General features: G+C 45.5%; 77 protein-coding genes, 1 tRNA gene and 1 pseudogene. 20 read left to right on the forward strand and 59 right to left on the reverse strand.

Going from position 1 to position 87,397, the window contains the following annotated elements; translation table 11 throughout:
- Window positions 1-1,083, reverse strand: a 1,083-nt coding sequence (locus ACE3K2_RS24095) for an Ig-like domain-containing protein (protein WP_421895947.1), incomplete at its 3' end; no start/stop codon positions are given.
- Between the two features lie 407 nt (window positions 1,084-1,490).
- Here ACE3K2_RS24095 and ACE3K2_RS24100 point away from each other — a divergent pair.
- Complete coding sequence (locus ACE3K2_RS24100; protein ID WP_421895950.1) at window positions 1,491-2,114, forward strand: hypothetical protein; 624 nt, start codon at window positions 1,491-1,493, stop codon at window positions 2,112-2,114.
- Window positions 2,115-2,427: 313 nt separating this feature from the next.
- Entirely contained in the window at window positions 2,428-3,390 is a 963-nt protein-coding gene (locus tag ACE3K2_RS24105) for a YndJ family transporter (RefSeq protein WP_421895953.1), read from the forward strand.
- A 126-nt stretch (window positions 3,391-3,516) separates the two neighbouring features.
- On the opposite strand, the gene ACE3K2_RS24110 is transcribed toward ACE3K2_RS24105, so the two are convergent.
- Window positions 3,517-4,035, reverse strand: coding sequence for a DJ-1/PfpI family protein (locus tag ACE3K2_RS24110; protein ID WP_421895956.1), 519 nt, complete (start codon window positions 4,033-4,035; stop codon window positions 3,517-3,519).
- Between the two features lie 148 nt (window positions 4,036-4,183).
- Between ACE3K2_RS24110 and ACE3K2_RS24115 the strand changes: the two genes are divergently transcribed.
- Entirely contained in the window at window positions 4,184-4,573 is a 390-nt protein-coding gene (locus tag ACE3K2_RS24115; protein WP_301246285.1) for a winged helix-turn-helix transcriptional regulator, read from the forward strand.
- A 26-nt stretch (window positions 4,574-4,599) separates the two neighbouring features.
- On the opposite strand, the pseudogene ACE3K2_RS24120 reads toward ACE3K2_RS24115, so the two are convergent.
- Window positions 4,600-4,700: pseudogene (locus ACE3K2_RS24120) on the reverse strand (LytTR family transcriptional regulator); the annotation flags it as partial.
- A gap of 122 nt (window positions 4,701-4,822) precedes the next feature.
- On the opposite strand from ACE3K2_RS24120, the gene ACE3K2_RS24125 reads away from it, so the two are divergent.
- Together ACE3K2_RS24125 and ACE3K2_RS24130 are read left to right on the forward strand one after the other, a co-directional pair.
- The gene (locus ACE3K2_RS24125; RefSeq protein ID WP_421896099.1) at window positions 4,823-5,842 is read left to right on the forward strand and encodes a zinc-binding alcohol dehydrogenase family protein; all 1,020 of its coding nucleotides are present in this window, start codon (window positions 4,823-4,825) and stop codon (window positions 5,840-5,842) included.
- A gap of 136 nt (window positions 5,843-5,978) precedes the next feature.
- A complete protein-coding gene (locus ACE3K2_RS24130; protein ID WP_421895959.1) occupies window positions 5,979-6,431 on the forward strand; it encodes a HEAT repeat domain-containing protein in 453 nt (150 codons plus the stop codon).
- Between the two features lie 156 nt (window positions 6,432-6,587).
- On the opposite strand, the gene ACE3K2_RS24135 is transcribed toward ACE3K2_RS24130, so the two are convergent.
- On the reverse strand, window positions 6,588-8,078 hold the full coding sequence (locus ACE3K2_RS24135; RefSeq protein WP_421895962.1) for an aldehyde dehydrogenase family protein: 1,491 nt from the start codon (window positions 8,076-8,078) through the stop codon (window positions 6,588-6,590).
- Window positions 8,041-9,192 (reverse strand): 5-methyltetrahydropteroyltriglutamate--homocysteine S-methyltransferase, encoded by a 1,152-nt coding sequence (locus ACE3K2_RS24140; protein ID WP_421895965.1) that lies wholly within the window; start codon window positions 9,190-9,192, stop codon window positions 8,041-8,043. The genes ACE3K2_RS24135 and ACE3K2_RS24140 overlap by 38 nt, the downstream gene beginning before the upstream one ends.
- A 272-nt stretch (window positions 9,193-9,464) precedes the next feature.
- Between ACE3K2_RS24140 and ACE3K2_RS24145 the strand changes: the two genes are divergently transcribed.
- On the forward strand, window positions 9,465-11,489 hold the full coding sequence (locus tag ACE3K2_RS24145) for a right-handed parallel beta-helix repeat-containing protein (protein WP_421895968.1): 2,025 nt from the start codon (window positions 9,465-9,467) through the stop codon (window positions 11,487-11,489).
- A 163-nt stretch (window positions 11,490-11,652) separates the two neighbouring features.
- Here the strand turns inward: ACE3K2_RS24145 and ACE3K2_RS24150 are convergent, their stop codons facing one another.
- From ACE3K2_RS24150 to ACE3K2_RS24190, 9 genes are all read right to left on the reverse strand, one after another.
- On the reverse strand, window positions 11,653-12,294 hold the full coding sequence (locus tag ACE3K2_RS24150; protein WP_421895971.1) for a hypothetical protein: 642 nt from the start codon (window positions 12,292-12,294) through the stop codon (window positions 11,653-11,655).
- A 185-nt stretch (window positions 12,295-12,479) separates the two neighbouring features.
- On the reverse strand, window positions 12,480-13,106 hold the full coding sequence (locus tag ACE3K2_RS24155; protein WP_421895974.1) for a DUF2306 domain-containing protein: 627 nt from the start codon (window positions 13,104-13,106) through the stop codon (window positions 12,480-12,482).
- 195 nt (window positions 13,107-13,301) lie between these two features.
- Entirely contained in the window at window positions 13,302-14,261 is a 960-nt protein-coding gene (locus ACE3K2_RS24160; protein ID WP_421895977.1) for an SDR family oxidoreductase, read from the reverse strand.
- A 181-nt stretch (window positions 14,262-14,442) separates the two neighbouring features.
- Window positions 14,443-15,459 (reverse strand): AraC family transcriptional regulator N-terminal domain-containing protein, encoded by a 1,017-nt coding sequence (locus ACE3K2_RS24165; RefSeq protein WP_421895979.1) that lies wholly within the window; start codon window positions 15,457-15,459, stop codon window positions 14,443-14,445.
- A 142-nt stretch (window positions 15,460-15,601) separates the two neighbouring features.
- Complete coding sequence (gene rlmH, locus ACE3K2_RS24170) at window positions 15,602-16,081, reverse strand: 23S rRNA (pseudouridine(1915)-N(3))-methyltransferase RlmH (RefSeq protein WP_017691463.1); 480 nt, start codon at window positions 16,079-16,081, stop codon at window positions 15,602-15,604.
- 433 nt (window positions 16,082-16,514) lie between these two features.
- Window positions 16,515-16,682, reverse strand: a complete 168-nt coding sequence (locus tag ACE3K2_RS24175; protein ID WP_017691462.1) for a CxxH/CxxC protein — start codon at window positions 16,680-16,682, stop codon at window positions 16,515-16,517.
- Between the two features lie 206 nt (window positions 16,683-16,888).
- Window positions 16,889-17,860 carry an MBL fold metallo-hydrolase gene (locus ACE3K2_RS24180; protein WP_421895984.1) on the reverse strand — a complete coding sequence of 324 codons (972 nt, stop codon included), beginning with the start codon at window positions 17,858-17,860 and terminating at the stop codon, window positions 16,889-16,891.
- A gap of 375 nt (window positions 17,861-18,235) precedes the next feature.
- A complete protein-coding gene (locus ACE3K2_RS24185) occupies window positions 18,236-18,760 on the reverse strand; it encodes a hypothetical protein (protein WP_421895987.1) in 525 nt (174 codons plus the stop codon).
- Window positions 18,761-19,060: 300 nt separating this feature from the next.
- On the reverse strand, window positions 19,061-20,338 hold the full coding sequence (locus ACE3K2_RS24190; protein WP_421895990.1) for a S1C family serine protease: 1,278 nt from the start codon (window positions 20,336-20,338) through the stop codon (window positions 19,061-19,063).
- A 766-nt stretch (window positions 20,339-21,104) separates the two neighbouring features.
- Here ACE3K2_RS24190 and ACE3K2_RS24195 point away from each other — a divergent pair.
- Window positions 21,105-21,317, forward strand: a complete 213-nt coding sequence (locus tag ACE3K2_RS24195) for a hypothetical protein (protein ID WP_221820215.1) — start codon at window positions 21,105-21,107, stop codon at window positions 21,315-21,317.
- Here the strand turns inward: ACE3K2_RS24195 and ACE3K2_RS24200 are convergent.
- The 28 genes from ACE3K2_RS24200 to rpsF form a co-directional block, all read right to left on the reverse strand.
- Complete coding sequence (locus ACE3K2_RS24200) at window positions 21,286-22,092, reverse strand: MBL fold metallo-hydrolase (protein ID WP_091035273.1); 807 nt, start codon at window positions 22,090-22,092, stop codon at window positions 21,286-21,288. The genes ACE3K2_RS24195 and ACE3K2_RS24200 overlap by 32 nt on opposite strands.
- A 6-nt stretch (window positions 22,093-22,098) precedes the next feature.
- Window positions 22,099-22,842 (reverse strand): two-component system regulatory protein YycI, encoded by a 744-nt coding sequence (gene yycI / locus ACE3K2_RS24205; RefSeq protein WP_017691456.1) that lies wholly within the window; start codon window positions 22,840-22,842, stop codon window positions 22,099-22,101.
- A 274-nt stretch (window positions 22,843-23,116) separates the two neighbouring features.
- Window positions 23,117-24,397, reverse strand: coding sequence for a YycH family regulatory protein (locus ACE3K2_RS24210; protein ID WP_421895995.1), 1,281 nt, complete (start codon window positions 24,395-24,397; stop codon window positions 23,117-23,119).
- Window positions 24,381-26,231, reverse strand: a complete 1,851-nt coding sequence (gene walK, locus ACE3K2_RS24215) for a cell wall metabolism sensor histidine kinase WalK (RefSeq protein ID WP_421895998.1) — start codon at window positions 26,229-26,231, stop codon at window positions 24,381-24,383. Before walK ends, ACE3K2_RS24210 begins: the two co-directional genes overlap by 17 nt.
- Window positions 26,231-26,953, reverse strand: coding sequence for a response regulator YycF (gene yycF / locus ACE3K2_RS24220; protein ID WP_074092884.1), 723 nt, complete (start codon window positions 26,951-26,953; stop codon window positions 26,231-26,233). The genes walK and yycF overlap by 1 nt, the downstream gene beginning before the upstream one ends.
- Window positions 26,954-27,425: 472 nt before the next feature.
- Window positions 27,426-28,958 carry a peptidoglycan DD-metalloendopeptidase family protein gene (locus tag ACE3K2_RS24225; protein WP_421896002.1) on the reverse strand — a complete coding sequence of 511 codons (1,533 nt, stop codon included), beginning with the start codon at window positions 28,956-28,958 and terminating at the stop codon, window positions 27,426-27,428.
- A gap of 486 nt (window positions 28,959-29,444) precedes the next feature.
- Complete coding sequence (locus ACE3K2_RS24230) at window positions 29,445-30,200, reverse strand: class I SAM-dependent methyltransferase (protein WP_421896102.1); 756 nt, start codon at window positions 30,198-30,200, stop codon at window positions 29,445-29,447.
- A gap of 409 nt (window positions 30,201-30,609) precedes the next feature.
- Window positions 30,610-31,377: a hypothetical protein gene (locus ACE3K2_RS24235; RefSeq protein WP_421896005.1), complete on the reverse strand. Its 768-nt coding sequence runs from the start codon at window positions 31,375-31,377 to the stop codon at window positions 30,610-30,612.
- 226 nt (window positions 31,378-31,603) lie between these two features.
- Window positions 31,604-32,890: an adenylosuccinate synthase gene (locus ACE3K2_RS24240; protein ID WP_421896008.1), complete on the reverse strand. Its 1,287-nt coding sequence runs from the start codon at window positions 32,888-32,890 to the stop codon at window positions 31,604-31,606.
- A gap of 444 nt (window positions 32,891-33,334) precedes the next feature.
- Window positions 33,335-34,696, reverse strand: a complete 1,362-nt coding sequence (gene dnaB, locus ACE3K2_RS24245) for a replicative DNA helicase (RefSeq protein WP_036611922.1) — start codon at window positions 34,694-34,696, stop codon at window positions 33,335-33,337.
- A gap of 1 nt (window position 34,697) precedes the next feature.
- Complete coding sequence (gene rplI, locus ACE3K2_RS24250; RefSeq protein WP_036611925.1) at window positions 34,698-35,141, reverse strand: 50S ribosomal protein L9; 444 nt, start codon at window positions 35,139-35,141, stop codon at window positions 34,698-34,700.
- The gene (locus ACE3K2_RS24255) at window positions 35,138-37,129 is read right to left on the reverse strand and encodes a DHH family phosphoesterase (RefSeq protein WP_421896012.1); all 1,992 of its coding nucleotides are present in this window, start codon (window positions 37,127-37,129) and stop codon (window positions 35,138-35,140) included. The genes rplI and ACE3K2_RS24255 overlap by 4 nt, the downstream gene beginning before the upstream one ends.
- 11 nt (window positions 37,130-37,140) lie before the next feature.
- Window positions 37,141-38,052 (reverse strand): DUF2232 domain-containing protein, encoded by a 912-nt coding sequence (locus tag ACE3K2_RS24260; RefSeq protein ID WP_421896015.1) that lies wholly within the window; start codon window positions 38,050-38,052, stop codon window positions 37,141-37,143.
- Window positions 38,053-38,057: 5 nt separating this feature from the next.
- Window positions 38,058-38,360, reverse strand: coding sequence for a MazG-like family protein (locus tag ACE3K2_RS24265; protein ID WP_017691445.1), 303 nt, complete (start codon window positions 38,358-38,360; stop codon window positions 38,058-38,060).
- A 265-nt stretch (window positions 38,361-38,625) separates the two neighbouring features.
- Window positions 38,626-39,051: a CBS domain-containing protein gene (locus ACE3K2_RS24270; protein WP_421896019.1), complete on the reverse strand. Its 426-nt coding sequence runs from the start codon at window positions 39,049-39,051 to the stop codon at window positions 38,626-38,628.
- A gap of 183 nt (window positions 39,052-39,234) precedes the next feature.
- A complete protein-coding gene (locus tag ACE3K2_RS24275; RefSeq protein ID WP_421896022.1) occupies window positions 39,235-40,269 on the reverse strand; it encodes an LCP family protein in 1,035 nt (344 codons plus the stop codon).
- Window positions 40,270-40,700: 431 nt separating this feature from the next.
- Window positions 40,701-42,290, reverse strand: coding sequence for an MFS transporter (locus ACE3K2_RS24280; protein WP_421896025.1), 1,590 nt, complete (start codon window positions 42,288-42,290; stop codon window positions 40,701-40,703).
- Between the two features lie 230 nt (window positions 42,291-42,520).
- Window positions 42,521-44,950, reverse strand: coding sequence for an alpha/beta fold hydrolase (locus tag ACE3K2_RS24285; RefSeq protein ID WP_421896028.1), 2,430 nt, complete (start codon window positions 44,948-44,950; stop codon window positions 42,521-42,523).
- 121 nt (window positions 44,951-45,071) lie between these two features.
- Window positions 45,072-45,962, reverse strand: coding sequence for a D-alanyl-D-alanine carboxypeptidase family protein (locus tag ACE3K2_RS24290; protein ID WP_421896031.1), 891 nt, complete (start codon window positions 45,960-45,962; stop codon window positions 45,072-45,074).
- A gap of 252 nt (window positions 45,963-46,214) precedes the next feature.
- Complete coding sequence (locus ACE3K2_RS24295) at window positions 46,215-48,041, reverse strand: oligopeptide ABC transporter substrate-binding protein (RefSeq protein WP_421896034.1); 1,827 nt, start codon at window positions 48,039-48,041, stop codon at window positions 46,215-46,217.
- A gap of 19 nt (window positions 48,042-48,060) precedes the next feature.
- Window positions 48,061-48,966: an ABC transporter permease gene (locus tag ACE3K2_RS24300; protein WP_421896037.1), complete on the reverse strand. Its 906-nt coding sequence runs from the start codon at window positions 48,964-48,966 to the stop codon at window positions 48,061-48,063.
- A gap of 29 nt (window positions 48,967-48,995) precedes the next feature.
- Entirely contained in the window at window positions 48,996-49,958 is a 963-nt protein-coding gene (gene opp4B / locus ACE3K2_RS24305) for an oligopeptide ABC transporter permease (RefSeq protein ID WP_091035248.1), read from the reverse strand.
- Between the two features lie 7 nt (window positions 49,959-49,965).
- Window positions 49,966-50,898: an ABC transporter ATP-binding protein gene (locus ACE3K2_RS24310; protein ID WP_091035246.1), complete on the reverse strand. Its 933-nt coding sequence runs from the start codon at window positions 50,896-50,898 to the stop codon at window positions 49,966-49,968.
- Between the two features lie 14 nt (window positions 50,899-50,912).
- Window positions 50,913-51,902: an ABC transporter ATP-binding protein gene (locus ACE3K2_RS24315; protein ID WP_091036480.1), complete on the reverse strand. Its 990-nt coding sequence runs from the start codon at window positions 51,900-51,902 to the stop codon at window positions 50,913-50,915.
- A gap of 728 nt (window positions 51,903-52,630) precedes the next feature.
- Window positions 52,631-53,224: a M15 family metallopeptidase gene (locus ACE3K2_RS24320; protein WP_421896042.1), complete on the reverse strand. Its 594-nt coding sequence runs from the start codon at window positions 53,222-53,224 to the stop codon at window positions 52,631-52,633.
- A gap of 225 nt (window positions 53,225-53,449) precedes the next feature.
- The gene (rpsR, locus tag ACE3K2_RS24325; RefSeq protein ID WP_017691433.1) at window positions 53,450-53,722 is read right to left on the reverse strand and encodes a 30S ribosomal protein S18; all 273 of its coding nucleotides are present in this window, start codon (window positions 53,720-53,722) and stop codon (window positions 53,450-53,452) included.
- Between the two features lie 56 nt (window positions 53,723-53,778).
- On the reverse strand, window positions 53,779-54,264 hold the full coding sequence (gene ssb / locus ACE3K2_RS24330) for a single-stranded DNA-binding protein (RefSeq protein ID WP_017691432.1): 486 nt from the start codon (window positions 54,262-54,264) through the stop codon (window positions 53,779-53,781).
- 48 nt (window positions 54,265-54,312) lie between these two features.
- Window positions 54,313-54,606: a 30S ribosomal protein S6 gene (rpsF, locus tag ACE3K2_RS24335; RefSeq protein WP_036611944.1), complete on the reverse strand. Its 294-nt coding sequence runs from the start codon at window positions 54,604-54,606 to the stop codon at window positions 54,313-54,315.
- A 202-nt stretch (window positions 54,607-54,808) separates the two neighbouring features.
- Here rpsF and ACE3K2_RS24340 point away from each other — a divergent pair, with 202 nt between their 5' ends.
- Complete coding sequence (locus tag ACE3K2_RS24340; protein ID WP_421896047.1) at window positions 54,809-55,003, forward strand: YjzC family protein; 195 nt, start codon at window positions 54,809-54,811, stop codon at window positions 55,001-55,003.
- Window positions 55,004-55,449: 446 nt separating this feature from the next.
- Here ACE3K2_RS24340 and ACE3K2_RS24345 read toward each other — a convergent pair.
- The 4 genes from ACE3K2_RS24345 to ACE3K2_RS24360 form a co-directional block, all read right to left on the reverse strand.
- Window positions 55,450-55,540, reverse strand: a tRNA-Ser gene (locus ACE3K2_RS24345).
- A 103-nt stretch (window positions 55,541-55,643) separates the two neighbouring features.
- Entirely contained in the window at window positions 55,644-55,853 is a 210-nt protein-coding gene (locus tag ACE3K2_RS24350) for a DUF951 domain-containing protein (protein ID WP_036611950.1), read from the reverse strand.
- A complete protein-coding gene (locus ACE3K2_RS24355; RefSeq protein ID WP_421896050.1) occupies window positions 55,843-56,784 on the reverse strand; it encodes a mechanosensitive ion channel family protein in 942 nt (313 codons plus the stop codon). Before ACE3K2_RS24355 ends, ACE3K2_RS24350 begins: the two co-directional genes overlap by 11 nt.
- 14 nt (window positions 56,785-56,798) lie before the next feature.
- Entirely contained in the window at window positions 56,799-57,062 is a 264-nt protein-coding gene (locus ACE3K2_RS24360) for a DUF3343 domain-containing protein (protein WP_017691427.1), read from the reverse strand.
- Window positions 57,063-57,179: 117 nt separating this feature from the next.
- On the opposite strand from ACE3K2_RS24360, the gene yyaC reads away from it, so the two are divergent.
- Entirely contained in the window at window positions 57,180-57,785 is a 606-nt protein-coding gene (yyaC, locus tag ACE3K2_RS24365; protein ID WP_036611957.1) for a spore protease YyaC, read from the forward strand.
- Here yyaC and ACE3K2_RS24370 read toward each other — a convergent pair.
- The 12 genes from ACE3K2_RS24370 to rpmH all read right to left on the reverse strand — a co-directional run bounded on the left by ACE3K2_RS24370 (window position 57,760) and on the right by rpmH (window position 69,809).
- Entirely contained in the window at window positions 57,760-58,260 is a 501-nt protein-coding gene (locus ACE3K2_RS24370; protein ID WP_307540945.1) for a DUF4446 family protein, read from the reverse strand. The two genes, yyaC and ACE3K2_RS24370, sit on opposite strands and share 26 nt — an antisense overlap.
- Before the next feature lie 133 nt (window positions 58,261-58,393).
- Entirely contained in the window at window positions 58,394-59,551 is a 1,158-nt protein-coding gene (locus ACE3K2_RS24375) for an aminotransferase class V-fold PLP-dependent enzyme (RefSeq protein ID WP_421896055.1), read from the reverse strand.
- Between the two features lie 161 nt (window positions 59,552-59,712).
- Window positions 59,713-60,558 carry a ParB/RepB/Spo0J family partition protein gene (locus tag ACE3K2_RS24380; protein WP_036611964.1) on the reverse strand — a complete coding sequence of 282 codons (846 nt, stop codon included), beginning with the start codon at window positions 60,556-60,558 and terminating at the stop codon, window positions 59,713-59,715.
- Window positions 60,551-61,312, reverse strand: a complete 762-nt coding sequence (locus ACE3K2_RS24385) for a ParA family protein (RefSeq protein ID WP_024629525.1) — start codon at window positions 61,310-61,312, stop codon at window positions 60,551-60,553. Before ACE3K2_RS24385 ends, ACE3K2_RS24380 begins: the two co-directional genes overlap by 8 nt.
- Window positions 61,313-61,498: 186 nt before the next feature.
- A complete protein-coding gene (gene noc / locus ACE3K2_RS24390) occupies window positions 61,499-62,317 on the reverse strand; it encodes a nucleoid occlusion protein (protein ID WP_421896060.1) in 819 nt (272 codons plus the stop codon).
- Between the two features lie 515 nt (window positions 62,318-62,832).
- Window positions 62,833-63,555, reverse strand: coding sequence for a 16S rRNA (guanine(527)-N(7))-methyltransferase RsmG (rsmG, locus tag ACE3K2_RS24395; RefSeq protein WP_421896063.1), 723 nt, complete (start codon window positions 63,553-63,555; stop codon window positions 62,833-62,835).
- A complete protein-coding gene (gene mnmG, locus ACE3K2_RS24400; RefSeq protein ID WP_421896066.1) occupies window positions 63,555-65,444 on the reverse strand; it encodes a tRNA uridine-5-carboxymethylaminomethyl(34) synthesis enzyme MnmG in 1,890 nt (629 codons plus the stop codon). Before mnmG ends, rsmG begins: the two co-directional genes overlap by 1 nt.
- A 227-nt stretch (window positions 65,445-65,671) precedes the next feature.
- Window positions 65,672-67,048 (reverse strand): tRNA uridine-5-carboxymethylaminomethyl(34) synthesis GTPase MnmE, encoded by a 1,377-nt coding sequence (gene mnmE / locus ACE3K2_RS24405; RefSeq protein WP_421896069.1) that lies wholly within the window; start codon window positions 67,046-67,048, stop codon window positions 65,672-65,674.
- Window positions 67,049-67,270: 222 nt separating this feature from the next.
- Entirely contained in the window at window positions 67,271-67,972 is a 702-nt protein-coding gene (jag, locus tag ACE3K2_RS24410) for an RNA-binding cell elongation regulator Jag/EloR (RefSeq protein ID WP_421896072.1), read from the reverse strand.
- Window positions 67,969-68,847 (reverse strand): YidC/Oxa1 family membrane protein insertase, encoded by an 879-nt coding sequence (locus ACE3K2_RS24415; protein WP_338589664.1) that lies wholly within the window; start codon window positions 68,845-68,847, stop codon window positions 67,969-67,971. Before ACE3K2_RS24415 ends, jag begins: the two co-directional genes overlap by 4 nt.
- 74 nt (window positions 68,848-68,921) lie before the next feature.
- On the reverse strand, window positions 68,922-69,272 hold the full coding sequence (gene rnpA, locus ACE3K2_RS24420; protein WP_036611981.1) for a ribonuclease P protein component: 351 nt from the start codon (window positions 69,270-69,272) through the stop codon (window positions 68,922-68,924).
- A gap of 402 nt (window positions 69,273-69,674) precedes the next feature.
- Entirely contained in the window at window positions 69,675-69,809 is a 135-nt protein-coding gene (gene rpmH / locus ACE3K2_RS24425; RefSeq protein WP_017691413.1) for a 50S ribosomal protein L34, read from the reverse strand.
- 612 nt (window positions 69,810-70,421) lie between these two features.
- On the opposite strand from rpmH, the gene ACE3K2_RS24430 reads away from it, so the two are divergent.
- The 9 genes from ACE3K2_RS24430 (at window position 70,422) to gyrB (ending at window position 81,585) form a co-directional block, all read left to right on the forward strand.
- Entirely contained in the window at window positions 70,422-71,096 is a 675-nt protein-coding gene (locus ACE3K2_RS24430; protein ID WP_339238903.1) for a GntR family transcriptional regulator, read from the forward strand.
- A gap of 214 nt (window positions 71,097-71,310) precedes the next feature.
- The gene (locus ACE3K2_RS24435; protein ID WP_421896078.1) at window positions 71,311-72,672 is read left to right on the forward strand and encodes a gluconate:H+ symporter; all 1,362 of its coding nucleotides are present in this window, start codon (window positions 71,311-71,313) and stop codon (window positions 72,670-72,672) included.
- 66 nt (window positions 72,673-72,738) lie between these two features.
- On the forward strand, window positions 72,739-74,292 hold the full coding sequence (gntK, locus tag ACE3K2_RS24440) for a gluconokinase (protein WP_421896081.1): 1,554 nt from the start codon (window positions 72,739-72,741) through the stop codon (window positions 74,290-74,292).
- An 866-nt stretch (window positions 74,293-75,158) separates the two neighbouring features.
- A complete protein-coding gene (gene dnaA / locus ACE3K2_RS24445) occupies window positions 75,159-76,505 on the forward strand; it encodes a chromosomal replication initiator protein DnaA (RefSeq protein ID WP_282319771.1) in 1,347 nt (448 codons plus the stop codon).
- 220 nt (window positions 76,506-76,725) lie between these two features.
- On the forward strand, window positions 76,726-77,868 hold the full coding sequence (gene dnaN, locus ACE3K2_RS24450) for a DNA polymerase III subunit beta (RefSeq protein WP_017691408.1): 1,143 nt from the start codon (window positions 76,726-76,728) through the stop codon (window positions 77,866-77,868).
- Window positions 77,869-77,884: 16 nt separating this feature from the next.
- On the forward strand, window positions 77,885-78,100 hold the full coding sequence (gene yaaA / locus ACE3K2_RS24455) for a S4 domain-containing protein YaaA (RefSeq protein WP_036611994.1): 216 nt from the start codon (window positions 77,885-77,887) through the stop codon (window positions 78,098-78,100).
- A gap of 57 nt (window positions 78,101-78,157) precedes the next feature.
- Window positions 78,158-79,270, forward strand: a complete 1,113-nt coding sequence (gene recF / locus ACE3K2_RS24460; RefSeq protein ID WP_076216624.1) for a DNA replication/repair protein RecF — start codon at window positions 78,158-78,160, stop codon at window positions 79,268-79,270.
- 13 nt (window positions 79,271-79,283) lie between these two features.
- A complete protein-coding gene (remB, locus tag ACE3K2_RS24465; RefSeq protein WP_017691405.1) occupies window positions 79,284-79,532 on the forward strand; it encodes an extracellular matrix regulator RemB in 249 nt (82 codons plus the stop codon).
- Between the two features lie 142 nt (window positions 79,533-79,674).
- Window positions 79,675-81,585 (forward strand): DNA topoisomerase (ATP-hydrolyzing) subunit B, encoded by a 1,911-nt coding sequence (gyrB, locus tag ACE3K2_RS24470; protein ID WP_421896087.1) that lies wholly within the window; start codon window positions 79,675-79,677, stop codon window positions 81,583-81,585.
- An 86-nt stretch (window positions 81,586-81,671) separates the two neighbouring features.
- On the opposite strand, the gene ACE3K2_RS24475 is transcribed toward gyrB, so the two are convergent.
- Complete coding sequence (locus ACE3K2_RS24475; RefSeq protein ID WP_421896091.1) at window positions 81,672-82,619, reverse strand: YheC/YheD family protein; 948 nt, start codon at window positions 82,617-82,619, stop codon at window positions 81,672-81,674.
- Between the two features lie 426 nt (window positions 82,620-83,045).
- On the opposite strand from ACE3K2_RS24475, the gene gyrA reads away from it, so the two are divergent.
- Window positions 83,046-85,610 (forward strand): DNA gyrase subunit A, encoded by a 2,565-nt coding sequence (gene gyrA / locus ACE3K2_RS24480; protein ID WP_421896093.1) that lies wholly within the window; start codon window positions 83,046-83,048, stop codon window positions 85,608-85,610.
- A gap of 223 nt (window positions 85,611-85,833) precedes the next feature.
- A complete protein-coding gene (locus tag ACE3K2_RS24485) occupies window positions 85,834-86,952 on the forward strand; it encodes an HD-GYP domain-containing protein (RefSeq protein ID WP_421896096.1) in 1,119 nt (372 codons plus the stop codon).
- The last annotated feature ends 445 nt before the right edge of the window (window positions 86,953-87,397 follow it).

An 87,397-nucleotide genomic window follows, 5' to 3' on the forward strand; every position in this document is an offset into this window, starting at 1 on the left:
TGTGATCGTTATCTGCGATGTCTTGCCAATGGTCAGTGTTGTATCGGCTACAACAATCGTCGCCGTTGGCCGGGTGGTATAGACCTCATAATTATTCGAATCCGTCGTACCCGTGCCTGCATTGCCCCCTTGATTTATCACACCCGTATTGTCGAGTGTAATCTTGTTGGTTGCAGCAGTCGTACTGACCGCCGGGGTTAGTTCTGCTGTATACGTAATATTGTCATCTGTAGCCAGATTGTTAATGGTTCCATTCGTCACCGCAAGGTCTGCGAGGGTAAAACCTGTCACGGCCTCAGAGAATGTGATCGTTATCTGCGATGTCTTGCCAATGGTCAGTGTTGTATCGGCTACAACAATCGTCGCCGTTGGCCGGGTGGTATAGACCTCATAATTATTCGATGAAGTTTTCCCCGTGCCGGTATTGCCTGCAACATCACTAATACCTGTATTATCCAGCGTAATGATATTCGTTTCATCCGTGATACCCAAAGCTGGCGTCAATATCGCAGTCCATGTAATACCTCCATCGGAGGAACTAAGGTCATTCACCGTCCCATTCGCAACACTCAAGTCGCCTACACTAAAACCTGTCACTGCTTCAGTAAACGTGATGGTGACCAGTGAAGTCTCCCCGGCGGTAAGTGATGCATCAGCTACAACAATCGTTGCCGTGGGTCTTACGGTATCAATGACATAATTACTTGAGCTGGTTGTGCCTGCCCCTACAATACCGTCTAGATTCATCACTCCCGCGTTGTCGAGAGTAATGACGTTGGTTGCATCTGTAATGCCGAGGTCAGGTGTGAGAGTTGCCGTCCACGTAATGCCTCCATCTGAAGATGAAAGTGCAGTCAGTGTAGCGTTTGGAGCCGTTAAATCTCCATGGTCCAAACCTTGTACCGCTTCCGAGAACGTAAAGGTTACCTTTGATGTGCTGCCAATTGCTAGCAGTGTATGTTCCATCGTGATCGTTGACGTTGGAGCTGCAGCATACACCTTATCCGAGGGTTTTAAGTACAACAGTCCCGTGATGAGAGATAATACCAGAACCAAGCTCCCTATCTTTTTGACAAAATACATATGATCCTCCTCTTAGCTTTCCTCTGGATGGTTAAATCTTCTCAAACCCTTCTGAAATACTTCAAATTCAATCTAATCAATCATTCGACATATTCGGCCAAATTCCTATATCCACAAATAAAAATAAATCGTGCGAGTGCTGAACTACTAACTGTAAGTCGAGAGTGAGACTAGTTAAGAGTATTCTTTTAGCCTTCCACTATCGAATGGATAGATTTAAATAGAAAATTATGTATTTTATCTTTTTTGTTGCTATAATGGGATAAAAAGTTATATTCGTTTTTGCGGTCAAATGTATGGGCAGTTGAAATAGCAATCTTTAAGGAGGTGGTCCCGGAGAGCATTGTATATCGATTTTCCATATGCATCTAGCTTTAACCATTATAAAAAATATAGGAGCGTGTCCAATGATCAAACAATTTTTCCCTAAATCTATTCGAATTTTTATGGCTTGTTTGTTGATTCTTGCATTTGCCGTACCAGCGACCGCTTCTGCCGGCTATCTCGGAGATAAACTCACGATCGGCCAAAGCATGGCAAAAGGTGACTATCTCACTTCCCAAGATGGCAGATTCTCAGCCATTTGGCAAAACGATGGGAACTTTGTTATCTATCAGAACGGTTCCTCTCTTTGGAGTAGCGGAACTAGTAACGCTGGGGCTCTTTCGTTTAAATTTGAATCGTTTGGAAGGCCGGTCATGTACTCCTATGGTGGATCATATCAAGATGTATACCAATATGGTTATCGCTATGGGTTCAACCCTGCTTCAGGTAAATTTGAATATTACTATGGTTGGGGATATGACCGGGTTTGGGTGATTGATACATCAACACTGCAATCCATTTGGACTCCAAATACCCTCTCATGGATTCCAGGCCATCACGGGAGCAGCTTGCCAACTAACACAACAGGGGACACACTGGTCATGCAAAGTGATGGGAATTTAGTTCTCTATAACACAACCCTGACCAATAGCAATTATCCCAACAGTTGGATCCCCGTCTGGGCTTCGAATACGGGCGGGCGTTAAAAGGGAAAGGAACACCATACAATGAAGAGCCGCATGAGTTGCGGCTCTTTTTAATGTCTGACGTTTTGGAGTCACTCCCCAATTCGTATACACATTACCGGATAATTAAGTTCCCCATTTTGTTAATCACACGTGCGTCTTCGATCTGTATTCTCCCATATCGATCCTTCTCGTAGTAAGGTAAGCTTATTTTCATATATTGATAAATAAATATGTTAGACTACTAGAGAAGAATTGCCGATCTATACTATAGAACGCTATACAACTTGATGCAGATAGTTAATACGATAAACGTAGTTAGAAAGGACACCCCATGAATAGTTCTCTCAAGCAACTCATGAAATCACCCGCATTTCCCGGTGGAATCATAACCCTTCTGATATTTTATCTGGATTACTTTCAATTCGAACTTGTTGAAAAATTTCTGCTTTTTGCGGCTTTTGTCATTGTGCCTCTTGTGATTTTAATTTTGGACCATGACGCAAAAAATACATATCAACGAATAATGTATGCCGCTATGAAGTGGCTTCAATTTCCCGCTGCGCTTCTTACTCTAGCTTCGGTGATGAGTAGTAGGATGTGGGGGTTAGAAGGTACGGCAATCCCAGGAATTCTGTCCCTTGGGTGGCTACTGTTCACACTGCTGCTTGGCCTCTATGGCTTGACCACGATTTTGATTGCGAAAGGAAAGGCAGCGGAAATAGCGATTGGCGCGGGGCTCGTCTATTTTTTTATCGGGGGCATTTGGCTTACCTTATATCAATATCAAGTAACCCTCTTCCAGGCTAATCCTGCAACGCACGCATTAAGCTCGGTTCACTTTCATTTTTCATCTGCAATCGTTCCGATTTTTATTGGTGCACTGGGACGCATCATGACGAAGAAAAGCTGGTATCCCTGGGTTGTTGCCATTGATATCATCGGACCCATATTGATTGCTATTGGTATGATTTTCTCCAAGCCAATTGAATACGTCGGTGTCACTTTGTTCGCCTGTAATATTGTGGTTTATACCGCTTATCTCCTTGCTTACTTGAGGAAAAACACTTTGGATATTAAGGCAGCCTTCTTCTTAGGCCTTTCTTGCCTAGCCTTTTACACGGTGGTTGTCATTTCCATCTTCTATCCGTTACTGAAAAATATATACTCCTTAACCATACTCGATTTTATTCCCATCTATGGATCTCTGCATGCGTTTGGTTTTGTCTTATGTGGACTGATTGGTTGGGTGTTTATCGTAGACTTCATTAAAAAGAAGGCTAACCAATCGGTCTAGGGGATTTCCTTCACGAGGTGATAGATTAGCTAGATCATGCTCAGGTTGATTTTGAATCGCCAAAAGCCTACGGAGTGAGTCCCGTAGGCTTTCGATTATATAAAAATTCAAGGAGGAAATGTAGAATTAGCTTAATGCTTTTACTAAAGCTTCTCCAAATTCTTTAGCGCCATCAGGACCATCACCAGTGATAATATCTTCATAAGCAACAACATGTTTTTCAACATAGGTTACTTCATTCGCTTTTAATTGGTCTTTTTGTACATCCACTGGATAGCAAGTAGCCTCTCTTCCGGTAAGTAAACCAGTTTTAGCTACAGTCACCGCACCTGCACAAATTCCTGTTACAAGAACTTTATCGGTATGTGCTTGTTTCAAGTAATCTTGTAATTCTTGATTCCCCCATAGATGATCGTTCGTACCAGATCCACCAATCACTGATACAACATCATAATCAGAAGCAATAACGTCCGAGAAAATGACCTCAGCAGTTGCTTTACCTTCATAATCCCCTATGATTTCCCCTGTTTTTGTACTTGCAATGGTCACATCAATTCCGTTGCTTTCCAATTCGGCTTTTGGTTTAAATAATTCGTCCTCATTGAAACGTTCTGGTGGTATAATAAAGAGTGCTTTTTTACTCATTTGTAGTTCCTCCTAATTAGTGAAAAAGATTTGCCGGTAAGACGACTATTTCATTCTAATGCTTGTTTTCTTCACTGTGAAGAATGCACTTTTGTGTAAGAAGGTTACCTACAGGTTACAATTGATAGGAATAAGGGGGTACGAGCTTATGCCAGATACTTTTAGAGATGAAGTGAAAGAAAAGATCATAAATGGTGATTATAATTGCGAAAAAGAACTCACCTTATCCATTCTTAGTGGTAAATGGAAAATTGTTATTTTATGGCATTTAGGTGTGGAAGGACCCTATCGATTCAGTGATCTCCAACGGCTTTTCCCAAAAATATCTCATAAGATATTAACGAATCAATTAAGAGAACTGATGGAAGATGGCATAGTTCATCGCGAGGTTTATCCAGAAGTTCCACCCAAAGTGGAATATTCCATGACTGAATTGGGAATGACTTTGCTTCCTATCGTTGAAATGATGTATGAATGGGGAAAAAATCGTATAGCAGAAATCATAAAAGAAATGGATATCCCGGAATCAAACAATTAAGCCTCTCCTTTTCGACGACTTCTTGAATACACCTTAGATCTCTTGCTTCGTACCATTGCTCTATGAGTAATCGTTCCTTCCTTTATAGGATCTCCGACGCTACTTTCAAATCAATTCGTTGATTTGGCACCTCCATATTAAACTAACATTCATTTATGCTTAGACTTAAAGGCTAACAGTGATCTTTTCAATATAGTACTAATTAAAGGGCATACTAATAAGAAAAGGATGTGGTTCATCGTGACTACAATGAAGGCAGTAGGATTAACTCATTACCTTCCAATTGACAATCCCCAAAGCCTGGTGGACGTCGTTGTAGAAAAACCAAAAGCAACGGGTCGTGACATTTTGGTCAAAGTTGCCGCCATATCAGTCAATCCTGTTGATACAAAAGTACGAGCGCCTAAGGAAAGAGTTGAGGAAAACCCTAAAATTCTAGGTTGGGATGTAGCAGGAGTCGTTGAAGAGACGGGACCGGACTGTTCATTGTTTCGTCCGGGTGATGAAGTTTTTTATGCTGGCAGTATTGCACGACAAGGTGGAAACAGTGAGTACCATCTGGTCGATGAACGAATCGTTGGACGCAAACCTGTTTCCTTAAGTTTTGTGGAAGCCGCCGCTCTTCCCTTAACTTCCATTACAGCCTGGGAAGCGTTATTTACCCGAATGTCTATTTCCCAAGATCCGGACCTCAACAAAGGAAAGGCTCTGCTGATTATTGGTGCAGCCGGGGGTGTAGGTTCCATTGCCACTCAGCTTTCAAAACAAGCGGGGCTTACTGTAATCGGGACCGCTTCCCGTTCGGAGACGGTTAGCTGGGTTAAATCAATGGGCGCAGACTATACCATTAATCACCATGAACCACTCCTTCCACAACTTCAAGCACTTGGATTTACAAGTGTTCCGTATATTTTTTGCCTGAATGCTTTGGAGAAACACTGGTCTGGCATTAGTGAAGCTATTTCTCCGCAAGGAGTTGTATGCGCAATTGATGATCCGACCTCTCCGCTGGACCTCACATTGCTTAAGCAAAAAAGCGTCACTTTCGTGTGGGAGTTTATGTTTACTCGCGCTGTTTACGAAACAGATGATATGATTGAGCAGCATCTATTGCTTAATCGAATTGCTGATGCTGTGGACAACCAAAAATTAAAGACAACACTGGCCGAAGTCCTTGGACCCATCTCAGCAGAGAATCTACGTCAAGCTCACAAATTGTTGGAGAGCAATCGGACGATTGGTAAAATTGTACTTGAAGGTTTTATTTAAAAACCTGGTTGCCTTTCGGATTATGGTTAAACAATGGGCTTAATGAAGTAGTTTAGCCAGGTTCGTGTTATAATGGTGTTTACCTGATTAACATTCATCATTCTGCCGAGATGGCGATGATTAAGGAGATTGAACTTTGACGAACAACCATGATATTGGAGCAGTTAACGAACTACCGGAGAACTTTGAAGAGCTCAAACGAGCAGCTAATCGCACGTCAAGCTGGAGAGACAGACTGAATGCAGTGAACGAATTGGGGAACTGGAATACAGAACCTACCATTAAGTTGCTGCAGCATGTTTTGAAAAATGATCAAGTGTTCCAGGTGCGCGAAGCCGCATATCTTAAGCTGAAACAGTTGGATGAAGATGTACCAATGCCTGCCAAAAACAAAGGTGAGCTGTTTAAAGGGACTAACAAAATTTTGCTGCGAATCAAAAAAAGCCTTCCTGAAGGTCACACCTTTGAGGAATTTAAGGAAAAACTGCAAAAGACACGTCTGGATCTCTATGATACTTACGAGGGCGACAAAGATGCTGAATTCGACGCCTGGCTCCATGGAATTTGGGAGACACTAGGCAGAAGATAGTTGTCGTTCACCGTATAATAGCTAAGTACAAAGCCACTCCAAAAATGGAGTGGCTTCTTTATTTCTTATTTTGATTGCTACCAGAGCTGAGTTAAAGTCTGTTATTCCATTTCACATGTACATTCCCTGTAGATACGATGTCATGTGATATAAAATTTATTCTGGTATATAAGGAAGATCCAGTGTCTTCGGAACATTGATGACATGTTTTTCGGTATACGTGCGGATCCCTTCTGCGCCGTATTCACGGCCAATACCCGATTGCTTGAAGCCGCCGAATGGGAACCGAACGTCGAGCCCCTGCACAGCAGCGGTATTGATCATGGTCGTTCCAGCTTCGAGTTGACGTGCGACGGAGATGGCATCCTCTTCTTTGCCCCACACTGAACTCGTCAATCCATATATGCTCTCATTGTGTAGATGAATAACCTGCTCTTCATCGTCAAATGGTAGAATCGGAACCGTCGGACCAAACTGTTCCTCCACGACAATTGGATCATGAACGTCGCAACCTGTAACAAGCGTAGGTTGTAAGAAGTAACCTTGGTCAAACAGCTTCTGATCCAGAATTTGCCCAAGAGGGATGACCTTAGCCCCGCGCTTTTGCGCATCCTCCACCAAACCAAGCACGTAGTTTTTCTGCTTCAGGTTATTCACCGGGCCTACCGTCGTATTTGAATCAAAGGGATCACCAATTCGAATCCAGCGATTTGCCGCTTCGATATATTTTTCCACAAACTCATCATAAATGGAACGGTGTACATATACACGTTTGGCGATCATACAGATCTGCCCTGTTGTCAAAAAATTAGAAATGACAATCCGGCGCATGGCTCGCTCATCATGTACATCAAAGCTTTCCAGGAAAATCGCCGCATCATTGCCGCCAAGCTCAAGTGTCATATCCTTAATCGTTTCCGAAGCTGCTTTGATAATATGTTTAGCTGTTGCGGTTCCACCTGTAAAGGCGATCTTCGTCACATGAGGATTCGTGGTCAGTTCAACGCCCACATCCGCATCACCATGAACGACATTGATTACACCAGCCGGGAACTCACTCGCGATAATCTCGGCCACCTTCGCTGCCGCCAGTGGTGCATATGGGCTGGGTTTCAGCACAATCGTGTTGCCCGCAAGTAAGGCAGGAGCAATCTTAATCGTAGACAACGCAATGGGATAGTTCCATGGACTAATCGCTGCTACCACACCAATGGGATCGTAGGAAAGAATCGTTTTACCATTCTCGTGCGTTTGGATCTCTTCCTGTAGAGCCGATGTAACTTCATTACAAGCAAACTCCATCCACATTAACGAAACATATATCTCACCGTGTGCATCATAGAGGGGCTTGCCATGCTCTCTGGAAAGCAAATGTACGATTTCATTCTCAGCTGCTCTAATCTTCTCGATCGCCTTGCGCATCATGATAATGCGTTCATCAATGGAGGTCTGCTTCCATGTTTTAAAAGCTACTGCTGCCGCTTCAATTGCGGTGACCGCTTGTTCTCTCGTAGTGACAGGGAAATACCCTACAACCTCGGTTGGGTTGGCCGGATTTTCTTTTGCTAACTGCGATAGGGATTTTACATGTTGACCATTAATGAACGCTTTAACGATAACTGTCTCTTGGTCTGCTTGCGTCGTCATTTTGCGTCCCCTCCGTTATATAGATGGATTCATTCCAAACTTCTTCTGCAATTTCCTTCACATATCGAAGTTTACGCCATTGTTGTTCTTCCGTTAGAATGTTGCCTTCTTCTGTAGATGAAAAACCACATTGTGGGCTCAAACAAAGTTGCTCAAGAGGAACATAAGTTGCCGCCTCTGCAATCCGAGCTTTAATCTGTTCTTGATCCTCCAACTCGCCTGTTTTCGATGTAAGTAAACCAAGCACGATTTTCAAATCTTTTCGATTCACATATTGTAATGGCTCGAAACCACCGGAGCGCTCATCATCAAACTCCAAGAATAATCCATCTACGTTTAAGCCGCCAAAGATAACTTCAGAAGCGTACTCGTAACCACCCGTTGAGAAATAATTCGATTTATAGTTACCACGACAAATATGCATCGTCACAACTAAATCTGCCGGTTTATGAGCCAAAGTCTCGTTAATCATTCGCTGCATCGTTTTCAACTCTTCCGCCGGCTCCAGACCTTTGGCACGCAGCTTATCGTGACCAGCTTCGGAGAATAGATCTGCCCAAGCGGTATCATCTAATTGCAGGTATCGGCATCCCGCATCATAGAAAGCTTGAATGGCTTTTTGATACGCCGCAATCGTATCCTGGAGGAATTGCTCCCGGTCCGTATAGATATTAGCGCCATTTTCCAACCGATATAGAAGCATGTTGGGACTTGGAATGGTCTGTTTCGCCACTGCGTCACCTGCATGCTTTTTCAAAAACTCAAAATCCTTAACAAAGGGATGCGTAGAGAAATCAACTTTACCCACAACTCGAATCCCGCCCTTGCGAGTCTGCATGTTATGGAATTTTGGTCCGTCTATTTGCTCATACAGCTCTACGCCATCCAAGCCGCCCAGAAAATCAAAATGCCACCAGCTTCTACGGAATTCGCCATCCGTAACGGCCAATACGCCATTTTCCTTCTGCTTTTCAATGATTCGAATAATCTCTTGATCTTCCACAGCTCTTAATTCTTCATATGTGATGTTGCCTGATTTATATTGTTCACGTGCCTGACTTAAGTTCGCAGGGCGTAAAAAGCTGCCTACATGATCATTACGAAATGGTATCATAAGTATTTCTCCTTCTAACTTTTTATTCTAATGAGTATAGCATGGTCAAAAGGAATGCCTGTTATATGAAAAAAACATGGCTGGTTATAGCTTTTAACAATAGCTAAAGTTTCGAAAAGCAAAAAAAAACAACCTCATAGGGTAATGATGTGGCTTACCTTATATCAGTATCCCTTTAGCCCGACACCTGACTTCCTATCTCTCCCAATACATTTATTTTCTAGTATAATAACGAGATACAACAAACATTTTGAAATAGAAGGAGAGTTGTTATGGAATATCATGTATCCAACCATGGGAATGATCAAGGAAAAGGAACAGCAGATCAACCCCTTCGTACCATATCACGCGCTGCGGCTCATGCCATGGCTGGTGATACCGTTATTGTTCATGCAGGAGTATACAGGGAATGGGTTAACCCGGCGAATGGAGGAACAGCGGAGCATCGAATCGTATATCGATCCGCAGGAGACGGGGAAGTCGTGATTACAGGAGCTGAGCGGATTACCAACTGGCAATCTGAAGGAGACCATGTTTGGAGCACAGAAGTGCTCAATTCCATCTTTTCCGTACGCAATCCCTTTGAGGTGGAGCTCAGTGGAGACTGGTTGTTTGACGGGCCTTTCCCGGTTCATCTCGGCGATGTCTATCTGGATGGCAAATCATTATATGAGTGCAATAGCGTTGAAAGCGTTCACAATCTTGAGGTTTGGCCCGAAGCCAAATATCCCAAGGATTCGTTGTTAAAATGGTATGCCGAGGTTGGTTCTACGTCAACCAAAATCTGGGCCCATTTTGGCGGAAAAGATCCTCGTAAGGAAAATGTAGAAATTAGTGTACGTCCTTATTGCTTCTGGCCTGACAAACCGGGACTGAACTATATCACCGTGAGTGGGTTCACCCTTCGTCAAGCTTCTCCTCAATGGGCACCACCTACCGACTATCAGGAAGGTTTGATCGGACCTCACTGGAGCAAGGGCTGGATTATTGAAAACAATATCATCAGTGAATCCAAATGCGTTGGGATTAGCCTGGGTACCGAAATCGGTACAGGTCACAGCAAGTCTTTGGAGAAGCGTAGTAAAGGCGGGACTCAACGGGAGCAGGAGGTTATTTTACAAGCATTACGCTCCGGCTGGCATAAAGATCGCGTCGGTAGTCACATCGTTCGAGGTAATGTGATTCATGATTGTGAACAGGCAGGTATTGTGGGTCATATGGGAGCAGCCTTCAGCCGCATTTACCAGAACCGTATCTATAATATTCACCACAAACGACTCAGACATGGTGCCGAAGTCGCGGGAATTAAACTGCATGCTTCACTAGATACTCAAATTAGCGAGAATATAATGTATAACTGTTACCGTGCGCTTTGGCTGGACTGGCAGGCACAGGGCACTCGCATCAGCCGTAATGTATTTTTTGACAATCTTTCTGAGGACCTCTTCGTTGAAGTGTGCCATGGTCCGTATATGGTCGATCACAATCTATTCCTCTCTCCGATGAATTTCAGAAATATGGCCCAGGGCGGGGCTTTTGCTCATAATTTGTTTGCAGGCCGATTTGTCGTTCGTTCCGAAATTACTCGTATTACGCCATATCACTTCCCTCACGAGACCGCCATGGCGGGATACTCCAATATCACTGGAGGCGATGACAGGTATTACAACAATATCTTCTTGGGTGATAACGATGCCAATAAAGAACCTGTTCCGATTACCTTCTTTGAGCATCTTCCCCTTAAACCAAGGGATGAAGTTGGAGCGGACGGGAAGACGGTCATGGACGGGGTTCCGGACAACTCCATTTGTTATCTGTATGCTGTGGGACTTGGCGGCTATGATCAACATCCTGATGTGAAAGATAAGAAATGGTGGGAATACACCAAAGAGGAGCTTATGGAGCTTGGCGATGCCGCAAAGGATTTCTTTATAGGCAATGCCGTTCTTCCGGTAGCTATGGGTGGCAATGTATTTCTTAACGATGCGGTTCCAAGTCGTCACGAACCGGATGCGAAGATAGTTGCACAGAAGGGAATTAATGTTGAGATTGATCCTGCGCAAGGTAAAGTGCACATTCAGATCCATGAGCCTGAATTGCTTCGGGGAGCCTCCGCCCTATTAATTACCACTCACCTGCTTGGAAAGACGTATCACGCCGATATGAAGTTCGAGGAGCCAGACAGCAGTCCATATCGCTTTGACTCCGACTTTTTCGGAACAAAGAGACCCGATGCAGATGTCACACCAGGTCCGTTTGAGTTAAGCGAGAAGGGTACGATAGATTATGAAATTTAGTTTATTCTTGAGGGTCCAATCATGATTTTAGGTGATTGAATCAAAATATAAAAACAAAGCCACTCCTTACGTGGAGTGGTTTCTTTGCTTTGCATAGGACTACTTAACGATGAGTTTGTGCTTACTTATGGTACAGTTCAACCGTAATATTTATAGAGCGAAATCAAGAGAATTGCCAAAAGCCTGCTACAGGGTGTTGTATCTCGGTGGCTTTTATCACGGCAAAGACATATAGTGATCCAAAACCAAAAAGATAATTGTAGTCGTGTTGAACCAACGTTTCGGGATAACCATCTTCATCTACTTGAAATAAAAAAGAAAATGAATCCTCCATCAAATTCGTAAAATAATAGTCTTCATTTTGAATAAGTCTCGGGTTTCCCCCTACTTTGATCAAAAAAGACTGATCCATTGATTTCTGGTCATTAATTAGTGTCCCGTCTGAGATGGTGTGTTTTTTAAGGCCTGGGTTAGTAAACATCTCTTTGATGCTTTCAGTTGAAATGGGGTGCTCCATTACCTTGATCGAGCAATTAGGATACATATTGTTTTTCAAATACTCCTCATAGTCCTCAGGGATGAAGATCGAAATCATGCTGTCCGGTTTAAACGGATGGACGAGGCTCAAGTAAAAAAGATGTTTTTGGTTACCTTCATGGATGAGGTCATCTTGGTCATCAAAAAATTGAGGTGCATTTCCGCCGATCCAGCCTGCCCCCTGATCTTTCGATAGGTCAGATTCGGCATAATAGAGAATACTCTCTGTTCGATCAACCAAAACCTTCATTTGATTGTCCATTGGCATTCTACCCACTCTCCCTCATACAAATCTTGTCCAAAAATAGACCTAAGCACTTCATTGCGACATCGATCTTATTTCTCTTCTATTGATTCAGATTCCTCAGCGAATACCTCATGAACTGATTCGATTAATTCTCATTGTACAGAAGGAGCGTATTTAACGTTCCTTCTGTAGCTGGCAGTTGTAAATCATTGCCGCTGCCGCAACCTCATTCTGGAAATCACGGCTTCTATGACGAGCAGATTAGGAATCCAACAAACCCAAGCGACAACCCGGAACGCCGCCTCGAAATCGCCAAGCAGAAGATTCAGCGGCGCTAACCAGATTCGAAGCGTGACCGCTGCAAAAGTAAGCGCATAACTGCGAAGCATCCATGCTTTATGAGCTTGGATGTCTTTCGCCATAATTTTTCTTGTTGCAATAAGCGTCGTCGCAACCCACAATACATCGAGCGACATGAACCCAAGCCCGGCAATCCAACCTCCCGTGGCAAAAAGGGATAAATACACACTCACGATTCCACTAACTGTAATCGAAAGAACATATCCATACCCCAATAGGCGATGCCAACGTTTCCTATCATTCGTTGGCTTCATAAATAGTTGAAAGGGTCCTATGATCAAGGCAAATATCGCAGTAACAATATGGATGTATAGTACATAAATCCATGGTTTGAGTTCAAAATCCGGCTTTTGCAATTTGAAAGAGACAAGTCCTGCATCACTAGCTTTAAGCACGCCATACTGAACAATTGCGTATCCGGCAATCGAAAATGCAAGAATGAGAACGAGTGCCCGAATCATCTTATTTCCCATTTGAATTATCCTCCTCCGTTGATGCACCGTGAAGCTGTTGTCCCTTTAAACTCTTTAGTGGCTATAGAGTCAATACCGATCTTCTCGATTAAGGCATCGGCTAGAAAGGGACGCACAAATTCAACGCTTTTCGTGGTCAAGTTTCCTGCCGTACTTTTGGTGCAAACGGATATTCGCTTCCTCCCAGCTTTACAGTTAGAAATAATACCCCTTCCGAATATCATCTAAAAGGGTAGGATATCCTGGTTTCCATCCTAAACGCTCCTGCGTCAACGCACTGGACGCCGGATTATCCGTTTTCGTGAAGGGTGCAAGCCATCCGAAATGTTTACCTGCTTCTTCAACCCCAATACCTTGGACCGGCAAGTTCAATTGGAGGCCCAAAGCCGTGGCGATCTCTTGAAATGGAATGCCCTCTTCGCTCACTGCATGAAACCGGGACCCTGCCGGAGCTTGTTCTAAGGCGAGTCTAAAAAGGCGCGCCGCATCCAGTAGATGCACGGATGGCCAACGGTTGTTACCGGAGCCTGTATAGGCGGAGAAGCCCTTCTTCCGAGCGATGTTCACCAGATTTGGGAACAAACCCGTCTTATCGCCTTCACCGTGTACGATCGGTGGGAGGCGTACAATCGAGGAACGTATCCCCCGATTCGCCAAGTCTAGGGTGGTATGTTCTGAAATGATGCGTAAACCACCTTGCGATTGAGGATCCCCAGCGCTGTCCTCCGTTCCGAGACGGCCGGGAGTAAGCGTCATCGTAGGCATCGCGACGACAAGCGCCCGGCCACCGGCGGGTAAGGAGGTGCCAAGTGTCTCGATGGCTCGCCTGTCAGTCTCAATTGCAGCCATCATAAATCGCATCACTACATGACGAGGATTCCCGCCGAATAAAACCCTAAGCCGAGTTGGAAGGCTCGCATGCGAGAACTTGTGGAAGAAGGCCAAATGAATGACCCCGTCTACTGCAGCAGCCACTTTGCGCAAGCCTGCTAGATCCTCAATTGAACCGACTTGAACCTGGGCACCCAGTGCCGTAAGCCGTTTGCTGGCTTTTTCAGAACGGGCAAGACCAACCACTTGATGACCGGCATCCAGCAGTTCGCGAACAACCGCCCCTCCGATGAAGCCTGTCGCCCCTGTAACCAATACACGCATTTTCAGAAATCCCCTTTCCTATCGATAGAATGTTTACTCTTAGTATAGGGGATGGACTACTGCGGTCTTTGCCTTTTCCGTCGGAGTTTTTGCCTGATTCAACAGATTCCGCCGCTCAAAAAGGAAAAATCCGCTAGGCTCTATGCCCGCGGAAATTTGAAAAGCCGTTTACATGTGCGTTTCACTTCAACTTTTGCTGGTCCTGACGCCACCTTGTGATATCTCTAGTTGGAGGACACCCAAAAAATCGGCTGTAATCGCGGCTAAATTGGGAATCGCTCAAATAGCCTACACGCCGGCTCGCCGTAGTTGCGTCCATGGAGCTGGATAACATTAGACGCCTCGCCTCTTGCAGGCGCAGCACCTTTTGATATTGCAGAGGGCTCATCGCAGTAGCCGATCTGAAATACTCGCGAAACGACGATTCGCTCATATGGACCAGCTCCGCCAAATCCGCCACTTTCAACGGCTGAGAAAAGTTATTTTGGAGCCAATCAATCGCTTTTGCAACCTGCTGCATGCCCGATTCTGCCAGAACAGTCTCGGCAACATAAACACCGATTGGGCTACGGAGGATGCGGATATAAATCTCGTCTTTCACCAATGGAGCCAGCATTTGAGCATCATCGGGAGAGGACAGGCAAGCCATCAATCTTGCAGCGGCGTTCATCATGGCCAAGTCTGCTTCGATGACATAGCACGCACTGCGATTGCGAACCTCCGGTAACCCATTAGGAAATACCATCGGCAGCAACGAAGCAATCCTTTGCGGATCGAGGTATAGACCTATCCCCAAGAACGGTATTTGGGGGCTGGCCTGCATGATTTTCATCGCAACAGGCAAGGCAACGGGGGCAATATACATTCGCGAAGCACCATACTCATAAGCATCCTTACCTACGGTAATTCGCTTTTTCCCTTGCGCTGCAATGCAGATTACCGGCGAGAACATAGTGTGAACATCATCCGCCGCTTCTACTTGCGAATATCGGTTCACATACAGACCATGGATCGGTGAAGCATAAGTCCCATCCTGCGAAGTATGCGTGTAAATCAAACTTGCCAACCGAGCTGCTTCACGATCTAACGCTGAATTGGCATCATCTAATACAGATACATCCTCATATTTATAGTAATTGTCCATGTTCACAAGCAACTTCCTCCCCCTCAGATGTAACAGGATGATAGGCATGTTCATGATACCACAGGCGCATTCAGAAAGCTTAAGCATTAGAGTTAAATTAGCATGGATATCTCAAGTCTACCCTTCTGCAAGTCCGAGGGGATTCCCTGCAAGCACGAAGCGGACAGCATTTCTCGCTATCGCCTCCCAATGTGCTTTATTTGTGATACGGTTCCCCCCGATTTATCTTCACCGCGCGATAAATCTGCTCCACCAACACCAGCCGCATAAGCTGATGCGGCAGGGTCATGCGCCCGAAGCTCAAGCGCTGCTTCGCGCGGCGCAACACCTCATCGGAGAGCCCGTGGCTTCCTCCGATGACAAACACGACATGGCTCGTCCCATACGTGCCGAGCTTGTCGATCTCCAATGCCAGCTCCTCGGAACTCCAGAGCTGGCCATCCAATGCGAGCGCGACCACATGCGCCTCGCTCTTCACATGCGCGAGGATGCGTTCGCCCTCGCGCTCTTTTACCGCCCGAACCTCAGCTTCGCTCAGGGTATCGGGTGCCTTTTCGTCTGCGACCTCGATCATCTGAAACTTGATGTACGGGGCGAGCCGCTTGGCATATTCCTGAATGCCCAGCGTCAGATATTTTTCCTTCAATTTGCCTACGCCAATAATCTGAATAAACACAAAAATCATTCCTCCTAAATTCTCCAAATTGTAACGAACCCCACACACCTTACTCAGCCTCATTTCGGCTCCTTTAAAATCTAACGAATCTGAAACACGCTATCCCAGTTAAAACGGGTACTTCCCACCACTTTCGAGGCCATTTCAGTAATATAGGGTGTCTACGATTCGTTAGATTTCAACCAGACGGTATTTGCCACGAATAGTAGTTTGTCAGGTTCTTTAGAGTTACTCCGCCGTCAGCCCTACAACCCTCGCCCAATTCTACGCTACCCACCAACCCCACCACTTGCAATGCCAAATCCCCCACAAAGACAAAAAGAGCGCTTATCACGCTCTCCTTGGCTTCTTGCTGTGATGTTCATACCGGATGGAAAGTCAGCCCGAAGCGCCACATTAAGCACGCCTCCAGCCGTCTAAGTCCTACAGTACGCTAAACGACGAGGAATTCCGCGTGCTGTTCGCACTCGGCGCACTTCGCAGGCGGGTCCCAATCGGCAAATTCCGTCTCCTTCAGATCAACGATATCTGGAGCGTCCTCATACTCATCGACAAACATGTCGATGGCAATGTCCACGTGTTCTTTGCATACAACGTACATCCGTTAAGCATCCTTTCTGTAACCAGCTATGTTCCCGATTCACAACCGCGTATCCTATTACAGGATAGCCACTTCTCAGTTCTATCACACCTGCCGCCGAAAAGAAACCCCTACACCCCTAATGACAGCAAAAACATCCCTCCCACTTAACAGGATAAGGATGTTTGCCTTTTACTTATACCGTTTCTAGAAGTCCATCGTTATACTTAAGGCCAAGAAATTTCGCCTTTAATTACCTGAGCGCTCGTCTCCAGATCGCCTGTATTCGTAAAGTCCGGATATGCTTTTTCCATGGCTGCAATCAGTTCTTTTGAATCTTTGGCTGCTTCTGCCTCTGCTTCAAATTTAGCAATATAATCACGGGTGAACGTAACACTCGATATATCCCCGGCACTGATACCCAGGTAATGACCTGGAATCACTCGCTCTGGATTCAATGCAATAATTTGGTCCAGCAGTTGGCGCCAGTAGTCACGGCTCTCTGGCGTTTGGTTATCTGCGATCCAAACGTGCGAATTTTCATAGACAGGAACGCCACCCAGAACAGTTTTAATGGAAGGAATCCACAGGAACGTATGGGACGGATCGGAACCTTCTAGACCGATAATCTCTACGGTTTCTCCATCTACGGTCAATTGAGCACCGTCAAGGACGTCCGGAACAATCTGTGCAGTTGGTGCATTTTCTTTCAGAATCGGATTCCAATATTCATTCTTCACTTGAATTGTTTCCTTGATTCCTTCCACCGTTGCTGGAGTCGCAACAATTTTTGCATCAGGGAACGCCTCACGGATTACCGATAGACCGAAATAATAGTCCGGGTCCTTGTGGCTGATATATACGGTGGTCAGTTTTTTACCCGTTTCTTTAATCATTTTGACCAATTGCTCGGCATCATTCTTTTGGAACTGCGCATCAACGAGCACGACTTCAGTTGGACCTTCAATCAGATTTGATGAAACGCCAAAAATGCTGTTTTCCCCAGGATTATAGGTAGTCACTTTCAGCTCCACCGCTGGTGTGTTTGTTTCCTCGCTCTTTGTATTTCCAGCACTAGCAGCATTGGATGAAGAGTCTTCCGCATTTTCGGTTTCACTTGCTGTACCCGCACAAGCACTCAGAATTAACATGAAACATAGAACGAGCATAACGCCCATTGATGATTTTTTAGTAAACATTTAATTGATCTTCCTCTCTTTATGTCGCTGCCATTCATCCATATCAATGCATCTAGCAGCCAATTCCGTTGATTTCTTAAACCATCCTATAGTCTGGTTGTACAATTGCTTCGACTTAATCCCCCTTAAAATCATTATATGTAACTGTTATAGTTACAACTTATATAATGTAATCATTATAGTTACAACTAACTGCGTATGTCAAGTTATTTATTCAAAAAAATCTATTTCTAATAACTTCCCCGCTACTCACAGACTTTATAAAAACAACAAAAAAACCAACCAGAATTTTCTGATTGGCTCCCATTTAAATTCACATAACATGTATTATAATTCATCCCAAAAAAGTCATGCTCTTCAAATCCATTACTATTTTCACTTCAATCCCGACTGCGCCTTCGTCAACAGCTTCCCGCCTTGAAAAGCAATAACCGCATTGGCACCATTACCGGCTGTGCCTTTATAGTTGTACACCACCATATTCTCCGCTTCACTCAGCGCTTCGCCTTCGCCACCCAGGATCTCGATGACATCTTCCACCGACATGCCAACCTCAAGCTTCTCATACTGGGCAAACGTAATCAGCACGCCGTCACCTTTCCCGGCCGATCCATTGTTTCCCGATGCTGCAGGCGTTTGACTACCAGCCCCACCTGCCGCAATCACATTAGTACTCAGCTCATTCAACTTGGTCTCAAGTGCAGCGATCTTTTGCTCTTGCTCAACGCTCTTGGCACTCTGCTCCACCAGTTTCTTCTCAAGCCCAGCAATCTTCTCTTGCAGAGCACTTGTATCCACCGAAGATCCTGTCGTAGCAACCTCAGATCCACAGGCAGATAACATAAACAGGGACAGCACCAAGCTTGTTCCCCCAATCATTTTTTTCCTCAATCGTTTCATTAGAAATACCCCTTCCAATTTGAAATAAGAATAAGATCGACAAAGAGATGTTATTTGCATCAACGACCGTTCGAACATATAGACAACAGTTTACCACAGCCCAAGTCCGATGTATCTGCTACTTTGGCTCCGGGTCTAACTGATCATGAAGACATAAAAATGGTTAATCTACTCATTTACTGTCGAACGAACACGTCCAATCCCTAATAACTAAAAAAGAGTGGTCAGTTGATCTGATCACTCTTCTAGCATTCCCTATTTCAATCCAAACAAAAGTATAAGCTCCGTTCGAAACTTCCCTTACTCCGGTTTATCCGTCAGCTTCACGGATACTTTCTCCACTTTGCCATCCCGGTAGAAGGTCACTTCAATTGTATCCCCAATCTTCTTCTGATCGTACAGATATTTCCGCAGATCAAGTGTGGAGGTAATTTTTTGCCCGTCAAATTCCGTAATGACATCATTCAGCTTCATGCCCGCATCAGATGCCGGACCGGATGCCTCCAGTACAACCACACCGCTGTCCACGTGAGATGGTAGCTTCAGATCCTTGCGCTGCTCATCATCCAGTGGTGCATATGGGTTGCTCAGATCGACCGTGTACACGCCCAGATAAGGACGGGATACTTTGCCGTTCAGGAGCAGGGAATCTACCGTTTTCATCACTTCGTTCATCGGAATCGCGAAGCCGAGACCTTCAACGCCCGTATCCGAGATCTTCATCGTGTTGATGCCGACCACTTTACCGTTCAGATCGACCAAGGCACCCCCGCTGTTCCCTTCATTAATCGCCGCATCCGTCTGGATCACATTTTGCTCCCAGTCGTACACCCCGTCCTGATTAATCGATACAGGCAGAATACGATCCGTGTAACTGACAATACCGGATGTCAGTGTACCGCCCAGACCGAGTGGGTTTCCGATTGCCAACACCGTTTGACCGCGCTGAAGTTTGCTGGAATCACCGATCTCCGCCACTGCACCCAGCCCTTTATCTTCAGCCGACAATACAGCAATGTCGCTCACACGGTCCTTACCGACCAGCTTCGCCTTATGTGTTTCCCCGTCTACAGTCACAATCTCCAGATCACTCGCACCCTCCACGACGTGGTGGTTGGTCATAATGTAGGCCTTGCCATCTTCCTTCTTGAAAATGACCCCTGAGCCCAGTGCCGAGTCTTCCATCGACAGGCTGCTACCCGTTTTATGATTCACAATGCTCACCACCGAAGGACGAACGTGGGCTGCTGCCTGGATAATCCGATCATATGGATCCGCTGTCTGCGCTGCCTGTGCACCGCCTCCACCACCATTACCTGTAGCATTAGCCAGCGGTAACGAAGCGGGCTGTGTGATGAAGCTAAACAGCATGACGGTCACGATGGAACTGATCACCGAGCTAATCACAGCTACCTTCACTGTAGAACTGATTCCCGTACGTGATCTGCGAGGATTGCTCCAGCGATCACGTCCACGTGCCCTACCTCCAGGGCGGATAATCTGAAGTTTGCCTTTCTGTTCAGGTTCGGCGCGTCTTGATACTTTGGTTGAATAAAAATCGTCTCCAAACAATCCCATCGTGATCCTCTCCCCTTCGTTGTCACGCATCAAGACCCTGACTGCCGCCTAAGTTGTCGCATGGATTAACGATGGTGTTCTCACATACACCACTCCGCCAACAGACGAACCTTCCGATCGCTGTTACTAACAAATTTTTTTGATTCCTTTTTTCTCGGTAAAATTTGTTCATAGCGTATGCTTCCGAAGTAGCTTTCTTTCAGAAAGCTTTCAGGCGAACACTACGCTTCTCCAGCCTCGTTCTGTGTCTTCCGTTAGGTGTGTACCGTAAATAACCTCTCGTTTTCCCATGCTTTTTTGCATTTTATAAAATGGTCTTTCATATCGCCGCATCCCGGCTTCCAATTTAATGGAGATACAGCGTCTATGTACAACAGAACGGACACGCCATTCCGTCAGTGACTCTATCAATCATGCTCTCGCATTCTACGACATGCCATTTCACACGCAAAACAGCCAAAATCACGATACTCCTCATATACTAAACACGTCAAATCACAAAAAGTTGCATATTAACGAAAATTAACGAGAATTTCTGCTATAACGCGCTTAACAATAAAGGTCCATAGTATCTATCACCACAAAATCCGGTCCGCTAAGCGCCGTTTTGGCAATTTCGAAGAACTTTTTTACCCATACCTGGTCATTGGTTCAGCATACACGCCCTATCGCACAAATGTTAGCGGCAAAAAGAGGAATGTTTTCCAGCCAGCCTGACTACAATAATAGTAAAAGACAATTCAAAGCTTCATAGAGGAGGATATATATGGATCGCACGCGTACACTCACGGCCATGGAAGAAGTTCATATGGCGGCCAAGCTGGCCGATCTCAAGGAAGAACACTATCGCAACACGCTTGCACTTAGTACCATCATCGAACTGCTTATCGATAAAGGCATCCTGACTCGTGAGGAAGTCGAGCGCAAAGCCGCCGAACTCGACAGCTTTATGGCTCACCCACCCTATCCCATGGCGTAGGACGGTCGTAATACGTATCACAGAGTTTGAACTCATGATCCCGATAAAAACATCCACGGCTCTCCATCGCGTCGCGCACCGACATTTTCGCCAAGTCCATCATATTATGATCTCGGCTAAGATGTGCCAGATACGTGCGCTTGATGCGTCCGTTCATCAGTTCACTAAGCGCTGCCCCTGCCGCTTCGTTCGACAAATGCCCAATGTCGCTCAAAATCCGGCGCTTGGTGTTCCACGGATAACGCCCCATACGCAGCAATTCGACATCATGATTCGCCTCCAACACCAGCACGTCGGAATCGGCGATCGCATCGCGAACCTTGTCGCTCATGTACCCGAGATCCGTTGCAACAGACAGCTTCTCCGTGCCATCATCGAATGTGTACCCTACCGGCTCAGCTGCATCATGCGAGATCCCGAAGGATTCCACGCGCAGTGACCCGAAATCATGCTTTTCACCCGTCTCAAATACCCTCCGGTTTTCCTCTGGAATCGCCCCAACTGACTTCTCCAGTGCCGCCCACGTATTCAGATTCGCGTAGATTGGTAAATTATATTTCCGAGACATCGCGCCTAGTCCTTTAATGTGATCGGAATGTTCATGTGTAACCAAAATCCCGTCCAGTTCTGCCCCAGAAATCTCCCTTTCCTGAAACAGTGCATCCAATCGCTTCGCACTAAGACCCGCATCAATCATGAGAGAGGTGCCCCCATGCTGTATGACCGTGGCATTACCTGTCGAACCGCTGGATAACACGGTAAAATATATCCCCATAACGCATTACTCCCCTGGTTTGTCTGTCTTGGGACTGAATACATCCCCACTGATGCCCTGCACGTACAACACTTCGCCACTTTCCAGCACGAACCGCCATGCCGGCATCGCTACCTGTATATCTGAATTGAACAACTGGCCATAATAACCCAGCTGAATATCTTTGACAATCGCATCATTTGGCAAAAAGTTCTCGATCAGCGTTCCCAGCGCCTTCGACGCCGGAAGTACCTGCTGATCGCTCTCCTCTGCGGTCGTAATCCGCACTGGAGTTTGACGGTAACCCGTTATTTTCTGGTCGCTGTAGAATAGCTCCAGACTCACATTGAAGAGCGGCCATTTGCCATCCACCAGTGGGTGAAGTACAAAAGCCCCATCCTCGGCCATAAGCTGATCCAGCCGGTATGTCCCGATCTGTGGAATCTCACGCTGTAATGCATCTTCCAGTTCACTCTGCGAGAAGATCAACTTGCTATCTACAGGCTGTTCCAGCTCCATATCTACGCCAGCCTTGTCCTCCTCAATGAATTCATAGGACAACTTTGGCAACTTCGGCGTCTCATTCGGAATCGGAGCCAGCACTTGAATGCCCTTCTCTTCCATCGCCTGCTGTGTATTATCTGCCAGTGAGGTGAAGTCCAGATTGGCTCCGGCCGTCTCTCGCGCATCCATCCAGATCTGGTATCCCAGCACCAGATTGAGCAGCAGAAAGGCATAGATCAACACATTTTTTGCCCGTCCCCAATCCAAAACATCCACCTCCCTCACTTAACTGCTTGCAATACTTTCTCAAGTTGCCTACACCTTACACCGGAACTGGCCGTTTATAGCCTTTGAACTTAAAGCTATACGATAACGGAGAGGGCAGAAATAACCTGAAGAAGCGGAGCGTTCGCCTTTACCACCAGATTTCACCCCTGTTAAAAGGGAATTCAAGAAATCTGGGGGTAACAGCGATCGGAAGGTTATTCTGCACGCGTAGTGATAAAGTACAGCTACTCTTTGGTTCAAAGACTATAACCTATCAAGATACGGTGGTTTCCTCCCCGTTTCCAAAGCGGATTACCCATACCGGGATCAGCCTTAGTCCATCCTCAATCGTAGAAGGACGATAGGCCGGATATACATCCACGACCTGACGATTCTCACCAGCTACCTTCTTAATCAGAGCCTGGAGCTTCTCCCCGCCAGGCAATTTGACCGATTTCTTCGTCTCTGCGCCTTCGTTCAGGTATTCCAGTGATCGTTCATAACTGGATACCGTCTCCTGCTGTATCTCCATGCTGATTGTGCCGAAGCGGAACTGCATGGAATCCATAATCGGATAGCTGCCGTAGTACTGCTGGAATTCAAGCCGTGTCTTGCTGTCCGCGGTCCCCAGCATCATGCGTGACCTGCCTTTCCAGCCACCATGCTGATTCACAAAATCAACCGCTGACAACGCATCCTTCGCAGGATCAATCTGTCCGGCAGGCGGTGCTGCCGGATCGGTATAACTGATCCAGCGCTGTTCCTGTTTGACCTGCAAACTGCGTTTACTGTCCGTATAGATCTCCGATCCATCTTTTTCCCGGATGTTCCGGGTCATGCTTGGATCGAAGAACAGACTGCGCTGCATCTGCTCAACAGTGAATTGCCCTGTCGGCACATCCGCCTCAATCGTCTCCAGAGCTTCCGCCGGGATATAATATCCCCCATCCATCAAGGTATATGGCGTCCAGTTTGTTCCGAAGTCAACATGCTGCTGCACATCTTGTACGGTCAGGTCCGCCTGAGTTGCTTCGTATACCACGTCTCCCTTGGCGCTGAAGAACAGCGCATGGGCCTTCGTTTCATTTTTGGCGGTATAGATCGAGATGCGGTTAATCGTCTCCCCTTGGAATAAGGAATCCGTCCCAAGCCTCATCACCCGCTGCAACAATGCGACGGGAATCCCTTCTTTGAACGATAACTCAAACCCGGGGTTCTCCTTGCGAATCTGATCCCAGTTCACCGATTGCACACTGCGGCGCTGAAAATCATCAAACGTCCGCCCCTGTAACCTTGAATAGATCAACTGATAAAACGTATTGCCAGGGTAGAAGACCGTATGTTTATCTTCACCCAGATGAATAATCATCTGATCAGGAAAGATCAATTCTTCAATATTGCGTTCCTGACCCATATTTTCCGTCTTCACATAGTTCGTCTCTGACGTCACAATGGAATCTCCGCCTCCGGGCAAACGGTAGATCAGAAAATAACTCTGGACCAGACTGGCTACAACAAGGGCAGCAAGCACCAGGGATTTAATCCGTTCCTTCACGGTGCTCACCCCCTTCCTCACGCATCGGCAGCGTGAACGTTACTGTCGTGCCCACGTCTACTTCAGACTCCAGAGAGATGCTGCCATCATGCGCCTTCACAATTTCCCGGGCAATGGACAGTCCCAGCCCTGTGCCTCCCATACTGCGGGAACGAGCCTTGTCCACCCGATAAAACCGCTCAAAAATGCGATCCAGATCGCGCTGTGGAATCCCCATTCCGGTATCCGATACCGAGATGGCAAGTGCGTGTTCATTACTGCGTCTAGCCGCAATCGTAATGGTGCCGCCTTCCAACGTATACTTCAGGGCATTGGACACGACATTATCCAGCACCTGATCAATCTGGTCGCGATCCAGTGGAACAGCCGGAATATCATTCTCCACAGATAACACTGGCTGAATATCCTTCTGATGCATCTGGAACGAGAATCGATCCGTCACTTCCTCCAGCATTTCCAGAATGTCGGTTGGCTGTTTCCGCAGCAAAGCCTCTTTGGAATCAAGCCGCGACAGGTGCAGCAGGTCCGTAACCAGTCGTATCATTCGCTCCGTCTCGTTTTGAATAACACCAACGAAACGACCTGCAAGCTGCGGGTCTTCCAGTGCACCGTCATCCAGCGCTTCCGCGTAACTCTTGATCGTAGTCAGTGGTGTACGCAGTTCATGGGATACATTCGCCACGAATTCACGTCGGGATGCCTCAAGCTCTTCCTGCTCGGTAACGTCCTGAAGTACGGCAATGGTTCCCGTAATTCCCCGTTCACGCCGATGAACAGGTGTGAACGTCATCCGAATGACCACAGGTTCTTCTTGTCCCGCGGGTGCAATCTGCAGCAACGTTGAACCAGTGAAACCACTCGCGAGAGCTTCCGCATCCTCCGGATCAATACCGAGTAATATGGCAAAGTGTCTTCCTTCAATATCCGCAGGATGCATACCCAGAATGCTGCTGGCACGCCGGTTTACGAGAATGACTTTACCGTACTCATCCGTAGCCACCACACCATCACTCATATTGGTCAGAATGGAGGTCAGTTTCTCCTTTTCCTCTTCATTCTGGGAGAGTGCATCGCGAAGCCGGCTGGTCATATAATTAAAAGCCCGACTGAGCTGACCAATCTCATCCGTGCCGAATACCGGTGTCTGTTGATCAAAGTTACCTTCTGCGACCGCTGTTGCTCTCCGAGTGACTTCTTTAATCGGCTGCGTGATCGTATGGGACAGGATCACGCCAAGTACCGCCGTTAACACCAAGGCAATCAGAATGCCAGAGATGAAAATTTTGTTGATTCCCTCCATTGTGGAATACAGCTCGTTCATGGATGCCGCGATGTAGACCGCGCCAATGATCTTGCCGCCAGACAGCACCGGCTTGGCGACGACCTTTTTGCGAACATTATCCTCGTCAACGATATATTCCTCATTGTCCCGAATACCTTGCAGCGCACGACTAACAACGGTCTGGGTGTTTTTGCGCCCCACATAATCCGAATGTGAACTTAGCGAAGTCGTGAGTACCTTGCCGCTGGCATCCAGCACCTGAATCTCTGCACCGTTAATGTTGAACAAGTTGTTCACCAGCACACGCAGATTTTCCGTTTTGTCCTCGCCTGCCTCTGCTTCTCCGCCTGCCATCGTCTCTCCCACGAGAACCGATAACATCTCCGCACGCGCCTGCAAGTCTTCCGTAAAATTACTCGTCAGCGAGTTCTTCATCGCGCTCACAAAATAAACACCGATCAATTGCATCGCAATCAGAATCAGCAGTACATAGATAATGATCAATTTCGCCTGAATCGTTCGGAAGAACGAGAATCGCGCGAATCGTCCCATTATATCCCCACGCTTTTGGCACTGCGCACGAGATAACCGAGCCCGCGGCGTGTCAGAATCGTTTCCGGTTTGCTCGGATTCTCCTCAATCTTCTCACGCAGGCGACGGATCGTGACATCCACGGTACGTACATCGCCAAAATATTCATATCCCCATACCGCTTGCAGCAGATGTTCCCGTGTCATAACCTTGCCGGAGTGCTTCGCCATATAATAGAGAAGTTCGTACTCACGGTGGGTCAGATCGAGGGGTTCTCCGCCTTTGTAAGCCGTATACATGTCCATATCAAACGCCAGATCGAATAACCGCATGACCTGCTTTTCCTCGTCTTCCGGCGCTTCTGCCGTAATCGCAAGCTTTTGCCGTCTGCGCATCTGTGCCTTCACCCGTGCAAGCAACTCACGCGTACTGAATGGCTTCGTCACGTAATCATCCGCACCCAGTTCCAGCCCGAGCACCTTGTCAATCTCGCCATCCTTGGCGGTAAGCATAATGATCGGCATCTCCAGATGAGCACGCACTTCACGACATACATCCATACCGTCCTTGCCCGGGAGCATCAGATCCAGCAGCATCAGATCCGGTTTCTCGGATAACGCCAGTTCAACCGCACGAATGCCATCAAATGCACAGATGACCTCGTACCCCTCTTTTTCCAAATTAAACTTCAGAATGTCCGCGATGGGCTGTTCATCGTCCACCACCAAAATCTTCCCCTGCATCGGCTGAATTCACCCCTATATCCTGCTTAATCCGCATTAGCGTCTATATCTCTTCTATGTTCAGCTTGTACCAAAGCCTGGTTGATTGATTCCTCTATATAAGTTGAATTAAAGATTATTTACACTAACACTACGATTACAGAATAACCTTCCAATCGCTGTTATCCCCAGATTTATTCAATTCCCTTTTCTAAAGGGGAAAATCCGGGGATAGCGTATGCTTCCGATGCAGCTTTCTTTCAGAAAGCTTTTAGGCGAACGCTTCGCTTTTTCAGGTTTTTTCTGTCCTCTCCGTTATCGTGTAAATGATTAATTCAACTTATATGCTTGTTGTTTATACTCTATAGTTTAACATACCTGAAGCACCGTCACATCCCGATCCGAGACTTGAAAGGTCTTTCATTTGAAAATTTTTTACAGCAGCAAAAAACAAGGCCGGCATCATAGCCAACCTTGCTTTCCTTAAGCTCTATTAGTTCAGATACGTTAACGGATTTTCTACCGTTCCATTCTTAATAATCTCAAAATGCAGATGTGTTCCGGTCGAACGACCCGTATTGCCCATCACGCCGATACTCTCGCCTTTTTCAACCACTTGTCCAACCTTAACGCCAATGCTGTTCAGATGTCCATACAATGTTTCGTATCCGTTACGGTGGTTAATAATGATGACATTCCCATAACCGCTTTTTTGTCCAGCAAAAGTAATTACACCCTCGTCAGACGCTTTCACATCGCGGTTACCTACCAGATCGACACCTTTGTGCTGGCGACCCCAGCGTTGTCCATAGCTACTGCTCATCGTTGCATTGGATACCGGCCAAGCAAATTCGCCTGTGCCCTCACCAACCACTTTTGTTCCGCTAAGGACCACTTCAGTAACAGCTGCTTTAATCACTTCCTGACCAAGCCACTCTTCCTGAACCACTTCACCATTCTCTTTGGTTATACGGTACTGCATGCTTTTCAACCCGCTTTGTCCTGGGCGCACGACTTTAGTTGTACCTGCTTTCAACTCGTCACTTTTACGTACTTCCACTTGCGGTTTGATCTCAATCTGTTCAACAACTTGCTCAACGGATTTAACGGTTACCGCCGGTTTCGGAACGGTCAGGATCAGCTCATCCCCAATTTGAAGCGACGTTTCCTTGATGCCCGGATTATGCTGGCGAATCTCGCTTTGTGTAATTTCATACTTGGCCGCGATCGAAGAGATCGTATCTCCTTCACGAACCACATAAGTTACAGGCGCGTCTTTACCAACGGTTAATGCTTTAACCGCCTCGGACACATCCCATATTTTGTTTGGATCAGTCTTCACTACATCTGTCGCTACATCTTCCTTGATACCTACCGACTTCAGGGTTGTACTTGGTCCCTCGTTTTTCTTCGAGGAGTTAGCTGATACCGACTTCGTCTTCAGCGAACTTCGCACAGCCGATGCCGATATGTATTTGCTCTGCACTTGTTCCAGAATTGCATCCGCTGTTGCCTGATCCTTCACAATACCAATGACTTCACCGTCTACCTTGAGCTCCACACCTTTGGCGTAGGCTGTCAACATGTCACCCAGTTTGTCCAACGTCTCGTCACTGTTCACTTCAGGTTTGTAGGCTCTTACCGTTTCAGTTGTGATGCCATCCGTGTTCAGCACCATTTCTGCATCCGGATATTTATTTTGATATTCCTCAGTTTTGTCTGTAAATAGTTGTTGTAATTGTGCCTCATCTGCAATGGTACCAATCTCGCTGCCTTTAACCATTACTTTATAGTACGGTACGGTGTTTGCAGTAACATATTGTTTGCCTGCGAACCCGAGCGATGCTGCGATGAATACACCACATGCTGCTGTAATGATCCATTTGCGCGAGGCCAGAACGCGCTTCTTATTCACACTGAAGGTGGACATGCTCATGTTGTTTTTGTCTTCGGCCGTCCGGTGTTCCCCGGATTGTTCGTGTACCCGGTCTTTTCCCGGTTGGCGTATGCCTCTGAAACCTTTCATGATTCTCTCCTTTTCAGCACTTCTCAGTTCGCATTTCTGTCAAGACATCACCCATCGTGTCTGTCCCATGCTCGTTGATACTTGTATTGGGTGTCCGCAAAATCAGGACTTTAGCTGCGCTCATAAAAGTGTCAAAATTTTAACCTTTTATCACACCCGTATACTTTAACACAGGTTTTACACTCATTTCAACTCTACACGTCACACCGCTAAACCGCGCCCCGCTTGGTTTCCCTGTATTATCCATAAGATAACGTGGCTGGTTCATCACCCATTATGCCTCAACATCCTATGTACTATGTACTTTTGCTTGCCATTTAAGACTAGGTTCTAAGACCCAGTGAAATATGCTTTATTTTTCATAAAAATACAAATAAAATCCCTTACCAGATTAATTCTGATAAGGGATTACGTAAACAACCTGTTTGTCGTTTATCTTAAACTGGATTTCATCTCATACCGTAATAGAAATTAACTTTTATATGGCTATTCTTTGGCTGCAAGAATTACAAATCGCTTCTGCTTTACTTCCCAGAATCCATTGTGCTCCATTTCCATATGAATATCCATTAATTGCGTACGGAATTGTTGTACCTTAAAATCAGGTACTTGCCACGGAATGGTCTTTAAATAATAGACCAATGCACCAATATCATAGAAACGCTGCGATGGGGCTGCTTCATGTTGCTCCAGAATACGGAATCCACACCGTTCCAGCTGAAGAACAGCACGATCCAGCTCCCATCCAGCGTAATCCACGGGCATAGGAAGGCCGAGCCGATCATTGATCTCCCTGCAATCTGACCAACCTACCTGTTGAGTTAGAAACAGTCCCCCTACCGATAGGATCCGCCTAACTTCCTGTTCATCATACGACTCATGGCGATTAAGAATCAGATCGAATTCCCCGTCTCCGAAAGGAAGTTGCGAATCATCCATCACTGGAAGCACCTTCACACCTAACGGCTGTAAACGTTCCTCTGCAATAGGTATATTGGGGAGATAACCTTCGGTCGCACATGTGTATGAAGGAAGTGGAAGGAGTTTGGACAGCATTTCTCCTCCACCGGTTCCCATGTCGAGCATTCGTTCTGTCTGATTCATCAATCGGCGCGCCATCGTTCCATAAGACCAAGGCAACATTCCGTTCTGAAGTCGCTCACTTCCTGTTACATAGCTAAAATCCCAGCCGCTAAACGGCTGATCCGCCTCTCGCAACCCTTGCTCGTATCGTTCATTCATCGCCTCGTTAAACGTTTTTACGGACAATTCTGAATTAGAATGATATAAGTTCATGTTCAGTAAAACCTCCAAATTAATGTACTCGTAAACATAAGTGCATCGGATCTCTTAAATGCACCCATGAACGGAGGTCCACGAATTGGACTGGAAGTTTCTACACTGTTGCGTAACCGTTTTTATATGTTGTATTCGTTACCTTTATATTGCATACAATGTTCCCTCCCACATAGGCTAATAAAATAAACGCAAGCACTCATGTCTCCAAAACTCGAATGCATCAGTGCCTGGAATTCTTATTTATGAAATTTCCATTATTTATTTAAATTATATTCAATCACCATCGGCAAGTCTATCAGAATATGAATCAGGCAATACCCGTATTTGAGCACGCCCGCTTTCTGTGCCTATTTTATTCTGTTTGCAGTACTTCCATCAGGTTGTCGTACTCTTCACTGGTCAGGTACTTCGAGATTACCTGTTCAATCTCACGCAGTTCCTGTTCCGTTAGGCCACCTTCCATGGCGCCTGAGATCTGCTGCATTTCTTTCTGCGGCAGCTTATTCATGAGCAGGGTGAATATTTTTTCTTTCTCCTCTGCTGGCAGCTTGTCCTTCGCTCCTGTAATATCATCCGGTGATATAACAATGGCATCATTGCCTGAAGAAGCAACGCCACTATTCGTTCCGGTTCCGTTCCCCGAAGCTGAACCACTCCCCTGTGCTGTGCCTGATTCATTACCCCTGCCCGTATCTGTCCCATTGCCCGCACTTGCGCCTGAGTTTGGTCCTGTAGTCGTATCTGTACCTGAGCCTTCTCCTGCTCCCTCGCCTGAACCAGCTCCCTGGGACGCATCGCTGCCTGCATTTGCGCCAGATTCACCGCCCTCTGTCCCATTGCCCATAACTGAAACAGCATCTTCCGGAACCTGCTCTTCGTCCGCTCCTGTCGGCTGATCTATCGTCCCATTTCCCGATTTATTCCCCTCGCTGGTTTTAACACCCAAGGCCCCTTGGAACATGGCGGTTAATCCCATGGGTTGACCTTCCCACTGAATATTGAAACTCGCGAGTAACGATTTCGCATATGACTGTACAATTAATCCGGTCGTAAGCAGTGTCAGTGAACTGACCAGCAACACGGTTAGCACGATTTTTACAAACCACACAAGCAACTTCATTCCGTTCTCTCCCTCCGATTATCCCACCCGTCTAGCATTACGCATGTTCGGGTCTGTGACTCTACTGTTAACCAGTATTGACGGAAATCTCGGGATTATATCCGAAAAATATACAAAAAAACCTCCAGTCATCGCTATAAAAGCAACAACTGAAGGCTTTACCTGCCTGATTCGGCAGTTTATCCTATTCGATAATACAAGGAAAATGATCTCTCCATGTGTCCAATTATTCGTAGATTGGCAGAACTTGATTCGTTTGCTCACGGTTTCGACCAACGGAGAAGATGGCAATTGGAATGCCTGTCAGTTCGGAAACACGTTTTACATAATTCTGTGTGTTCACTGGCAGGTCTTCAAGTTTCTTCGCTCCAGTGATATCTTCGCTCCAACCTGGCATCTCTTCGTATACCGCTTCACATTCTGCCAGCATTTTGAGGCTTGCTGGATAGTGTGTGATGACCTCGCCACGGAATTTGTATCCTGTGCAGATTTTCACCGTTTCCAGACCTGTCATTACGTCCAGAGAGTTCAGGGACAGACCTGTGATTCCACTGACACGACGCGCGTGGCGAACAACAACACTATCGAACCAACCCACACGACGTGGACGTCCAGTTACCGTACCGTACTCATGTCCCGTCTCACGGATTTGGTCACCTATTGCATCATGCAATTCCGTAGGGAATGGGCCATCTCCTACACGCGTTGTGTAAGCTTTCGCTACCCCAATGACTTGCTGAATACGAGCCGGGCCTACGCCAGAACCGATACATACGCCACCTGCTGAAGGATTGGATGATGTAACAAATGGATAAGTTCCTTGATCAAGGTCCAACATAACGCCTTGTGCGCCTTCAAACAATACTTTTTTGTCCTCATCAATATATTCGTTCAGAACAACGGATGTATCACGTACATATGGACGCAGAATTTCAGCATATCCGAGGTAATCTCGCAGAATCTCTTCCACATCAACAGGCTCACCGCCGTAGACTTGCTCGATGACACGGTTCTTTTCTTTGACCAGATGACGCAGTTTCAGTTCGAAATCTTCAGCATCCATCAGGTCAACCATACGAATGCCAATACGAGCTGATTTGTCCATGTAACATGGGCCAATTCCTTTGCCAGTTGTACCGATTTTGTTCGGACCTTTGCTTTCTTCTTCCAATGCATCCAGTACCATGTGATATGGCAGGATGATATGTGCACGCTCACTGATGGACAGGTTCTTGGTTGTAAAATCATTGTCATGAATATAGTTAATTTCTTCGATGAGTGCCTTCGGGTTGATAACCATTCCGTTACCAATCACACATGCTTTATCCGTGTAGAAAATCCCTGATGGAATCATCGTCAGTTTATATTTTTTGTTATCAATCAGAATTGTATGACCCGCATTGTTACCACCTTGATAACGAGCCACCACATCAGCGCTCTCCGCCAAATAATCCGTGATTTTACCTTTTCCTTCGTCTCCCCATTGCGTTCCCACTACAACTACCGTTGACATAGTTAACATTCCTCCGTGGGTGCCTTGCGCACCTTTGTATTGGTCTGTCCGTCCTCTATCCCGGCAGGCATGTTACGCAATAAACCGACTGAGAAGCGTGCTAACGGACAGTAAAAATGTCCTTCCGTTACATTCAAGGGAAGGTTTGCGCTGCTTTAACGCAGCAGTATTAGTGTACCAGTACCTTTTTTCAAAGTCAAATCAAATGGCGAACAATTAGATATAGTACAACTGTAATGTTCGGGATTTACCCACTATTTCGACACAAAAAACCGGAGACTACAGTCCAAGTGTGCTTGACTGCTATCACCGGTTCAAGGATTACCATTTCATTATGAATCTATATCTGGTATTTATAAGACATGTTTGAGTTCAGTTGCTCTAATGGTTGATCTTCGGGACAGACGATTTTGCTTCCTGATCGAAGCCGTCAGCACCTGCCCGTTACATCGCGAAGGCGTCATTGTGCGCCCTCTCGTAATTGACGAATTTATTAAAGTTTTTCAGGAAGACCAGTTCCACGGTACCTACCGGACCATTACGCTGTTTGGCGATAATGATCTCGATAATATTTTTCTTCTCGGTCTCCTGGTTGTAGTAGTCATCCCGGTACAGGAACGCTACGATGTCGGCATCTTGCTCGATCGAACCCGATTCCCGCAAGTCACTCATCATCGGACGTTTATCCTGACGTTGCTCTACACCCCGGCTCAGCTGGGACAGGGCAATAACCGGAACTTCCAGTTCCCGGCCAATCTGTTTCAGTGTACGTGAAATCTCGGATACCTCTTGTTGACGGTTCTCCCCCGCCTTACCACGTCCACTAATCAGTTGAAGATAGTCGATCAGGATCATGCCAAGGCCTTTCTCCTTCTTCAGACGACGGCATTTGGCACGAATATCGGCTACGGTAATGCCTGGTGTATCATCTATGAAGATGTTGGCCTCTGACAACGCTGCAATACCCATCGTCAGCTTCTGCCAGTCTTCATCACCCTTGAAGTCACCCATACGCATCACGCTGGCATCCAGGTTGGCTTCCGCACAGATCATACGTTGCACCAGCTGGGCAGCTGACATCTCCAGACTGAAGATGGCTACCGTCTCCTGTGCCCGAATGGCTACGTTCTGAGCGATATTCAGGGCAAAGGCCGTCTTACCTACGGAAGGACGAGCCGCTACAATGATCAAGTCACTGCGCTGGAATCCGGCAGTCATTTTGTCCAGATCAATAAATCCGGATGGAATACCTGTCGTTGTACCCTTATTCTGATGGAGTGTTTCCACACGATCGAATACTTCCATCAGTACGTCCTGAATGGCTATAAAACCACTACTGGAGCGACGATTGGAGATCTCCAGGATGCGACGTTCAGCTTCTCCGAGCATCGCTGCAACATCTTCGCCACCTGTATATCCTTCGCTCACAATCTGTGTTGCCGTACGAATCAGGCGACGCAGCATCGATTTCTCTTCGATAATCTGAGCGTAATAGTCTACGTTTGCGGCTGTGGGTACACCATGGGCTAGCTTAGCCAGATAACTAACGCCGCCGATGTCCTCCAGTTCACCTTTATCCTTCAGAAGCGAAGTCAGTGTTACGAGGTCAATCGGTTGATTTCCCTCGCCAAGCTGGATCATCGCTTCAAAGATTAATTGATGGGGCTTATCGTAGAAATCCTCGGTTTGCACCCGTTCCATCGCTGTAATCAGGGCCTCGCCCTGCAACAGGATTGCACCCAGCACGGCCTGTTCGGCTTCCAGGTTCTGCGGGGGAATCCGGTCGAATAACATTTCTCCGCCCATCTTACTCTTCCGTTACCTGTACCTTCAAGGTTGCCTTCACTTCAGGGTGAACCTTGACAGTTACTTGTGTTACGCCGAGTGTACGAATAGGCTCGTCCAGCTCAATTTTGCGTTTGTCTACTTTCAGACCTTTTTTAGACAAAGCTTCTGCGATTTGTTTGCTGGTAATAGCACCAAACAGACGACCACCTTCGCCAGATTTGGCTTTCAGTTCAGTCACTTCTGCTTCCAGCTTTTTCGCAAGTGCTTCCGCTTCCGCTTTCTCTTCCTGTTTGAGTCTTTCTTCAGCCGCCTTCTGGTTGTCCAGTGTCTTCATGTTGCCGTCCGTTGCCAGACGTGCAATTCCCCGTGGCAATAAGAAGTTCTGTGCGTAACCCTCAGATACTTCTTTCACTTGCCCTTTCTTGCCTTGACCCTTCATATCTTTTATAAAAATGACTTTCATTCGAACAGCCCCTCTTCCTTTTCGATTTCAGCCAGTACGTTCGTCAGCCGTTTTTCTGCCTCTCCAAGCGTTCCTTCAAGCTGTACGGCAGCATTCGTCAAATGCCCGCCACCGCCCAGTCGTTCCATGACCACCTGAACATTCATGCGCCCCAGCGATCTCGCGCTGATGCCAATCAATCCATCCGGACGCTCGCTGATAACAAATGAAGCAGCTACGTCAGTCATGTTCAGCAATGTGTCCGCCACTTGGGCAATCATCATCTGTGAAATCTTGCTGCCAGGGTCCGTGACCGCCAGCGCAATGTTTCCATATACCATTTTAGCATGCTTTATGATTTCTGCCTTAGCAATATATTCTGACAGATCCTCTTTCATCAACCGCTGGACCATAATGGTGTCCGCACCGCTACGACGCAAGAAGCCTGCCGCTTCGAACGTTCTGGACCCAGTATGCAATGCAAAGTGCTTTGTATCCATCGTAATACCGGCAAGTAGAGCCGTAGCTTCGAGCGGAGTGAACTGTACCTTGTCATGAATGTATTGCAAGAGCTCTGTTACCAGTTCCGCAGCTGAGGACGCGTAAGGCTCCAGGTAGATCAACACAGCATCATTGATGAACTCCTCACCCCGACGGTGGTGATCCACCACTACAACACGGGTTGCAGACTGCACCAGTTTCGGCTCCATCGTCATGGAGGCCTTATGGGTATCCACCACAACCAGCAGCGTATGCTCTGTCATCATCTGAGTTGCTTGTTCAGGTGATACAAATGCCTTGGTTAACTTCTCATCCTTGTTCACTTGCTCCATCATACGTTCAATCGATGGGTTGACTCCATCCAGTACAATGCGAGCTTCCACATTGTACAGACTCGCCGCTTTCCATACCCCGATGGATGCACCGATTGCATCCATATCCGGGATTTTGTGCCCCATGATGAGCACCCGATCGCTCTCCTGCATCAGATCACGCAGCGCGTGCGCAATAACACGTGCTCTTACCCGTGTCCGTTTCTCCACTGCATTGGACTTGCCTCCATAGAATGACAGACGTTGCCCCGATTTCACGGCGGCCTGGTCACCACCGCGTCCAAGTGCCATGTCCAGACTGGACTGTGCCAGTTCTCCCATCTCACTGATGCTATCCGAACCAAACGCCAGTCCAACACTGAGTGTCATTGGTACTTTGAGGTCAGCAGTCATCTCCCGAACTTCATCCAAAATAACAAATCGGCTCTGCTCCAGTTCCTGCAAAGACTTATGATTCAGCATCAACAGATAACGATCAGAAGACAGTCGGCGCAGGTACACTTCGTACTGCTTGGCCCATGACGTAATCTCGCTGGTCACACGGGCAATCAGTGCTGTACGCTGCTGGTCGTCCATGCCCTGGGCAGCCTCGTCCAGATTATCCAGAACGAGAATCCCCAATGCAAGGCGTTCATTTTCATATTTATCACGAAGAATGGCTAACTCCGTAATCTCGTATACATATACATACCGCTCCTGCGGGTTATGAATAACTCCATAATGCCGATCATCCAACTGGAATTCGTCATGGAACTCCCTGGATGAATGTTCCTTCGTCCCATCCTTCTTCTCTTTAGGCTGAGGAAGTTTGGGAAACAAATTAAGTAGCGGATTACCCACCATTGTTTTCTCCTGGAACATCTCCGCAACGAAGCGATTATGCCACTCTACCGTACGATCCTCGCTGTACAGCACAATTCCGAATGGAAGCATGCTGACCGCTTCCCCCTCCATCCGTTTGATCCGAATAGACAGGCCATTAATGTAGTCGTTAAGCTCACGGCGGAACGCGAGCTCCGCCTTAATCATGACGATTCCCAGCGCCGAAGCCAGTATCAGACTAATCAAACCAAGCGTCCAGTTATAAATGGTAACGAACATAACGAGCAACAGCAGCAGTATGAACGCCCATACGGTATAGTAGCCGTGCCAGCGTTTCTTCAGAAATTTAGGCAAGACTCATCACCCTATCGTTTTGATTTCGATATTGCCTCACGAAGCGGGAACGCCAGATCGATAATTCCGATAATCCGAAGCGGACCAATGAAGAAAACCGCAGCCGCCAGGAAATATGGTATAACCGGATTCCATTTCTTTGTATGTGAGAGAAAGAAGAAGAAGCCGATCGCTTGAATCATGAACCCAAGATTGATTAACGGAGACAGATTCATGGCAATCATGGTCCAGTATGTTCCATCACTTTGTCTGGAGATCACTTCGATCAACAGTGCAAGGAAATAATACCAAATCAACGCACGCGGCATACGCCACTCTCTGGCTGGTGGAAGCTTCGATACCACCACACCCATCACGTTCAGAATCGGACGCGCAATGGCGTGCGTAATAAAGGCCATGACCATCGATGTGACAACGAGAGCAAACGGAATCATAAGCTGCGTTTGTTTGGCAACATCCTCGGTCATCTCAGGTGTCCATGCAAACCCGTTGATCATCTGATTTGATGTATTGGTTAACGGTTCAATGGTCAATTTGACTACATCTTCAATATAACTGGACAGGTCGAATTGGAAAATGACACTGCCGACCAAGAGCAACAACAAGTATTCTGCCAACATCATGCCACTTCCGGCCATCAGCGCAAACAGGGCCGATTTGCGTGTTTTATACGCGTGACCCATAACGATCGCAGGCAGGGTAAAGATGAGCAATAGCAACAGATAGATGGGGTGGAATACAACCAAAATAACAGCTACGGGCACGAGATGCCATATAAACGATTTAAAAGATAACGAAGCATACAAAATAACTCCCGGAATCATCATAAAAAATATGGCAAGTACCGATAAAGGAGTTAACAGCGAAAGTAGCAAGAGCAGATAAACTGCGCTCCAAACAGCTGATTTAAAGCTAAATTTCAACAAATTCACCTCTTACGCATATGATCTTCTAGCGCGGAAATATCCTGGTACCAGTCTTCAAGCTGGTGACCTTCCTGTTTATGCTTTTTCAATTTCTCCACGAGCAGTGCATCCAGATCCTTGAAAGGAATACCGAGCCTGCGGCCCAATATGTAACTACTCATAATCAAACTGGCAAGACTGTCCCCGATTCGAGTTGTACTGCCTTCCCATAACGCCTTGAATAATCGGGATACCTGATCAAGCACTTCGGTTTTCAGCCATTCAATCACTTTAGCGCGTTTGGCTACATCCAGTTCTTTAGGCATTTGGCGAAAGTCACTCTCCCCCGAAAAAGCTTTATTCTCGATTATAGCATAAAAAGAGGGCCCGCAAAATTACCCCAAAAAGCGGAGAAGTTCTCCGAAACTGATGTCAGGTACTTATGCGGAGTCCTCCGTACATCCTATCGACCTATATATTTTGTAAAAAGCTTCGAATTCGCCCTTGGTTCAGGACTACTTAAGTTTAACATGATACCGGATGGCTGTGATTATCCCTAATGACACAATAATGTTTAAATTCGTAACAGCCTTACTTGGCCTTGATCGATTCTTTGGCTACAATGCCCTCGCAGTACTCAATAATCTGACTCCGTCTTACAATACCAATGAACCGATCCATGTCATCGACCACAGGAACAAAGTTCTGAACCTTAGCCAGATTAATCAGGTCTTCCATGTTGGCATCAATCGATACGGGTTTAATATCCAAGCGAAGTGGAACGTCTTTGAGCAAGAACTTTGAAGCGTTTTCAAATGTAATTTTTCCCTCGGCATTCTTCATATACCACAGCAAATCGCCTTCCGTAACCGTACCAATATATTTGCCTTCTTTATTCAAAATGGGCACTGCCGTAAAACGATGATATTCCATCCGTTCCAACGTTTGCCGCAGCGTAGAATCCGACGTCACACACGTAACCTCTTGTTTGGGTAGCAAAAAAAATGCGATGTTCATACCCTTGTGTATCCTCCTTATGAATTTCTTCGTTCAACTTATCTCGCTCAACTTATATTATACGGATCAGAACGCAGGATGTTCCAAAAGGATCGTAGTTCACACCACAAAGAAAAAAACAGCAGCCCGCGAATAAACGTACTGCTGATTGTGGTCTACAACAAATCATCGGTATGGAATTGGTTATTCAATCTTTTGCCGGTCAGGGATCATTACTTCACCGGCTGGGGTCGATTGATCCATCCAGTTGTTAATCAGCTCTTTGGCATATTGGACATCTTTCTCGTCAGCCTGACCATAATAGATACCATCTTTTTTCATCCCCTCACCCAGAATGGTGAAGCTTGAAATCTGCGGTTTCTCCTGAGTAAGCACTTGTTTAGCCAGATCAATAATGAAAGAAGCACGCATATCCGTCTGGAAGCTGTCTCCCATAATCTGAATCAATTCCGGAATTTTGGCAATTTGATTCAAATTCAGCATCTCATTTGCCATCGCGTTGAGGAAAATCTGCTGCCGCTTGGTACGATTAAAATCGCTATCCTCACGGTATCTTACATAATACAAAGCTTCCTGCCCGTCATAGATCGGCTTGCCGCCTTCAATTGTAAATTGCACATGATCCGGGTTCTTGTTCACAATGTCCTCATCAATTGGCAGTTTTACTCCACCAAGCGCATCAACCACTTTTTTAATTCCATCGAAGTTGATCGTTGCATAATAACCTACATCAGCATCAAGGAATTTCTCCACCGTATTGATGGACATATTCTCCCCACCGAAAGCATACGCATGCGCCAGCTTATCATAATCATCCATGCCGTCCTTGTTAGCATCCCGTCCCACAATCTGCACATACGTATCACGTGGAATGGATACCAGAAGCACACGGGATTCCTTGGGACGTACTACAGCATAGATGACGGTATCCGAACGTCCACGCGTCTTCTCATAGGCGCGTTTGTCCGAACCCAGCAGTAACACGGAGAAGGGTTCCTTACGATATACCGTTGGATCAGGCGTATTGTTGCCTTCTTGCGGTACATAAGAGCGGGATAACTGATCTTCTACCGAACCGGCGAGAAACAGATCAAATGCCGCTACAGCCAGCTGTTGACGGAACAAATAACCTCCGATTAACAAAACAACAAGTGAAACGAGCGTTATATATAGGCCTTTTCTTCTTTTCTTCTTCTTATCTTTAGTTCTGCTTTTCATCCATTGATTCCTTCTTCACTGTCAAAATGATACTGCCTACTATATAAGTTTCATCTAATATTTACACGAATAACGGAGAGGTCAGAAAAAACCTGAAGAAGCGTAGCGCTCGCCTTTATCACCGGATTTTTACCTTTGGAAAGGAAATCAAAAAATCTGGGGATAACAGCGATCGGAAGGTTATTCTGAACTCGCAGTGATGAAGTGTAACGATTCGTTCAACTTATATAATACCAATTAAACGTCTGGGATGCCTTGTGACTCGGTGTTCTCTGAAGTTTTCTCTATCTGGAATCAAGACACCGCTTACGCTCGTTCTATTGTAATCATTGCGGGAGCAAGAAAAGTTACAATCCGGTTAAATTGAAAAGAACAGCGGCTCCTTTTTAGTATCAAAAAGTACACTGTCCTCTTCATTTCCACACGCGATCCTATCCGTTTGTGGATACACTTTCCACATGATGACTCTTCTCTTTATGACGCAGACGTCCCGTTATAAGCGCAGCCACCAGCGTAAGCACGCTGAATATAACCGCAGACCAGAAAAGTCCATTGTAACCCTCACCTGTCGTTTGATGCAGTGCTTGAAGCAATACATCGCGGATACCTTCATCAGGAATCCGGGACAGGCCCTCTGTCATACTGGAAACATCACTCCCTGATGCCCCGCCCGACGCATATTGTTGCAGCATTTCAGGCGGCACCTGAATTCCTTTGTCAGCGAATCCTGCCTGAATGTTGGACCCCAGATTAGTGAAAGAACGTGCCAGGAATCCGGCAAAAATGGTAGGTGCAATAGCCATCGCCATCTGACGGAATAACGAGCTGGTTGCTACCGCGATACCTTTGTTGTTCTCCCCCGCCTGTTCTGTGACAAGTACGTTAACTGGCGCGCCCAGCATCATGCCAAAGCCGATACCCACGAGCGTACTCGCGATGACAAATTGCCAGATATGCTCCACCCACAGCGGGAACAGCAGGAATCCAATGGCAGATAATAGCCCAGCAACCGATAACGTCCAGATTGGTCCTTTGCGGTCAACAAGGTATCCACCGCCACCCGCCCCGATGCCGGATGCCAGAGCGAGCGGAGTAAACCAGTACCCGGAAGCCGTATTGGATACGCCAAGATACTGTTCAACGAAACCGGGAATAAAGATCACCGAGGCCAGAATGGCTCCGGAGAAAAAGGCAATCAACAGCGTCCAACGAAAGGACGCAATGCCCAGAAGTTGTGTCGATACAACAGGTTCACGTTCAGATCCTTCCAGTCTTTTTTCCATATAATAAAAGAGCACCAGAATGATTACACCTGCCAAGAAAAAGCCGTAGAACATTGGTGATCCCAGGCTTTGAACCATGTTCACACCGTCCAGATTACTGAAGCTATACATCAAACTGAGTACACCCAATGTCAGGACAGCAATACCGCTCCAATCCACTGCTGCACGATTAAGCTCTTGCTCTTCATGAATAAATCGAATACCTGCAACGAATAGCACAATGGCGATCGGTACGTTGATCAGGAATAACCAATGCCAGTTGCCCGTAATGTCCAGTATAAAAGCACCGATATTAGGCCCCAAAATGGCAGCGACACCATTCATGCCTCCGAGCAGACCCAAAGCTGTACCCTGACGCTCCGCCGGAAACTTGCTTAATACGTATGAGCTGGCGATGATAAAAATCCCCCCACCGCCCAAAGCTTGAATGACACGAGCGATCAGGAAGAAGGTAAACGATGTGCTTAGTGCAACCAGTAGGGAACCGATCCCAAACAACGCCACTTCTATCAAAAACAGTTTCTTGCGACCATAACGGTCCGACAGTTTGCCTGCAATAGGAACACTTACTGCAAGCCCAAGCGTGTAGAGCGTAATCGTCCACGCCCCCCACGTTGGCGACACACCAAATGATGCATTTAAGGTGGTCAGTGAAGAGGTGATAATTCCGTTATCTAGCGCAGCCATAAATACCCCTATGGCAAACAGGATTAGCGGCCATTTCATTTGTTTTTGCATCACATGTTACCTCCCAATCAGATCGTAAATTCAGTATCGTACAGTTGGTTTGGTACATATATATTAAACGGAATTGAATAATAATGACTCACTGGTCATTTTAAAACAAAAGAAATCCATATGTCAATTTAACAATATGGTTGTTTGGTTCATTTTACCTCTGACCCGATAAAATAGAGCTGCCTCACAGGTTCAGTCGAACCTGCGGGACAGCCCTCATGTCTAACGTATTATGGCTGCATCAGATGACGATTCAGGAATTTCTCAATCGCACGGTACAGATCAAGTTGATTCTCCACGTTTGCGAAGCCATGACCTTCATTGGTCTTTAACATATAGGGTACATCGACTCCACGCTTGCGTAAGGCTTCAACGATCTGGTCTGACTCAGCTTGTTTGACACGTGGATCATTAGCGCCCTGAACCACGAATAATGGAGCCTTCATCTGGTCGATGTGGAAGAGCGGTGAGATCGCCGTTAACAGTTCCTTGTCTTTCTCGGGATCTCCCACACGTTCATAGAACATACTGCGCTCTGACTCCCAATAAGGAGGCAGTGAGTCCAGAAGGGTGAAGATGTTGGAAGGTCCCACATAGCTAATGCCTGCAGCATAGACATCCGGTGTGAACGCCAGTCCTGCCAAAGCGGCATATCCACCGTAAGATCCTCCATATATGGCTACACGCTTCGCATCAACCGTCCCCTCTTCAACCAGCCAGTTTACACCGTCTGTGAGGTCGTTCTGCATGGCTTTGCCCCACTCTTTATTACCTGCATCCAGGAATTCCTTGCCGTATCCCGTGGAACCACGGAAATTGACCTGTAGTACCGCATACCCACGGCTTGCGAGGAATTGAATCTCAGGGTTAAAGCCCCATGAGTCACGAGCCCAAGGACCCCCATGTGGAACTACAACCAATGGCAGGTCGGAAGCCTCCGCTCCTTTAGGCAGCGTCAGATAACCATGGAGGGTCAGACCATCACGTGACTTATACGTAATAGGCTTCATATCCGCCATTTGACTCTCATCAATCCAAGGTGCGGCATCAGCCAGTTTATCGAGTTTGCCTGTTTTGGAATCGTAGAAATAATACGTGCCCATTGCTTTGTCACTATACGCTACGAACAATACTTGGCCTTCCTCGCTTATGCTACTGATACTCACTTCCTTGCCTGGCACTTTCGCTTTGATATCCTGCATTAACGTTTTGAACTCCTGATCAAAGAATTCATAGTTCACTTTATCTGTCTCATACACAGCAGCAAGAATGGTACCCTTTTCTTTGGAAGGTACAAAGCTGCTTACATCCACATCTTTATTTTCATAAATGGTTTTGGATACCTTCTTACTGCTTGGGCTGTACTCAACAATCGCCGTTTTGTCTCGCTCCAAGTTGGATATTGCATAGATACTTTTGTTATCATACGTGAACATGACTGGAGCAAAAGTCTCTCCAAGCTTTGTTGTCAGAAGCGGCTCAAATTCCTTATCCTCTGATTCACGATACAGTAATGAAGACACATTGCCATCACTGGACACGGCAACACGAATTTTACCTTCGTGATCCGTCAGCCAGCCCGTAATATTACCCGGGTTCTCTGCGGCAAGTACAGCCTCCCCTGTCTTGATGTTAATACGATACACATCGAAAATGCGCGGATCACGCTTGTTCATGCCTACCAGAATTTCATCCGGAATATTCTCAAGCGGATCTACCAGGATGGCTCTTGTATTAGGATACGGTGTCAGATCCTTGCTGTTTTTACCATCAATATCCGTCACATATATATGGTAGTTCTCATCGCCTGCCTTATCTTGTACATAAAGCAGCTTCTCATTGGTTGCCCAGGCAAATCCTGCAATATTACGTTCTGTTTCGCTCGTAATGCGTACAGGCTTATCCTGACCGTTTGCAGTGACTACGATATTCATACGGTTGTTCCACGGCTCCAGGTAAGCAAGATGCTTACCGTCCGGTGACATCTGGAACCCTGCCTGAGCAGGCTGTTTGAAGAAGTCCTCCAGAGGAGTAAGACCATCCGATTTCACATCGAGTCCAAGCGCCAGATACAGTGCATCAGCGAATTCCCCATGGGTGACTGATTGTTTGGCATTAAATGCACTACCTTCGATAATAAAATGCTGTTTAACCCGTGCAGCGTCATTCGCATGCACAGCTGGAATCTGATCGGCATCACTGTACACTACCTGAATTCCGTTATCCTTAAGTTCAAATGCACGTGTGAACAACGATGCCATCTGTGCACGTGTAAGTGGAGCATCGGGGGCATAGCCTTTGGCCTTCCCTTGAATGAATCCACCTTGCTTTAATGCGTAGATGGCAGGCGCAGCTTCATTCTCCGGCGTAACATCTGCAAAACCTGTAAGTGAGGCCGGCGTATCCAGTTGAAGTACACGTTGCAGAATGATTGCTGCCTCCGCGCGAGTGATTGGAGTTGTTAATTGTGTCATGCCATCTGTGGTGCCATCTATGTATCCAAGTTGTTGCAGTGTTTGTGTCGCCTTGGAAGCAATGGCCTCCGAGACTGAGGCTGTAGGTTTTATGGCTTCGGCCGCCTGTACAGCTGGTTGAATCAGTGCAATGGACATGGCCATGGTAAGCGTAAGAGCGTATACCTTTTTACTAATGGTGTTCAAACAATTTCCCCCTTTAAAGTGAATTACATAATAATATGGAATTATACGTAAGTCATTTTACCATGATTAACCACAAGTTAACAGCGAGATAGGTCTCCTTGATGATGCTCATGTCCACTCTTTATTTTGAGCCCGAAAATCCATAGTTGAACAACTTCCGTGTCTCCACAAAACGCCCTTCACGAGTATCTGTTCCAAATACAACTGAAATCAGCCTTTTGCCATCACGTTCAGCTGTCCCAACAAAATGATATCCGGAATCTTCATCATACCCGGTCTTCAATCCGTCATTTCCATCGTAAGCATACGGCCCACCAATAGAGGACAACATCCAATTCGTATTGCTCATGTACATCCCTTTTTGATGCATCGATACTTGCATTTGACTGGAGATTCTTAGAATCTCGGGATGGTTATTCAGCAAATATCGCGCAAGCTTGCATGCATCTATAGCCGTCATTAAAGTCTGCCCTTGTATTTCCATCGGACGGTGAGGACCGAGCAGTTTTTCACTAAGTCCTGTTGAATTCGTGAATTGTGTATTTTCAGACAGCCCAATCTGAGTTGCTTTCTGATTCATCTGTTGCACGAACTTCTGCTCTGTACCACTGATATGTTCAGCCAGAGCGACAGTTGCATCATTGGCTGAATAGACAGCTACGATCTCGAACAACTCCTGAACTGTGAATTGCTCTCCCTGTTTCAGGGTCAATTGACTGCCCCCTACGGAGCTGGCATACAGACTCACATTCACAAGATCATTCCAGCCTATATCACCATTAATCACGGCCTCCATCACTAACAGTTCTGTCATCAACTTACTGACGCCTGCCGGAGCAATCTCTTCTGAGCCGTTAAAATCCATTAAGATCTGTTCAGAGTTCATATCCATTAATACCGCAGATTCAGCTTTAATTCCCGGTTTGCCTACCAGCATGTCCGGTTTCACACCCAAATATATAATGAGCAGCAGAGCCAGCAGCATACCTGCCCGTTTCCACCATTTTTTCATAAGATGATCACCTCTTACCTATATAGACGAAGTGAAAAGGCATTTTGTCTGCACTTTTTTGAAAAAAAGTTAAATTTTTTTTATTTTTTGGTTACAAAAAAAACATGAACCCCATACACCCATGCCAGAGTGTACAGAATCCATGTTTTGAAAGACACTTTAGTTCAATCTCCCAGGAGAAATCTTCATTATAACCTAGCAACCGATTTCTGAAAGGACCCCAATCCTTACAGCTGCTAATTGAAGAAAGTATTACTCAGCTACAACTGCTTTGTCTGCATTAACTTGCAGGTCGCTCAGGTAAACGCCTGTTCCATCACCAATCGCATAGTTCATTACACGTTTGTTAACTGGTGCTACAACTGCACGATACAGTGTAGGGAATACAGGAACTTCATCTACCATGTATTGCTGCCATTGATTGTAGATCTCTTTACGCTTGTCTACATCAAATGCCTCAGCAGAGATACCTTGAGCCAGCAATTTGTCATTCTCTTCGCTGGAGAATCTGGAGAAGTTGTAGAGTGCATCACGGCCATACAGACCGGATGGATCTACGTCAATACCAACGCCCCATGCGGCTTGATACACATCAATGTTCGGATCATCTTTACCTGTGTTACCTACACGGTCATAGAAATTGTTGAACTCAACCATTTCCAGGTTTACTTTCAGACCAATAGCAGCCCAAGATTGAACATAATAACGTGCCAGTGGTTCAGCTGTATCGCCACCAGTCATAGACACAAAGTTGATTTCGAGTGGTGTTCCATCCGGATTGGTACGGAATTCACCATCCAGCTTGTAACCAGCTTCATCAAGCAAAGCTTTCGCTGCTTCTGGATCATACTTTACACCCGGATTATTGGAATCATGGAATTCAGGGTGAGATGGTGGAATCAGGGTTGTTGCATTCCAACGTAGGCCATTATAGAAACGTTTACCAACTTGATCGTTATCTACAGCCATCCACATTGCTTTACGCAAGTTTTTATCTCCCATTTTTGCTTCAGGATTGCTTTTAACTTTTCCGTTCTCTTCATCCCACGTACCCAGTTTGAAACCGATGTACGTATAAGCACGATCGATTGCGCCCAGGAATTCTACGTTGGACAAGTTTGCATTGTCTTTATATTGATCTGTCGGGAATGCATCCACGAGGTCTACCCCGCCAGATTTCAGTTCTTGAACAACCGTAGTCGGGTTGATAACTTTCAGAGTCACTTTGTCCAGTTTAGGAGCTCCACGCCAGTAGTCTTCGTTCTTAACATAAGTTACAGACTCACCTGGAGTGATGACATCCACTTTAAATGGACCAAAACCAATTGGTTTTTCACGTACTTCTTTGGAAGAAGACATTTTTGCTACATCCATATCTCCGAAGATATGTTTAGCCAGTGGATACGTCCATACGCCACCTGTCAGCAGGGACGGAGTAGATTCTTTATACGTAATGCTGATTTTTTTGTCGCTCAGCACTTTAATACCAGAGATTGTTTTTGCTTTTCCAGCATGAAACTCGTCCATACCTACTACACTAGTGAAGTTGGAGTCGTAACGTGGACCATCATAGCCTTTGCTACCGATAACTTCATAAGCAAATTGCAGATCTTCAGCCGTTACCGGCTTGCCATCATGCCAGTTCACATTGTCACGAATGGTCAGTGTGAACGTTTTGCCATCTTCGGAAGTCTCATATGTTGCAGCACCATCATTGGTGTACACATAGTCTTTATCCCAAGTTAGCAAGCCTTCATCGAACCATTGAATAACCTGTACATCCGGGTTACCGGAATAAAAATTGTAGTTCAGTGTACCTTCAAAAGCAGTATCCGATACAAGTCCGAATGTAATCGATCCACCCTCGATCGCAGTACCTTCATTCGTTTTGACATTGTTGAAGTCTTCAATGGAGTAAACGCCCTCTTCATTAGCCGGTTTCTCCTCCGTTTTTCCCTCTTCTGTGTTGGAAGCTGGAGCTGGAGTAGCTGCTTCTTTCTCAGAGCACGCTGCGAGCACCAATACAAAGACCAACATCATCGTGAAAAATAGTCCCCGTGAAAATAATCCCTTTTTCATGAACCTTTCCTCCCTTTTTTTAACCTCTTCTTTGTCTTGCATCAGTCGCACGCTTTAGGGCTTGACCGACATTATTTATACTCAACATCAATACCAAAATCAGTACCGATGCGGGTAGCCATATCCACCATCTGGATTCCAGGGTTTGCGGATTACGTGCATAACTTACAAGTGTTCCAAGACTGGGTGTACTTTCCGGAAAACCAAATCCCAGAAAAGACAACCCGGATTCAAGGCCGATATTGGAAGCAAGATTCAATGTCATCGTTACGATAATGATTGAACTCAAGTTCGGAAGAACCTGCGAGACAACAATTTTAAAGTGGGAAGAACCGAGTGTTTTGGACGCTTTTACATACTCGAGTTCACTCTCTTGCAATGCCTTTGAGCGAATCAATCTGGCTATTCCCATCCATAAGAAGGCTGTCATGATCAATGAAAATGAAACAATGTTGTACTTAGGTACGGCTGTAACAAATGCGATAACCATCATCAGGAACGGAAGAATCATGAAAAAGTCTACGATCCGCATAAACAGGTTATCAATCATTCCACCGAAATAACCAGACAGAACCCCAACAAGGATACCGATAATTCCCGTCATAACAGTTACTAGAATACCAATACTTAACGAGTTACGTGTCCCAATGACAAGTTGGCCAAATACATCCCGGCCGCCGTAATCCGTGCCTAGCCAGTATTGTGCAGAAGGTGGTTCATATAAGGCAAACAAGTCTACCTTAACGATTTCATCCTGATCCAAGATTATGGAAGTTCCATATACAAGGAGGATAACAAGCCCCAAGAATATGAGGGAAATCAAGGCAACCTTATCTCTAACCAGCTCTCTCCACAATATATTCAAGCTAGAGGGGCTTTTATCAACCTTCTGTGAAGTTACAACAACATCATTGGTCTTGCTCATCTTGTTTTCACCCCGAAATCTTCAAGTTCTTACTTAATGCGAATACGCGGATCGACTAATCCTAGAATAATATCAGACAGCAATGATCCCAGAATGGTAGCTATCCCATATAAGAGTACAAGTGCGGTAACCACACTGAAATCCCTTAAAGAGATGGAATTCAGGAACAACTGTCCCATACCCGGATAGCTGAATATACTCTCAATAAAAATAGTACCGCCGATCAATCCGGTAATCTCATATCCGAAAAATGCAGCGATTGGCAACAAGGAGTTCCTAAGGATATGTCTGTTGTAAATGCGGGACTCCGAAGCGCCTTTGGCTCTCGCGGTAAGAACAAATTCTTTATGCTTGATGTCGATAATCTCGCTACGCAGGTACTGTACGGTCGAAACGGTGGAAATCAACGCCATTGATAGTGCTGGCAGTAGCAAATGGTGTATCTTGCTTACAACATAATCGAATGTTCCAGGAGTAAGACCCGGTGCCACGCTTCCTCCTGTTGGGAACCATCCAAAATGGAATCCGAAGACCCAAACCATCACCAGTGCGAATATGAACAGCGGTGCTGCAAATCCCAAGTACGTGTATCCTGTAATCAGTCGGTCAGACCAAGTGTCGTTGTAACGACCACTGATAATTCCGAGTGGGATCGCAATGAGATACGTTAAGACGAGTGTGGCCAAAGCGAGCCAGAATGTATTGGCAATCCGCTGGCCAATCAGATCCGTAACCGGCATTTTGAAGCGGAAGGATTGTCCAAAATCTCCGACAGCTGCATTCCTAATCCAGTCCCAATATTGCACATACCATGGATTGTTTAGTCCGAGTCGCTCACGTTGTTCATCCAGTGCTTTCGGATCGATACTTGGATCAAGCAGTCCGGTAAGTGCATCCCCCGGCATAGCCTTGGCCATCAAAAAGACCAAGAGACTGAGCAAAAAAACCTGAGGAATCATTATGATAATTCTGCGTACTATTGTTTTCCACATATGACCTTCAACCTTTCTGAGGTAGAGCTACTCGGTGAGTATTGGAAATGGATTGGAGCGAGTAAGCAAGTCCTTCCTCATCAAAGAAATTACGGTATGAATGTTCATACTCGGACTTAATCTGCTGACGGAAAGCTATCATTTCCTCACGCTTGGTTGGGTCCATATCCGGTATGGCTGCAATAAGACGTTTGGTATAAATGTGTTGTGGATTTTCAAAAATATCATTTGTTGTGCCCTGTTCCACATATCGACCTTTATACATAATTCCAATCTCGTCACACATATGACGGATGATGCCCAGATCGTGACTGATGAACAGATACGTCAGATTTAATTCTTTTTGGATTTCCTGCATGAAGTTGAGTACCTGAGCCTGTACCGATACATCGAGTGCAGATACAGGTTCATCAGCAATAATCAGCTTTGGCTTCAGTGCAATAGCCCGTGCAATGCCGATCCGTTGGCGCTGTCCCCCTGAGAATTCATGCGGATATTTGTAGATGGACTCCGGACTCAGGCCAACCTTTTCAAGCAATTCTCTTACTTGTCTTTTCTCCTCGGTCGCTGTCAGACGCTCATAGTTACGAAACGGCTCAGCGATGATATCGATAACCCGCTTCTTTGGATTCAGTGATGAATACGGGTCTTGAAAAATCATTTGTACATCCCGCTGGAGCTGCCTGTTCTTACGTCGCTCCGTAGCCAGATTTTTGCCGTTAAACAGTATCTTTCCGTCAGTGACATGGTTTAGCCCAATAATGGCTCTGCCTGTTGTTGTCTTGCCTGATCCTGATTCGCCAACCAGACCATAGGTCTGTCCTTGTTCAATGGAGAAGCTAACATCGTCAACAGCCTTTACACTGCCAATTTCCCGTTTAAGCAATCCACCGCGAATCGGAAAGTGTATCTTGAGCCCTTCTACTTCGAGTAATGCCATTATGTTATTCCTCCTCAGCTTTGGTCAGGGAAATGAAAGTGCTGGTAACAGGTACACCGTACAAAGTGACCTGGTGCAATTTCATGCATCTGTGGGTTCTCTTCATGAGCCGATTCACTAATCCATGGAATTCGGGCTTTGAATCTGCACCCTTTGCGAGGAAGATTTTTGAGTGATGGTACGATGCCTTGAATGACATGCAATTTGGATCTTTCTTCAGACAGAGTGGGAATAGAGTTCAACAATGAGCGGGTATACGGATGCTTCGCATCGTTCATCAATGTGAAGATATCTGCGATTTCAACAATTTCTCCTGCATACATTACAGCAACACGATCAGCCATCTCAGCTACGACACCCAAATCATGTGTAATCAGAATAATGCCTGCGTTAATTTCATTCTTCAGATCACGGATCAGCTCCAGAATCTGTAGTTGAATCGTAACGTCAAGCGCCGTCGTTGGTTCATCGGCTATGAGTAGTTCCGGTTTGTTGGCAATCGCAATGGCGATGACAATTCTCTGTCTCATACCACCAGATAATTCGTGGGGATACTGCTTGTATATTTGTTCGGGACGTGGAATCCCTACCTGATTCAATAAGTGAATGACCTTTTCTCTCTTCTCTCTGGAAGACAGCTTAGACTGATGAAGTGTGAGGATCTCTTCAATCTGTTCACCAATAATCATTAGAGGATTTAACGCGGACAATGGATCCTGAAAAATCATACCCATTTCTTTACCGCGTAGTTTGTTCAACTTGTTTGGGGAGATGTTGGCAATATCTTGTCCTTTATAGAGAATCTGGCCTTCGATTTTTGCTTTGTTATGCAAACCCATAAGAGAGAATGCAAAAGCACTTTTACCTGACCCGGATTCACCTACAATCGCCAACACTTCATTTTTTTTCACCTTAAGGTTAACGTGATCCACTGCTGCATAATAGTCATCTTCAATTCTGAATGATGTTGTTAGATTTCTGACTTCCAATAGCTCTGTATTCAAATCAATCACCCTAACCCCATAATTTCCGCAGATTGTATTCGTGTGTAGAAGAATGCATCCACTGTATATTTCCAAGTTCTTGAAGATAACGAACAATAGCTTATACAAAATACCAAATCATTAGGAGAAACAAGTTTAAGAGACTTTCATTTAGACCATTGGTCAATTAATGTTGATAATTCCTAGCGGAATTATACATCAAAATAATTAATGTAATCATACGTGTAATTTTAGCTAACGTCAATGCTTATTTTGAGATTTTTGGTATAAATGTTTTTTATACTACAGATTTGGATATTAGTAATACTTTAAAGGCATATAGCAAGGATTTTGGGAGGTATTATCATGTTTTTGGCAACGTGGTGTATATAGGGAATTACTCAATTTAACATATACATAACATATTAGTTACATCTAGTGTATGTGTATGTTTTAATTAGAGTAGATATTCCTAATGTTGCGTGAGGTAAATGTTATATTTATAGTTGTTGATTATATCACGATCTATAGCTGAAGTTTATTCATTTGGAGCCGTCATGCTTACATTTGAAATAATAAGTACGATCAAAGTAAAAAATCTAGTTATTCTAGTATAGTTTTATTTATTTGCTAATGTAAAGACCAAATTGTCATCTTTTATCATTTATTTTACAAAAGAAAGAAAAAAGCCCTGCAAAATGCAGAGCTTATCTAATATTTATTCATTTAATTGTATATATAATATCATTTTACTGAGATTCAGGAGGTCTTTTACCACGTTTTAACTCATTGATATTCAAGCCAAAATCCATCTGTAAGTGAGGATAGTCCGGAAAGTTTGCCCAGTCTCCACCCCAAGTGAAACCTAACTCTTTGGCTAGATCCACAACTTCCATCCAGTCTGCCTTGCCATTCCCGTTATCATCTCGTTCCATATCCCACACCACATCACCCTCAGGCGTTCTCAGTGCAAAATCAATAGCTAATCCATAGTTATGATATGACTCACCACCACGCGCATTAGTAACAATATTGCCTGCACTTGAGCGTCCTTGGTTAAATAGAGCATCTTGCTCCTCGGAACTTCGGTAGCCGTGGGTGATAACAATCTCTATTCCACGTCTCGCTGCCTTACGTACCAATAGTTTCTCATTCTCTGCTACCACAGGATGAAGGCCGGTGATGGGCATAGCTTCTTGGATCGTTGTTCCGGGCCACATGTTATCTATATCACCTTTTTGCTGTAACCATACATATATAATGGAAAGTAAAAGAGTAGCTATAATCCAGGTTTTCAGACTTCTCTTTTTTCTCTGTTTGCCTTTACGTTTTGATGTATTCATATCCACTCCTGGTGATTATTCTGAAATAAGCTATTCCTGCTAACTGAGCCTTTTCAGTAGATTAGACTCTATTATAATTCATTTGAGCCGTGAATGCTTCTATCACCACAGCATTGAATACTTCCATTTGTTAGAGCGGACATGTTATTTCTATTACTTCTATTGATATATACAAAAAAGCAGCCGGCTATAAGCCGACTGCTTCGTATGCAAGCTGAGTAAAAACTACTCAGTTGTGTATGGCAATAATGCGATTTGACGGGAGCGTTTGATTGCAATCGTCAGCATGCGTTGGTATTTAGCGCTAGTACCTGTTACACGGCGTGGCAAAATTTTTCCACGTTCGCTGATAAATTTACGAAGCAAGTCCGTATCTTTATAATCGATGTGAGTAATTTTGTTAGCTGTGAAGAAGCACACTTTACGACGTTTATTACGGCCGCCACGACGTGCCGGTCTTTTATCGTTGTCTCCGCCTTCTCTTTGCTTGAAGCCCATGCTTTTCAGTCCTTTCCTATCATGTAACCCATATCTCCTAAGAGTATCAGCTCATGTTAAAATGGCAAATCATCATCCGATATATCAATCGGTTTTCCGTCATCGGAAAAAGGATCCTGATTGTTGCTACGCGAATTATTGTTATTGTTCGCGCGTCCGCCGCCTCCATAAGAAGGCTCTTCACGCATTGGTTGCCCACCGCCGCCACCGCTATTATCACGGTTAGCTGACTCCAAGAAACGGACATTATCGGCAATAACTTCGGTCACGTATACACGTTTTCCTTCGTTATTCTCGTAGTTCCGTACTTGAATGCGTCCTTCGACTGCAGCCAGGCGTCCTTTGCGCAAGTAGTTTGCACAGGTCTCGGCAAGCTGTCTCCAGGTTACGACCGGAATGAAATCGGCTTCCTTTTCTCCCCCTTGGCTTGTAAACGGTCTGTCCACTGCCAAAGTAAATTGCGTAACTGCTACTCCTGCTGGAGTGTAACGCAACTCAGGATCCCGGGTTAACCGTCCGATCAGAATGACACGGTTCAACAATGTAATCCCCTCCTTCAGAGCGTATTGGTGCGTTAATCACGAGTTGTCTTAAGCAGACTTAACGTCGTTGGTAATGAGATAACGAATTACTTCGTCAGAAATCTTCATGAGACGCTCAAGTTCAGTTACAACTGCTGGTTCAGCAGTGAAATGTACCAGAACATAAAAACCATCACGGAATTTCTTGATCTCATACGCAAGACGGCGTTTACCCATAACGTCGTGAGCTGTAACTTCACCACCGCCGTTGGAGATGATGCCTTGGAATTTATCGACTGTAGCTTGAACAACTTCTTGCTCAATGTCAGGACGAATAATGTACATCACTTCATATTTGCGCATAATTTTCACCTCCTTATGGACTCTGGCCCTCAATCCAGGTTGAGAGCAAGGAACGAGCACAAACTCGAACTATATTAATATAACAAATACCGAGTCAAAGTGCAAGCAAACGTTCCCTGTACATATTGGCACATGATCAGACCGGCTATGGAGCACACTACAGAAGCAACAAAGTAACATAATCTGCAGAGGAGGTTTTATCATGGGTGAAAAAACCGAGTTTGAACCAGGAGACAAAGCACCAAACGATGGAGAGTATACGGAAGTTGGGGAAAAAAGCTTTGTTACGGAAATTCAGAACCCCAAGCGGGTAACACTGCAAAAAGGTGAATCTTTCCCCGAAACAAGCAATCATAATCGCAAGTGGAAGAAGCTGACCAAAGCCCGCGTTCATTGACCGCAATTTTTTTTTAAGATCCATGTATATAAGACGGAATAAAGCACATAATACAATTAGGCGGTGCACGAGAGAGGTGTGGTTCCGTTGGACAACGAAGCCGTTCATTCGCTGTTGGAGATTCATCACGTAATTTAAGAAGCAAATGGTTATGTGTAGTAAGGCCCTTCGTCTGAAGCACGCGTATTGCTACGTGCAGTACACCAGGTTTCTGATTGTTACGACCGATTGTTTCCTAACAAACAAATGCACCGCCGGATAAAGAGCCCTTCGGGGCTCTTTATTTTTCGTTTTAGTCATGAATAATGCAGCTGATATTTATACGAGTTAAGTTCAATACATATTTATTTGATATAACGTTATACAAAAAAGACTTTCCTAATGGAAAGTCTTCTTTTCAATCCTTTTATTAAACTCAATGTGTATTGAGTAAGTTACAATTGAAGTGGCGGAAAGGGTGGGATTCGAACCCACGCACGCTGTGACACGCCTAACTGATTTCGAGTCAGCCCCCTTGGGCCTCTTGGGTACCTTTCCGCAGCAATATTGATTATAGCATGATCATTTACAGAACGCAATACTCCTTCGGAGCCTGCATGTAAACGTTATTACGCGTACTGCATCCCGAATCACTTCAAGATCATGATTCAGTGGAATCTTCGGCTGAACGCAATACTTTCTTCATGTTTTTCTCGAATTTTGCTCTAGGAATCAACACGCTATGCTTACATCCGACACACTTGATCCGAATATCCATACCCATTCGAATGATCTCCATCTCATTGCTGCCACAGGGATGCTGCTTCTTCATCTGCACGATATCCCCAAGCTGGAAACTTTTACGCTCCACCTGTGCCATCCCCCTCATCTTTCTCCAAAGCTGCTGCCTGTTCCAATGCTGCTTGATGACTCATCTCATGATATTCCAACGTTTTTTTCACATCGCCTTGAATTTGACGTTCCACAGAGGCACGAGAGTTAGGCATACATTCAGCTACAATCCGCACCACATACTCTGATGTAGACATCGACTGTATACCAAGCACATCCGGCACCTTCACAATATTGAGGTCACGCTCTTCAATCCCGACCAAAGACTTCTTCACCAGATGTACCGACTCATCGAGACTAAAGTCCGCCTTCATCGGAATATCTACCACAGCCAGTGAATTCGACATGGAGTAATTCGTTACACTAGCAATCGTCCCGTTCGGGATAATATGCACCTCACCTTGCCAGCTGACCAGTTTGGTTGTTCTAAGTCCGATCACCTCAACCGTTCCCTTGTAGGTTCCCGTCTGAATAACATCCCCCACAGCGAACTGGTCCTCCAATATAATGAAGAAACCCGTAATCACATCCTTAACCAGCCCCTGTGCACCAAAACCAATGGCAAGCCCAAGCACACCGGCACTCGCGAGGAGAGGTCCAACTTGGATGTTGATCTCAGATAACAGTAGCAGAATCATAATGAAATTACATGTTATGGAGGTCGCATTTTTTAGAAGTTCCCCTACAGTTACGAATCTGCGCGGATTCACGCGAATCTTGCCTTCCTGCTTGCGTTCCATGGAACGATCTATAATTCGGTATACCACCTTAATGACAATGCGGGTGATGATAAAAATAATGATGATCCGAATTGAGCTGAACATAATGTTAAGCCACATATCGGGATCTGCAATTTTGTTCCACACTTTGTCTGTCCAACGCAGGGCTTCACCAACGGCGGTTGCGGTACCACTAGTTATATTCCCTTGAGCAAATTGAAATGGCAACATCCATCATGCCTCCTCTACATCGGTATGTTATCATAGCTGTCTTCTGTTTTGAAATAGAGGCCTCGGATCTCTACGAACTCGTTACGAATGATCTTTTGTACTCGCTCCAGATCCTCTTTTGGAAACTGGATACATAGCGCACACCCTGCTGTAATTTCTTTTGGCGTAGGGAACAAGTCGATTTCTATTTCAGCAAACTCCAGCAGCATTTCAGCACGCAGTGCCTGCTGGGTTGAATCAAACGCAATCAGCATCCAATCGTTAATCCATTCGTCCATATCCGGCTCCTTTCACCATATGTCCAACCTTTGAGAAAAAGCTTGTCCTCGTGAAGTATAAAACGCTCTACCTTTCCATATACTGTTACTACTATTCCAAGGGAAAGGATAGATCCTATGAATCCTACTTCGCGTTCCTTTTCATCACAAGACATGACCAGTTTGAAAATCCCCCATACTGATCCAGGCATTCACTCCGCCATTACCCATCGTTTAATGTTCCACCTCTATAAAGCCCATTCTCTGCAAAATGTAGTGATCGTCTGCATCGGCACAGATCGCTCAACAGGTGACTGCCTTGGTCCTCTGGTCGGATCAGCCCTTTCCAAGTGGGACAGCCCTTTATTCCATCTATATGGTACCTTGGATGAACCCGTCCATGCGATGAACCTGCAGGATACACTTCACAACATACAGAAAACACACCATAACCCTTATGTGATTGGCATTGATGCCTGTCTTGGACAATCATCCAGTGTAGGATGCATTCAAGTCGTCAATGGTCCACTCAAACCCGGTGCGGGAGTAAATAAAGAATTACCGCCGGTCGGCGATATCCATCTGACAGGTATCGTTAACGTCGGCGGCTTTATGGAATACTTTGTTCTACAGAACACACGGCTCAGTCTCGTTATGCGCATGTCCGAGATTATATCCAGCAGTCTGTACTCGGCCATCCGGGAATGGCATACACGTTCTACTCTGCTTGCTGTGCCAGAGTAATAGCTTCCTTTTCCTCTGGGGACAGAGTGTAGGTGGACTCTCCCCCTTTAAGAGGTTTGGCATATACGTAAGAACCGTCCCGGTTATAGATCCCCGTAAGGATCATGCCATCCTGGCTGTCGTTAATCATAGCCATGGAGAAGCTCAGATCACTGCCTCGCTCTCCATAAGCATTGTATCTCTTCACACCAACTTTACCTTGAATGCGGGTCAGCTTTTGCATGACAACTTGCAGCTGATTCGTTTGCAGTTTGTGTTCATCCTCAATGCTGTCCATCTGAATTTTCAGATTAATCAGCAACGATTCCAGGTCCTCTACTCCACTGCCAGCCATCATGGCTTCATATTTACGTTTAAACTTTCGTAACTTTGCCCCTTGAGCAATACTCACAATCAGCAAGATAACCGTAAGTAATGCCATTCCGCCAATAATCCATAACAGCTGTTCCAGAATCAGCTCGTTTAATTCAGCCATGTAAGTGCAACTACCCCTCTATATTTTTGATCAGATTACGTCTGTCTGTAATATTACCATTTATTATTAATCAACCCGATATCCATAAGCTTAATCAAGCCGTTCTGTAACAGATGAGTGCATCATTTCAACTCTAATTGGTCTGGCCCGTCAATTCCAACATTGCCTTGACGAGTGCATCCACATGGTCTCGAGTTGAATTGTATCCCACACTTGCCCTTACTGCTCCGGTAGCGGTTGTACCTGCAGATTCGTGTGCAAGCGGTGTGCAATGAAAGCCGGAGCGAACCGCAATCCCATAATTCCGATCTAATCGGAATGCGAGTTGTGCTGAATCATACCCATCTACAGTAAATGATACTAATCCGGTACGTGGCTGTCCAATCTCTGGACCAAGCATTCGTATCCCCTTAACGGATGACAACCCATCCATCATATGTTGAGTTAGTTCCCACTCATGTTGGTAGATGGACGCTGGTGTCAGATCAAGTACATACTTCACACCCGCATTCAGCCCAGCAATCCCGACTGTATTCGGCGTCCCCGCTTCATACCGATCAGGACGCACCTTTGGCTGCTCCAGCGCTTCTGACTGACTTCCTGTTCCCCCGTGGAGTAAAGGCTCTATATCGAGCTCAGGAGCAATGTACAAGCCCCCTGTACCCTGAGGACCAAGCAGTCCTTTATGCCCTGGAAAAGCCAACATATCTATGCCCAATTGTTGTACATTCACAGGCATAACCCCAGCACTCTGAGCTGCATCTACCAACAAGATCGCCCGTTGTTTACGACACAGGAGCGAAATTTCTCCAATAGGAAGAATACTGCCAAGTAAATTGGAACTATGTGTACATACCACCAATCTCGTATTGGAACGAAACATACGTTCCATTTGCAACAGATCAATGGCTCCCGCAGTATTAACAGGTACATAATCAATCTCCACATTTCGCAATCTGCGCATGTACTCCAGTGGGCGTCTAACTGAATTATGTTCAGCCATGGTAGCAATCACATGGTCGCCTTCCTTGAGCGAACCTTGAATAGCCAAATTCAGTGCTTCTGTCGTATTTGACCCGAAGGCAACATCATTCGCATTATTAATACCAAACATATTGGATATCGATTTTCTCGCCTCGAACAGTATACGACTTGCCTGAACAGCCATTCTGTGGCTTCCTCTGCCAGGATTAGCCCCTGCAATCTCCATGGCATTTAGCATCGCATCACCGACAGCAGGTGGTTTGGGCCAAGATGTTGCTGCATGATCCAGATAGATAATTCTCTCCACCTCATAACCACCTCTGTCCCATAAATTAATAATTCTCCCATACGTACTATACATATGACCCTATAAACAAAGAATGACATATCGTTTCTCCATGGTACAGAGGCGATATGTCATGACATGAGTAAGCCCCGCATGTTGTTAATGAATCTTAGACCCGACTATTATTGTAACAATTCCAATAGTCGTTCCAGATCCTGTTGACTGTAGTAGTTGAGCTCAATTTTACCTTTATCTTTATTGTGCTTAATTTTCACTGTTGTTTTGAAACGTTCACGTAGAGATTCTTCCAACGTATCAATGAATGGATCTTTCTTTTTTAACTTTGATTTGGCTTTAGCCTCACCTGTTTTGGAACGATCCAGTTGTTGAACAGCTTCCTCCAACTCACGTACACTCCATTGCTGATCAATGGTTTGTTTGGCCAGTTGCTTCACTATAACCTCGTCTTTAACACCCACGATGGCACGTGCATGTCCCATAGATAATGTTCCACGTGAAACATGGTCTTTTACTTCTTCGGGCAATGATAACAGACGCAAGAAGTTAGCAATATGAGAACGTGATTTACCTACTTTTACAGACAACTCTTCCTGAGTCAACGCGAATTGATCCATTAACCCCTGATAAGCAACTGCAACTTCCATGGCATTCAGATTCTCCCGTTGCAGGTTCTCAATCAACGCAATCTCCATTACCTGCTGATCACTGAAATTACGGACTACAGCTGGTACGGTGGCATTACCACAATATTGCGAAGCTCTGAACCGTCGTTCTCCGGCAATAATCTCATAACCTCGTAACACAGGACGAACAATAATGGGTTGTATGACACCATGCTGACGAATGGACTCAGCCAGTTCATGTATTGCGCCCTCATCAAATACTTTACGTGGTTGATAGGGGTTAGCCCGCAGTTGACTAATCGGGATTTCTACGACTTTATCATCGTCATTAATTGAAAGCGAAGGAATGAGGGCATCAAGACCTTTTCCAAGCCGCTTACTCATAAGAAATCACTTCCTTTGCGAGCTCTAAATACACTTCCGCCCCTCTTGAACGAGGGTCATACGTGATAATGGATTGACCATGAGATGGTGCTTCACTAAGCCGTACGTTGCGCGGAATAATCGTTTGATATACTTTTTGTTGAAAATACTTTTTCACTTCTTCAATAACCTGTATCCCCAGATTGGTTCGTGCATCAAACATCGTCAGCAATACCCCTTCAATCTGCAAGGATGTATTCAGATGTTTTTGTACCAGACGAACCGTATTAAGCAACTGGCTTAATCCTTCAAGTGCATAATACTCACACTGAATCGGAATGATCACCGAATCGGAAGCAGTCAACGAATTGATCGTTAACATACCAAGGGATGGTGGACAATCGATCAGTATGTAATCATAGTTTTTTTTCACCATGGCGAGTGATTTTTTCAGGCGAACTTCCCGTGATATTGTGGACACCAATTCGATCTCGGCTCCCGCAAGCTGAATCGTTGCAGGTATGATATGAAGGCCTTCAATCTGAGTCTCCACAATCGCTTCTTGAGGAGGAACCTCATTAATAATGACATCATATATACAATTAGCCACATCTGCTTTATTGATTCCAACTCCGCTGGTTGTATTCCCCTGAGGGTCAATATCGACAAGCAATACTCTTTTCCCGAGTGAAGCCAGTCCTGCACCCAAGTTAACAGATGTCGTCGTTTTCCCCACACCGCCCTTTTGATTTGCTACGGCCATAATCTTAGACAATTACTTCACCTCAAATAAAATAGGAGTCTTTTCTTGTAGGTTGTGAGATATTGTTAACAAAAAGCAGGCGGCTATCGTCCACACAAACAACAACTACCGTTCCATTCATATACCGTTCTTTAAAAATGCCAGACCTAGCTTGCTTTATAGACATAAAAAGCGGCCCATTGCCGCCATAAGCTTCAATTATTTACGTTTTGGAATATGGATAACGATCTCATAATGATCCTCATGGTCTGCTTCTTTTGTTTTGATGTCCAGACCAGAGCCAGTTACCATATCAATGGATTGGCGAATCGTATTAAGTGCAAGTCTTACGTCCTTGGTAAAGGAAACCCGTTTGGATTTTTTGATCTTGGAAGATTCCTTGTAGAAGGCAACACGTGCCTCTGTCTGTTTCACGTTTAATTCTTTTTCGATAATCTCACTGAGCAACTTCATCTGCAGTTCTTCCGTGTCGAGAGAAAGTAATGCTCTTGCATGGCGTTCAGTAATTTTACGTTCCATCAATGCAGCCTTAATGCCATCCGGAAGCTGTAACAATCTGATTTTGTTGGCGATGGTTGACTGGCTTTTGCCGAGTCGTTGTGCAAGACTTTCTTGTGTCAGTTGATGCAAGTCGATCAGCTTCTGATAAGCGACGGCTTCTTCAATTGAAGTCAATCCTTCACGCTGCAGGTTCTCAATCAGTGCAATGGATGCGGCCTGAGAATCGTTGAATTCACGTACAATAGCCGGAATCGTATCCAAACCCAGTTTTCGAACTGCACGCCAGCGACGTTCCCCGGCAATAATCTCATATGATCCATTTCGCACGCGAACGACAATAGGCTGAATTACGCCATGTGTTTTGATCGTCTGCAACAACTCATCAATTTTATCATCATCAAAAATAGTACGGGGTTGATATGGGCTGCTCACAATTTCATTAACCGGAATCTGTTTGATCTCATCTCCGTTATTGCGCTCCGCCAAACCAAACAACTTCGAAAATTGTTCTTTCATTCCGCAGATTACCACCTAGTTTCGTAATAGCTCCCACAGTATTTGCAGGTGCTTCTTATTCAATAATCGACCCTTGACATGCATCGTTCTTGGAATAAGTTTTGCCTTTTATAACGCTTTCTGTCATGCAACATTAAACGCATATCCATCTATCTATACATATAATCTATGATCGCTGTGACCCAGGATCGGATACTTCTATTCTATCATCTTTTCTATCATAATCCTATGCTTACCTATTCTTTAAACTCTGCTAATTTTCCTGCTTTTTCTTTGTGAATATTGGAAATATGACGACTTGTACACATTCAATTAATGAAATTGTCCATGAGCTACTGTGCATGAAATTCACCATTATAGGTTCTTTAAAGAGTTATATAATACGGAGTACCTATGATGTTAACCCAGCCCTCCCTTTCAGAAAACAAAAAAAGAAGATGTTTCACGTGAAACATCTTCTTATCCGTGTCTACATTCTATTTAGTTAGGACTGACTACACACAGCGATCACGCACTTATACCAGTGGAGTCTTCATCGGAGTGCCTGGTTTACGTGGATACTTATATGGTGTCTTATCAAATTTCTGAATCAGGATGATATGACGCTCTGATTCTTCAACCGGCAACTGAAATGGATGAACGGCTTTAACCCGTCCTTTCAGCTGATTGAAGCTGAACTCCGCTTCCTTCATTTCCTCACGTGGGTCTCCACCCTTCATCGCAGCGAATATTCCACTTTTACGAACAAAAGGAAGACAGAATTCATTCAGCACAGCCAGCTTGGCTACTGCACGCGCCGTAACGAGATCGTAGCTGTCACGATACCCTTCTTTACGTCCAATCTCTTCAGCACGTCCATGGACCAACTCGACATCTGTCAGACCAAGAATATCTACCACATGCTGTAGAAAGCCAATCCGTTTATTCAATGAATCAATGATCGTAAGCTTAATGTGCGGGAAACAGATTTTCAGTGGCAATCCAGGAAAACCTGCTCCAGAACCAATGTCAGCCAGCTTATTCACTTTAGTCATGTCTGTATAAAAAGCCAGGGATACCGAATCATAGAAATGCTTGGTATACACTTGCTCCCGATCCGTAATTCCGGTCAGATTCATCTTTTCATTCCAGGATACCAGTTCCTGATAATACAGCTCGAATTGCTCCAACTGGAGTTCTCCCAGTTCTAACCCATGTTCCTTCAAGCGCAGCTGAAGCTGCCGTTGAATATCGTCCATTATTGTCCCCTTGCTGCGGTTACACGGTTATAATGCTCCAGGTAGACCAGCAGAATGGAGATGTCGGCAGGAGTAACTCCAGCAATACGAGAAGCCTGACCAATCGAGATTGGACGAATCGTAGCGAGCTTCTGTTTGGCTTCCATAGCAAGGCCATGAATCTCATCATATACGATGGTGTCCGGAATTTTCTTTTTCTCCATCTTTTGCAAACGTTCCACGTGGATCAATTGTTTCTCAATATAACCCGCATATTTAATTTGTATTTCAACTTGTTCTTTCATATCTGCTGTCAGTTCTACCTCAGATGGTGAGATCTGTTCAATCAGTTCATACCCCAGCTCTGGGCGACGAAGCAAGGTAAGCAATGTACTTCCATCCTGAATAGGTGTAGATCCGTACTCTTCAAGCTTCGCGTTCACTTCAACCGGGCGAGCTTTAGCCACTTTCAGACGCGCAACTTCCTGCTCAACTTTTGCCTTTTTATCCAGGAATTTCGCATAACGATCTTCAGGGATCAGGCCAATGTCATGTCCGATTTCCGTCAAGCGCATATCTGCATTATCATGACGAAGCAACAGACGATATTCAGCGCGTGAAGTCAACAGACGATACGGTTCATTTGTACCCTTTGTCACTAGATCATCAATCAGCACGCCAATATAACCTTGGGAACGATCAAGCACAATTGGCTCTTTATTTTGTACTTTGCGTGCTGCGTTAATGCCGGCCATAACGCCTTGTCCAGCGGCTTCTTCATAACCGGAAGTACCATTAATCTGACCTGCTGTGAACAGACCTGGCAGACGTTTGGTTTCAAGTGATGGCCACAATTGTGTAGGTACCATCGCATCGTATTCAATCGCATAACCGTTACGCATCATTTCCACTTTTTCCATACCTGGAATGGAGCGCAGAACCGCAAGTTGAACATCTTCTGGCAGACTTGTAGATAGTCCCTGCACATAATACTCGGATGTATTTTTGCCTTCCGGCTCGAGGAAAATCTGATGTTTCGGTTTGTCGCTAAACCGAACAATTTTATCTTCAATGGATGGACAATAACGCGGTCCAGTCCCTTCAATTACACCCGAAAACATCGGTGCACGATGCAGATTATCATTAATAATCTGATGTGTTTCCACAGAGGTATACGTCAACCAGCAAGGCAACTGCTCATTATCAGAAGATTCTGTTTCATAGGAAAAGAACTTCGGCTCATCATCGCCAGGCTGAATTTCGGTTTTGCTAAAATCAATTGTATCCTTGTGCACACGTGGTGGTGTACCTGTTTTGAAACGAACCAGATCAAAGCCCAGTTCACGCAGATGCTCTGACAATTTAAGAGATGGTTGTTGATTGTTCGGTCCACTCTCATACATCAACTCACCCATGATCACTTTACCGCGCAAGTATGTGCCTGTTGTCAGAACAACCGCTTTGGCCCGATACTCGGTTCCGGTCTGAGTCACCACTCCTACACATTTTCCGTCTTCAACGATCAGGCGATCAACCATACCCTGACGCATCGTTAAATTACGTTCATTCTCCATCGTTTCCTTCATTTTGTGCTGATAGGAGAATTTATCTGCCTGAGCACGAAGCGCGTGAACAGCAGGTCCTTTACCTGTGTTAAGCATACGCATCTGAATAAAGGTTTTATCAATATTTCGTCCCATTTCTCCACCAAGAGCATCAATCTCACGAACAACATGTCCTTTGGCCGGTCCCCCAATAGATGGGTTACAAGGCATAAAGGCCACCATATCCAGATTGATCGTAATCATCAGTGTTTTGGACCCCATACGGGCTGCGGCCAGCGCGGATTCCACACCAGCATGTCCTGCACCAACGACGATTACATCATAACTGCCGCCATCAAAAGCCATCCCTGTTTACCTCCTTATTCCGCTGCATTTGGTGTAACCTACACAGGCGGATCATGTACTACAATCATGAAAACAAAATACTTCCAACCGTTCATCGGAACTTTCATTCCTATCTATATAAAACCAACACGTAATGGCTACAATATCATTCCATCCTTTGACAACAGGCAGAAATTGTACCTCTCCATCATACACTACGATTTAAGTCAATCGGCAGTATATTATTTTTACTTTCCTAGACAGAACTGGGAGAAAATCTGATCAATTAATGCATCATGCGCTGTATCTCCAACAATCTCGCCTAAATGCTCCCACGCCAAACGAACATCAATCTGAATCATATCGATTGGAATGAACTGCTCTGCTGCTTCATAGGCATCCACCAGGGACTGCTTTGCTTTTTTGAGCAACGCAATATGACGCACATTACTGACATAGGTCAGGTCTGCGGACTCCAGTTTACCACTGAAGAATAGCGTAGAGATCGCTTCTTCCAGTCGATCCACACCCAAATCATCTTTCACTGACATCGGTACAAGCCGTTCTTCCGGGATGTATCGAAGCAGCACGTCACGTTCTACCTGTGGCGTTAAGTCCATTTTATTCATAATGATTATCGATTGTCTACCGCGGATTTGTTCCAATAATTCAATCTCATCCGGATGCAGTGGCTCCGCAGCATTCACAACCATCAAGATCAGATCAGCTTCACTTACCGCAGAACGGGAACGTTCTACCCCGATCTTCTCCACAACGTCCATCGTTTCCCGAATTCCTGCCGTATCAAGCAACTTTAACGGGATATTATTAATCGTAATAAACTCTTCAATTACATCACGAGTTGTTCCTGGAATGTCGGTGACGATAGCTCGATTGTCTTGCGCAAGTGTATTCATCAATGAAGATTTACCTACGTTAGGCCGTCCAACGATCGCCGTCGTGATGCCTTCTCGCAGGATCTTTCCTTGTTCTGCTGTAGTCAACAATTTATCAATTTCAGTCATAACCTGACTGGACTTTTCTTTAATAAAATCAGATGTTAACGACTCCACATCATGCTCTGGATAATCGATATTTACTTCAATATGAGCCAATGTTTCCACCAGAGTATATCGTAGATCACGCAGTTTGGAGGAAAGTTTGCCTTCAACCTGTTTTAATGCAACCGAGAAAGCCCGGTCCGATTTGGAACGAATAAGATCCATGACCCCTTCAGCCTGAGACAGGTCAATCCGTCCATTAAGGAAAGCACGCTTCGTGAACTCACCAGGTTCAGCCAGACGAATATCGAGCTGCAATAGCAGGTCCATGACCCGTTTTACGGACACCACACCGCCATGGGCACTGATCTCCACGACATCTTCTGTTGTGAACGATCGAGGTGCGCGCATGACTGTTACCAGCACTTCCTCGATCTTCTCGCCGCTCGCCGGATCTATGATATGACCATAATGAACCGTATGGGATGCTGCCTGAGTTAAAGGGGTTTTACTGCGGAAAATCTTTTCCGTCTCCGACACTGCTTCCGGGCCGCTGACCCGGATCACGGCAATCCCCGCCTCTCCGACAGCCGTTGATATCGCTGTGATCGTATCACTGATCATGGTTATCTCTCCTTGCTCTATTTTAAAATTGCCGTCCCTGGGGGGACGCCATATCCATTTTCAAATCTATTAATGATATAACATATGACATGCCACTAATCGTATTAAGTTCACTCTTTACTCGCTCTTCACTTGCTGTATGCAGCTTACCAAATTGCTTCTGTACGAAAAAAGCAATGGCTTCTGCACCGGGCAGGAAGCCATTGCGTCTTCAATTTCGTGTTATTTCGTCGTAATGACCACACGCCGATTAGGCTCTTCACCCTTACTTAACGTCTTAATCTGCGGGTGGTTTTGCAGTTTTGCATGAATGACTTTTCGTTCGAGCGGAGGCATGGGCTCCAGTACAACTTCCTTGCCAGTACGGATTGCTTGTCCGGCCAACCGTTCAGCCAGATCCTCCAGCGTTTTCCGCCGACGTTGACGGAAATTCTCCGCGTCGAGCACAATTCGAACGAAGCTTTCCGAATATCGGTTCGCTACAATGTTCGTTAGATACTGAAGCGCATCCAGCGTCTGTCCACGTCTGCCAATAATCATGCCCAGATCTTCGCCGGCAATATTGAAGATATGTCCATCCCGTTGTTTTTTGATATGCACTTCAACATCCAGTCCCATACCTGCTGCGACCTCTTTCAAGAAAGCAGCCGCTTCTTCATAGGGATTTTTAGCTGCGACATCCTCAAGTAATACATCTACTTCAGTTTTGTATGCAGCTGGCTTGATCGGCTGTGGAACAACTTCCGGTGCAGGCAATAATTTTACTTCAACTTTGGCCGCCCTCACCCCGAACAAACCCAGGAATCCTTTTGACGGCTGCTCTAACACTTGTATCTCGACCTTGTCCCGACTTACGCCAAGCTCGGTCAATCCTTGGTTTACAGCATCTTCAACGGTTTTTCCTGACGTAATGACTTTGGTCATTTCGATTTTTTGGCCCCTTTCGACCCTTTTCCAGAGACGGTCGCTTTGCCACCGTTTTTGCGTTTAGCTCCATTTTTGGAAGAGCTATTCTGCTTCACGTTGACCTCAGCCACGATTTTATCATTATTCCGGTAAAGGAAATAGTTTTGCACGATCGTGTAGATGTTACTGTAGAACCAGTACAGCGGAAGTGCTGACGGGAACTGATAGGACATCACGAAGATCAAGATAGGATAAACCCATAACATGAACTGCATTGGTCCCACTTGCTGTGCAGGGTTCATACGCATCATCATCCATGTTTGAATGAATGTAGTGATCGCAGCCAGCACTGGCAAAATAAACAGGTGATCCGGTTCCCCGAGCTGGAGCCACAAGAAATCATGTGTTCTCAGACTGGAGTTTCCGTAAATTGAGTTATAAAGTGCGATGTAAATCGGCATCTGAATGATAAGCGGCAGACAACCCGCCATCGGATTAACTTTATTCTCCTGAAACAACTTCATTGTTTCTTGCTGAACTTTCTCAGGTGTATCTTTAAACTTGGCTTGAATCTCCTTCAGCTGCGGCTGAATTGCCTGCATAGCTTTGGAGCTACGGACTTGTTTCATTGTTAATGGTAGAATCAATGTCCGTACAATAAGCACCATCACGAGGACGGCCAGTCCATATTCACCGTTAAACCAGTTGGCGAATGTATCCAGCGCCAGTGAGAACCAGTACACAACATTGCTTTGCCAGAATGAGCCACTATTCTTCAGATCTTCCGTAGTAACCCCGGCTCCTTGTGGAGTACATCCGGCGAGTACAGTGACCATTGCAATGACTGCAATGAGGAGAATCCACTTCCCCTTTGATGTCTTCAATCGCGACACTTCATAACCCCTCTCTTAACCATTCCATTCCACCGTAAATCATACCATAATTAGGAGGACAAATAAACCGAAGCTTACCGCTTGCTCGACTTCAAAAGAGAGCCCTTTCGCATCGCATGTAGCAGGCTTTTTTCCATTTCCTTATATGGCATGTCCAGTGCACCTTTTCTGACAATAAAAATCAGATCCATCTGCGTGACGATCTCATGCTCATGATGACGAACAATTTCCTTGATCATGCGTCTCATCCGGTTGCGTACGACAGCGTTTCCGATTTTCTTGCTGCATGATACGCCGACTCGAAATTGTTCGGTATCTTTACGGCGACAGCCATACACCACGAATTGATGATTGGCAAACGATTTCCCATACCGGTATACGCGGCTAAAGTCCGCCCGGTTTCGTAGACGCAGTCTTTTATACACGGCGCTTCTCCTTGCTGTTCTCCACCAATGTTATTGACGGAGGCCTCATTACTGATTTAGTATAGGCTTTCTTGAATGACGGTAAACCGTCTTGGCGACAACTTCATTTGGGATGATTGTTAATCAGCTAATTTGAACTGATCAGCATTCATCCGGGATGATTGTTAATCAGCTACTTGAACTAATCAGCATTCATCCGGGATGAAGGTTGATCGGCCATTGAAACCGATCCAACGATCATCATTATATAAGGTAAGTTTTCGACAAATGGAAAACTCACTCAACATACTTCGTGTGTGTGCAGCACTTTTTCGCAGACCATTCAGACCTGATCTATAGCAGCATCCAGTCTGAATTGAGCTAATTAAGAAAAAAAAGACCACCTCGGTGGTCTTCAATGCATTAAGCACTCAGGTTTTTACGGCCTTTAAGGCGACGTGCGGCCAAAATTTTACGGCCGTTGCTCGTGCTCATTCTTTTCCGGAAACCATGAACTTTTTTACGTTTGCTAACGTTCGGTTTGAATGTAGGTCTCAATGTATTGCACCTCCTCACAAGGAAATACTTATGTGATGAATCACTTTCATCTTCACAGAAAACACCTTTATATATTTAACCATGCTCACCTGGAAAAGTCAACTGCAAGGCGCAAGGCTTCTCCCTCTTTTAGATCCATTCTCCATCTCACCCAAAATAATGCCCACAGTCCCTTCACTTGATTACCATAATCAAACCTTGAAGAGAGTCCTGAAAGTTATCCCCAGCCCCCGATCAGATCACCCTATTTCAGCATTTATAGTTATCCACACCCTTCAATGCCCGTTATCTTCTTTATTTCATTCTGTTTGAAGTTATTCACATGTGGATAATGATTATAGGCTATAAATATCGTCGAATTCTAATCAGGTTGTATCCGCTTCAATTAAGGTTTACAAGCTTTTGAGAAAGGTGTAGGATAAAAATCACATCTTGTATACAAGTATATTGATGGAGCAGTTTCACTTACCGGCCTTTAGTAGTCCTTTGAAAAAAACATTAGCCGTTAGCTTGGAGCTACAGACTATGGATTGAACTGAAATGTCCAGTCGGCAAAATAGTTATGCTATGATCAGTAATGAACTGATTACTATTAATAGGAGCGTTAGCCATATGCTATTTCCTTCTTCCTGGCTTCAAGGGGCTTCCCGTGGTGAAGCCATTGCCTGCGAATTAAGGCTGCGGATCATTAGCGGTACCCTTCGACCTGGAGAGATTTTGTCGGAAAATCGAATTGCGGCTGATTTTGACAGCAGTCGTTCACCTGTCCGTGAAGCGTTACGTACATTGTCCAATGAAGGGCTTATTCGACTTGAACGTATGGGTGTCGTTGTCATTGGACTACGAATCAAGGATGTCGAAGAATTGTACGATGTTCGTTTCCTGATTGAAAGTTTTGTGCAGCAACGACTCGCAGGTGATGTTCCAGCGTCATTAATCACCCAGTTACGTAACGTGATCGACAAAATGCAACTCGCAGGACGACATCAGGATGCTGTCGAATTCGCCTACCAGGATCTCGTTTTCCATGAAACGATTATTGAAGCCGCCCAGCATTCCCGTATCTCACATCTATGGAAGAGTATTCGATATGTTGTGATGACCGTTATGCTGCTCACGACGCGCAGAGTATTCGTTCAAGGTGAACAGAAAGTAAGCGCTGTAATTGAGAAACACCGTTTGCTCGTTGAAGCACTGGAGTCTGGTGACAAAATGCTCATTCAGGCTGGAGTCCGCACGTATTTCCAAGATTCTGGTAAAACCCTGCACGAAAGCTTTGATTCCTAAAAGGAGCAAGGCGTTTGCAATCATATCCGCTGTGAGTGATTGCGGCTCAACTTGTCGACAAGTATACAAAATGCGATTTTGTTTTCATTTTGGGCATGATAACACTACATTTCTCACCAACACCTTTTCTATTTGGTACAGGCACGAGAAAAAATGTTGACGACAATCTCACTTGTAAGCGTTCTATATCAGAAATAAAGGAGCACATCACATCATGAGCACTCTTTTTGGACTATCCCACAACGCAACATTATTGGTTTGGACATTAATTGCGATTGTTTTTCTGATCGTCTTGATTTCCAAGTATAAATGGAATCCCTTTATCACCCTGCTGTTGTCCGCATTAATGCTTGGTTTGCTTACAGGCATGAAACCCGCCGATGTAATTTCTTCCATTACCGGGGGACTTGGCGGCACACTTGGAACCATTGCAATTGTTATTGCTCTAGGTACGATGCTTGGTAAGATGATGGCCGAATCTGGCGGCGCCGAGCGCATTGCAACAACATTGGTTGATCGGTTCGGTGTGAAACGTGTGCACTGGGCCATGATGATTGTTGGATTTATCGTTGGTATTCCCGTTTTCTTCGAAGTTGGCGTGATTTTGATGATTCCCATCATTTTCACCGTTGCACGTAAAACCAATATGTCTCTGCTGCAGATTGGGATTCCCATTTTGGCCGGTTTATCGACTGTACACGGTTTGGTCCCACCCCACCCTGCGCCAATGATAGCAATTGAAGCCTACAGCGCGGATCTGGGTAAAACCATTTTGTACTCCCTTATTGTTGGTATTCCTACAGCGATTATTGCAGGTCCTTTGTTTGGTAAATTTATTGGCAAAAGAATACACACCGAACCGCCAGCTGAACTGGCTGAACAATTCGCAACCAAAACAAACAGCAACATGCCTGGGTTTGGTATCACCCTGTTTACCATATTGCTGCCGGTTATTCTGATGCTAATTGGTTCCATAGCCAGCATCATTGACCCAAATGCCACAAGTGGCTTCACCGTTTTCAGTGAATTTATCGGTCATGAGATCATTGCTCTGCTGATTTCAGTTGTATTCGCCCTCTTTTCACTCGGCTTTGCACGTGGATTCACCAAACACGATATTTCTCGCTTCACCAGTGAATGTCTGGCGCCTACGGCGACCATCATTCTCATTATTGGCGGAGGCGGTGCCTTCAAACAGGTATTGATCAATAGTGGTGTGGGTAACGCCATTGCTGATGTCGCTACCCATGCCAACATCAACGTGATCCTGTTTGCCTGGCTTGTCGCTGCGCTCATTCGTATAGCTACCGGTTCAGCCACCGTAGCTATGACAACTGCTGCCGGCATTGTCGCTCCAGTGCTTGCACTCACACCAGGTACCAATATTGAGCTGGTTGTACTCGCTACAGGTGCAGGGTCACTCATCTTGTCCCATGTGAACGATGCGGGATTCTGGATGATCAAAGAATTCTTTAACATGAGCGTTTCCCAGACATTGAAAACGTGGACCGTTATGGAAACACTATTATCCGTGGTCGGACTGATCTTTATTTTGCTGCTAAGTACAGTGGTATAAATGGAGTCTCTATAGTAGAAAGAAATTAAAACCTCATCGCTTTCTGGAGAAAGAAGGATTAAATATATGAACAACTATATGATTGGGATCGATATTGGTACAACCAGTACCAAATCCGTTTTATTTACGGAGCAAGGGTCCGTCATCAGTACCTCAACACAGGAATACCCTTTGTATACCCCTGCACCCGATGTTGCCGAGCAGGACCCTGAAGAGATTGTACAAGCGGCCCTCCGCTCTGTCCGGGGAGTTATGGATCAGAGCGGCGTTGCTGCCGAGCAGATCCTGTTTGTGTCCTGCAGCTCAGCTATGCATAGTGTCATTGCCATGGGACAGGATAACACCCCCTTAACCCGTTGCATCACCTGGGCGGATAATCGAAGTGCAGCCTGGTCTGCCCAGCTGCAAGAGCAAGAGAATGGATTGGGCCATCGCATCTATCTGCGCACAGGTACACCGATCCATCCCATGTCACCGCTGACCAAATTAATGTGGCTGCGCCACGATGAACCTGAACTTTTTGAGCGTACAGCCAAATTTATTTCGATTAAAGAATATCTGTTCTTCCGTCTATTCGGACAATATGTCGTCGACCATTCCATCGCTTCCTGCACGGGCTTACTCAATCTGGAACAACTGGACTGGGACACAGAAGCTCTTGAGATTGCAGGCATTACACCCGACCATCTCTCGAAGCTCGTACCTACAACACATATATTAGAAGGAATGAATCACGAATCGGCTGAAAAAATGGCTCTCTCCCCCTCCACACCCTTTGTAATTGGCGCAAGTGACGGGGTTTTATCCAATCTCGGCGTAAACGCCATTGAACCTGGTGTTGTCGCAGCAACGATCGGAACCAGCGGGGCCATTCGTACCGTCGTGGACCGTCCGGTTACCGACCCCAAAGGTCGTACGTTCTGTTACGCCCTTACTGAGAATCTTTGGGTTATTGGTGGGCCTGTGAATAACGGTGGCATGCTGTTTCGCTGGGTGCGGGATGAATTCGCCGCATCTGAAGTGGAGACAGCGAAGCGACTTGGCATCAATTCCTATGATGTGCTGACCAAAATTGCCGAACGTGTCCGGCCAGGATCGGAAGGGCTTCTGTTCCATCCGTACCTGTCGGGCGAACGTGCACCATTGTGGAATCCGGATGCCCGTGGTTCCTTTTTTGGCTTAACACTCCATCATCAGAAAGAGCATATGATTCGTGCTGTCCTGGAAGGCGTTATTTTCAACCTATACACAGTACTGCTTGCCATGGAAGAACAGATTGGGCAACCTACCTCCATTCAAGCCACCGGTGGGTTTGCTCGTTCCCCTCTCTGGCGCCAGATGATGTCCGATATCTTCAATCAGGAGGTCGTTGTGCCCGAGAGTTTTGAAAGTTCCTGTCTGGGGGCCGTCGTACTTGGTTTGTACGCTACTGGGCGGATTAAATCGCTTCATGCCGTTTCTTCCATGGTGGGTACAACGCATCGACATACCCCTGTCAAAGAGAATGCTGTGCTTTATCAGGAGCTGCTGCCCATCTTTATTCGGATCTCTCGCAAACTGGAAGAGGAATACGCAGATATCGCTGAATTCCAGCGTAAGATGTCCCTTCCTCGACTCTAAATTATCAATCCACACTTCGTTTCCTCACAAAAAAAGAGGGTGTCCCCTAAAACCAAAAATCGGTTTTAGGGGACACCCTCTTTTGCTATAAATTCATAAATTGTCGTTTGGATTCATATCATATAGTCATACACTTCTACCTCAATATTTGAGTTTCGGCTTACCTCTTCATTCCGGACAATTCATGTTCCACTTGTCTTAAAATGAATTCCTCTTTGTTCATTATCCATTTATATCGATGTTCACAGATCGCCATCTCCTCAGAAACCAAATCACATTTCTTGTTTAACAATACGCCAATTGGGGTCTTTTCTGCCTTCCAGCCTTACGCTGAATTCATGGATTTTATCATCTACCCTTTAACAAAAAACACAAGGGTGAGAGGTGACTCTTCTCCCGATCTCGATCATGCTTCATTTTCACTTCACGGTTATCCACAGACAGGTTATTCACAAACGAAGAATACTTTTACACACAATTTGGCATCATTTGACGGATAACCTGTGTATAAAACATTTTTGGTTTTTGGGTCTTTCTGTCGAAAATTAAACAGTTTATAAACAATATATTGTGTTGTGACTAAAAATTATACACAAGTTATTGAATTTGTGGATAAAATCACGCGATACGTTGAAATGCGGGGTTTCTTTTGCTATGATTGTATTACTTTTGGATGTGAATATGTGATCTGACCCATAATATTATCAACAGCCTGTGGATAAAGTTGTGAACAATTTTCCGTTGTTCATACTTTTTTTGTTTTCGACCTGCGGGGGTTTGGGGATAAATTCAACAATATATCTCGTATTTCGACACTGCATCATGGCTTAAGCCACACTTGGAACATGTAAAAGGAGTGACAGTCTGTGGACAGCCATACTTCTGATTTATGGCAGCAAATTTTATCAATCATACAAAACAAACTCAGCAAACCCAGCTTTGACACCTGGTTCAAAGCCACCAAAGCCACCAAGCTAAATGACCGCTCCATCGTCATTTCCGCACCAACCACGTTTGCCGTCGAATGGCTGGAGAGCCGTTACACCAAATTGGTTGGCTCGACGGTATACGAGCTACTAGGCAAGCAAGTCGATGTGAAATTTGTCATTGAAGAGAACAAGCCTACTGAACCAGACCCGCAACTGCCGGCACCAACGCCTACAGTTGTACAGGAAGAAGCGGTACTCAGCATGCTGAATCCGAAATATACGTTCGATACATTTGTCATCGGGCCGGGCAACCGTTTTGCCCATGCCGCATCGCTGGCGGTCGCTGAAGCGCCCGCCAAAGCATACAACCCGCTCTTTCTGTATGGAGGAGTAGGTCTCGGTAAAACTCACTTGATGCATGCGATCGGACATTATGTTCTGGAGCATGATCCGGGCAGCAAAGTCGTTTATTTGTCGTCTGAGAAATTCACGAACGAATTCATTAACTCGATCCGTGACAACCGCGGGGAGAGCTTCCGTAACAAATACCGGAGCGTCGACATTTTGCTCATTGATGATATTCAGTTCTTGGCGGGAAAAGAATCAACACAAGAGGAATTTTTCCATACGTTTAATGCGCTGCATGAGGAACGGAAGCAGATCATCATCTCCAGCGACAGACCACCGAAGGAAATTCCGACACTGGAAGAACGACTTCGTTCTCGCTTTGAATGGGGGTTAATCACGGATATCCAGCCTCCAGATTTGGAGACAAGGATCGCAATTTTGCGTAAAAAGGCACGTGCGGAAAACTTGGATATTCCGAATGAAGCGATGATGTACATTGCCAACCAGATTGACACCAACATCCGTGAACTGGAAGGCGCCCTGATTCGGGTTGTTGCTTATTCTTCACTGACTAATCAAGATGTAACCACTCATCTGGCAGCTGAAGCACTGAAGGATATTATTCCTTCCAGTCGTCCCAAAATGATCACTATTCATGACATCCAACAAAAGGTCGGCGAGTATTATAGCCTTAAGCTTGAAGATTTCAAAGCACGCAAACGGACCAAGGCAGTTGCTTTCCCAAGACAGATTGCCATGTATCTCTCTCGTGAACTGACAGACTTTTCTCTGCCCAAAATTGGGGAAGCATTCGGAGGACGAGATCACACCACTGTCATACATGCTCACGAAAAAATCTCCCAAGCGATTAAAAACGATCAGGATCTCTATAAAGTTATCAACAACTTAACCGAAAAAATTAAGAATCCAACCTGAACAAGTCCCAAGCCTATGCACAACGTATACACATGTGGATAGGCTTGGGTGTACGGGTTTATACCCACTTATCCACATATTCAGTGCCCCTATTACTATTATTACTAAAAAGATCTTAAAGATATCATCTCCAAAATAGCCATTTCGGAGCTTAGCCTTCGGCCTTTGAAAAACACCTTTTAACACCCCAACACCCAAAAAATCAGCTAGGAGTGAAACCATGAAAATCAGCATAATGAAAAACTACTTAAACGATTCCATACAGCAAGTATCCAAAGCGATCTCGAGCCGTACAACAATTCCGATTCTGAGCGGTATCAAATTCGACGTGAATCATCAAGGTGTAACGTTGACAGCAAGTGACACCGATATATCCATTCAATCCTTCATCCCGCTTGAAGATGGAGATAAAAGCGTAGTTCAGGTAGATCAACCCGGCAGTGTCGTTTTGCCAGCCAAGTTTTTCGTGGAGATTATCAAGAAGCTGCCATCGCAAGAAGTGCACATGGAAGTCAAAGAGAACTTCAACACCTTTATCTCCGCAGGTGCTACCGAGATTCAACTGGTAGGTCTTGATCCGGAAGAATTCCCGGTACTTCCAAGCATCGAAGAAAATCAAACGGTCTCGATTCCAGGAGATTTGCTGAAAAATATGATCAAACAAACCGTCTTCTCCATTTCCACACATGAGACAACGCCAATCCTGACAGGTGTACTCTGGAGTTTGGGTGACAACGAATTGAAATTTGTGGCAACAGACCGTCACCGTCTTGCTACTCGTTCAGCAATGCTGGATAATGCAGAAGGTATCCGCTTCAACAACGTAGTGATTTCCGGTAAAACGCTGAACGAACTGAGCAAAATTGTTCCGGATCAAAATACGCTTGTGGATATCGTTGTTGCGGATAATCAAGTCCTGTTTAAAATCGACCGTGTATTGTTCTACTCCCGTATTCTGGACGGAACATATCCCGATACTTCTAGAATTATTCCAACGTCATACAAAACAGAACTTGTTTTAGATACAAAAAAATTAAGTGAATCCATTGACCGGGCTTATTTGCTGTCGCGTGAAGAGAAAACAAACATCGTGCGTATGCAAACGATGGATTCGGGATCCGTTGAAATTTCTTCAAGTTCTTCCGAGCTAGGTAAAGTAAGAGAAGAAATCGAACCTGCCGAGTTTACAGGAGATCCGTTAAAAATCTCGTTCAACTCCAAATACATGCTGGATGTGCTGAAAGTCGTTGAAAGTGAACAGCTGATGATCGCTTTTACAGGAGTCATGAGTCCAATCATCTTGAAACCGCTGGATGACAGTCATAGCCTTTATGTGATATTGCCATATCGGACGACCAACTAACGAAAGGAAGATCACAGTGAACCAAGTTACAATTCGAACGGAATATATTAAGCTTGATCAATTTTTGAAACTGGCGGATTGCATCCCAACTGGAGGTATGGCCAAAGCTTTGCTTCAGGAAGGGCTAGTACGTGTGAATAAAGAGCCTGAGGAACGCCGGGGACGTAAGTTATACCCTGGGGATATCGTTGAAGTGGACGGAGAAGGCACATTCGAAGTTGCTGCAGAATAAGAAGACCAGTTCGATCCTGCTGCCTCCTGACGGACGGGATAAAAGGGAGGTTACCGCGTGTTTGTGAACAGCATTGATCTGCAGAATTTCCGCAATTATGAACATCTCAGACTGGACTCTTTTGGTCCTGTGAACCTGTTGATCGGGCAAAATGCCCAAGGCAAGACAAATCTTGCAGAGGCGATTTTTGTACTTGCACTCACCAAGAGCCACCGTACCTCCCGTGACAAGGAGCTGATTCGTTTTGGTGAGGAACGTGCCAGACTTGCAGCAGAGGTCGACAAAAAGTACGGATCGGTCAAGCTTGAGCTATCTTTGTCGCAACAAGGCAAAAAAGCAAAGATTAACGGCCTGGAGCAACGCAAGTTAAGTGATTTTGTCGGAGCGCTCAATGTCGTAATGTTTGCACCGGAGGATCTGGAGATTGTAAAAGGCACACCGGGGGTCCGCCGCCGGTTTCTTGACATGGAGATCGGGCAGGTAGCACCAGGTTATCTGTATCACCTGCAGCAATACCAAAAAGTACTCGTCCAACGAAACAATTTGCTTAAGCAGCTTTGGGGACAAGGGGCATCAGCCCAGACCATGCTTGAGGTGTGGAACGAACAACTGGTCGAGCATGGTGTTAAAATCGTCAAAAAAAGGAAACAATTCATAAAGAAACTGCAAAAGTGGGCAGAAACGATTCATCAGGGGATCACCGGAGGCGGAGAAGTCTTACGGCTGGCCTACCTTCCTTCCTTCAGCGAAGCCGCTGAGGAAGATGAAGCTGTCTTAATGGACCAATTTATGATAAAATTATCACAAATGAAAGAGCAGGAGATTCGCCGAGGCACAACCCTTAGTGGGCCGCATCGGGATGACCTGTCCTTTTTCATTAACGATCGGGAAGTACAAACATATGGCTCGCAGGGGCAGCAGCGCACAACAGCGTTGTCCCTTAAACTTGCGGAAATTGAACTGATTCATGAAGAAATCGGAGAATATCCAGTTCTGTTGCTGGATGATGTTCTGTCCGAGCTGGACCCTTTTCGCCAGACGCAGCTGATCGAAACGTTCCAGAGCAAGGTGCAAACCTTTATTACGGCTACGGGGATCGAGAGCCTGAACGTTGACAAGCTCAAAGATGCCAGTATTTATCACGTTCATGCCGGACAGGTTGAACGCTAAGGAGTGAGGGCTTATGTACATTCATCTGGGCGGTGAGAAGATCATCCGTTCTTCCGAATTGGTCGCTATTTTTGATATATCGATTGAAAAATCCTCAAAGATCTCCAAGCAGTATGTCACACATGCCGAGCAGGAAAAAACAGTGGAACACATCGGTGAAGAGGAAGCCAAGTCCATTGTGGTGACCAAAAACATTGTGTACTACTCGCCTATTTCCTCAGCCACGCTGAAGAAGCGGGCTCACATTTTTCCTGATCTCTAGCGTTTGTGTCGCATAAGGTATGTCTTTTTCTGCTTGTTTTTATGTGGACATCTGGCTGAAATGAAGGACGTTGCCTATTTCAGCAAACATTCTTAGTTAACGCATATTTACGATATTGAATCTATAGAAGTAGGTGAAAGGCATGTCTATGAATCAACCGTCATATGATGCGAATGAAATTCAGGTCCTTGAAGGATTGGAAGCCGTACGGAAGCGTCCGGGGATGTATATCGGTTCGACCAGTTCCAAGGGCCTGCATCATCTGGTCTGGGAAGTAGTGGACAACAGTATTGACGAAGCGCTTGCAGGTTACTGTGACCACATTGAGGTCAGTATCCATGAAGACAACAGCGTGACTGTAGTCGATAACGGACGGGGTATTCCTGTCGGCGAACATACCAAAATGAAACGTCCTGCACTTGAGGTCGTTATGACTGTCCTCCATGCAGGGGGGAAATTTGGTGGCGGCGGATATAAAGTATCCGGTGGTTTGCATGGTGTCGGTGTGTCCGTTGTGAATGCACTCTCTGAAAAAGTGGTTGTAACGGTTAAACGTGAGGGACATATTTATCAACAGGAATATCGCCGTGGTGCTCCACAGTATGACCTGAAAGTGATCGGTACAACCGAAGAAACGGGAACAACGGTTAGATTCCATCCAGACCCTGAAATTTTTACAGAAACAAGAGTTTATGAATATGACATCTTGCTGGCCCGTATTCGTGAGCTGGCGTTCCTGAACAAGGGTATTGGTCTTACACTGACGGATGAGCGTACAGGTGCTACCAACTCGTTCCTGTACGAAGGCGGCATTATCGAATATGTCTCCTTCCTCAACCAGAAGCGCGAAGTACTGCATGAAAATCCAATTTACGTCGAAGGCTCCAGAGATAACATCCAGGTGGAAGTTGCCCTGCAATACAATGACAACTACACCGAGAATATCTATTCCTTCGCAAACAATATCAACACGCATGAGGGCGGAACGCATGAATCAGGTTTCAAGAGCGCCCTTACGCGGATTATCAATGACTACGCCCGTAAAGCGGGGGTAATCAAGGACAGCACGGGTAACCTTTCCGGGGACGACGTGCGTGAAGGCTTGACAGCTATTATTTCAGTCAAGATTCCGGAACCGCAATTTGAAGGACAGACCAAGACCAAGCTGGGTAACAGCGAAGTTCGTGGGATTGTCGAATCCTTGTTTGCCGAGAAACTGCAGGAGTTCCTGGAAGAGAATCCTTCCGTATCCCGTCGCATTTTGGAAAAAGGACTACAAGCAGCACGTGCGCGTGAAGCGGCTCGTAAAGCACGGGAACTGACACGTCGTAAAGGTGCACTCGAAGTAAGCTCACTTCCAGGTAAACTGGCAGACTGTTCATCCAAGGATGCTTCAATCAGCGAATTGTACATCGTCGAAGGTGACTCTGCCGGTGGATCAGCGAAGCAAGGCCGGGATCGTCATTTCCAAGCGATTTTGCCGCTGCGTGGTAAGATTCTGAACGTGGAAAAAGCTCGTCTCGACCGGATCTTGGGTAATGCGGAGATTAGGGCAATTATTACGGCAATGGGTACAGGTATTGGTGATGACTTCGATATTTCTAAAGCCCGCTATCACAAAATCATTTTGATGACCGATGCCGACGTCGATGGTGCCCATATCCGAACACTATTGCTGACATTCCTGTATCGGTACATGCGTAAAATCATTGAGGCAGGTTATGTATATATCGCACAACCGCCATTGTTCAAGATTGAGCGTAACAAAGTAATTCGTTATGCCGGTTCCGAGAAAGAGCGTGATGAAATTATTGCAACGCTCGGCGAAAATGCGAAATTCAACGTTCAGCGTTACAAAGGTCTTGGTGAGATGAATGCCGGACAATTATGGGAAACAACGATGGATCCGGAGAGCCGGACCATGATGCAAGTATCGATCAATGATGCCATACTTGCTGATACGATGTTCGACACCCTGATGGGAGATAATGTTGAACCGCGTCGTGACTTTATCCAGGAAAATGCGAAATACGTGAAAAACCTCGACATTTAACGATATTCGAAGAGGCGCCTGAGAGGGCGCCTTTTTATATTATTGGAATCACGAAATAGGAAGCAGTAGACTTCCGTATCCCGTTGTTAGCGACGTACACGTTTTTTGGCAGACGAGGCCCGTGCTTTGGCGGATGGACGAGAGCTCTTACTCTTTTTGGAGGGCAAACGACCGTACGCAATGGCATAACGTCTGATCTTCCGATACGTCTCCTTGTCCGGCAATAAGCCAAAAGCATAAATGCCTGGCAGTGTGTTGACCTCAAGAATCCAGGGACGTCCTTCTTCGTCTAGCGCAATATCAATACCAATCTCCTTGAGCTTTGGAAATGATGTTTGCAATTGCACAGCAGTATGATTACCTAAGCGGTACAGCTCATTGCGGAGTTTCTTGAAGCCATCCTGGTGAAGATGGGGGAGTACGAGTTCTTCAAACGTGGCCAATCGTCCACCACCATGAATGTTGGTGATAATTTTGCCCGGTGCAGCAACACGTCCCAGAATACCTGTTGTTTCCCAATTGTGTTGCAGATTTTTCTGAGTCAACACCCGCAAGTCAAAAGGTAAATCTCCATGTTTCATCAGCGAGATTCCCTGTTGAATGATATAATCACGTTCCTGAATGCGATCATTCAGCGCTCGTTCAAGTTCGTCCAGAGAATAAAATGATCTCTCCTCTGTACCGTATTGGAGTTGATAGGTTGTTATGAGCTGAGTATCTCTGAAGGTAACAGCATTTGCTTCGGATTCATCAGGTAGGTCCAGATCATTGGGTTCTTCCGGAACCTCTGCATCTGTGGTGGAACCTTCGGAAATAACGACAGGTTCGTATAAACGGGTTGTTTTCACCCGCATGACCCCATTCCCGTAAGTGCCGCGGTCCGGTTTGATATAGTTGGACTCAAATAATTCAGTCATTCCTTCCAGAGTTTGACGGCTATATTTTCGGGTCACTGGGATATATTCACTCACAATGCGACTGCGTTGTAAAACAGTCGTTTTGGCCCATTTGCTGGAGACGCGTTGGATAACCAAGATTCATCAGTCCTTTCATGTTTTGCTCTGTTCGAAAGAGGGAAAGACGCGGAGAAATCAAAGGACAAGAGACGATTTCAGTGGTATAATAGAGAAATATGGCGTTTTGTGCGATGAGCTGCACAATTTGCAGTTTGATCGTAGGAAGGGAATGGCTTTAGCCCTGATGGGCACAGTACATATGCCGTTTTTCTAGCATTGTATGTGCAATTGGGGAGGAAGGCAGGGCGTATCCCCAGACACGCAGAAGTTCCCGGAAGAAAGGCTATTGCCCAGCGGACGTTTAATTGTGTAACTTTTGTGAAAGTAATATAATAAAGAGTAGCGTTCTTGCGCGGTTTTAGCCTTGTTAGGCTTTTCACATATAATCAATTTTTTTGCATGACGGAATGGAACGTTTGTTGAAGGACAAGAAGGAGGTCCAGCATGGCGGAAGAAATGAACTCTCAGATTACAGATCGGGATATAGGCGTCGAGATGCGTGAATCGTTTATGGATTATGCGATGAGCATCATCGTTAGCCGTGCCTTACCTGACGTGCGTGATGGATTGAAGCCGGTTCACCGGCGTATTCTGTACGCGATGTCAGAGCTCGGCATGACACCCGATAAACCACATAAAAAATCAGCCAGAATCGTCGGCGAAGTTATCGGTAAGTATCACCCACACGGTGACTCTGCTGTTTACGAGACGATGGTACGGATGGCACAGGATTTCTCCCTGCGTTATATGCATGTAGATGGACATGGTAACTTTGGATCGGTCGATGGCGATATGGCAGCAGCCATGCGTTATACCGAAGCCCGTTTGTCCAAAATTGCTATGGAAATGCTCAGAGATATCAACAAGGATACGATTGATTTCCAGCCGAACTATGACGGTGAAGAACATGAACCAATCGTTCTGCCTGCTCGTTTTCCTAACTTGCTTGTCAATGGGGTCGGCGGGATCGCGGTAGGTATGGCCACCAATATTCCTCCTCATAATCTGGGTGAGGTCATTGATGGTGTACAGGCCATGATTCAAAATCCGGACATTACATCCATGGAACTCATGGATTATATTCAAGGACCAGACTTCCCTACATCCGGCTACATTTTGGGCCGCTCAGGCATCCGCCAAGCGTATCAGACCGGACGTGGTTCAGTAACGATGCGGGCCAAAACCAACATCGAAGAGAACAATAACAAGGCGCGAATTATCGTTACAGAGCTGCCTTATCAGGTGAACAAGGCGAGACTCGTTGAGAAAATCGCCGAGTTGGTACGTGATAAAAAGATTGATGGCATTACTGACCTTCGTGATGAGTCTGACCGTAATGGTATGCGGGTTGTAATTGAGCTTCGCAGAGACGTGAATCCGGGGGTTGTCCTGAACAACCTATACAAACACACATCGATGCAATCCACTTTCGGAATTAACATGCTTGCGATTGTGAATAAAGAACCTAAAATCCTGAACTTGCGCGAAGTGTTGTATCACTACCTGCAGCATCAGATTGAGGTTATTCGCAGACGTACGCAGTTTGAGCTGAAGAAGGCTGAAGCTCGTGCACACATTCTAGAAGGCTTGCGCATTGCCCTGGATCATATCGATGAGATTATTACATTGATTCGTTCATCCAGTAATGCAGATGCAGCCAGAGAAGGGTTGATTGAGCGTTTTTCACTCAGTCATGATCAGGCTCAAGCTATTCTCGATATGCGTTTGCAACGCCTCACAGGTCTGGAACGCGAACGTATTGAAAATGAATATAACGAACTGATGGTCAAAATCAGAGAGTATCGCGAAATTTTGGCCAATGAACATCTGGTGCTTGAGATTATCAGTACAGAGCTGCAAGAGATCCGCGACCGCTTTAGCGATGATCGTCGTACAGAGATCACTGTAGGTGAAGAGAGTATTCTGGATGAGGACCTGATTCCGCGTGAAGAGGTTATCATTACGATTACCCATACAGGCTACGTGAAACGTCTGCCGGTATCGACATACCGCAGCCAGAAACGTGGTGGTCGTGGGGTCGTGGGTATGGATACGAAAGATACCGACTTTGTTGAGCATCTGTTCGTGACCAACTCTCACAATTACCTTATGTTCTTCACGGACAAAGGTAAAGTGTATCGTCTCAAAGCTTACGAGATTCCAGAGCTTGGACGTACCGCACGGGGAACGCCGATTATCAACCTGATCCAGATTGAGCAGGGTGAATCAGTTAATGCCGTGATTCCGGTTCAGGAATTTGAAAGTGACAGATACCTGTTCTTTGCTACCCGCCAAGGGGTTGTGAAGAAAACACCACTTGAGGATTACACGAATATCCGCAAAGGCGGCTTGATCGGTATTTCCTTGCGTGATGATGACATTCTGATCGATGTTAAGCTGACTGATGGACAGCAAGAGATCATTATGGGTACAGCTCACGGAATGTCTATTCGATTCTCCGAAGGTAATGTACGTTCCATGGGACGTAGTGCTACCGGTGTCAAAGGGATCACATTGGATGAACAGGATGCCGTTATTGGCATGGATGTAGTTGATAAAGACCTTGATGTTCTAATCGTTACAGCCAAAGGTTACGGTAAACGTACACCTGTGAGTGACTATCGAATGCAGACTCGTGGCGGTAAAGGGATCAAGACGATTAATGTCACAGAGAAGAATGGCGCAGTAGTCAGCCTCAAAATGGTTAAAACCGAAGAGGATCTGATGATTATTACGTCTAGCGGTACTTTGATCCGGATGAGCATGGAAGGCATATCCACTATGGGTCGATACACGCAGGGTGTGAAGCTGATTCATATTCGTGACGAGGATTCAGTAGCTACAGTCAGCCGAATTGACAAAAATGAAGAAGAACCAGACGATGAGTCACTTGAAGGCACGGAAGCTGGGGAAACCCAAGCTCCGGCAGTAAGCCTGGAAGAAGGCACCGTTTCTGACGCGGACGCTGATGCTGAAGTTGAAGGCGACGATTCCGGTTCGGAAGCATAAAAATAGAATGTTATAAAAACCAATCTCTTGGAGATTGGAAGAAGATTGCGAGGGCTCCCATTGGGAGCCCTTTTCTTGTATAAAGGAATCTCTTCTTCTATTGTTCCGAATCTGGGATGTACAGCCTGATTCCTGAGTAATATAATGGGAAATATCATGAAAAACCGGGACTATGGTCTTGTTTGTTACTAACATAGAAGAACGATGAGTGAGGGGAATATACATGGGATTAATCACCCTGTCAGAAGTCAAACCAGGACTGAAACTTGGGAGTGATGTGCAAACGCTTCGTGGGAACGTTTTGCTTCAGAAGGGAAAAGTCATTTTACCCAAGGATATGGAAGTGCTCAGAGCCTTTATGATCCATCAGGTAGATATTGAGCAAGAGAGAACAGGGTCGAGTACTACAGGAACCAAAGGTGCATCTGCTTCCGCAGGAAGTACAACAACTGAGAAGAGTGGTGAACGGACAGGGAAGACAGGGAACGTCACCACAGCCCCTGTAGTAACGTCTCTGCAGGATGAGTATGAGAAGATGGTTGGATTAACTAAAAATGCATTTCTGTCCTCTCTGGCGGCTGAATTGCCTGTATATGAGTTGCGTACACAGTTAGAGGCTGTGTTTGCACATCTCAAACAATATAATGTGCTTACCTTCAGTCCACGAGTAATGCAAGAACATGATTATGTATATCACCATGCTGTACTGAGTGCAATCACATCCTATCAACTGGCCCAGTGGGTAGATCTTCCCTCCAAGGATTGGATGCAAGTTGCGTTTGCAGGCTTGTTCCATGATATCGGTAATAACAAAGTAGATCCGCAAATTCTCCATAAACCATCAACGTTGACCCTCGCAGAACAGGAAGAGATTCGGCAGCACACCAAATATGGTTACCAGATTCTTAAACAGGCAAAGGCCATTAATGAGGGTGCCAGACTTGCAGCTTTGCAGCATCATGAAAAAGTTGACGGATCAGGCTACCCGTTGCAGCTTAGTGGGACGCAGATTCATATTTACGCTAAGATTGTAGCTATCGCCGACATTTTCCACGCCATGACGCTGGAGAAGATTTACCGCAAGGCACAATCACCATACTTGGTCCTAGAACAGATCCAAAGTGAGGCATTTGGGAAATTGGATCCTGCAATTGTAAGAGTATTTGTTCAGCGATCAACTCAAATCCATAATGGCATCCGAGTGAAACTCAGCAATAACCAAATTGGAGAGATCGTATTCTCTGATCGAGATCATCCTACACGGCCTATGGTGTCAGTAGAAGGAACTATCATTAACCTAATGCAGCAACGGCAGCTTCACATTCAAGAGGTTATCGGTTAACTATAGATATTAGAGCAACTTGAGGAGAGGGTCTTTCTTTTATAGAGAGACCTTTTGGTTAGAGATATCAGTGGTATTGTAGATATACCAGAAGATTATAAAAAGATGTATAAGTACTTAAAAAAAGACTTGCAATCAAAATCTGTACATGGTATATTCTAATTCCGGCCAAGAAAACACAGTTTACACGGTGCGGCAAGCAAATGAAGTAAGCTTCGAAAGAAACTTGAAAAAAAAGAGCTTGCAAAGTTGGTTCGGATGTGGTAAGATATAAGAGTTGCTGAAGAGAACAACGTTCGGTAACAAAACAAGTTTGATCTTTGAAAACTGAACAACGAGTGAGTAAACATTCTGCTTGCAGAATGAACGCAAAAGTTTGAAACAAGCCTTGGCTTGAATCGGCTGGAGCACAAATGAGATTTTTAATCTCGTCAGATTCAAAATG

Source organism: Paenibacillus sp. (assembly GCF_048976745.1).
Taxonomy (GTDB): domain Bacteria; phylum Bacillota; class Bacilli; order Paenibacillales; family Paenibacillaceae; genus Paenibacillus.

What these genes read in the sequence shown, in the direction of transcription:
- ACE3K2_RS24280 (WP_421896025.1), bottom strand. Translation starts at nt 42,290, where the DNA reads ATGCAAAAACAAATGAAATGGCCGCTAATCCTGTTTGCCATAGGGGTA.
- ACE3K2_RS24340 (WP_421896047.1), top strand. Translation starts at nt 54,809, where the DNA reads ATGGGTGAAAAAACCGAGTTTGAACCAGGAGACAAAGCACCAAACGAT.
- ACE3K2_RS24435 (WP_421896078.1), top strand. Translation starts at nt 71,311, where the DNA reads ATGAGCACTCTTTTTGGACTATCCCACAACGCAACATTATTGGTTTGG.
- ACE3K2_RS24115 (WP_301246285.1), top strand. Translation starts at nt 4,184, where the DNA reads ATGCCAGATACTTTTAGAGATGAAGTGAAAGAAAAGATCATAAATGGT.
- rpsF (WP_036611944.1), bottom strand. Translation starts at nt 54,606, where the DNA reads ATGCGCAAATATGAAGTGATGTACATTATTCGTCCTGACATTGAGCAA.
- gntK (WP_421896081.1), top strand. Translation starts at nt 72,739, where the DNA reads ATGAACAACTATATGATTGGGATCGATATTGGTACAACCAGTACCAAA.
- ACE3K2_RS24485 (WP_421896096.1), top strand. Translation starts at nt 85,834, where the DNA reads ATGGGATTAATCACCCTGTCAGAAGTCAAACCAGGACTGAAACTTGGG.
- ACE3K2_RS24300 (WP_421896037.1), bottom strand. Translation starts at nt 48,966, where the DNA reads ATGAGCAAGACCAATGATGTTGTTGTAACTTCACAGAAGGTTGATAAA.
- ACE3K2_RS24150 (WP_421895971.1), bottom strand. Translation starts at nt 12,294, where the DNA reads ATGCCAATGGACAATCAAATGAAGGTTTTGGTTGATCGAACAGAGAGT.
- yycF (WP_074092884.1), bottom strand. Translation starts at nt 26,953, where the DNA reads ATGCAGGGGAAGATTTTGGTGGTGGACGATGAACAGCCCATCGCGGAC.
- ACE3K2_RS24110 (WP_421895956.1), bottom strand. Translation starts at nt 4,035, where the DNA reads ATGAGTAAAAAAGCACTCTTTATTATACCACCAGAACGTTTCAATGAG.
- ACE3K2_RS24155 (WP_421895974.1), bottom strand. Translation starts at nt 13,106, where the DNA reads ATGGGAAATAAGATGATTCGGGCACTCGTTCTCATTCTTGCATTTTCG.
- ACE3K2_RS24140 (WP_421895965.1), bottom strand. Translation starts at nt 9,192, where the DNA reads ATGATACCATTTCGTAATGATCATGTAGGCAGCTTTTTACGCCCTGCG.
- yyaC (WP_036611957.1), top strand. Translation starts at nt 57,180, where the DNA reads ATGAATCCTACTTCGCGTTCCTTTTCATCACAAGACATGACCAGTTTG.
- ACE3K2_RS24175 (WP_017691462.1), bottom strand. Translation starts at nt 16,682, where the DNA reads ATGTACGTTGTATGCAAAGAACACGTGGACATTGCCATCGACATGTTT.
- rpsR (WP_017691433.1), bottom strand. Translation starts at nt 53,722, where the DNA reads ATGGGCTTCAAGCAAAGAGAAGGCGGAGACAACGATAAAAGACCGGCA.
- ACE3K2_RS24165 (WP_421895979.1), bottom strand. Translation starts at nt 15,459, where the DNA reads ATGAACATGCCTATCATCCTGTTACATCTGAGGGGGAGGAAGTTGCTT.
- ACE3K2_RS24310 (WP_091035246.1), bottom strand. Translation starts at nt 50,898, where the DNA reads ATGGCATTACTCGAAGTAGAAGGGCTCAAGATACACTTTCCGATTCGC.
- noc (WP_421896060.1), bottom strand. Translation starts at nt 62,317, where the DNA reads ATGAAAGAACAATTTTCGAAGTTGTTTGGTTTGGCGGAGCGCAATAAC.
- ACE3K2_RS24370 (WP_307540945.1), bottom strand. Translation starts at nt 58,260, where the DNA reads ATGGCTGAATTAAACGAGCTGATTCTGGAACAGCTGTTATGGATTATT.
- ACE3K2_RS24200 (WP_091035273.1), bottom strand. Translation starts at nt 22,092, where the DNA reads ATGGGGATATATTTTACCGTGTTATCCAGCGGTTCGACAGGTAATGCC.
- dnaB (WP_036611922.1), bottom strand. Translation starts at nt 34,696, where the DNA reads ATGGGCGGAGAAATGTTATTCGACCGGATTCCCCCGCAGAACCTGGAA.
- ACE3K2_RS24430 (WP_339238903.1), top strand. Translation starts at nt 70,422, where the DNA reads ATGCTATTTCCTTCTTCCTGGCTTCAAGGGGCTTCCCGTGGTGAAGCC.
- ACE3K2_RS24225 (WP_421896002.1), bottom strand. Translation starts at nt 28,958, where the DNA reads ATGAAAGGTTTCAGAGGCATACGCCAACCGGGAAAAGACCGGGTACAC.
- gyrB (WP_421896087.1), top strand. Translation starts at nt 79,675, where the DNA reads ATGTCTATGAATCAACCGTCATATGATGCGAATGAAATTCAGGTCCTT.
- opp4B (WP_091035248.1), bottom strand. Translation starts at nt 49,958, where the DNA reads ATGTGGAAAACAATAGTACGCAGAATTATCATAATGATTCCTCAGGTT.
- walK (WP_421895998.1), bottom strand. Translation starts at nt 26,231, where the DNA reads ATGGGACGATTCGCGCGATTCTCGTTCTTCCGAACGATTCAGGCGAAA.
- jag (WP_421896072.1), bottom strand. Translation starts at nt 67,972, where the DNA reads ATGACCAAAGTCATTACGTCAGGAAAAACCGTTGAAGATGCTGTAAAC.
- dnaN (WP_017691408.1), top strand. Translation starts at nt 76,726, where the DNA reads ATGAAAATCAGCATAATGAAAAACTACTTAAACGATTCCATACAGCAA.
- rsmG (WP_421896063.1), bottom strand. Translation starts at nt 63,555, where the DNA reads ATGGACGATATTCAACGGCAGCTTCAGCTGCGCTTGAAGGAACATGGG.
- ACE3K2_RS24235 (WP_421896005.1), bottom strand. Translation starts at nt 31,377, where the DNA reads ATGAAGTTGCTTGTGTGGTTTGTAAAAATCGTGCTAACCGTGTTGCTG.
- ACE3K2_RS24265 (WP_017691445.1), bottom strand. Translation starts at nt 38,360, where the DNA reads ATGCCTAAAGAACTGGATGTAGCCAAACGCGCTAAAGTGATTGAATGG.
- mnmE (WP_421896069.1), bottom strand. Translation starts at nt 67,048, where the DNA reads ATGATCAGTGATACGATCACAGCGATATCAACGGCTGTCGGAGAGGCG.
- ACE3K2_RS24320 (WP_421896042.1), bottom strand. Translation starts at nt 53,224, where the DNA reads ATGAATACATCAAAACGTAAAGGCAAACAGAGAAAAAAGAGAAGTCTG.
- ACE3K2_RS24190 (WP_421895990.1), bottom strand. Translation starts at nt 20,338, where the DNA reads ATGGGATTGTTTGGAGACGATTTTTATTCAACCAAAGTATCAAGACGC.
- ACE3K2_RS24100 (WP_421895950.1), top strand. Translation starts at nt 1,491, where the DNA reads ATGATCAAACAATTTTTCCCTAAATCTATTCGAATTTTTATGGCTTGT.
- ACE3K2_RS24180 (WP_421895984.1), bottom strand. Translation starts at nt 17,860, where the DNA reads ATGTTTACTAAAAAATCATCAATGGGCGTTATGCTCGTTCTATGTTTC.
- ACE3K2_RS24125 (WP_421896099.1), top strand. Translation starts at nt 4,823, where the DNA reads ATGAAGGCAGTAGGATTAACTCATTACCTTCCAATTGACAATCCCCAA.
- ACE3K2_RS24290 (WP_421896031.1), bottom strand. Translation starts at nt 45,962, where the DNA reads ATGAAAAAATGGTGGAAACGGGCAGGTATGCTGCTGGCTCTGCTGCTC.
- ACE3K2_RS24355 (WP_421896050.1), bottom strand. Translation starts at nt 56,784, where the DNA reads ATGTTGCCATTTCAATTTGCTCAAGGGAATATAACTAGTGGTACCGCA.
- ACE3K2_RS24160 (WP_421895977.1), bottom strand. Translation starts at nt 14,261, where the DNA reads ATGCGTGTATTGGTTACAGGGGCGACAGGCTTCATCGGAGGGGCGGTT.
- ACE3K2_RS24145 (WP_421895968.1), top strand. Translation starts at nt 9,465, where the DNA reads ATGGAATATCATGTATCCAACCATGGGAATGATCAAGGAAAAGGAACA.
- mnmG (WP_421896066.1), bottom strand. Translation starts at nt 65,444, where the DNA reads ATGGCTTTTGATGGCGGCAGTTATGATGTAATCGTCGTTGGTGCAGGA.
- gyrA (WP_421896093.1), top strand. Translation starts at nt 83,046, where the DNA reads ATGGCGGAAGAAATGAACTCTCAGATTACAGATCGGGATATAGGCGTC.
- ACE3K2_RS24135 (WP_421895962.1), bottom strand. Translation starts at nt 8,078, where the DNA reads ATGACGACGCAAGCAGACCAAGAGACAGTTATCGTTAAAGCGTTCATT.
- rplI (WP_036611925.1), bottom strand. Translation starts at nt 35,141, where the DNA reads ATGAAAGTCATTTTTATAAAAGATATGAAGGGTCAAGGCAAGAAAGGG.
- ACE3K2_RS24270 (WP_421896019.1), bottom strand. Translation starts at nt 39,051, where the DNA reads ATGAACATCGCATTTTTTTTGCTACCCAAACAAGAGGTTACGTGTGTG.
- remB (WP_017691405.1), top strand. Translation starts at nt 79,284, where the DNA reads ATGTACATTCATCTGGGCGGTGAGAAGATCATCCGTTCTTCCGAATTG.
- ACE3K2_RS24380 (WP_036611964.1), bottom strand. Translation starts at nt 60,558, where the DNA reads ATGAGTAAGCGGCTTGGAAAAGGTCTTGATGCCCTCATTCCTTCGCTT.
- ACE3K2_RS24240 (WP_421896008.1), bottom strand. Translation starts at nt 32,890, where the DNA reads ATGTCAACGGTAGTTGTAGTGGGAACGCAATGGGGAGACGAAGGAAAA.
- ACE3K2_RS24195 (WP_221820215.1), top strand. Translation starts at nt 21,105, where the DNA reads ATGGATCGCACGCGTACACTCACGGCCATGGAAGAAGTTCATATGGCG.
- ACE3K2_RS24230 (WP_421896102.1), bottom strand. Translation starts at nt 30,200, where the DNA reads ATGAATGAACGATACGAGCAAGGGTTGCGAGAGGCGGATCAGCCGTTT.
- ACE3K2_RS24360 (WP_017691427.1), bottom strand. Translation starts at nt 57,062, where the DNA reads ATGGACGAATGGATTAACGATTGGATGCTGATTGCGTTTGATTCAACC.
- ACE3K2_RS24185 (WP_421895987.1), bottom strand. Translation starts at nt 18,760, where the DNA reads ATGAAACGATTGAGGAAAAAAATGATTGGGGGAACAAGCTTGGTGCTG.
- ACE3K2_RS24105 (WP_421895953.1), top strand. Translation starts at nt 2,428, where the DNA reads ATGAATAGTTCTCTCAAGCAACTCATGAAATCACCCGCATTTCCCGGT.
- ACE3K2_RS24295 (WP_421896034.1), bottom strand. Translation starts at nt 48,041, where the DNA reads ATGAAAAAGGGATTATTTTCACGGGGACTATTTTTCACGATGATGTTG.
- ACE3K2_RS24275 (WP_421896022.1), bottom strand. Translation starts at nt 40,269, where the DNA reads ATGAAAAGCAGAACTAAAGATAAGAAGAAGAAAAGAAGAAAAGGCCTA.